A 115343-nucleotide genomic window follows, 5' to 3' on the forward strand; every position below is an offset into this window, starting at 1 on the left:
AGATCTTGAAATCATAGGCATAATCGGTAAGCGTTCCCACGGTTACGCTTCGAAGGTTTGTGGAAATCTTCGGAGTTCCGTCTGCGTCAAATGTCAGGGTTCCGAATTTACCCGGGCATGCAACTGCCGCACTGTCCTGCTCCAGATTGTGGGCATTTTTCAGAGTCAGCGGAACGATGTAGGTTTTTGCAGTATCAAAAGCAACTCCGTTAAGAGTCACTGTTCCGGCTGCTTCTGCTGCCGGTGCGGTTCCATCGGTAAGGCCGAAAGGATCTGCCTCATCAGAATCGCTCTCTAACGTATCCTGGGAAAGATCCAGAGAATCTGCATCTTCGCTCTTCTCCAGCTCTACAGCGTCCCGGGAATCTTCTTCTTGGGATTCCTCTTCTGCCGGAGCTTTTGTCTCCGCTTCCTGCACATCGGTTTCTTCTTCAAAAAATCCCTGGTCCTCTGTCTCTGTATCTTCGGACAGGTCCTGTGTCTCTTCTGCGCTCACTACGTCAGGCTGATCCTCTGCCATGGCCGTTACCGGAACCATGGAAGTTGCCATCATGGAGGCAAGAAGAACTGCGATTACTTTCTTTTTCATTCTTTCTCTGCCTTTCTGTTATTTGTGCTTTTGTGCCCGGACAAATAGCCGCTTGTTGTCTCAGGCTAACTCTATACTGGCATTGTATCGTCAATGTTAGTTCCGTATAAGTGGAATCTGTTGATCCGAAGATCCGTAAATTATTTAACTCTTACAGTTACGGTTACAGTTCTGCTTCCTGCAGTGTAGTTGCCTTTTGCTGCGGACTTGATCTGAACTTTTACTCTGTAAGTGCCTTTCTTGAGGCCTTTCTTAACTGTAAGCTTACCGGTCTTGCTGTTTACGGAAACTGCACTGGATCCGGAAAGTTTCTTGTAAGTTAAAGTACCTTTGCTGTTTACAGAAGTGCCAAGTGTGAATACCTGTGCTCTCTTCTTAAGAGTGTTGTAAGAAAGGTTCTTGGTTCCGATCTTTGTTTTGATGGTCGGAGCTTTCTTGGCGATCTTGATGGTCAGCACTTTGGCTGTTGCTGCTTTATAAGTGCTGGTTGCTTTTGCGTTAATGGTGATCTTTACAGTACCGGCAGCTTTGATGGTAACTTTACCCTTGCTGTCTACGGTTGCGATCTTTGTGTTGGAAGACTTGTAAGTTAAAGTAGTCTTCGCTTTTGCTCCAAGGGAGAATGCCTTGTCACCGTATTTCTTGGAAACCACATTTTTGGTGTTCTTTACAGAAACGGTGATGGACTGTGTTTTCAGCTTGACAAGTTTTGCCTTGGCATCGGTAAGAGCCTTGGTTGCTGCTGTTACCTCTGTATCGGAGAAATCTTCACCATTCAGGACTGTCTCTGCGGCTGTGATGGCTGCTTTGTATGTCTTGTAGGATGCTGCGGTGTAGTCTGCTGCTTTTAACTTTTTGGCTGCTGTGATGGCAGATTTCAGAGCGTTGATAGAAGTCTCTGTAGCTACCGGCTGAAGAGCGGTTACTGCATCGTTGAATGCTTTGATCTGCTCTTCTGTGATATCCTCATCGATTGTTCCATCCAGCGTGTCATAGAGATCTTTTGCTGCCTTGTAGCTTGCCTTGGTGTAAGCAGAAGCATCCAGAGCTTCAAAAGCTCTCATGTTTTTACCAAAATCTGTAGATGCTACTGAGAAAGAACCATCTTCGTTCTTGGTAATTGTATACTGGGCAGCTCTTACTGTATTTTCAAGAAGGGCCTGTCCATCTACAGCATTTCCGTCTTCATCCTGCGCTCCAAATGTCCATGTACTATCCTGAACATATGCAGCGCCGGAACCTATTGCCGGATTAATTACTGTTGTTCCAATAATTTTAGTACCATTGATAACGTATAATTTACCAATAGAAACATACTGAAGCACTGGTGTTTCACAAGTTACATTATCAAGAATCAGGCCAGAGTCAAAATTCTGCTGAGAAGTAAATGCCCATCCATTAGCCACCAATTTTCCACTCTTATCTGCAGAACTGTCAATCACACGGCAAGTTCCACTGAAAGAAACCATTCCCTGTGCAAGTGTCAGTGTATGTCCATTCAGATCCAGTGTCATATTCTTGTAGTTTGTTTCAGAACTTGTGCTGATATCTTTGTTCAGTTTTACTGTCTGTCCTTCACCGGCAAAAGAAACGATCAGGTCTGCTTTATCCTCTCCCAGTTTCTCTGCTTCACTGCCATCTGCATTGTAGATGGTTGCTACCGGATCTGCAACAGTTCCATCCAGATCATCTACCAGTGTATAATATCCGGCATAATCACCTTCTGTTACTTCTCCCAGTTTTTTATTTGCAGGAGTTTTGTATGAATTATTATTTACAAGCTTATTCGCACTCTTGAAATAACCACCTTCGATTACTACCGGTGCTCCAGACGAATTGATTGCATAGCCTCTCTTACCTTCAGAAGTGTAAACACCGCTCTTGATTGTTACAGTTCCTGTTCCGTATGATTTAACAGCTGCTCCACGGGAGTCATTAGTTGAAACATCCATGTTTTCCAGTGTAACATCACCATTACCACTAAAGGTTATACCATTGCTGATTTTATCAGCTCTGACCGTGAGTTCATCTGCTTTAATAGTAACACTACCACTTACTGTATTACCGGTAAATGTTGCAGCACCACCTTCATTACTATACTGACTATAGCTCCACAGTGTTGAATTTGTAACCGAAACTTTTTCTCCCACACAGGAGGAAACTTCCATTCCCTTATCAGATGTACAATTATCTACTGTCACATCAATTCCGTTGGACATATTACTAAAATATACATTATTATTACTTGTAGTATTGCCTACAGCTTGTAATGTATTAACCAGTGCACAGTTTTTCAGTGATACCGCAACACGAGGAAGTCCAGCCAGATAATTCAGTGAATTATAAGACATTGCATTTCCAATCTGTCCGTCAATCGTAACACCTTCTGCAGACAAGGATCCCTTTTCTACAGTAATGGAAGCACTGGAATTCGTATTGCTTACATATTTCTCACGGGTGAGCTTACCTGTTTTTTCCGTACTGCTGTCGATGATCGTTACATCACCTTTGATACGGATCAGGTTGTCTGCCTGGTTCAGTGCATGACCATTGAGATCCAAGGTACCGCCACGGATGATCAAGTCATCACTGAGAGTCACATCTGCATCCAGTTTTACAGTACTTCCTGCTTTCATGTTCTCAAGCTGTGTCTGTACATCCGGTGCGATCTCGTAAGTTTTTTCTACGGTAGAAGTTGCACTTGTATCATCGCTTACTTTCTTTACATTATTCCAGTCAAAGCCAATGCAGGCATCCTGATAAACGCCCATGATCTCAATGTGCATACGGGTTGCAACTACGTTCTGTTTCAGATCCGGCACAGTAAAGCTAATCTTGGTCGGTTTTCTCTTTCCTCCAAGGATACCCAATTTATCTACATGTGCTTTATAACGGGCCCCTTTAGCAGAATTTGCAGTTCCATTGAGGAAATCCTGAGTATTTTCATAAATGGACCAGTCATCTGCACCACCGGACTGTGCAGATCCCAAAGCATCAGAAGTAACTGCTCCTAAACCAGTTGTAAGAGTTGCAGTTCCATCTTCATGGATTACCAGAGTTGCATCTCCTGTGAAGCATCCGGATGCCATGGATGTATGTTTCATGTAATCTTTGGTTGTATACTGCTGTGTAGCATCAATATGTCCTGCATTCAGAAGATTGATCGGAAGGCTGTAGGTTCCAGGTGTGAGTTTCTTTACGAAATCTCCACGTCCAACTGTCACTTCCATGGAAACTGCTATCAGTTTATCCATTGCTGTTTCCAGTTCATTGGCAGCACCTTTTACCTCATCTTTACTTCCACGATTGTCAATGACATCTTTTGCTCTCTGAATCACAGCTGCAAGGCCTGCCTCTTTCCAGCTGTCTTCCGTATAATCTTCCTCTTTCAGTGCCTCTGCTTCTGTAAGCTTCTGTAATAATACTGTTGTATCGTAAGCTTTTACCAGACGTCCTATCGGAGTGTTCAGAAAACTTTTCTTGCTTGCAAGAACCTTTTCTGTCTCACGGCCATCGATTGCTGTTTCCGCATTTGTGATCGAAGTCTGAAGATTTTTCCACCACTGCTGTACACTTTCTACAGTATAATCTGTTTCTACCATTGCTTTTGCCTGGTCAAGAAGTGCCAGAAGTTCTGCCGGGTCACCAGCTGCTTCAAGTTTGCTTACTACATCTGCCAGTGCAGTATTCGCCGCATCCACAGCCTCCTGAGATTCTTTTTTCTCCAGTGCTGCTTTGGCTGCTGTCTTAGCTGCATCAATGGCATCCTTATTTCCGTCCCAGGATGCCTTGGTGTATGCCATCTCATCAAGGGCATCTGCCTGTGCGATGGTTGCCTCCAGTGCGGATGTGTCTACTGCTGCGGCATCCTTCTCTGCGTTTGCATAATCAGCTTTCAGAAATGCATCCTGTGTTCTTCCTGCTGCCATAGTCATGGTTACATATACGCCGTCCTGGGCTTTATCCGGGATTGCGAATGTAATGCTGTTTACATTTCCGTCTTTATCGGTTGTATACTCTGCTGCTGTCGCTTCCGTTCCTACAGCCCCCTTGTATACCTTCCAGTCTGTTGCATAAACAGTCTGTCCCATCATGGTGATAGCCTGGATCGGTACGGTCAGTTTAGCGCTTCCGTCCTCTGCTACTGCCAGAGTTCCTTTGCCTGCGATGCAGGAATTTGCCATGGATGCTGCTGTGGTATCGTCTGCCTTCATCATGGATATGGTTACTTTATAAGTACCTTTTTCCAGATTGGTGTTTGCAGCTCCGAATCCGGTCTGTACCGTACCGGTAAGTTCAGCTGCCGGGCTCTCCTGCACCAGTGCCCCATCGCTTTCTCCGTCAGAGAATCCATCTTCGATAGAAAGCTCAGCTTCTGCTGCGTCTTCTGTCTCAGTCTGCTCTGCATTCTCGCCGGTAGCAAGTGTCACGTCCTCAGCTTCTGCCTCATCGCCAGCTGCTTCCTGTACTTTCTCTGCTGCTGCATCTTCCTCAGGTGCTTCTGCAGTTTCCGGTGTTTCTGCTACCTCTGCGGAAGCTTCATCCTGAAATTCCACTTCTGCCGCAGATACCGGCACGATGGATGTTGTTGCGATCAGGGCTGCCATCGTACAGGATGACAGGCGAAGCCATAAATTCTTTCTTCTCATTTCTTTCCTCCTTATGTGGTAAGGTGTCGCACACCCTTCTTTTAAGCAGGCCAGGGCACATTCTCTCCTGTTACCCATGTCTAACTCTCTGCTGTCATTTAATCACAAGTGTTAGTTTGGGTCAACTATTTTTTCGTTTTCCGTTCCCTGCGGGAACCATTTATATTTTTCAAAAATCCCGTAAACATGGGCATTTCCGGATTTTTGGCACAAAAAAAAGCCGAATTTTTTTCATTTCGGCTTTTAATCGGTCTGATTATTTTCTACAGCCAGAACATCAGAAGTGCGGTGCTCTCCGGCATATGGGCTTTGCCTACGCTGCAGGTGACGGTGATGGAGACCATTCCCTTTACGTTTCCCAGGTGGGTCTTCATAAAGCGGCAGGCACTTAGGGGAATGCGAACTTTGCCCTCCCGGATGGCGGCTTCGTAGAGCTGTCCCTGGTCTACGTATTTCAGGGATGAGAGCCTTCCCCGCATATCTGCCCCGTCGATCCGGGAATGGGCGTGCATCTCACGGGTGGTCAATTCCAGCCAGCTTCCTCGGGTATTGTTCCGGATGCAGGCCAGATGCTCGAACCCGTTGTTTGCCATGGAAAGCTTCGTTGTGCCTTCTGTGTTCAGCTGATAAATGGCAATTCCTACTTCGAAGCGGCCTTTTTCCAGCACATGATCCAGATAATAGAGGCTTCCTTTCTCTGCATTTGTCTGGTTTCGGGATTCCTTTACCTGGCCGGAATTTCTGGTCATTGTCATGAGAAGGCTGTAATCTACGTTCTCAATGAGCTGTCTTGTTTTTTCGGGGATCTCGGATGCCGCGATCCCGATCCGTTCCAGATAGGCGCCGACTTCTTTCAGGATCCTCTGGTATGTTTTCAGTGCGCGGGTACCTTTTTCGGTAAATTCATAGCCTTCACTCAGGTATCCTGCACCAATGCATTCTTTAAAAAAGCGGCTTACCGGGCCATGACTGACTCCGCAGGTATCGGCGATCAGCGCCACGCTGCCTCGTTTTTTGCCTATTTTTGCCAGTTCTGTCAGATAGCGGATCTGCAGCATGGATGGATGGAGCAGTCCTTCAGTGTTTTCTTTTTCCATAAGCTTCCTGCCACTCAAAATGTGATTAAACATACTCACATCGAGATAATGCAGATTCTCACGAATACCGCTTACTGTTTCTTTGTGTATGCTTTTGAGTAACCGGAGTTATCTCTACTCACAGATCCTAAGTACACTCCACAGTCGTTAATTCCCGAAATAGCCTTCGGTACATACTTACGTTTGCGGGATCATGCAACTTCGTAAGTCTCTGCATCTCTCAGATTCAGTGCTGCATTGAGATCTCTGTCCTCAATATATCCACATGTGCATCTGTAGATCCTGTCTGAAAGTTTCAGATCTTTTTTAATACAGCTGCAGCAGTGGCAGATCCTGGAAGATGGATACCATCGGTCAACTACCCTCAGTTCGATTCCATTTTCAGCACATTTTGTTTTCAATTCTGTCCGGAATTCATAGAATTTCTGGGACGCAACTGCTTTTGAGAGATGCCGGTTCTTCATCATCCCGGATATGTTCAGATCCTCAATCGTTATATGAGACGGCTTGGTTTTCACTATTTCAGATATTACCTTGTTGATATGATCTGTACGGATATTTTCTATCCGATGATGAAGTTTCTGTACTTTAAGCTTTTGTTTGCATATATTTGCTCTTTGAGCGGATTTTCCTTTCTTTAAGTTCTCATATTTACGGGAAAGCTTTCGCTGTGCCCGTCTTAATTGTTTCTCAAGTTTTCTGATCCGTGCTGTTTTATTGATATTTCTGTATACAGTTCCATTTGACACAACTGCAAAGTCTTTCAGCCCCAGATCGATTCCGATCCCATCAGTGAGATTTCCATCTGCTTCCGGAGCAGGTATATCGACAAGTGCAGACACATAATATCTGCCTGCTTTCATGGAAACTGCCCCGCTTCGGATCACATATCCATCCTTAGAGGTCGGAATGTAACCTTTTTCTTTCAGCCTTACCCAGCCAAGTGTTGGGATCTTGATTCTGTGACGTTCACAGAGACAGTCTTTGGGATTATTCTTTACAAAATACATTTTTACATCAGATCTTCCTTTTTTCTTATATCTCGGGAAACTACTCTGATGATGAAAAAATCTTGAAAAAGCGGTACAGGCATTTTCGATTGCATTCTTTACCGATTTGGAACTGACTTCTCTGATCCAGAAATATTCCGGATGCCCTGGAAGGTATTCATTGTTCAGCCATACACTGAACGACTTGCCGCTCATAAATCTTTCACCGGCATCATAACGTTCTTTATTATGAAACAGGTAGAAATTATAAATATATCTGCATGTGCCGATTGTCTTATGTATTTTGATCTTCTGCTCTTCTGTAGGATCGATCTCTGTCTTGAAGCTCTTCAGCAATCTCCTCATCCTTTTCTATCTGTTTTTTATACTTACGAAGTCCATATAATCTACAGGAAAACACATGAAGGATGGAAATAATATCCTGTACAAGTTCTTCCTGTGGTGACAGTTCTTCATTGTTCACCACCAGTATCGTTGTGTGGAATCTCATGCAGAATCTTTCAAACCAGTCGTATCCAAAACGGATAAATCTGTCTTTATGCGTGATCACTATGGTTTTGACCTTCTGCTCCATGACTTCGTCCAGTAATCCATTCCATTTCCTGCGGTTATAATTAAGTCCGCTTCCATAGTCTTCAATGCACTGGTCTACGATCATTCCTCTGGCATTACAGAACTGACGCAGAAATGCTGTCTGATTTTGAAGATCATCCTTTTGGTTTTTGGTAGATACTCTTGCATAAATAACAACTTTTCGTTTATCATGTTCTATATTTATACCTTTAAATTGAAGATACTGGTCATATGTGTAATAACGCCTGTCTGTTGGAGTTCGGTTTGCTTTTAAGATTCCCTCTCTGTCCCATCTCTGAAGCGTTTTTACAGAAACACCTAATAATTCAGCAAAATCTTTTGGTTTATAATTTGTGATATTTGATGTGTTCATAATATACCTCCATAAGTATATTTAAACACATTTAATATCTTTTTACAATATATTTAGTTACTTATATCATCCTCCTACCAGATATGTACATCCAGCTCCCGGCTGTTCCACTCCATGGGGTTCTCTCCTTCTCTGGCAAATGCCACCAGGGCGGTTCCTTCTATGACCGGATCGTGATGCCGGAGAAAATATTGAAATACGCCAGTAGGGATCAGCGGGTTGCCGTCTTTTTCGGCAGCTTTCATCCAGCCGGTCTCCGGATCCCGGTACCAGAGATCCAGACGGTTCTTGGTCTGGTCTGTGCGGAGGAGCTCGAAGCAACTATCTTCTTCTTTTACGTGGAGGCTGATCTGTTCCCTGTAGTCTTTAAATTCTGTGGTCAGTCTTCTCGGGCAGGTTTTTTCCATGTAGTAGATGCCCATCATGAAGGTGTAGTCTCCCGGTTCGTAGTAATACCGGAGGTCTGTTTTTTTCATGACACGCTCAAAGGTGCTTCCGTAGTTGATGAAATTATGGATCTGCTGCACGGTCTCTTCGCTTGCCACATGTTCCATGCGGCAGGCGTCTTCTTCTGCAGTTTCGCTGTTTACGCCTACATATTCCAGAAACTGAGTGAAGGTTTCATGACGGTGGCGGCATTCTTCTCCGCGGATGCGTCCCAGTTCTGTAAGACGGACGTAGGATTTGTTTTCTTCTGTTTTTACATAACCCCGTGCGGAGAGCTGTTTCAGATAGGCCAGCACTTCCCGCCGGGTCATCTCCATCCGCCCGCAGATCTCCGGAATGGTGATCCGGGCGTCCTTTTTTGCAAGAGAACAGAGCTCTTCCAGCATGTCTTCCTCGGTTTCTCTTTTGGAAGAAGGCATGCTGTGGCCCAGTTCTTCTGTGAAATCCTGATCATTTTTCATGGTTTTTCTGTACTGAACTTTATTTGTATTTGCGGCTATGTTAGTTCAGGCTAATTGTTATTATAGGAGATGGGGAGGTTTTCTGTCAAGAGGGCAAAAAAATCCGTACTTGATTCCAAATTGTTCTAAGATATGCTATACTGGCTGTGTTGTCCAACCGATACCCGGCAACGGGAGGAGGTGATTGTCATAGATACTATTCTTGTTTCCTTTATTGTCACTGTTACGGCAGGTGTGACTTGCCATCTCATCTGCAAATGGTTAGACAGACATGACAGGGACAACAAATAGCCTGGTGGATGCTCAACCACTGAAATAAAAAGAGAAGACCCCTCGGATGTATTCGCGGTACATTCCGAGGGGTCGTTCTTTGTCATAGAACTATTCTATTTCCTTTTGCCTACTGGCATTATAGCATATGCAAATCTGAAATTCAATATACCAGCTATCCACAATCCATGTTTTTTCCACTGTTTGACATAAAATCAGCACGGAAGTTTGGCACATACTGTCAAGAGGGCAAAAAATCCCCACCGGCCGGGTTAATATACCTGATCGGTGGGAAGTATATATTCTGTAAAATTGTATTCTCTTTATTTACGTCCAGTCGCTCTCCGCTTCTGCCAGCTTCTCCCTCAATGTTTTCTCAAGAGCCACAAAAGCCGAAATAAAGCTGTCGCGGATGAGCAGAATCATCTCATCTACTTCCTGCTCATTATATATATGGACAGATGTGTTACTCTTTTTCAGCATGAGCAGCCACACTGCTGAATCGTTTACGAAGCCCAGCTTATAGCCAAGCTGCAGGATTTCTCTCGGTAAACCGGTGTCTGCTCCTTCTGCCCCGTGGAGTCGCAGGATCTCCTGAAGAGCTTTCCAGGCAAGCTCGAAAGTCAGGTTGAACTGTCCGATCACGCCGGTTCTGTAAATATCGTTGTTATCCGCAAGTTTGAAATCTGCATTTCTTAATATAGTAAGACAATTAGAAAAATTATCAAGCTTTTTCATAGATCACAACTCCATCCTTTTTAATTTCTTTTTTGAGTTCTTCAGAAATTGAATCATCTGCATTAATTACATCAAACATCAGAAGTGAATGGATATTTTCTTTGATATCCCAGTAAAATGAATCAAAATCTCCTCCATATACAGCAATATCTACATCACTTCTTTCTGTATTGTTTCCTCTTGCACGGGACCCAAAGAGGATGATCTTTCTGACAGAATGTTTTGTGGCAAATGAAAATAGTTCTCTTATAACTCTTTCCGGAAGATCATATCGCATTTTTAACGCCTCCCATTTTCATATAACCCTATCATATCCTATCTGCCAGTTATCCGCAATCCTCTTCGCGTCTTTTATACCCGCGGCTTCACGCCCTTCGTATCTCTCTTAGCCAGTTTCACTTTATTCAGTACATACGGCTTATCATGATACTCAATGGCATATTCCTGGCGGCTCTCCAGGAGATAGGCGTGGTGGATGCGGTCTTCGCCGGTAAGCTTCATGCCTCGGACACCCAGAGCGTTTTTCTTGGTGACGGAGATCTCGGTTTTCAGGATACGGAGGAAGTAACCCTTCTCAGACTGGAACACCACCTGATCCATCTCGTCGGCTGCTCCTACGAATACAAGGCGGTCATCCTCTGCAAGCTTGGTGGAAACAATGGTACGCTTGGAAGCACGGAACTCTTCTCCTTTTACCAGCTTGCACATGCCGTTCTCTGTAACAAAGAGCACTGTGGAGGCTTCCACCTGGCTCAGCGGTGCCACATAAAGGATCTGCTCGGAAGTACTGTCATAATTACCCAGATTATCTGCCGGAACACCTTTATCACGGAAACGTACCAGCGGGATATCCTCTGCCTTCACTGTGTGGAGCTTGCCGGTATCTGTAAAGATACAGATCTTGTCCGTATTCATGCAGGTAAAGACATAGCGGCTCTCTGCATGAGCGGCATCCTTATTACGCTCGTAGGCATTCTTGTCAATGAGACGCATATATCCGAAACGATCCATCAGGAAGCAGACTTCGGTCTCTTCCATCTTCTTCTCCTCATAAACAGCTTCCTCTGCGTTTTCAATGGAAGTCTTACGCTTACTGCCGTATTCCTTCTTGATCTGATCCAGTTCACCCATGATCACTGCTGCCATGGAGTCATAATTATTCAGGATATCCTCATAAGCAGCAATGTTCTTCATGGTTTCCTCATGCTCCTTCATCAGAGCATCGATCTCCAGACCGATCAGCTTGTAAAGACGCATGTCCAGGATAGCTGCGGCCTGTTTTTCTGTGAATTTCAGGGTTTTTGCCGCTTTTTCGGAGGTCTTGGTCTTGAATTTAATCCCTTCTGTGATACCATCGGTCAGGCATTTCTTTACCTGGTCACGGCTCTTGCTGCCACGGAGGATCTCGATGATCAGGTCAATGACATCGCAGGCTTTGATAAGGCCTTCCTGGATCTCCCGTTTCTCCTGTTCCTTGGCAAGAAGGGTTGTATATTTTCTGGAATTTACTTCAAATACAAAGTCCACATGGTGAGCAATGATCTGCTTCAGTCCCAGTGTTTCCGGTCTTCCGTCTGCAACTGCCAGCATGTTGACACCGAAGGTATCCTCCAGTCGGGTCTTCTTATAGAGCATGTTGGTAAGATTCTCCACGTCTGCATCGCGCTTCAGTTCCAGAACGATACGGATTCCCTCCTTGGAAGACTGGTTGGAAATATCCACGATATCTGTGGTCTTCTTGGTCTCTACCAGGGTTGCGATATCATTAAGGAATTTTCCGATGTTTGCACCGATCATGGTGTAAGGAATCTCTGTGATCACCAGCTGCTGGCGACCGCCCTTCAGCTTCTCTATTTCCACCCGTCCACGGATACGGAGCTTACCTGTTCCGGATTCATAGATCTTTACAAGGTCGTCCTTATTTACTACGATACCACCTGTCGGAAAATCCGGACCCTTGAGATAACGCATCAGCCCACGGGTGCTGATATCATTATTCTTCATGTATGCCTTCACAGCATCCACCACTTCGCCCAGGTTATGCGGCGGGATGCTGGTAGCCATACCAACGGCTATTCCGTCTGCTCCGTTTACAAGGATGTTTGGAATACGCACCGGAAGTACTACCGGCTCCTTCTCTGTTTCATCAAAGTTCGGCATAAAATCCACAACGTTCTTATCAAGATCTTCCAGAAAAACCTCCTGGGTCAGCTTCTCCAGGCGGGCCTCTGTGTATCGCATGGCTGCGGCTCCGTCTCCCTCGATGGAACCAAAGTTTCCATGTCCGTCCACCAGTGTACGACCCTTTTTAAATTCCTGCGCCATGACTACAAGCGCATCATAAATGGAGCTGTCACCGTGGGGATGATATTTACCCATAGTATCTCCTACGATACGGGCACATTTACGGTACGGGCGGTCGTAACGGATGCCCAACTCATACATATCGTAAAGGGTACGGCGCTGTACCGGCTTCAGTCCGTCACGTACATCCGGCAGTGCTCTGGAAATGATAACGCTCATGGCGTAATCGATATATGATTTCTGCATGATCTCCGCATAATCGGTGCGGATGATATTGTCCTGTTTCGTATTCATAGTTTATTCTCCCAATCAAATATCCAGCTCTGCATCTGTTGCATGCTCATAGATAAAGGCCTTACGTGGCGGAACATCGCTTCCCATCAGGATCTCTGTCACATCGGAGGCCATGCGGGCATCTTCGATCTCCACACGCTTCATCATTCTTGTCTCAGGGTTCAGGGTAGTCTCCCAGAGCTGCTGGGCGTCCATCTCACCGAGACCTTTGTATCTCTGGAGTGTGAAGCTTCCCGGTTTATGGCTCTTACGGTATTTCTCAAGAGCCTTGTCATCGTAGAGATATTCCTCCTGCCCCTTCTTCGGCATTACCTTATAAAGAGGTGGCATGGCAATATACACATGTCCCTCATAGATTAGCTCCGGCATAAAACGGTAAAACAAGGTCAGAAGCAGAGTAGAGATATGAGCACCATCCACATCCGCATCGGCCATGATCACGATCTTGTCATAGCGAAGCTTCGTGATATCAAAATCATTTCCGTAGCCTTCGGAAAAGCCGCATCCAAAGGCATTAATCATAGTCTTGATCTCTGCGTTGGCCAGCACCTTGTCGATGGTAGCCTTCTCTACGTTGAGGATCTTACCGCGGATCGGAAGGATCGCCTGATAGTTACGGTCTCTGGCTGTCTTGGCCGAACCGCCGGCGGAATCTCCCTCTACGATAAAGATCTCACACAGTGACGGATCTTTCTTCTCACAGTTGGCCAGCTTGCCGTTGGAATCAAAAGAATATTTCTGTTTGGTAAGAAGGTTTGTCTTGGCACGCTCCTCGGTCTTACGGATCTTGGCCGCCTTTTCCGCACAGGAAAGGACGATCTTCAGTGTTTCCAGATTTCTGTCAAAAAACAGTACCAGCTGTTCTCCTGCTACCTTGGCGGTGGCTCTGGATGCGTCCTGGTTGTCCAGCTTGGTCTTGGTCTGTCCCTCAAAGCGGGGTGCCGGATGCTTGATGGAGACTACAGCAGTCATTCCGTTTCGGATATCTGCACCTGTAAAATTGGGGTCTTTATCCTTCAGTACACCGATCTCACGCGCGTAGGTGTTCATTACCGTTGTGAAGGTAGTCTTAAATCCGGTCAGATGAGTTCCTCCCTCTGCATTGTAGATATTGTTACAGAATCCCAGAACGTTCTCACGGAACTCATTGGTAAACTGAAAAGCAACCTCCACCTGGATCCCGTCTGCCTCTCCTTTAAAATAAACCGGATCATGGAGAGACTGTGCATTCTTGTTAAGGTCACGGATAAAGCCTACGATTCCCTCCGGCTCATGATACTCGATATCCTCAGGAGTGTCCCCTCTTCGATCCTCAAAATGGATGGTAAGCTCCGGATTCAGATAGGCAGTCTCATGAAGACGGCTCTTTACATCCGCTGCTCCGAATCTTGTTTTCTCAAAAATCTCCGGATCCGGAAGGAAATTCACACAGGTTCCGGTACCTCTGGTCTTCCCTAATTTGGGGAGAAGTCCTGCTTCCAGTTCAATGGTAGGGATTCCTCTCTCATAGTGGTCATGATGTATATAACCATCACGGCTGATCTTAATATCCAGATACGTAGATAATGCGTTCACTACGGAAGAACCTACACCATGAAGTCCTCCGCTTGTCTTATATGCGGAATTGTCAAACTTACCGCCTGCATGAAGGGTTGTAAAAACAAGACGCTCCGCAGATATTCCCTTGGCATGCATATCCACCGGGATCCCTCGTCCATTATCCTCTACTGTACAGGAACCGTCCTTCTCAAGAACTACATGGATACGGCTGCAGTACCCTGCAAGGTGCTCATCCACCGCATTGTCTACGATCTCATATATCAGATGGTTCAGTCCCTTTCTGGATACGCTTCCGATGTACATACCGGGGCGCTTTCGCACGGCCTCGAGGCCCTCCAGGACAGAGATACTGCCCGCATCATAAGTGTCTTTTTTTGCCATTCCACTGATTCCTTTCTTTTTATATTCGAACGTTTGTTTGTATTATACTCAAAATATATGTACTTGTAAAGTCCACATGATCATCTTTTTTCTGCAATTTTTCCAAAAGATACGCGTGGCAGTTCAAGGAACCGGTCTTCCGAAAAATCGCTTTCTTCAGCCGCCACAGCTTATCTATTCTATCAAAAGTATCTGTAAACTTCAAGCAATTTGTGTCTGTCTGAATACAACAGGCGGAAAACCCTGCTTTTTATGAAAGCATATTTTCCGCCTGTTTCTGATCCTTTCAGGAAATTTTTTCCAGAAGCTTCTCCTCGCACAGGGGCCTGGAAAAATAATATCCCTGTATCATATCCACACCCCATTTTTCCAGAAGCTTTACCTCCTTTTCGGTCTCAGCGCCTTCTACGATCACCTTATATCCCATATGCTGCAGGATCATGACAATGCTGCGATAAAAGGTAGCCGTCTGAGGATCGCTGCTGACCCCGGACAAAAGAGAACGGTCCATTTTTACTGCTGAAAACGGAATGCGAAGAACTGCGTTCAGATTTGCATAACCGGAACCGAAATCATCCAGACACATGTGGATCCCCACTTCTGCAAAATCATCAATGGCTGTGCAGAAGCTTTCGCTGTATTCGGTTGCCACATTTTCCGTGATCTCAAACTGAAAATATCCCGGATCTAATCCATACCCCTGTATGATCCCGATAAGCACATGGCTGTATCCGGGTTTCATCAGTTCGGAAGGAGAAAGATTGAATTTCACATTCTGGATCTTCTTCATGATATATTCATGTTCTTTTATAAAACGGCAGACCTTGTGAAGCTGAATACATCCCACTGCCGAGATCATTCCCTGTTTTTCCGCGATCCCGATAAACACATCCGGCGGAATCATTCCCAGAACAGGATGTTTCAGCCGGCTCAGCGCCTCCAGCGTAACAAAATCCTTGTTTTTTATGGAGTATACCGGCTGATAATATACCTCGAACAGATTCTCTTTCACAGCCTTCTGAAGAAAATGCTCCACTTCCTGCTCATATCGGAAGCCCTCCAGGATCTTGCTGTCCGACTGGATCAGGACCGTATCCTGACGGTTCTGTATCAGAGAGATCATATATTCAATATAAGAAAGAATACTATCCTCTTTTTCCAGTTTTTCCGCATTCATGATCCCACAGATTGCAGCATGGAACGACACCTTTTCGTTTTCGATAAAAAACGGCTTTTTCAGAAATTCTTCTATGCCGTCTCTGGCTTTTTCATAATCTGTCAGCGAGTCCAGCACTGCCAGAAAGCAATTGCCTGTGATACGAAAGATCTGCACCGAATCCGTGATCTCCCGAAATCCCTTCGCCATCCGGATCAGCAGCTGATCTCCCACTCTGGTACCGTAGATCCGGTTGATCTGCTTCATATTGCGGGCATCCACAGCAAGCAGATGAAAGCTTTCTTTTCGATAGAGCTTTTCTCCGATCCATTTGTCAAAATACTGTTTGTCAAATAAACCTGTCATACTGTCCGTATATTCACCTGGATTGTTCATAGTAAGATAGACCAGCCAAAGTCCTACAGAAAGTCCGAAGCCGGTAAGCAGTATTCTTTCCGCGGCAATCTGGAGAAACAGGCAGGCTGCTTCGATAAACCAAAATCTCCATATGGTGCGCCGTATTTCTTTTTCTGCTGTTTTTCCATAACGTAACATAAATGCAACGATCACCAGCATAAAAAAGAATACATATCCATAGATCAGAAAATAAAAACTTCCCCGGATAAATCTACCTTCCTGGTTAAAATAAAAAAGCCATCCCGTCCGCAAGTTTGCTGTAACTGCCAGCAGCATTGCAGCCGGCAGGACCACCCAGCAGGTTTTCAGCCATTTATATTTCTCTTTTTGTCTTCCGGTGATGATCCGAATATAGCAGAAAAGCCCATAGGTAAGTATGACATCACAGAAATAATAGAGAGTCAGGACCAGCGATGACCTTCTGCAGCCTTCACGGCTGCCGCCTCCCGCAATCACCGCACTCAGCATATCCAACAGCACGTAAACGCCGCTGAAAGCCAGAAAACATACAAAATTTCTGTTTTCCGCATTGTTCAGTCTTTTATGAGAAAAATAATGTATCGCGATCATCGTCACCAGAACAAGGGATGTGATCTGAAAGCAGTTAATATACTCCATTTTTCAAATCCCCCTTCTTTTTGTTCTCATAAAGCTTCCTGTCTGCTTCATATTTCCATTCTCCTATGGATTTCAGAGAACCCTCCTTATTCCGCAGATGGCTGCATCCCAGAGATAACGAACAACAATGTCTGCATCCTCTCCCGATATTCCGGAGCTCTTCTTTCAGGCGTTCCGGCCAGAATTCATCCGGTACTTCCGGATCATAGACCAGAACCGCAAATTCATCCCCGCCGATGCGGTAGCAGGTTCCTTTTTCCCGGAAAACATTCTCCACACATCTGGCCGAGATCACCACCATCTCGTCTCCTGCAGCCCGTCCGTATTCTTCGTTGATCACGCGAAGCTGATCGATATCGATATACATAAGAAGGATATCCCGGTATCTGCCCGTATCTGCGGAAATACTTTCCAGTTTTTTCTCAAAATTGGCTCTCGTCTCAAGTCCTGTCATCCCATCCTCTCTGGACAGTCGTTCGTAAGCCTGGGATTCCAGACGGTAACGGACGTTGTCTGCCATCATCATGACTGCGTCTGCAATGACCAACACAAGAAACACAAGATTTCCCAATTCAAAAATGGATCCATAGTAGGAAATCTCGAACAGCCAGTACAGGATCAGCGCTATGATACCGCTTGCTCCCACGATGATATATGCAATGAGAAGCAGATGTATCTCACGCTGTTTATGCTTCCGGTACTCCTGGATCAGAAGTACCGCTGATATCAGGACCCACACAAACAGCAGGATATGTGTTACAAACAGCATATCCTTAAATTCAAAGGCTCCCAGGATCACCAGAACTCCCTGTAAAACAGCATTCAGATAAAATGTAAAGATTCCAAGATCCAGGAGCCTGTATTTTTTCATGTTTCCGATATTCTGCAAAAAACGCAGCATCGGAACTGCCAGCAGCATGAACATATAAAAAGAAATGAGACATAATACTTCGGGGCATCTGCTGTAGCTTTGTGCCAATGATGAGTCCGTCACCAGCCAGATACTGCACATCATAAGGAACAGTGCCACATCCCGGAACCGTCTGTCCGGCATCTGCCTTATTCTCATATAAATGCAGATGCACAGGGCGATCATACTTAATACGATCATGATCGTTGCCGCCCCTAAAGGAATGGCTGCTTTTCTGATCTGATACCAGGCTATTGCACTTCCGGTTCCTATGCATACCGGCTCTATAACATATTTTCCTCTCTGAGGCGCAGAATAGCTGAACGTCAGGACTTTTCCCTCTGTGTTATTACCCAGAGCGGCGATGCACTGCACCTTGGAACGCATCTGCACATTTTTGGAAAACATGGCCTCCTTATATTCATACAGGATCTTTCCATTCAGGCGTATCACCAGATCGTACTGGGCTCCTGTAGAAGCCACGGTCATTCCTCTGCTTTCCGCTCCCAGACTTTCATTGTACAGGATCAGCTTTTCACCTGTTTTTGCCGGAATTTCCGCAGGCAGGGTGATCTCCTGTTTTTTTCCGTCTTTTATGTAGTACCATCCTTTGTTAAGAAGCTGTACACTGTCCTGATTCTGGATCAGCCCCCCTGTGTGGATCGCCGCAAAGATCACGCCAAAAACCAGCAGCACCACAACAAAAAGAAAGGATTCTCCCTTCCATATCAAATTTTTCTTTTTTCTGTAATCCATACTCTTCCTCTTTATATTTTTTTATTCCATTTCGTTTTGTATCTATCATATCATCAATAGATTTTTCCGTCAAAAAAATTGTCAAAAAACAGGGTGAAATTTTTTTTCAAAAAAAGCAAAAAAATTGCTTGCATTTTGTAAGAAAGTATTATATACTAACGAAGTCGGTTGCGGAAATCAGCAGAAAGCAAGAGCAAACGATACAAATGAATATGGCCAGTTGGTCAAGGGGTTAAGACGCCGCCCTCTCACGGCGGAAACACGGGTTCGATTCCCGTACTGGCTATCAGCAGAAAGCAGTTAGGATTTTTATTCTGACTGCTTTTTTGTGATTGTTATACTTCACTTTTTCCTGTTATCGCTTTTAAACTTTGCTCTGATCCGGAGCCGGTGGGTGTTATGGTCTGGATTTCCTCTACCGGGAGCAAGTACCACCGGATCTCTAACTGCGGAAATATGAATCCGGATAATCTTTGAGAGCATTATTTAAGGACAGCTGTATCATAAATTGATATGACAGGCTGTCCTTTTCTTTTACTATTTTATAATATCCTCCGCCGGTTCAGCCGGTACGAAGACTCTCTTCTTTTCTTTTTTCTCCTTTTTTGCTGCCTTGGCCCGCTCGGTAGCCTCCCTGCAGAATTCCATCTGGGAATTTATCAGCGTTTTGCCACGTTTGTCCTGCTTCTCATACAAACCGGAGGGCTGCAGGATATGTGCTTTTACATTGTCACGGAATTCCAGATCCAGCACATGCATGATTTCTTCCTTGATCCGCTCATCTTCCACAGGGAAAACAATCTCCACACGACGGTCAAGGTTACGTGGCATCCAATCCGCACTTCCCATATAGATTTCATCGGAACCGCCATTGCGGAAATAGAAAATACGGCTGTGCTCCAGGAAATTACCAACGATCGAACGCACGTGGATATTTTCGCTGATACCCGGAATGCCCACCTTCAGGCAGCAGATGCCGCGGATCAGAAGATCGATCCTGACCCCACAGGAAGAAGCATAATACAGCGCTGCCATGATCTCAGGGTCACACAGAGAATTCATCTTTGCCGCAATGTGAGCCTCTTCTCCCTTTTTCGCATGCTCCGCTTCTCTTTCGATCATTTTTACAAAACGGTCCTTCATCCAGATCGGTGCAACGATCAGGCGATTCCAGCGCTTCGGCTCGGAATATCCGGAAAGCATGTTGAACACAGCAGTTGCATCCTCTCCAAACCGTTCGTCACAGGTAAATATACCACAGTCTGTATAAAGCTTGGCTGTGGAATCGTTATAGTTTCCGGTTGCCAGATGCACATATCTGCGGATCCCGTTTTCTTCTCTTCTCACAACAAGAGTGATCTTACTGTGTGTTTTCAGGCCCACCAGACCATAGATCACATGACAGCCTGCCTTTTCCAGCATTTTTGCCCAGACGATATTGTTTTCCTCATCAAAACGCGCTTTCAGCTCTACAAGAACAGAAACCTGCTTGCCGTTTTCTGCGGCCTGAGCAAGTGCTGCAATGATGGGTGAATTGCCGCTGACGCGATACAGGGTCTGCTTGATTGCCAGTACATCCGGGTCCTTTGCCGCCTGACGCACAAAATCCACCACCGGATCAAAGCTCATATACGGATGATGCAGGAACACATCACCCTCCCGGATCACCTGAAAAATATCTTTGTCATTCTGAAATGCAGGCACTGCTGCCGGTTTGTATTTCGGTTCCTTGAACTGCTCGTATCCGTCAATGCCATAAACCTTCATCAGCATGGTCAGATCCAGCGGTCCGTTGATAAAAAAGATATCATCTCCATGAACCTGGAACTCCATTTTCAGGATATCCAGAAGCCGCGGATCCATCTTATCTTCCACTTCCAGGCGGATCACCTCTCCCCACTGGCGCTTTTTCAGCTGTTTCTGGATCTCAACCAGAAGATCCTCTGCCTCATCCTCGTCAATAGGAAGATCCGCATTACGCATGATCCTGTACGGATGGGCACAGATCACATCGTAGCTTAAGAACAGCTTGTCAATGTTGCGCTCAATGATCTGTTCCAGAAGCGTTACGGTTGTATGGCCTTTTTTCTCAGATGGAATGATCACTACTCTCGGAAGTACAGAAGGCACCTGTACAGTGGCAAAATCAATCTCTTCTTTTCCCTTCTTGGTATCTTTTTTGGAAAGAAGCGCTCCGATATTCAGCGTTTTATTACGGATCAGAGGAAACGGTCTGGAAGAATCCATTGCCATTGGTGTCAGGACCGGATATACATTATCTTCAAAATACTGATCCACAAATTCTTTCTGCTTCTCGGAAAATGCCTCGTGCTCAAAGATCACATGAAGTCCTGCTTTTTCAAGTGCAGGGACCAGAGACCGGTTTAATGTACTGTACTGTACGTGAACAAGATCATGTGTCTGCCGGCTGATGGCTTTCAGCTGTTCCTTGGCTGTCATTCCTGCAATATCTGTTTTTTTGTACCCTGCATGAACCTGATCCTTCAGGGATGCAACACGGACCATATAAAATTCATCCAGATTGGATGAGGTGATACTCAAAAATTTCAGTCTCTCAAACAGAGGTAGACTTTTGTCTCTGGCTTCACTGAGCACACGATCATCAAATTTGATCCAGCTCAGTTCTCTGTTTACAAAATATTCCGGTTTGTCAAATTCCTTAAATTTCATACCAAAACCTCCTCCGTTATCTTTTTCCCTTCCGTCTCATTACAAGCCGGATGCCAAACACTTCTTCAAAAAATTCCTTTTTATCTTTCAGAAGCCCCAGTTCCAGAGAAACATCCCTTGCGGAATCCACCACCAGGTAAAGGATCCTGTCTTTTAAGGTTACATTAAGCGCTTTTACCTTCTGGTAATGGCTTCTGTCCATAGCATTGGCCAGGCGGAGAATCGCAGTCAGCTTCGCAGTCAGGAGATAATTTCCCCTGCTCATGGATGTTTCACGGTTGATTTCTTCGTAGCAGCCGAATTCTCTGGTATTGTACCTCACCGCACTTGCGATCACCTGCCGCTCCTCTGTGGAAAGACCTATGATCTCCGTAGCCATGATGATTCGGTAAGAACATTCTGCCACCTCACTCATACTGATATATTTTCCGCAGTCATGAAGAAGAACTGCGATCTGCAGAAGAAGCCGTTCACGTTTTCCCATGCCGTGGATCTTCCTTGTGCTGTCAAAAATATCCAGTGCCACATCGGTAGTTCCTGCAATGTGGTTCTTTCCGCTGGAATACCTTTTGGCAATGTTCCTGGATGCCACCAGGATATCATTTTCAAAATTATGTACATTTTTCAGATATTTGTTTTTTTCCGCATGATCATAGGCAATCCCGTCCAGAAGAGAAACACCCGGGATCCAGAGTGCTTCTGCCTGAAAGATTTCTATAAAATTTCGGATGATAACCATGTTCGGCACGATCAGAGACGCATATTCCGGTTCCAACTCCATGGATTCGGCAAGGTCATGATCGGACATGTTTACAATGGTCTCGTATTTCTTCAGGAATTCCTCCTTTGTGATGATATTCTCTCCGGATCTGTCCTGAAAGATCGTATCTGTGAGAAAATCTCCCATCAGGATCAGATTGGAGATTTCCTTGTCCTTAAGATAAAGACGTTGAAAGCTTATCAGATCATTTCGGATAAATTCCTCTATCAGCCGGTCATAATGTGGAGTTGTTTTCTCCAGTTCTTTCAGACGTTCGCGGATACGAAGACTTCCCATACGGATACTCTGGGTCAGCACCAGGGCATCTTTGTCAAAGAGAGAGATCTGCAGATTTCCTCCTCCGATATCCAGGATCGCCGTTCCCTTCTGAATAGCCTTTTTGAATCCGGATTCAATGGCAGCAATGGATTTATATCCCAGGAAATGCTGTTCCGCATTACTCAGGATCTCTACCCGGATACCGGTTCTCTGATAGATCTGCTCCAGGATGATCACCGGATTTTCCAGCTCACGGAGAGAGCTTGTTGCACACGCACGCCAGCTTTCTACCCCAAATTCAGCCATCATGCGTTTAAAATCATTAAGGATCTCGCAGAGCTCATCCACAGTCTCCATCTCAAGCCGTCCTGCAGCATAAGTTCCACGACCCAGCTCCAGCTGGTAACGGACATCATTGATCTCCCGGAAGCCGATCCGCTTTGACATTTCAAAGATCTTCATACTGACTTCATAGGAGCCTATATCAATTGCCGCAAAGGTTGTCACCGCCATAGTTTTTCATCCTTTCCCCCAATACACAGGTAAACTATTTCTTTTTTTCTTCCTCTGTTCCCACAATGTAATCAATAAACTGCTGCGCTGCACGTCCGGTCAGTCCGCCGTGAGAGATCTCCCACTGGTTGGCTTTCAGAAGAAGCTCCTCCTCCGGCATGGTAACTCCATAACGGGCTGCCAGTGTGCGGACGATCTCCTGGAACTGTTTTTTGTCCGGTTTGCCAAAGTAGATACGGACACCAAAGCGATATACCAGGGAAAGCTTCTCCTGCACGGTGTCGGAGGAATGCAGATCATTGTCATCTGCGATCTCCAGCTTGTCTGTGGCACGCTCACGGACAAGATTACGCCGGTTGCTTGTGGCATAGATCAGGACATTGTCCGGTTTTTTCTCAAGACCGCCCTCGATCACTGCTTTCAGGTATTTATATTCAATCTCAAATTCCTCAAAGGAAAGATCATCCATATAAATGATAAAACGATAGTTACGGTTTTTGATCTGGGCGATGACTTCATTAAGATCCTGGAACTGATGCTTATAGGCCTCAATGATACGAAGTCCCTGATCATAATACTGATTCAGGATTCCCTTGATACTGGAAGATTTACCGGTTCCCGCATCACCAAAGAGCAGACAGTTGTTCGCCTTTCTCCCCTGTACAAATGCCTCTGTGTTATCAATGAGCTTTTTCTTGGCGATCTCATATCCTACCAGATCATCGATCTTCACATGTGCGATCCTTGTGATAGGCTGGATCTCCACCTTTCCCTCCTCATCGTGGCCGATACGGAATGCCTTATGGAGACCAAGCTTGCCAACACCGAAATCTTTATAGAAGGATACCATATCATCCATAAATTCTTCGGTTGTGGTGGCTGCTGCCAGGGTTTTGCTCATCTGACAGATACGGTCACGGATCCTGGTATTAAAGAGCTTGCTGTTCTCATCCGGTGTCTGGTAATCACAGATCACCCTGCAGCATACAGTTCCGAACACTTTATCAAAGACCGTGATGTCAAAATCATACAATTCCTTGAAAATCTGGAAATCATTTTTTGCCAGGTCGTTAATGCTGCCCTTGATCGCTCCTCGTATCTCGCTTGCCATACTGAAAGCGTTCTCATGATTTACCAGAAGGAAGGTAAGATATGTATGCCAGATATTTCCGGAAAAACCGTACATTCCTGCCAGCTCCACCAGCCCGTTGACACTTTTGAAAAACTGGTCTTCTCTTGCCTTGAGTGCTTCTTCATCTACTTCATAAAGATTAATAAGTTCTGTCATATCGTCCAGTATCTCACCGTTTGAAAATCCACGGTAAAGGATACATTCCTGAATTCTTGCCAACATAATAATTTAACTCCTCTGTATCTTAATAATTTCCAAGAACACGGAGAACATTCGCCTCCGCCTCGATTCCTCTTAACGCATTCTCCACAGCGCTTTCTCCAAGTTTCCCTGTGAAATCCACGAAAAAACGGTATTCCCAGGATTTTCCCGGAATCGGACGGGATTCAATTTTGGTCATGTTCAGTCCGTTGTAGATAATATGGGAAAGCATGTTGTAAAGAGTTCCGCTTTCATGAGGCAGCTCAAAACAGATGCTGATCTTCCCGGCCTTTTCCTCGTATTCCGGTTTCCTGCTTACAATAATAAAACGTGTGGAGTTTGCTTTTTCTCTGCAGATATTTTCTGCAAGGACCTTCAGACCGAATACCTCACCAGCCTCACGGCTTGCGATAGCTGCCACGCCTTTGTCCCTCACCTCACTGACCTTTTTGGCCGCGCCTGCAGTGTTTTCCACTTCCTTCTTTTTCCAGGAAGGGTTTTCCTCCAGAAATGCCTTGCACTGGGCAAGCCCCTGAGGATGAGAGCAGACTTCCCTGATATCCCCTATCTGTGCATCCGGCATGCCCAGAAGCACATGGTCCACACGGATGATCTGCTCGCCTACGATATACAGCCTGTACTCCATAAGAAGGTCATAAATATCAGCCACGATACCTGCAGTAGAATTCTCAATAGGAAGTACCGCATAATCGGCCGTGCCATGGGTTACATCCTCCATAGCTGTCCTCCATGTTTTTACATGGTAGCTTTCGATATTTTTCCCAAAGTACTGCCGCATAGCCGCATAGCTGTAGGCTCCCTCTACACCCTGGAACACAACCGTTGCGTTTTCAAGGGGAACATGCTTCACAGTTGTGAAATTACGCTCTCCGTAAATCCCATGCTCTGTCAACAGCTGGTACTGTCTCTTACGGCTGATGGCCATGATCTGACGGAAAAGTTCCTGCACGCCGAGGCTGTTAAAGTCCCCGTGGGCCTTGTTTTTCAGCGTATGGATCTTCTGGCTCTCACGTACCGGATCCAGTACCTGCTTACCGGTTTTTATTTTATATTCAGCGACTTCCTCACTCACCTTCATTCGTTTTTCAAAGAGACGTACGATCTCACTGTCGATCTCATCGATCTCGTCTCTGTATCTTTCCAAATCCGTCATTGGTTTCCTCCGTTATGTTTCCTGATAATTTCTGTAAGATCCCCCAGGAACGCCAGGGAACCAAAAGCAATGATCACATCCTCTTTTCCTGCCAGCTGATAGGCCTCTGCCACTGCGGCTTCGATGTTGTCAAAGGGCCTTACATCAGAATGAAATTCCCGCACCGCATCTGCCAGCTCCTGCGGGGTCAGAGCCCTGGGGTTATCCGGTGCCGCAATCGTCAGGATGGTATCTGCGTATTTTTCTGTTTTCCGGATGACCTTGCGGTAATCCTTGTCACGGAACATTCCCATGATGTAGATGATCCTTTTTCCCTTAAAATACCGTTCAATGGATGCAGCCAGCATGTCTGCCGCTGCAGGGTTATGAGCTCCATCAACCACAAAATCCGGTTCTGTCCCGAGAAGTGCAAATCTTCCCGGCCAGGTGGTACGTTTCAATCCATCCTGTCTCTGGACCAGTGTTGTGGGATATCCCTGTTCATTCAGGATTTCCAGTGCCCGGAGCGCTGCCACCGCATTTTCCTTCTGATAGGCACCTGCCAGGGATATTGTATATTTTTCTCCTTTATAAAGAAAGGTCTGGCCGGTTATGGATGCTTCCAGTACTTCTGCGCTGTCTCGGTCTGCTGTCTCGTATGGCACATTCTGTTCTGCACATATTCTTCGTATGACCGCCTCTGCCTCCGGCTGCTGCTTTACAGTTACCATATGACTGTTCGGTTTAATGATGCCGGCCTTTTTTTCTGCTATCTCGCCCAGGGTATTTCCAAGAAATGCCGTATGATCCATACTGATGGATACCAGAATAGAAAGAACTGTAGTACTTATAATGTTGGTGGCATCCAGATCACCGCCCATACCAACTTCCATTAATACCAGATCGCATTTCTCATCCCGAAAATAAAGAAATGCGGCTGCAGTTTCAATTTCAAATACTGACGGATGCGGTTTTCCCTCTTTTACGATCTCATCGATCACCTCCGCGATCCTTGTCACATATGCTGCAAATTTCTCTCTGCTGACAGGTTCTCCGTTAACCTCCATCCTCTCTCTGTAGGAATAGACCGCCGGGGAAATATATCTTCCGACCCGGTAACCTGCACCTGATAAAGCGGAATACAGATATGCGATCACAGAACCCTTTCCATTAGTTCCCGCTACATGAACATACTTCAGTTCATCCTGGGGATCTCCAAGCCGCCTCATCAGTTCTCTCATATTTTCCAGTCCCAGAACAATTCCCTTTTTCAGTTCCGCAGCTCTGATGTAGGCACGACTTTCTTCATAATTCATCGTCTGTTTTCTCCTTCCGCATGTGTTGATGATCCATTACTGCTTTTTCACTTTGCAGTAATAATTTTGTTCATTATAACCCACGTGTATATTTTTTTCAAGGCAGGGAAGGCTATTAAAGACGCTTTTCCACGTTAAATATATTTAAAGTCCAGGGGGATATTCGCAGCCCCGCAGGGGACTTTCTTATTTCAGTTAAACTGACATTTTTCCGGAAAGCGCAGGATTTCTGCCGATGAGAAGGAGCTTTAAAATGCAAAAGAAGGATTTTTTTCTGTGCGGTTTTACAGGCTGGTGTCTGGAGATCTTATGGACAGGACTGCACTCTCTTGTCACCGGACATTTTACTATGATGGGCAAAACCTCTCTTCTGATGTTTCCTGTTTACGGACTTGCAGCACTGATCCGTCCGGCTTACTACAAGTTTGCCCGCTTTCCGATTATGGTACGGGGGATCATTTACAGCTGCGGGATTTTTTTCGTGGAATTTTTAAGCGGATCTTTTTTTCAGAAGCTTCACATCTGTCCCTGGGATTATTCTCATGTTCCGCTTCAGTATAAAGGAGTGATCCGGCTGGACTATGCTCCTCTGTGGTTTTTTACCGGTCTCTTTTTCGAATGGCTTCTTCGACAAAATCCTCGGAAAGTCTCTTGAAAATCTCACAGTTATATTATATGATAACTGGAAGGAATCTTATTTCCAGTAAATAATTGGAGGTACAACATGAGACATTTAATGAGTCCTTTGGATCTCTCGGTTGAAGAGCTTGATAAGCTTCTGAATCTTGCCGACAACATCGGGAAAAATCCAAAAAAGTATGCGCATACCTGTGATGATAAAAGGCTTGCGACATTGTTTTACGAACCAAGTACACGTACACGTTTAAGCTTCGAAGCAGCCATGATGAATCTTGGAGGAAAGGTTCTCGGTTTTTCTTCTGCTGATTCCAGCTCCGCATCCAAAGGTGAGAGCGTTGCCGATACTATTCGCGTTGTTTCCTGTTATGCAGATATCTGTGCTATGCGTCATCCGAAAGAGGGTGCTCCGCTTGTAGCTTCTATGTCATCCAATATTCCGGTGATCAATGCCGGCGATGGCGGCCACCAGCATCCTACCCAGACATTAACCGATCTTTTAACTATCCGTTCCCTGAAGGGCAGACTTGACAATATTACCATCGGCCTCTGCGGCGACCTGAAATTCGGTCGTACCGTTCACTCTCTGATCGAGGCTCTGGTCCGTTATGAAAATGTGAAATTTGTTCTGATCTCTCCGGAGGAGCTTCGTATTCCAAGCTATATCCGTGAGGATGTTCTGAAACGCAACAATGTTGAGTTTGTCGAGGAGGAACGTCTGGAGGATGCACTTCCGGATCTGGATATCCTGTACATGACCCGTGTTCAGAAGGAACGTTTCTTCAACGAAGAAGATTATGTCCGCATGAAAGATTTCTATGTTCTGGACAAACAGAAAATGGAGCTTGCACCGAAGGATATGTATGTCCTCCACCCACTCCCACGTGTTAACGAGATTTCTGTTGAAGTGGATTCTGATCCACGTGCCGCTTATTTCAAACAGGTCCAGTATGGTGTGTATGTCCGTATGGCCCTGATTCTTACATTACTGGAGGTGGAACTGCCATGTTAAACGTAGGTGCTCTTCGTGAGGGTTATGTTCTGGATCATATCAAAGCCGGCAAGGCAATGACGATCTATCATGACCTGAAGCTGGATAAGCTGGACTGTACGGTTGCTATCATCAAAAATGCCCGCAGCCAGAAAATGGGAAAAAAGGATATCATCAAGGTTGAATGCCCCATCGAGGATCTGGATCTGGATATCCTTGGTTTTATCGATCATAATATTACCGTAAATATCATCAAGGACGAAAAGATCGTTGCAAAGAAAGAGCTGAAGCTGCCGAAGCAGGTTGTGAACGTGATCAAATGCAAGAATCCTCGCTGCATTACTTCCATCGAGCAGGGACTGGATCAGATTTTTGTTCTTGCAGATGAAGAGAATGAGGTTTACCGGTGTAAGTATTGCGAGGAGAAATATAGAGGTAAACGGAATAAATAGAGTTCATATGAGCATGATTAACAAACGGACGCGTCCGGTCCCCACTTCGATATTTGGCTGTTTCGGAGCCTAGTAATACTAAGCCTGCGAAAGACTGCTAAAAACATTTTCCAAAATCATGAACTCGCTCCTGACGTCGCTCAGACAGCATGATTTTGAAAAATAACGCAGTCTCCCGCAGACCAAGTATTACTACAGCTCCTGCAAAGGCCTGAATATCGACGCGGGGACCGGGCGCTGTGTTTTCATAGAAAAGTTTTTTCACAAAAAAGCAACTGATATTTCACAGATCAGATCTGCAAAATACAGTTGCTTTTATTATGTGCTTATTATCATACACAGTCAGACCGATAAGCCGGGTTATGTCGTTGGGTGATCATCTATCTAGACCTTCCGTTGCCAGAAGGCTCCAGCGACCTACCTGAAAGCACGACGGGCCGCCGTATGGCTTTCTTCTCGGTCTTGCTTCGAATGGAGTTTACATGTGCCCGCTCTGTTACCACAGCGGCGGTAGTCTCTTACACTGCCTTTCCACCCTTACCCCGCAAAACGGGGCGGTTTATTTCTGTTGCACTGGTCTGGGAGTTACCTCCACCGGACGTTATCCGGCATCCTGCCCTGTGAAGCCCGGACTTTCCTCGTCTGGACCCTTTCGTCTGTCCAGCCGCGATCACCTGGCCTGGCTGCGCACCTGCTATTTTAACACAGGTGTATAGACTTGTAAAGTTGGAATTTTCCTGGTCTCCTATGTCTTTTACATGGAAATCCATCCAAATGCATTTGCCACAGAACTGAAAAGAATGATCGCCGCAAAGATTGGGCAAAGATACTGGATCATAAAATTAAAGATTCTTTTTCTGCGGAAAGTACCACCTTCCTGCAGTACTTCCTCTTCAATCTTCTTTGTACCAACTACTCTGGATATCAGAAGACAGGTAGCAATCGCTGCAATCGGCATCATGACAGAGTTCGTCAGGAAATCAAAGAAATCAAGGAACTGCATTCCAATGATCTTAACACACGCCAGAGGACCATAGCCAAGAGAAGAAAGACTTCCGAGAACAACCATGATAATTCCGACAAATACTGTCGCCTTCTTGCGCCCCCATTTCAGTTCATCCTGAAAAGTAGATACTGCACTCTCAGTCAGTGCAATAGAACTGGTCAGAGCTGCACAGAGAACCAGTATAAAAAACAGGATTCCAACCAGAGTTCCAAATCCCATGCTTGCGAATACCTTCGGAATCGTAATAAACATCAGTGCCGGTCCCGCCTGTAACGTATCCGGATCTCCACCGGAAAATGCAAACACAGCCGGAATGATCATCAGACCTGCCATCATTGCGATCGCTGTGTCAAAAATTTCTACATTTTGTGTAGACCCTTCAATAGATACATCACTTTTCATATAAGAACCAAAAGTTACCAGAATACCCATTGCGATCGACAGAGAATAAAACATCTGTCCCATTGCCGCAACCACTGTCATCCAGGAGAAGTTTTTGATATTTGGTATCAGAAAATATTTCACACCTTCCAGTGCTCCTGGCCTCGTTACCGAATAAATGACAATGACCACAGACAAGAATACCAGTATCGGCATCATTACTTTGGAAACTCGTTCCACGCCATTCTGCACACCTGCATAAATGATCACCAGCGTAAGCAGTGTAAAAAACAGGAAACAGGTTTCTGTAGAAAATCCATCCGCTATAAAAGCAGAAAAATATCCGTCTTCGGCAAGAGTCTGACTGCCTCCCTTTACATACTCCACCAGGTATTTAATTACCCAGCCACCGATCACGGAATAATACGGCACGATCAGAACCGGTATGATCGCATTGATCCAACCGCCCAAAGACAGCCACTTTGATTTACCAAAAGTTCCAAACGCACCTACCGGACTTTTCTTTGTCATACGTCCCAGAGCTGTCTCTGCCACGATCATAGAATATCCGAAGGTCAATGCCAGAATGATATAGATCAGTAAAAAAATTCCACCGCCGTACTTTGCCGCCAGATAAGGGAATCTCCATATATTCCCAAGCCCTACCGAAGCACCGGCTGCAGACATTACAAATCCGATCTTCCCGGAAAATGTACTCCTCTCATGTTTATGTTTCTCCATAATTCTTCCTTTCCCGTCACATTTTTCATATTCTTTCTTTATGTCTTCTCAATTTCCGCTCATATGATAATACCATGCTTTTATCCCCCAGGCAAACATATATTAAAAAAATACAGAGCCTATATTTCCTGAATTACTGTTCACTCCATTCTCAGTAACACGCTTCGCGATGCACAGAATTTATGCTAATCACATAAATTCGCGCAGTATGACTCGGGTTTTCTGTGACCTTCGCTCACAAAAAACACCTCGCGGAATATTATCAGTAAACAGTAATTTTCCTGTTCTGCATCTCACAACCATACTCTCCGCACATTTTATGTTTTTCCTACCAGCTGGATGCACCAGCCTGGGGGAGAGGATATCGGTTTGGGCTGCTGCGGAGGAGGGGTGATAACTACTTGGGCTGCGTGAGTCGGCGTTATTGTGGCAGGGTCAGCTGTCTGAGCCAACGGCGAGTTCTGGCCCTGCCGCAATGCTTTTAGCCGACTCACGGAGTCCTAGTAGTATCCCCCGACGGAGTCCCTGCCCGGACCGATATCCTCTCCCCCAGGCGTCCGTTGTCCGCCATCCGCCATCCGTCATTCTGCTTCCACCACTTTCCCCAGCAGTATCCCCCTACGCAACCATCCACTCTGACGTTATCGTCCAAACATTTGTTCGTAAATTAATTTCCTACCGGAGCACCAACGTCCACTCCTGCCGATCCACAATCTCACCGATCACCCCAGCCTGCAGACCAGCCGCATCCAGCCGCTTCATAATCTCCTGCACATCCCTCTCCGGAACCGCCGCCAGCAATCCCCCAGAAGTCTGCGGATCAAACACCAGATCCTCCCGCCAGAGCTCTGCCACACTTTTCACTCCGGTTTTCTCAGCAAACTCCCGGTTCCTGTAAGCCCCACCCGGAATCAATCCCATAGAAGCAAACTCCTTCACATCCGGAAGCACCGGCAGCTTCTCCGTATCGATCACAACCGTCCGGTCACTGGCCACAGCCATCTCCGTAGCATGTCCCCCAAGACCAAACCCCGTCACATCCGTACAGGCATGAACCTCAAACTCTTTAAAACCCTCACAGGCATCCCGGTTCAGTTTCTTCATGGAAGCCAAAACCGCCTTACGTGCACCTTCCGTCACCAGATCCGCCTTGATCGCCGTATTCACGATCCCCGCACCCAGCGCCTTCGTCAGGATCAGCTTATCCCCGGTCTGCGCTCCAAAATTCTGCCAGAACTTCCTCGGATGTACAAAACCCGTCACACTGAGCCCATACTTTGGTGTATCATCCTGGATCGTATGGCCACCGGCAAGAACCGCCCCGGCCTCCATCACCTTATCTGCACCACCACGCAGGATCTCTCCGAGGATCTCCACATCCATATCCTTCGGAAACGCCACAATATTCAAAGCCGTCTTTGGAGTTCCACCCATAGCATATACATCACTCAACGCATTGGCCGCCGCGATCTGCCCGAAATCATAAGGATCATCTGCCACAGGCGTAAAAAAATCCAGTGTCTGGATCAGCGCCAGATCATCACTCACCCGGTAAACTGCAGCATCATCCGAAGTGTCCGTTCCAACCAGAAGATCCGAATCACAGAACTTTGGCAGCCCGCCAAGAATTCCCGCCAGAGTCCCCGGTCCTACCTTAGCTGCACAGCCACAGTTTGGAGCCAGTTTTGTCAGTTGTACTTTTTCTTTCATGATCATTTTCCCTTCCCTTTAAGTCCTGTAAATCCCTTCATCCATCCGCAGCACCACAGAGGACTTTAACTTTTCCGATTCACACTCAAAAGGCTCCACACACCACAGATCTTATGCACAGAGAAATCCTAATCTTCTCATCTTTGTGCCAACCGATATCTGCACTGCATAGAGCCTTATATCTACATATAGCTTTTTTTATTCATACAATTAATTTATACATTAAAACAACTACCGCCAATAAACTCCCTCAGAAGCGAATTAAACGGAACACCCTCACTGGGCACCGGCACAAAATAATCCAGGAACTTCAAAAGCCGCTTCGCCTCCTGATACTCCGGTTCACTCTTGTCAATTCCAAAAAGCAGCGGTTCCGCATAAACCTTCAGGCAGGCAAGCTCATACACAAGAGCAGAATTAAACATCACATCTGCTTCCTCCTGGAACGGAAAAATATTCTGCTCCTCGCCTCTCCGTACAGAAGGCCACCTTGCAATGGTATCCTTTGCGGAAGTTCCACGTGTACGTGCATCGCGGACAATCCGGCGGATCAGCCTTCCATCCGTTGTGGGAATCCGGTTATGCTCATCAATATTCAGCTGTGTCAACGCACTGATATAGATCTTAAACTTACTCTCTTTTGGAAGGGCATAACTCAGCTTATCATTGAGCCCGTGAATGCCCTCAATGACCAGGATATCATCTTTTCCAAGCTGAAGCTGGTCTCCCCGGTATTCCCTGCATCCGGTCTTGAAATTAAATGTAGGAAGATCCACGGTTTTTCCCGAAAGAAGATTCAGCATATCTTCATTAAACTGCTGCGTGTCAATGGCTTCCAGACACTCATAATTCTTTTCTCCGAATTCATCCAGCGGCGTATGTTCACGATCCACAAAATAGTTATCCACAGCAATGGGATGCGGCTTCAGACCATGAGCAGAAAGCTGAATAGATAATCTGTGAGAAAAACTGGTCTTTCCGGAAGAAGACGGGCCTGCGATCATTACGAATTTTACATTTCCCCTTCTCCGGATCTCCTCGGCAATCGAAGAAATCTTGGCCTCATGGAGTGCCTCCTGGATCAGCATCAGGCTCTGCACCCCTTCTCTTGTGATCCGGTCATTGAGATCTCCCACAGTGACAACATCCAGCTTATCGCCCCACTCTTCCGATTCCTTCTGCACATGGAAGATCTTATCCTGGGGTTCAAAAGGCTCCAGCACATCCGGGTTCTTCTGCCTCGGAAGGATCAGCACAAAGCCTTCATCATAAAGCTGCAGATCAAAATACTTCACATAGCCGGTATCCGGTGCCATAAATCCGTAAAAATAATCCTCGAAATTTTCCAGGCTGTAAATATTCACTCTGGAAACCCGTCGATAACGGAACAGCTTTTCTTTATCATACATATGATGCCTGTGGAACATGGAAACGGCATCATCCGTGCTGACACTGCGTTTGCAGATCGGAAGCTTCCGGTCTACCAGTTCCCGCATCCGCACTTTTACCCGGTCAAGAAGCTCCTGATCCAGGGTAGCACTGCCTTTCATGGTAAAATAAAGAGCATTTCCAATAGAATAATGGATCACAACATGATCCACATTCTCTTTTCCAGCTACATCAAAAATTGCCTTCAAAAGAATAAAAATCGCACTTCTCCGATAGGTTTTTCGACCGGCACTGTCCTTTGCGGTTATAAATCCCAGTGTACAGTCATGCTGAAGCTTCTTGTGAAGCTCACGGAGCTTTCCGTTCTCAGTCACAAGGATCACCGGATACTCTGTTTTGCCCTCATAATCCCTTATGATCTCAGAATACGGTGTCATTTTGGGGTATTCCCTTGTTTCTCCGTTTATGGTCACTTTAATCATTGTCTGTTCCATAACGATCCCCTCCACAGGCTTATATATTTATACATCTGCCCGATTTTTCGGACAGCCATGTGTTTCACAATTCATTTTTCCGAAACGGATAATCGTATTCCGTCCCGCTACATATTCATGAATACAGGCACTTTTTGCAATCCGCTTTTACAAAACAGTATATGGATTTTTCACACTGGCGCAGGTTGTCTTAAGCGCAGAGAATACCTCATTCAGTTCCTTCTCCATAGCTTCCGCAAAAATATACTCCGTACCGTAATGTCCGGCATCTACGATCGCCAGACCATCTGCCATAGTATCAATGGCAGTATGATAATCAATATCTCCGGTCACATATACATCCGCACCGGCGGCCATTACATCACCGATCATACTCTTTCCGCTTCCTGTACAGATCGCCACAGTCTCGATCTTCCGATCCAGATCACCGTAAACCCGCACATCCGGAAGATGATTGCATTCTTTTACATATTTTCCAAACTCACCAAGAGTCATAACATGGGGAAGCTTTCCTACTCTTCCAAACCCCTCCGGCTGCTCCCCGGATTCATCGGTAACTGTAAGCACCCTTGTATCCTGAAGCTTCAGATGCTCTGCGCTTAAATCTGCCATTCCGATCACATCATAATTGGTATGCATGGCAAAATACGGGATATCCTCCTTTATCAGACGGAGGATCTTTCTTCCGGTAAAGGTATGGTTGTTGATCTTTTTGATTCCGGAAAAGATCATTGGGTGATGGGTAAGGATCATATCCGCACCAGCAGCCACCGCCTCATCCAACACCGGTTCCGTAAGATCCAGCGCAAGAAATACATGGGAAATCTCTTTCTGGTCATCTCCCACCAGCAGTCCCACATTATCCCAGTCCTCCGCAAATTTTTGCGGATGGTGCGCATTCAGCCATTCGATCAGTTCATATGCTTTCATATCGTTTCAGAGCTGTATGGATCAGCTCCATTTCCTCCTTTACTTCTTCCAGACGAGTTTTTGCGGAAACAGACTCTGCCCCGGAAAGACCGGCAAGTATTTTCTTACGGATCATTTCCTCCCGGAGAAGATACTCTTTAAGGACCGGGTGACATTTTTTCAGAAGGAGAGGTCCAAACCAGGCCTCTTCCTCTGTGTAAACAGTCTTTTCTCCCGAATTGTTACGTACCGCTTTCATCATGGGATAAAATTTTCCGTCTTCTTTTATCATTTCTTCCCTTACGATCTCCCAGCCGATCTCAGAAAGAAAATGTCGGAAATGAGGAAGGTCCGACTGAGGCTGCAGGATCAGTTCCTGAAACCCCTCCCGGACCTTCGCTCCAGCCTTTAATATCCTTTCCATCAGAGGACCACCCATTCCCGCAATCACCAGAGTATCACCTTCTCCCGGCTCAAGCTTCGCAAGCCCGTCGCTCAAACGGGTCTCTATGTAATCTTCAAGGCCATAACGGGTAATATTCTCCCTGGCTCTTGAAAGCGGTCCCGGACGTACATCCATGGCAATGGCTGACGGAACTGTTTTTTCACTGACAAGCCAGATCGACAGATAGCCATGGTCACATCCTACGTCTGCCAGCCGATTTCCTTTTGTTACCATACCGGCAATGGTACGAAGACGCATGGAAAGCTGTACGGATATATTTTTATCAGTCAAGATAATCCTTCAGCTTGCGGCTGCGGCTGGGATGACGCAGCTTGCGCAGAGCTTTTGCCTCGATCTGACGGATACGCTCTCTTGTGACATTGAACTCTTTACCAACTTCCTCCAGAGTTCTGGCACGTCCGTCGTCCAGTCCGAAACGGAGGCGGAGAACCTTCTGTTCACGGTCAGTAAGCGTACTTAAGACTTCTACCAGCTGCTCCTTCAGAAGTGTAAATGCAGCTGCATCTGCAGGTACCGGAACATTATCATCCTGAATGAAATCGCCAAGATGACTGTCTTCCTCCTCACCGATAGGAGTTTCCAGAGATACCGGCTCCTGGGAGATCTTAAGGATCTCACGCACACGGTCTACCGGCATGTCCATCTCCTCAGCGATTTCCTCCGGCGTAGGTTCACGTCCAAGCTCCTGGAGCAGCTGACGGGAAACACGGATCAGCTTGTTGATGGTCTCAACCATATGCACAGGGATACGGATGGTACGTGCCTGATCTGCAATGGCTCTTGTGATAGCCTGACGGATCCACCAGGTTGCATAGGTACTGAACTTGTAGCCTTTTCTGTAATCAAATTTTTCAACAGCTTTGATAAGGCCAAGATTTCCCTCCTGGATCAGGTCGAGGAACAGCATTCCACGTCCAACATAACGCTTTGCAATGCTGACAACAAGACGGAGATTGGCCTCTGCCAGACGTTTCTTGGCAGCTTCATCCCCCTTTTCCATTCTCTTGGCAAGCTCGATCTCCTCATCTGCACTTAACAGACTGACTTTACCGATCTCTTTCAGGTACATACGGACCGGATCCTCGATGCTGACACCTTCCGGTACAGAGAGGTCGATCTTATCAAGCTCTACCTCTTCTTCATCTTCCATCCCATCCATATCCATATCGTTATCAAGGAGGAGTTCGTCACCGCTGTTTTCTGTGATACGGAGAACGTCCACACCGCTGGCCTCAAGGAAGTCAAAAACCTTCTCCATCTGATCCACTTCCAGTGGAGAGTCCTTGAAAAAGTCACTGATCTCCTGATATTCCAGCACATTCTTTTTCTTTTTTGCAAGTTCAAGAAGCTCTACAAGTTTCTCGCTGAATTTTGCCATATTCATTTCCATAGGTGCTCTATACCTCCATATAGTGTTTATATTTTATCCTTAATTGAAAGAAATATGCAGCTGCTGCCTCTTTCTTCCAAGGTCTTCCAGTTCTTTTTTTGCTTTTATCAGTTCCTGAAGCCCGGCCATGTCTGACGGGTCCCAGGTACGGTTTTTTTCTTTGAGGCTTTCTTCCTTGATCCGCAGCAGCGCATCGGAAAAAGCCCTCTGCTGTTCTCCTTCGTTTTCCAGATGAATGGTGGCGTTAAAAAGAGATGCCACCTCCCGCTGCTCCTCACTGTCTGTAAAGGCATTGAGAAGCTTCCCCGGATTGGTTTCTCCCTCCTTATGCTGTTCAAACAGCATCTGGGCTACCTCTTTATACAGCGGTACCACAAAATCGGAAGGGGAAATGTATTTTTCTACCTGTTCAAAAATACCCGGATAATTTACAAGCCAGGTCAGCATCAGCTTCTGTGCTTTGTCTGCGGCGGATTCCTTTTTCTTTGTTTCCGGAGTCCCGGACTTTGGCTGGATCCGTTTCTCTGCAGGCGTTCCCTTCAGAGCCAGCGTGTTGACCCTTTTCCGGATATCCTCCGTGCCCACTCCATAGCGGCCGTATTCCTTTACAATGGCTTCTATATAAAGATTCCTCTCCAGTTCATCGGAAAGCTCCAGAAGCATCCCGGCACACCGCTCAAAAAACTGATTCTGTCCCTGGGGTGCATCCATGGCAAATTCCTGTTCCGCAATATGTACACGGAACATAAAGCTGTCCATGGCCCGGGCCAGACGTTCCTCAAAGGCCTCCGCTCCTTCGTTCTTGATGAACTCGTCCGGATCTTTCCAGGGCTTCAGGCTTACTACCCTGGACGTGACTCCCGCCTCCCGCAGAATCGGGATCGCACGAAGTGCCGCCCGGATCCCTGCACCGTCACTGTCATAAAGAAGCAGGACTTCCTTGGTGTAACGTTTCACAAGACTTGCATGTCCGGAGGTCAGTGCAGTTCCAAGCGACGCCACTGCATTGGTAAAACCTGCCTGATGCATGGCGATCACATCCATATATCCCTCACAGAGGATCAGATAATTCTTCCTGGTGGTCCTGGCCACATTCAGCCCGTAAAGATTCCGGCTCTTATCAAAGATCTTCGTCTCCGGTGAATTCAGGTACTTGGGCTTGCCATCTCCCATGACACGACCTCCGAAACCAATGACCCGGTTGTTTACATCCATGATCGGGAAGATCACACGGTTCCAGAACTTATCATACATGCCTCGCCGCTCATCTACATTGAACAGGCCGGATTCCCTGAGAAGTTCATCACTGTAGCCCTTCCCCTTAAGATATTTGTACAGATCATCACTATACTTGTCCGAATATCCAAGGCCGAATTTACGGATGGTTTCCTCGGAAAGACCTCTTCCTGTCAGATATCCGTAAGCCGTCTTTCCGCCTTCTCTCCGGAGCTGATAATAAAAGTACTGTGCTGCCAGCTTGTTGATCTCCAGAAGATTTGCTCTCTGTTCTGCTTTTTCTCTGGCTTCTCTGGAATACTCGATCTTCGGAAGCTCTACCCCTGCCCGGTCAGCCAGATGTGACAGCGCCTCACCAAACGAGTAATTCTCATATTCCATGATAAAATTGTATACGTTTCCTCCTGCCCCGCAGCCAAAGCAGTAATACATCTGCTTGGATGGTGTTACGGAAAAGGAAGGAGTTTTCTCATTATGGAAGGGACACAGCCCAAAATAGGAACTCCCCCTCCGTGTCAGTTTCACATACTGGGATATCACGTCTACAATGTCATTTTTCATTCGGACTTCTTCTATGATGTCATCTGAATAACGCATGCTTATCCCTCTTTTCCATTTAATAGACCTCCCAGGCTCTCGGTATATAGATCTCCCTGAATTTCTCCATGGAATACTGATCCGTCATTCCCGAAATATAATCACATACTGCCTGTTCCTTAGGTACTCCCCGGTATTCCACCAGTTCCCTGTATTCCCGGGACATTGCCTCCGGATGGTCAGTATAATATCCGTACAGTTCACTCAGCATCTGGATCACTTTATCCTCTTCCTTCCTGGCAACCGGATTCTCATAGACATTCCGGAACATCAGCGCCCGAAGCTCCATCATCGCCTCAAAAACATCCGGCGACATGGAGATGCTGTCTTTCCCCATACTGTTCTCTATAATATTATGTACGAAAGTATTCAGCCGTTCTCTCGTGGTATAGCCCAGAAAAGTTCTCATTGTGACAGGAATATCATCCTCTGTGATGATCCCTGCCCGCTGGGCATCGTCCATATCATGGTGGATATAGGCGATCTTGTCAGAAAAACGTACCACCTGTCCTTCCAGTGTGAAAGGATTTCCACTGGTGCGGTGATTCATGATCCCATTGCGGACTTCCCAGGTAAGGTTCAGCCCGTTTCCGTTCTTCTCCAGTACTTCCACAACCCGGACGCTCTGCCTATAGTGTGCAAAGCCACCCGGATGTACCTGATCCAGTGCTCTCTCTCCTGCATGTCCAAAAGGCGTATGCCCCAGATCATGCCCCAGAGCGATGGCTTCCACCAGATCTTCATTTAAGCGAAGTGCCTTGGCAATAGTCCGGGCGATCTGCGATACCTCCAGTGTATGTGTCAGCCTGGTACGGTAATGATCTCCCTGTGGTGCCAGAAACACCTGTGTCTTATCCTTCATACGGCGAAAAGCCTTACAGTGAAGGATCCTGTCTCTGTCTCTCTGATACGTTGTCCGCACATCGCATTCCTCTTCCGGGTGCTCCCGGCCTCTGGTATCTGCGCTGTGAGAAGCATAAGGACTCAAAAGCTCCCGTTCTCTCTGTTCCATGCTCTCTCTGATGTTCATAAGCATTTCCTCCACAGTCTGACAAACAGCGGCGACAAAATACCCTCTGTTAATTATATTCTACACAAAACCACAAATTCCTCTTTTCTGAAAAAATAATTCAAATAATATTGGAGTTACGGTCTGATCAGCCCTTAAGATGTCCAAAATTATCCTATTATATATGAAACGAATACAAATATATCACGCAGATCTTCCCATTTCAGCTTCTCACCAGTGCAGGCAGGCAATAATTTACTTTCATATAGCCAAAAACAGAGCTGCGATTCACAGCTCTGTTTTAAAGTCATGCGGAAGATGGGACTTGAACCCACACAAGCGCAATGCTTACAAGATCCTTAGTCTTGCTCGTCTGCCAGTTCCGACACTTCCGCATATCGCATTTCCTTGGAAATTTCCAATGCGGAAGATGGGACTTGAACCCACACGAGCGCAATGCTCACAAGATCCTTAGTCTTGCTCGTCTGCCAGTTCCGACACTTCCGCATGACCGCATTTCCTTGGGATTTTTTATTTTCTCCCTTGCGACAAGTGATAGTATAGCAAAGTGGATCTTGTATGTCAACACCTTTTTTCAAAAGTTTTCTATTTTTTCGGTTTTTCTGTTATTTTGTCACGATTATCTTTGGTCCGGCACCCTTTACACGGAGGAGTTTCGTCGGGATCGTAAGGGCCTTTCTTGCTGCCTTGTCCGTAGTTCCGGTAAAGACTACGGTTCCCTTTCCGGATGTGTCTGCATTGGATATCTTATATTTCAGCCCGCTGACTGTATAGACTGCGTTTTTCTGAACCGTGATCCGGAATTTTTTTGTAACAGAACCGTTATATTTTCCTTTTCCTTTGATAGTAACGGATGCAGTTCCGATGTTTTTATTATTCTTCCAGGTAAGGGTGTAATCCCTGCCGTTTACAAGCTTCTTACCGCCGTAGGTTATGGTGAGTGCCCGGGTCAGTGGCTTTCCGGTAAAGGCCCTGGTTTTAAGTGCGGATATCTTTGTTTTGCTGACTGTTATAACGTATTCCTAATGCCATTTCACCAATATTCGTAACTGATTTCGGAATACGGATCTTTTTCAGCTTAAGGCAATCATGAAACGCCCAATCTTCGATCTTCGTCAGTCCCTCATGTAAGGTCACACCGGTCAGCCCGGCATTGCAAAATGTGTCATACTCGCTATCATAACATATAAACACGATATATTCTATCCGGATTCCTTTTTTACAGATATTTTTAGGCAGCAAAAAACCTGCATCCTTTTCCAGATGCAGGTTTCCTAAATAAAAAATGCGGAAGATGGGACTTGAACCCACACGAGCGCAATGCTCACAAGATCCTTAGTCTTGCTCGTCTGCCAGTTCCGACACTTCCGCATATCGCATTTCTTCGGGATTCTTTATCTTCTCCCTTGCGACAAGTGATAGTATAGCAAAGTGCTTTTTGTATGTCAACAATTTTTTCTAAAAAAATCCAAAAATATTTTTTGTTTATACAATTAATACATTTCATTTAATAACAATCTGAGACAGAGAATCTTTCATCCCAGAATTTATACTCCGACACAGGTTACGCCTCAGTCGTAAAAAGAGCAGCCTCTTCAAAAAGGCCGCTCTTCTGTCTCACTTCTGTTTTCTTCTATATGGATCAGTCAAAAATGATCAGTGCCATGAACACAAGATCTGTGTCGCCTGCATTGGTAAGACCGTGTCCTTTTCCATCTGGTGTGATGGTGATGTCGCCGGCCTTTACAGGGCGTTTCACGCCGTTATCGTCGTACTCGCCTTCACCGCTTAAGATATAGTAGGTTTCTGTCTCACCATGATGCTCATGGTATCCCAGAGAACATCCTTTTTCAATGGTAACCTGTGCATAAAGTCCGCATTTTCCCTTCAGCTCGTCTCCCTCAAGAATGTCTTTGATGATCACATGGCCTTTACCGCCGCACATATTTTCTACTCTTCTGATACCCATGATAAAATCCCCTTTCGTGATTGCGTAAATTGTGAAATTTTATGAACACAGGCTTTCTGCGGCCTGTGCCTTACTTCCTGTACAATTATAAATGATATGATAAATTTTCGCAATCCTTATTGTTATTTTCACAAATGAACTTACAGGCAAATTTTTCCCACTGCTTATTGCTTTTCGCAACCCTGCCGGGAGCTTCTTTGATTCAGATCAAGTGGATATTCGCAATGAAGCAGAATATTTCTTTGATCCGGTTAAAAAACGAAGCAGCTCTTTTCCAAAGACCTGCTCCGCAATTTATACTCATATTACAGATTTTTAATTCTCTCGATCGCTTCCAGTGTATTCTCATAGCTTCCGAATGCAGTCAGACGGAAATATCCCTCGCCATGTGCACCAAAGCCTGAACCTGGTGTTCCTACGATGTGTGCTTTCTCAAGGAGATAATCAAAGAACTCCCAGGAGGTCATCTGATCCGGTGTTTTCAGCCAGATGTATGGAGCATTTTTTCCACCGGACACGGAAAATCCTGCTGCGGAAAGTCCCTCCAGGATCGTCTTTGCATTACGCATGTAATAAGCGATCTGCTCCTTCAGCTGTGCTTTTCCCTCCGGAGAGTAAACAGCCTCGCCTGCTCTCTGTACAATGTACGGAGCACCGTTAAACTTGGTTCCGTGGCGTCTTGCCCAGAGACTGTGAAGCTCTGCGCCATCACGCACCAGTTCCTTCGGAACAACGGTAAAGCCAAGACGAACGCCTGTAAAGCCAGCATTTTTGGAAAAACTTCGAAGCTCGATGGCACAGGTTCTCGCACCCTCGCACTCATAAATGCTGTGCGGGACATCCTCCTCGGAAATATATGCCTCATATGCTGCATCATAGATGATCACGCAGCCGTTTTTGTTGGCGTAGTCAACCCACTCCTGAAGAGCTGCCTTTGTGATCGCACCGCCGGTGGGATTGTTCGGGAAGCAGAGATAGATCAGATCCGGTACCTCATCTGCCGGGATCTCCGGAAGGAAACCATTATCCTCTTTGCAGGGCATGTAGATCACACCGTCAAAGTTCTCACGCTCTTTGTTATAAAGACCAGTACGTCCGGCCATAACGTTAGTATCTACATATACAGGATAAACCGGGTCGCAGACTGCAACCTTGTTATCCAGTCCGAAGATCTCCTGGATGTTTCCGGAATCACTTTTTGCTCCATCGGAAACAAAGATCTCGTCTGCGCTGATGTCGCAGCCTCTGGACTGATAATCATTTTTTGCAATGGCACTTCTTAAGAATTCATATCCGAGATCCGGAGCATATCCGTGGAAGGTTTCTGCGTGTGCCATCTCGTCTACGGATTTATGAAGGGCATCGATGATCGCCGGTGCAAGCGGCTGTGTCACATCACCGATTCCAAGACTGATCACAGAATCCTTAAATTCCGGATTGGCCTCCTTATATGCGCTTACCTTCTTTGCGATATTGGAAAACAGATAGCTTCCCGGAAGTTTTAAATAATTCTGATTTACTGTAACCATAGTATTTTATCTCCTTCTCTCAATTTCCTCTGCCAGTGCTTTTCTGACGCTGTCAGGATTTGCCTTGCCTTTCAGTTCTCTCATCAGCTGTCCTACAAAAAATCCCATAACCTTATCCTTGCCGCCCAGAAGCTCTGCCAGCGGTCCGGGGTTTTCATCCACGATCTTTTTCACAGTTTCGGTGAGAAGTCCTGTATCTTCTACGATCTTAAGACCATTCTCTTCTATATATACAACCGGATCAATATCCTCGTCAAACACTTTTTCAAATACTTTCTTGGCATTCTGTGCGCTGACCTCTTTTTTCTCCACCATGGAGAGAAGGTCTGCCAGATGCTTCGGTGTAAAGCTTACTTTTTCCGGATCAAGGCCCTTGTCCTTTGTCAGTCGGAGAACCTCCACCATAAACCAGTTTGCCACCTTTTTCGGGTTTCCGAGAAGAACTGCTGTCTCCTCAAAAAGTCCTGCCAGATGTCTGGATTCGGTCAGGATCCCTGCATCATAAGCCGGAAGCTCATACTCCTTCTGATAACGTTCCATCTTGGCTTCACGAAGCTCCGGAATGGAAGTACGCAGCTCTTCGATCCATGCATCGGAAATGTGGATCGGCGGAAGATCCGGGTCCGGGAAATAACGGTAATCCTTTGCATCCTCCTTGGAACGCATAGCATGGGAAGACTCTTTGTTATCGTCCCATCTTCTTGTCTCCTGTACAACGGCTCTTCCTTCTTCCAGAAGCTCGATCTGACGTTCTCTCTCTCCTTCGATCGCTCTCGCAATGGCCTTGAAGGAGTTCAGGTTCTTCATCTCTGTTCTTGTTCCGAAGGTCTCACTTCCCACCTCACGGACGGAAAGGTTGACATCGGCACGCATGGAGCCCTCCTGGAGCTTACAGTCAGAAACTCCAAGATACTGCATGGTACAGCGGAGCTTTTCCAGATATGCGATAACCTCCTCAGAGCTTCTCATATCCGGCTCGGATACGATCTCGATCAGCGGTACTCCGCTTCGGTTGTAGTCAACCAGGGAGCAGTCTTCCCACTCATCATGGATCAGCTTACCGGCATCCTCCTCCATATGCATCTCATGGATACGTACAGTCTTTTTGCCTGCGGAAGTCTCGATCTCAACAGCTCCGTCATAGCAGATCGGCAGATACAGCTGGGAGATCTGGTAGTTCTGAGGGTTATCCGGGTAAAAATAGTTCTTACGGTCAAACTTACAGTACTGATGGATATGACAGTTTGCCGCAAGACCTGCCTTGATGGCAAACTCTACCACTTTTTTGTTGAGGACCGGAAGAGAGCCCGGCATACCGGTGCAGACCGGGCAGGTATGTGTATTTGGTGCGCCTCCGAATTCTGTGGAGCATCCGCAGAAGATCTTTGTTTTTGTGGCAAGCTCCACATGCACCTCAAGTCCTATGACTGTCTCATACTGTTTCATGCCTTTTCTCCCCCTTCCATTGCTGTTCCGAAATCACCGCGTTTTTTCTCATAGGCGTGTGCTGCGCGGAACAGGTTGTTTTCTTTGAAGCAGTCACCGATCATCTGGATCCCGATCGGAAGGCCTGCTGCGTCTTTTCCGCATGGAACTGTGATTCCGGGAAGTCCGCACAGGTTTACTGCTACCGTATAAATATCGCCAAGATACATGGCAAGAGGATCTTTCAGGCTCTCTCCCAGCTTCGGTGCCGTAAAGGGTGATGCCGGGGCAAGAAGAACATCATATTTGGAAAAGGCCTGATCAAATTCCTTCTTGATAAGGGCTTTTGTGCGAAGTGCTTTCAGATAGTAAGCATCGTAGTAACCGGAGCTTAACACAAAGGAGCCAAGCATGATACGGCGTTTTACCTCCTCGCCGAAACCTTCAGTTCTTGTCTTTTTGTACATGTCATGAAGTCCCTCGTACTCTTTTGCACGGAAACCGTACTTCACGCCGTCAAAACGCTCCAGGTTGGAGCTGGCCTCTGCGCTGGCAATGATGTAGTAGGCAGGGATCATATATTCTGTTGTCTTCATGGAGAAAAATTCTACCACTGCACCCCTCTCGGTAAGGCTCTTCAGCGTATTCATAAAGGCCTCTTTTACCTCCGGGTTCAGACCCTCGGAAAGATATTCCTTCGGCACACCGAATTTCATTCCCACGATCTTATCCGTCATGGAAGAGGAGAAAGCAAGATCCTCTCTCTTCATGGAAGTGCTGTCCTTGGCATCGTGTCCGGCAATGATCTCAAGAAGTGCCGCACAGTCCGCAACATCTTTTCCAACCGGTCCGATCTGGTCCAGAGAGGATGCGTAGGCAACCAGTCCGTAACGGGATACTGTACCATAGGTCGGTTTGATTCCGGTAACACCGCAGTAGGAACTTGGCTGACGGATGGAACCGCCAGTATCGGAGCCAAGTGCCAGGTAAGTTTCCCCTGCTGCCACTGCCGCACAGGAACCGCCGGAAGATCCTCCCGGAACGTGCTCCAGATCCCACGGGTTTCTGGTGACGCCATAGGCGGAAGTCTCTGTGGTACTTCCCATGGCGAATTCATCCATGTTTGTTTTTCCGATAATTACAAGTCCTGCTTCTTCCAGACGGTCAATGACTTCTGCATTGTACTGTGGAACGAAGTTTTCAAGGATCTTTGATGCACAGGTGGTTGTTTTTCCCTTGATGCAGATATTATCCTTGATAGCGATGGGTACACCGGCAAGAGGTCCGATATAAGTTCCGTCCTCAATGCCTTTCTGTACTTCTTTTGCTCTTGCATAGGCTTCTTTTTTATAGGTGTCAAGATAAGCGTGGACTTTGTCCTCTTTTGCCTCGATCTGATCAAATACGTATTTCACACCGTCCAGGACGCTTATCTGATGCTGCTTGATCTTTTCCGCAAGCTGTAATGCGGTTAATTTTCCCAAATCCATGTCCTGTCTCCTGTCTTATCCAATTGTTTTCGGAACCTGATACTGGTTTTCTTTCTGTTTCGGTGCATTGGCAAGCATTGCCTCATGATTGTCTCCGTTTGTCACAATATCTTCACGAAATACATTTTCGTCCTCAAAAATATGGGACATGGGCTCTACGGAAGAAGTGTCAAGTTCATCCAGCTTGTCTACATAGTCCAGCATCTTCTGCATGTCCTCTTTTGCTTTTTCCTTTTCATCCTCTGTCAGAGAAAGCTTTGCAAGGATGCAGACATTTTCCATTGTTTCATCATCGATTATCTTTGCCATCTTTTTTCTCCTTATTACGGCTCAAGTCTGTTCATATCACGTGGGAACAGACAGGTCTCACGAACGTTTTCTTCTCCGAGGATCTGCATGGTAAGACGTTCCAGTCCGATTCCAAGTCCTCCGTGAGGCGGCATTCCATGCTTGAAGGTATCCAGGTACTGCTCCATACCCTCTTCATCCATACCACGGGCTGCGATCTTATCCTTCAGCATCTGATAATCATGGATACGCTGTCCGCCTGTAGTTACCTCAAGTCCCTTGAACAGAAGGTCAAAGCTTAATGTAAATTTCTCATCTGACGGATCATCCATTGCGTAGAACGGACGCTTCTTAGACGGATAATGTGTGACAAAAACAAAATCAGCATCATATTCTTCTTTGAAATATCTTCCGATCAGCGCTTCTTCCTCCGGCTCCAGATCATATGGGTTGCGGATCTTACGATTATATTTTTCAGCTACCAGCTCTTTGGCCTTGTCAAAACGTACTGCCGGGATCTTGTCCACCTTCGGAAGCTCCACCTTCAGAATGGAAAGCTCATGAGCGTAGTCTTTCTTAAGAAGTTCTACCGCATACTGGAGAAATCCGGTTTCCATCTCCATGATATCCTCAAATCCGTTGATATAGCCCATCTCAAAATCAAGGCTTGTATATTCATTCAGATGACGTTTTGTATTATGCTTCTCTGCACGGAATACAGGGCCGGTCTCAAATACACGGTCAAAAACACCTACCATCATCTGTTTATAAAACTGCGGGCTCTGCGCCAGAACTGCCGGTTTATGGAAATAGCTCAGCTTGAACAGGTTTGCACCACCCTCTGCACCTCTGGCTCCGATCTTCGGTGTGTGGATCTCGGTGAACCCCTTCTCATAGAGGTAATCACGAAATGCCCGCACCAGAGCCTCCTGGATCTTGAATTTTGCACGCTCCTGCACATTACGCAGGGCGATAGGACGATAATTCAGCTTTGCCTCCAGGGAAGTGTTCAGCTTCCATTTGTCGATGGCCAGTGGAAGAGGCTCGGCAGGTGAGGAAAGGATCTCCACATGGCTGATGCGGAGCTCTCTTCCGTGAGGCGCTCTTTCTTCCTCATGAAGAGTTCCTGTGAGGCGCACACACATTGCCTCCTTCAGATCATGAATGGAAACATTTGTCTTGTCGTTTTCATATACGGTCTGAAAAAGCCCTTCTTTTTTTCGAAGTATCACAAATGCCACGTCACCCATATTACGGATGCTGTGTATTGCACCTTCCACTGTTGCTTCCTGGTCTTTCATGCTCTCGGAAAGAAGCACATCCCAGGCACATTCTCTAGTCTTACAGATTCCATCCATAAATTCCATTCCCTCATCCTCCAATTCAAAGTAGTTTCACCGAATCAGGAAATCCCCTGCGGAATTTTTCCCGATCCGGTGTGATATCAGTCATTCAGAACAGATCATTCCTGTCCGCTCTGCTGTTTTTTGTTGTTTTTTACACAGAATCATATAAAAGCATCAGAACCATCTGGGCCGTCTCAACCATATTGGTTCCGGAATCCATACTGCATTTCTGGATATAGCGGTATGCGTCATCCTCGCTCAGGTGATTTCTTTCCATTAAAAGCATCTTTGCATTTGAAATATAATTCTGTTCTTTCCATGAACGCTGCTTCGGCTTTTTCTTATCTTTTTTCCAGCGCCTTTCGATCTGGGAAAGCATCATGCTTACCGTATTTACCAGATCTCCGACTTTCAGAGGCATTCCCACGCATAAAATGGAGGTTGGCGCCTCACTGATCACTCCCCGGGAGGCCATAAGCAGCATTTCAAAATAATCCGGCATATAGTCCAGAAGATCACGGTAGTACATATCCTGAAGATGATAACCGCAAAGCAGAACGCCGCCATCAAGCTCCGAGATACTGGCAAGGGCATTTGCACCTGAATTGCATACTGCCGCCACCGTGAATCCATATCGGTTAAGGACTGTGCGGATTTTTTTTGCATCTTCTATTTTCGGTAATGCAATCACGATACTCGTGTTCATAAGCCGCCACTCTCTTTCGTCCCATTATGCCTCGTTCATCAGATCCGATACAGATACTCCTCGATCTCCCAGTCGGAAATCTCCTGGGAATAACGCAGCCACTCTTTTCTCTTGGCCTGCGCATACTGTTTGCAGAAAGTCTCCCCAAGAATTTCCTTCATCCAGCTGCTGTCCTCAAACAGTGTGATCGCTTCCCGCAGGTTCTCCGGTAAATTCTCGATACCCTGTTCCTTCTGATCCGACTCGGAAAGAGAACGGTCAGAAGCTTTTGTAGGATAGATCTTCTTCTGGATTCCATCCAGGCCCGCTGCCAGGCATACCGCAAAAACAAGGTATGGATTGGATGCAGCATCCGGGCTTCGAAGCTCGATCCTGGTATCAGCACCATTGACTCTCGGGATCCTTACCAGTGAATTCTGGTTATTTCTCGTCCAGGTCAGCTCTGTAGGCGCATCAAATCCAGGCACAAGACGCTTATAAGAATTTACAAGCGGATTGGTGATCAGAGTCATCTCACGGCTGTGAGCCAGAAGACCTCCGATAAAATAGTATGCCTCTTCACTTAATCTGGACGGATCCTCCGGATCCACGAAAATATTTTTTCCATTTTTAAACAGTGAAAAATGGATATGCATGGCTGAACCGTTTACTTCCCGTCTTGGCTTCGGCATAAATGTCGCATGAAGTCCATGACGTTTGGCTACAGTTCTTACTGCCATCTTAAAGGTTATAATTTCGTCTGCCATCTCACGTGCTTCCCCGTAATGAAGGGCGATTTCATGCTGTGCAGGTGCTGTCTCATGATGAGAGGATTCCACCTCAAATCCCATGTCCTCAAGAGTCAGTACCATGTCACGTCTTGCATTTTCGCCTAAGTCCACCGGACTTACATCCAGATATCCGGCCTTTTCGTGAGAAACCGTTGTAGGCATTCCGTTATCATCAATATGAAACAGGAAAAACTCGCATTCCGGGTCAACATAACAGGTATATCCTGCCTTCTCTGCTGCCTGCGCTGTTTTTTTCAGAATATATCTGGAGCTCATCTCATGCTCTGATCCGTCTGCACGGCGCATATCACAGATCAGTCTTGCAACCTTTCCCTGCTGAGGACGCCATGGAAGAATTGAAAAAGTATTATAATCCGGATACAGGATCAGATCCGGCTCCTTTTCTCCCACAATGCCCGCAATATGAGAGCCATATACAACGCACTGGTTATCCAGGGCTCTTGGAAGCTCTCTTGCTGTGATCGCAATATTTTTCAGAGTTCCAAACATATCTGTAAACTGGAGGCGGATGAACTCTACGTCTTCCTCCTCTGCCATTGCAAGAATCTCTTCTCTGGTATAATTCCCCATAGTATTCTCTCCTTTATTTCCTCATCACACAGAATAATTACCCTCAAAATCAGAAAAAGGGTGCACTTCAGAGAGCTTCCGCTCCTGAAGAACACCCTTGTTCATGGACGTAATTATAGCAATCGGTCAATTCTTTGTCAACCATTTTTTAAAAGGGGCAAAAGTTCAAAAGCTTTATCGCGGAAACACGAACAGTTTTTTTGACCTTTTGCCCCTGGTATCTGTTATTTTACTGTAAATAGGAATAGCTCATCAGTGATTCATCCACTGCTTTCGCAGCCTCACGTCCCTCATGAATTGCCCACACTACAAGAGACTGACCACGGTGCATATCACCTGCTGTGAATACACGGTCTACGCTTGTTGCATACTGCTCAGGTTTCGTCTCCACATTGGTTCTTGGTGTAAGCGCTACACGGAAGGCATCTGTCACATATTTCTCGCTGCCAAGGAAGCCGGCTGCAATAAGGACCACATCTGCAGGAATCACTTCCTCACTGCCCTCAACCGGTACCATATTGAATCTTCCGGTCTTTTCATCCTTTACGCTTTTCAGTTTTACGATCTTGGCCTTGCAGACATTTCCTTTTTTGTCCTTGATAAACTCGGTAACGGTTGTCTGATAGATCCGAGGATCATGGCCGAATACTGCAATAGCCTCTTCCTGGCCGTAATCAGTTTTCAGGACCTTCGGCCACTCCGGCCATGGATTGGAAGGAGTTCTTGCTGCAGGAGGCTGCGGCATCATCTCAAGCTGTGTTACAGATTTCGCCCCCAGACGGATGGATGTTCCCACACAGTCATTACCGGTATCACCACCGCCAATGACCAGAACATTTTTGCCCTTGGCAAGCTCATATGGGAATTTTGCAAAATCTGTATCCAGAAGACTTTTTGTTACCTGCTTCAGGAAATCCACTGCAAAGTAAATTCCCTTGGCATCTCTTCCCGGAACCTTGATATCTCTCGGATGAGAAGCTCCACAGCAGAGAAGGACACGGTCATAATCCTTCAGAAGCTGTTCTGCAGTGATGTCAACACCAACATTGATATTGGTAACAAATTTCACGCCTTCCTCTTCCATCAGCTTCAGTCTGCGGTCAATGACCTTTTTCTCCAGCTTCATGTTCGGAATGCCGTAGCGGAGAAGTCCTCCGATACGGTCGTTTCTCTCAAATACGGTTACGCTGTGGCCACGGCGGTTCAGCTGCTGTGCTGCTGCCAGTCCGGAAGGACCACTTCCGATGACTGCGATCGTCTTTCCTGTGCGGACAGGCGGGATCTGCGGTTTTACCCATCCTTCTGCATAGGCTGTCTCAATGATCGCTTTCTCATTCTCCTTTGTGCTGACCGGATCTCCGTTCAGGTTACAGGTACATGCAGCTTCGCAAAGTGCTGGACACACTCTGGATGTAAACTCCGGAAAGCTGTGTGTCTTGTTTAAACGAAGGAATGCCTGCTTCCAGTTTCCTGTGTACACAAGATCATTTGTCTCAGGAACCAGGTTGTGCAGCGGACAGCCGGAAGCCATTCCACCGATCATCATACCTGCCTGGCAGAAGGGGACGCCACAGGCCATGCAGCGTGCTCCCTGAAGTTTCTGTTTTTCTTTATTTAATGGAATACGAAATTCGTTGAAATTCTGAATACGTTCCTTTGGCGGCAGAACCTTTGCCGTTTCTCTTTCATAATCTAAAAATCCAGTTGGCTTTCCCATTTCCTCATCCTCCTTAATGTTTCACGCCGATGCTCTCATAGAACGCTTCCATCTGTGCCTGCTGGCTGGTCAGACCTTTTTCTTCCAGCTTTGCACTTAATGTGATCATTCTCTTGTACTCATCCGGAATGAGTTTTTTGAAGTGAGGCAGATAGGAATCAAAATCAGCCAGCACCTTCTTACCGATCTCAGAGCCTGTTGCTTCCACATGAGCCTCGATAAGATCACGAAGCTCTTTTTTATCATATTTATTATCCACTTTTTCAATGGAGATCATTGCTTTATTGAGGTTCTTGTAAAGAACGTTATCCACATCAAGGACATAAGCGATACCGCCGCTCATACCTGCTGCAAAGTTCTTTCCTGTTTTTCCAAGAACTACCACACGGCCGCCTGTCATGTACTCGCAGCCATGCTCGCCAACACCCTCAACAACTGCAACCGCACCGGAGTTACGTACTGCAAAACGCTCACCTGCAACACCGTTGATAAATGCAGTTCCGCTGGTCGCACCATAGAGTGCCACGTTTCCGACGATGATGTTCTCTTCAGCCTTGTATCCGGCCTTCTCCGGAACCTTAACGATCAGCTTTCCACCGGAAAGGCCTTTTCCGAAGTAGTCGTTGCTGTCACCGGTCAGTTTCAATGTCAGTCCTTTCGGAATAAAGGCACCGAAGCTCTGTCCGCCTGCACCTGTACAGTTTACAGTTACCGTATCCTCCGGAAGTCCATCCTTATGATTTCTTGTGATCTCAGATCCGAGGATGGTACCAAATGCACGGTCTGTATTGGTAACATTTACATCAACAGAAACTTTCTCACCCTTCTGGATCGCCGGTGCACATTTCCTGACCAGAACTTTTTCATCCAGAGTTTTCTCAAGATTGAAATTGTATACAGCCTTCGGATCAAAAGTTACTTTGCCCTTTCCTGCATATGGGTTATTCAGGATGGCACTTAAGTCAACCTTACCCTTATGCGGCTCCTGCACACTGTCAGAAACTGTAAGAAGGTCTGTACGACCTACCATCTCATCGATGGTGGCAACACCAAGGCGTGCCATGTACTCTCTCAGCTCCTGTGCAATAAAGCGCATGAAGTTCTCCACATACTCCGGTTTTCCGCGGAATCTCTTACGCAGCTCCGGGTTCTGTGTAGCCACACCTACCGGGCAGGTATCCAGATTGCAGACTCTCATCATCACGCAGCCCATCGTTACAAGTGGCGCTGTTGCAAAACCGAATTCCTCTGCACCGAGAAGTGCTGCAATGGCAACGTCACGGCCGCTCATCAGCTTACCGTCTGTCTCGATACGTACACGGTTACGAAGTCCGTTCATGATCAGCGTCTGGTGTGTTTCTGCAAGTCCAAGCTCCCATGGAAGTCCTGCATTATGGATAGAGCTTCTTGGCGCTGCTCCTGTACCTCCGTCATATCCGGAGATCAGAACAGTCTGTGCACCGGCCTTTGCAACACCGGCTGCAACCGTACCAACACCCGCCTCAGAAACCAGCTTTACGGAAATATCCGCATATTTATTGGCGTTTTTCAGGTCATAGATCAATTCTGCCAGATCCTCGATAGAATAGATATCATGATGTGGCGGCGGAGAGATCAGGCTGACTCCCGGTGTGGAATGACGGGTTTTTGCGATCCACGGATATACCTTCTTTGCAGGAAGATGTCCGCCCTCACCCGGCTTTGCACCCTGTGCCATCTTGATCTGGATCTCTCTTGCAGAAACCAGATAACGGCTGGTAACGCCGAAACGTCCGCTGGCTACCTGTTTGATCGCAGAGCAGCGGTCATTGTCTGTTCCTGCTGAATCCAGACGCTCATCACTTTCACCACCCTCACCGGTATTGGATTTTCCATGGAGATGGTTCATGGCAATAGCCAGTGTCTCATGTGCTTCCTGGGAAATAGAACCGTAGGACATGGCACCTGTCTTAAATCGTTTTACAATATCCTCAACACTCTCAACCTGGTCGATCGGAATAGGCTCCTTGGCAAACTTAAAGTCCAGAAGACCTCTTAAGTTTCCATGACCCTCGTCATCTACCAGCTTTGTATATTCCTTGAACATCTCATAGCTGCCCTGTTTTGTGGACTGCTGGAGAAGATGAATGGTACGCGGGTTATATTTGTGCTCCTCACCCTGGCTTCTCATCTTATGGGCACCTACGCTGTCCAGAGTAAGATCTGTGGCAAGTCCAAGGGGATCAAATGCCTCAGAATGAAGTTTTTCTACATTATCCTCGATATCTTCCAGTGTGATTCCGCCTACACGACTTACGGTTCCTGTAAAGTAACGATCGATCACATCCTGGGAAATTCCGATTGCCTCAAAGATCTGAGATCCCTGATAGGACTGTATAGTGGAAATACCCATCTTGGAAGCGATCTTTACGATACCGCTGATCACTGCATGATTGTAATCATCAACGGCTGCATAATAGTCCTTATCCAGCATATGTGTATCGATCAGCTCATGGATCGTATCCAGTGCCAGATACGGATTGACTGCACTTGCACCATATCCGAGAAGTGTTGCGAAATGATGTACCTCTCTCGGCTCACCGGACTCCAGGATCAGGGCAAGGGAAGTGCTCTTCTTTGTTTTTACAAGATGCTGATGTACTGCGGAAACCGCCAGCAGGGACGGGATCGGCATATGGTTCTCATCCACACCGCGGTCAGAAAGGACCAGGATGTTTGCTCCCTCTCGGAAGGCTTTGTCTACCTCTACGAACAGACGGTCAATGGCACGTTCAAGCTTTGTGCTCTTATAATATAATGTGGAAATAGTCACAACCTTGAAGCCGTCCTTTTTCATATTCTTGATCTTCAGCATATCGGTGTTGGTCAGGATCGGATTGTTGATTTTCAGCACCTGACAGTTCTCCGGCTTCTGGATCAGAAAGTTTCCGTCTTTACCTACATATACACTTGTGGAAGTAACAATCTCCTCACGGATCGCATCGATCGGCGGGTTTGTTACCTGTGCGAAAAGCTGCTTGAAATAATCGAACAGCGGATAATGTTCCCTGGAAAATACCGCAAGGGGAGTATCATGTCCCATGGCTCCGATGCTTTCTGCGCCGTTTAATGCCATGTTTCGGATTGAAGTACGGTACTGCTCATAAGTATACCCAAATGCTTTCTGAAGGCGTGCTCTCTCCTCCGGTGTGTACTCGACAACTCTCTGGTTCGGGATCTTGATATCACGAAGCTGTACCAGATTGCTGTCCAGCCACTCACCATAAGGCTGTTTTTTCGCATATTTTTCTTTGAGCTCATTGTCATCAATGACACGACCCTGAACGGTATCAACCAGAAGCATTTTTCCCGGATGAAGACGTTCTTTTAATACGATCTTCTCCTCATCCACAGGAAGAACACCAACCTCGGAGGAAAGGATCATATAGCCATCAGATGTGATATAGTATCTGGATGGACGAAGACCGTTTCTGTCAAGAACCGCTCCCATCACATCACCATCTGAGAACAGAATGGACGCAGGACCGTCCCATGGCTCCATCATAGTCGCATAGTACTGATAAAAATCTCTCTTCTCCTGAGAAATCGTATCGTTGTTTGCCCATGGCTCCGGAATCGTGATCATCACTGCAAGTGGAAGGTCCATTCCACTCATAACCAGGAATTCCAAGGTATTGTCAAGCATTGCAGAGTCAGAACCATTGCGGTTAACTACAGGAAGGACCTTGTGAAGCTCATCCTTCAGATACGGAGACTCCATGTTTTCCTCACGTGCAAGCATCTTATCGGCGTTTCCGCGGATCGTGTTGATCTCACCGTTATGTACGATGAAACGGTTTGGATGTGCTCTCTCCCAGCTTGGATTCGTGTTGGTACTGAAACGGGAATGTACCACTGCAATGGCAGACTCGTAATCCTGGCTCTGAAGATCGCCAAAGAAGGTACGGAGCTGTCCTACCAGGAACATACCTTTGTATACGATGGTACGGCTGTTCATGGAAACTACGTAAGTATTATCATTACTCTGTTCAAATTCACGACGTGCGATGTAAAGCATACGGTCAAAGGCAAGACCTTTTTCCACATCCTCCGGCTTTTTAACAAATGCCTGCATGATGCACGGCATGCACTCTTTCGCTTTATGACCAAGAACCTCCGGGAAGACCGGTACTGTACGCCATCCAAGAAGCTCCAGCCCCTCTTTTTCCACGATGATCTCGAACATCTTCTTTGCCTGGGCACGTTTGATCTCCTGCTGTGGGAAAAAGAGCTGGGCTACACCGTATTCTCTCTCTCCGCCGATATCAAAGCCTTCTTTTTTACAGACCTTCTTAAAAAATTTGTGGGAGATCTGAAGAAGGATACCGACACCATCACCGGTTTTTCCTTCTGCATCCTTACCAGCACGATGCTCAAGATTCTCTACGATCTTAAGAGCATTGGCAACTGTATCATGTGTTTTCTTTCCTTTTATATTAACAACGGCTCCGATACCGCAATTATCATGTTCAAATTCAGGGCGGTAGAGGCCCTGCTGCTGATTTGCTACTTCTCTCATTTTTCTCATCCTTTCATTGCAGCTTCTTCTGCCGTCTTTTTATCAACTGCCGCCTGCACAAATCCACGGAACAGTGGATGTGCATGGTTTGGCCTGGATTTAAATTCCGGATGTCCCTGGGTTCCCACAAAGAACGGATGTCCGGCAATTTCGATCATCTCAACAATGTGAGCATCCGGGGATGTTCCCACAATGGACATTCCCTTTTCGTCCAGTTCCTTACGGAATGCGTTGTTTACCTCATAACGATGTCTGTGGCGTTCCTGGATCTCTTTCTTTCCAAAAAGCTCATAGGATCTGGAACCTTCTGCAAGCACACACGGATAGCTTCCAAGACGAAGAGTTCCTCCAAGATCTTCCACATCCTCCTGATCCGGCATCAGGGCAATGACCGGATGTGTTGTTTCCGGTGCCAGCTCAATACTGTTGGCATCTTCATATCCAAGCACATGGCGGGCAAATTCCACAATAGCCATCTGCATTCCCAGGCAGATCCCAAAGTATGGGATCTTATGAACTCTTGCATACTGTGCCGCAAGGATCATTCCTTCTGTACCACGGTTTCCGAATCCTCCCGGAACCAGGATTCCATCTACAGAATGGAGAGTCTGATCCAGATTTTTTTCATTGAGTTCTTCGGAGTCCACCCAGGTGATATCAACCTTTGCACGGCAAGAGATCCCGCCATGCTTCAGTGCTTCCACAACACTCAAGTATGCATCATGAAGCTGTGTATATTTACCAACCATGGCGATTTTCACAGTTTTATCCGGGTGGCGGAGATTTTCTACCATATTTTCCCAGTCTGTAAGATCTGGTTTGCGATTCTCCAGTCTTAAGCTCTGCAGCACTACGTCTGCAAGCTTTTCTCTCTCCATTGCAAGAGGAGCTTCATATAAATATTCCACATCCAGATTCTGAAGCACATTGCTTACAGGCACATTACAGAACAGGGCGATTTTTCCACGGATATCCTCAGTAAGAGGATACTCACTTCTGCATACCAGGACATCCGGCTGGATTCCCATTCCCTGAAGTTCTTTTACACTGGCCTGGGTGGGTTTGGTCTTCATCTCTCCGGAAGCACGGAGATACGGGATCAGAGTTACATGGATAAGGATCGCATTGTCATGTCCCACATCATGCTGGAACTGACGGATGGATTCCAGGAACGGCTGGCTCTCAATATCACCGACTGTACCACCAACCTCGATGATGGCAATTCTGTCTTCGTCTGCGGATTTTGCTCTGTAAAAACGGCTCTTGATCTCATTGGTAATATGTGGGATCACCTGAACGGTACCTCCGCCGAAATCACCATGACGCTCTTTCTGAAGAACAGACCAGTAAATCTTACCGGTTGTCACATTGGAATTTTTGTCAAGGCTTTCATCAATGAAACGCTCATAATGTCCAAGGTCAAGGTCAGTCTCTGTACCGTCATCCGTTACAAAAACCTCTCCATGCTGAATGGGATTCATAGTTCCCGGGTCAATATTAATGTAAGGATCAAATTTCTGCATGGTCACCTGATACCCTCTGGCTTTCAGAAGGCGCCCAAGAGACGCTGCGGTAATTCCCTTTCCCAGACCGGAAACAACTCCGCCTGTTACAAAAACATACTTTACTGCCATCTTCGATTTCCTCCTCCATTTTGTGTTCCACAACAAAAAGGCGTCCGGAACAGGTTCCAAGGAGCGAGAATTCCCCTGTGGTATCCGTTCCTGACGCCTTTGTCAGTTATCTTTCATATAAAATATGGTTTACTATAAACTATTTTTTTTTATTTGTCAATAACTGATTTTTCATATAGTCTGCGGAATTTCTTCCTATGAAATGGATGTAAAGAAAAAACAGACGCCTGCTGAGAATTTCAAACTGATCTCCTGTCTCTGCAGTCACGTCTGCCTTTTCTTTTTATGTCTTTCATATCTTGTCTGTCTCTGCACTGTCTGTCAGGCAACTGCATATTTCTGAAGGAAACGATCAAACTCATGATCCTCGCCATGACAGGTTACTGTAAGAACTCTGGACAGATCCATGCTGAGGATTCCAAGAATAGATTTTGCATCAATTAAAATTCTGTTATATGAAATATCTACATCAAAATCACATTTACTTGCAGCCTTAACAAATTCTTTAACATCCTCTGTCGCATTCAATCTAATTTTTTTAGACATAAATATCATCCTCTCTTTTATCTCGGCAAAAAACCGGTCTTTTTTCGGCCTTGCTGTTTTCCTGTATATTCCAGACCAGCGGCCTTTTTTTATCTGGTTGTCCCACATTATGTCTCATATTGTCAGATTTGTCAAGTTGATGTTTTTATCGTTTTTAAGAGTCTTTCTATAAAAACCCGGATTTTATATGACAAAATCCGGGTTTTTTATATATTTATTGTGCAGTTTTTATATTTTCGTTTTTCAATCCATTATTTTTTACTGTGAGATTAATTCCACATAGTTCATTAATCCTGTTTGATTTCTGCCGGTATTTCCATCGGATAATTGCCATCAAAACATGCTTTGCACAGCGGAAGTCCACCTGCCATGCCTTCCAGATAATCGATCTGCATATAACCCAGGGAGTCTGCACCGATCATCTTACGGATTTCTTCCGTGCTGTGCTGTGCTGCGATGAGCTGGTCATTGGACGGCACATCGGTACCAAAATAACAGGGATGTAAAAATGGCGGGGAGCTGATACGTACATGGACTTCTTTTGCTCCTGCTTCTTTCAGCATGTGGATCAGATTGGCAATGGTAGTTCCGCGGACAATGGAATCATCCACCAGAATGATTCTCTTCCCCTTCACCACGGATTCCAGAACGCTCAGCTTCAGATGGACACTGGACTCTCTCTCCTGCTGTGTAGGCTTGATAAAAGTTCTTCCAATGTAACTGTTTTTATAGAACGCAAAGCCAAACGGGATTCCGGATTCCTCAGAATAGCCTTTTGCTGCCGGAAGTCCGGATTCCGGTACACCGGTTACCAGGTCCGCTTCTACCGGATAGGATTTTGCAAGAGATTTTCCTCCACGGATCCTTGCATCATAGATTTTCACGCCATCCATGGTGCTGTCCAGTCTTGCAAAATAAATATATTCAAAAACACAATGAGCATGCTTTTTCTTCTCAGTCAGTTTACTGGATTTCAGTCCGTTCCTGGTGATCGTGACGATCTCACCCGGTTCAATATCACGGATAAATTCCGCTCCTACAGATGTCAGCGCGCAGCTTTCAGATGCAAGGACATAGGCATTATCTCTTTTTCCAAGACAGAGGGGTTTCAGTCCGTAAGGATCACGGGCACCGATCAGCTTCCGGGGGCTCATGATCACAAGAGCATATCCTCCGCGGATCTTCTCTACGGTTTTATGTACTGCTTCCTCTACAGTGGCAGAATGCACACGTTCTCTTGCGATATGGAACGCGATAACCTCTGAGTCGGTAGTTGTATGGAAAATTGCGCCTGTCTGGATCAGCTCCCATTTCAGAGCTTCTGTATTAACCAGATTTCCGTTGTGCGCAAGTGCCAGACTTCCCTTGATATAAGAAAGTACCAGCGGCTGTGCATTCTCTGCGACAGATTCTCCGGTGGTGGAATAACGAACATGTCCGATTCCAATATCACCATTCATATTATGTACAACATCTTTTCGCAAAACTTCGCTTACCAGTCCGAGATCTTTATGGAACTGTACGTTTCCTCTTTCTCCGTCCGTCCTTGAAACGGCCATTCCGCAGGACTCCTGTCCCCTGTGCTGCAGCGAGGTAAGACCATAATAAATAGATGGTGCAATATTCCCTCCATCCAGATCATAAATCCCGAATACGCCACATTCTTCCTTTACTCCTGACATATTTTCCTCCATCTGTTCTTTCCGTATTGTACATCTTTGTCACTGGTCAAAAAGCTTCTTTTGCCTTGATCACTTATAGCGATCGCTGACTTTTCGACTGTATAACTACGATATCAGATTATAATAAAAGGACAAGATTTGTCAACCCTGCCTATTTTCCGACAGTCCGATCGCCCTGGTCAATTTTTTAGATTTTTTCAAAAAAGCTCTTGACAATATTTTATTTTGGTGTATACTGCAACACATAAAGCAAAGGCGCTTTGGATACGGCAGGTATCTGAAGCGCTTTTTTTGTTTTCCGGTCCGTTTATACCCGGTTCTTCCGGCAGCGGTCCTTATAAAATAATTAAAAATTATAATGAATGAGTGAAATCGAAAGGAGTGTACCTATATGGCACAGAGTATCCCTGAAATGTATGGCAGCCTTGTATTCAATGACAAAGTGATGCGAAGCAAACTGCCAAAGGACATGTACAAAGCATTAAAGAAAACAATTGAAAACGGAACTCATCTGGAACTGGACGTTGCAAATTCCGTAGCAGTTGCAATGAAAGAATGGGCTACTGAAAACGGTGCGACACATTACACACACTGGTTCCAGCCGATGACAAACGTAACTGCTGAGAAGCATGACAGTTTCATCTCCCCTACAGGTGACGGACAGGTGATCATGGATTTCTCCGGCAAAGAGCTGGTAAAAGGTGAGCCGGATGCATCCAGCTTCCCGTCAGGCGGACTTCGTGCTACTTTTGAAGCAAGAGGATATACAGCATGGGATCCTACTTCACCTGCATTCATCAAAGATAAAACTCTTTACATTCCTACTGCATTCTGTTCCTACAGCGGAGAGGCACTGGATAAGAAAACTCCTCTTCTTCGTTCCATGGATGTTCTGAACAAAGAAGCGGTTCGCATTCTTCACATCCTCGGAAACAAAGAGGTCCGTCACATCAACACAACCGTAGGACCTGAGCAGGAATATTTCCTGGTTGACAAGGATCTTTACAAGAAGAGAAAAGACCTGATCTTCTGCGGCCGTACTCTTCTGGGCGCTTCTGCACCAAAAGGACAGGAAATGGAAGATCATTACTTCGGAGCCCTGAAGCCTCGCGTTGCTGCTTACATGCATGATCTTGACGAAGAGCTTTGGAAGCTTGGCATTCCAGCCAAAACAAAACATAACGAGGTTGCTCCTGCACAGCACGAACTGGCTCCTGTATTTGATACCACAAATGTTGCTGTTGACCACAACCAGCTGACCATGGAGATCATGAAGAAGGTTGCCGACAAACACAACATGGTCTGCCTCCTTCACGAGAAACCATTTGAGGGAATCAACGGAAGCGGTAAACACAACAACTGGTCCATGAGCACAGACACAGGTGTAAACCTTCTTGATCCAGGAAAAACACCGGCAGAAAATACACAGTTCCTGGTATTCCTGGTAGCTGTCATCAAAGCCGTTGACGATTATGCTGATCTTCTCCGCGTATCCGTTGCAAGCGCCGGAAACGATCATCGTCTTGGAGCAAACGAGGCACCGCCTGCAATCGTATCCATCTTCCTTGGAGATGAGCTGACAGACGTACTGAAATCTATTGAAAACGATACCTTCTTCAGCAATAAGCATGCGGTACAGATGGATATCGGAGCAAAGGTACTTCCGCACTTCATAAAGGATACCACAGACAGAAACCGTACTTCACCATTTGCATTTACCGGAAACAAATTTGAGTTCCGTATGCTTGGTTCTGCAGCATCTGTCGCAAACCCGAACATCGTACTGAATACCGCTGTTGCAGAGGTTCTTGCAGAATTCAGCGCAGCTCTTAAGGATGTTCCGGAAGAAGAAATGGAAAGCGCAGTACATGCACTTCTTAAGAAGACCATTGAAGAGCATAAACGCATCATCTTTAACGGAAACGGCTATACAGACGAGTGGGTTGAAGAAGCTGAGAAACGTGGTCTCTACAATCTGAAAACAACTCCGGATGCACTTCCGCATTTCATTGCTGAGAAGAACATTGAGCTGTTTACAAAGCATGGCATTTTTACAAAGGAAGAGCTTTTCTCCCGTTACGAGATCTGGCTTGAGAACTATTATAAGACCATCAACATCGAGTCCAACACTCTTGCTGAGATGATCCAGAAGCAGGTAATTCCTTCTGTATATACATATGTTGAAAAGCTTGCAGATACTGCAGCTGCAAAGAAATCCGTAGTAGCTGATATTTCTGTAGCAAGTGAAGCTGCTCTGATCTCCAAACTGAGTACACTTGCAGACACCATGGCAAAAGATCTGGAAACTCTGAAAGCAGATACAGCAAAAGCTCTTGCTTCTTCTGACGATGTACTTGCATGCTCCAAGGCTTATCAGGGAACTGTTCTGGAAGACATGGAAGCTTTAAGAAAATCCGCTGATGAGGCAGAGGCTCTGATCCCGGATGAGTTACTTCCATATCCGACTTATGACGAGCTGTTATTCTCTATCTGACAGCTGATATCAGATAACAATTTCATACGGTAAATACAGGGGATATCCCTTATGAACTCTACTTCATAATTCATTATCGATTTCCTCATCCATTAATCACACGATACAGATATCCCCTGTTTTACATATACTAATTTTGATTTCGTAAAGGCGCGGAAGAGAATTTCCTCTCTCCTGCGCTTTTTCGTTATACTGATACTGGATAAATTCTATCTGTTTTTTCTGTCCGGTATTACAAAAATTCTTTCTATACATAATAGGAAAGAAAAAATTGGGAAAGGGAGTGTTACCATGTATTCTTCAGTAAACACAACTTGGGTCCTCGTCGGCGCAGCACTGGTCTTCTTCATGCAAGCTGGATTTGCAATGGTCGAAACAGGATTCACAAGAGCAAAAAACGCTGGAAATATCATCATGAAAAACCTGATGGACTTCTGTATCGGTACACCGGTCTTCTGGCTGGTTGGATTTGGCATCATGTTCGGTGCAGGAAACGGTTTCTTCGGCAAGATCGGCGGAATCGCCTCAGAGGCAAACTACGGAAACGCAATGCTTCCGGATGGAGTTCCTTTCTGGGCATTTCTCATCTTCCAGACTGTATTCTGTGCTACCTCTGCTACCATCGTATCCGGTGCCATGGCAGAGCGTACTAAATTCATCTCCTACTGTATCTACAGTTTACTGATCAGTCTCGTAGTATATCCTGTATCCGGTCACTGGATCTGGGGCGGCGGCTTTATCAGCCAGATGGGATTTCATGATTTCGCAGGTTCCTGTGCCGTTCACATGGTTGGTGGTGTTGCTGCACTGATCGGTGCCATCATCCTCGGACCTCGTATCGGAAAATATTCCAAATCCGGTAAATCCAGAGCGATCCCGGGACATAACCTTACGGTTGGCGCACTTGGTGTATTCATTCTCTGGTTCTGCTGGTTCGGTTTCAACGGTGCATCTACTGTCAGCATGGAAGGCGATGCCATTGTAAGCGCCGGAAAGATCTTCGTAACAACAAACCTTGCAGCTGCTGTTGCTACTGTAACAGTTATGCTGATCACATGGATCCGCTACAAAAAACCGGATGTTTCCATGTCCCTGAACGGTTCTCTTGCAGGACTGGTAGCCATCACAGCAAGCTGTGATACCGTATCTCCTACATCTGCAGCTATCATCGGAATCCTCTCCGGATTCATTGTAGTATTTGGTATTGAATTTATTGATAAAGTTCTCAAAATTGATGACCCGGTTGGTGCTGTTGGCGTTCACGGTCTTAACGGTGCTTTCGGAACCCTTGCTGTCGGTCTTTTCTCCGACGGTGCAGGTACCGAGTGGAAGGGTCTTCTCACAGGCGGTGGTTTCCATGGCTTCGGTGTTCAGTTTATTGGTATGGCTATCACCATCGCATGGGTTGCTGTTACTATGACAATTATCTTCCAGGTGATCAAACACACCATCGGTCTTCGTGTTTCCGCTGAGGAAGAGATCGCAGGTCTAGATATGAAAGAGCATGGCCTCGCAAGTGCATACGATGGATTCTTTGTACAGGATACCATGACAAAGGCTCCGACTCCAATGGGAACTTCCGTAAAAGCCCCTGTTGTAAAACATGCTCCTTCTGCTCCTGCTGAATCTGTTCCTGAAATTCCTGCAGACGGCGTACACAAACTGACAAAGGTTGTTATCATCACACGTCAGAACAAGCTGGATGAGTTTATGCAGGCTATGAACGAGATCGGCGTAACCGGTATCACTATCACAAACGTTATGGGCTGTGGTGTTCAGAAGGGTGCTCCAACCTACTATCGTGGTGTTGAGGTTGACATGAACCTCCGTCCGAAGGTTAAGATCGAGATCGTTGTAAGTCTTGTACCGGTTCAGAAGGTTATTGATACTGCAAAAGAAGTTCTTCATACCGGTCAGATCGGTGATGGTAAGGTCTTCGTTTACGATATCGAAAACGTTGTCAAGATCCGTACCGGCGAGGAAGGCTTCCTGGCTCTGCAGGATACAGACGCATGATTCTCTTATGAGAGGAACAGATAAAATCTTTCTACGCAATATAAACCAAATAAAAGCCAAAAAGCTCCGGAACATTATTCCTTAAATGTTCCGGAGCTTTTCATATCTTTTTTTATTCTCTTCTCAGTCTCGGCAGATTCCACCGGTAATGTGCCGCCAGGTACCGGATCAGGATCACTACTACCGTTCCGATCACCATGGCCGGCACTCCGCCCCACAGCCTGTATATCCAAACACAGGCAATGGCTCCTACAATAGACGCACAGGCATAAATATGGCGCACAAAAATATATGGCGGTACTCCTGCCATCATATCACGGATAAGGCCGCCTCCGACTCCTGTGACAGTCCCAAGAAATACAAGAAAAAATGTTCTTTCCATATACCCCTGGGAAATCCCCTTATCAACCCCCATGACAGTAAACACACCAAGGCCAACCGTATCCATCACCAGCATCACCTTATCATAGACCAGCCGGTTCCCGCCTTCCAGCAGTTCCTGCTTCCAGTACATCACTGCAAAAACAATACAGGCCGTCACGGTTGCCACAATGGTATACAGCGGATCCTGAAACATTCCCGGCGGCACGATTCCCAGGATAATATCCCTGGTAGCTCCTCCGCCCACTGCAGTCACCACTCCAAGAACGCAGACCCCGAAAATATCCATTCCTCTCTGCGCCCCCACCATAGCTCCGGAAGCAGCAAACGCAACAGTTCCTGCCATCTCCAGCATAAATGTAAACATACTCTGATAATCCATTTCCCCCTCCATGCATATCAAGCCGTATTTTTTCCCACCCTCATATCTGCATCCTGTTTTCCCTGTCTGTACATTTCCACAAGGTGCACATTTCCGCAGGGTGCAAGAAGGAACCCTGCCATGCAGGATTCCTTCTCCTATTTTCGTGATCACTATATTTTCATATTAACAGAATTTTCTCATTCTGTATATCTTTTCTTTTTGTATCTGACTTCTGCTATTCTGCTTCGATCAGAAATCCTCGCCGTTTCAGCATATCCTGGATCATATCCAGGATTTCCCCGGATTCTGCCTCTACTTTATGATAATGATAATCCGATGTGATATTCTTCAGAGGACTGGACTTGCCGCTTCGGATATCCTCCATAAAATTCTCAACCTGGCGCCTGGAGCTGATATTCAGTTCTGCCTCGATATGCCCGTAAACTCTGTGATTCACCATTACATTGATCACTTTTCCGCCGAGATCCACAATCCCGCAGAGCTCGTTCTCCAGATCCGCATCTGTATGATGCACCTTGAATATCCGGCTCACAGTATGGGGAGCCGTAAAAATATATCCTCTGTTGGTGGAGATCACATCATTCCCCTCCGCGCGTATCAGCGCAATATCCTGCACGATCACCTGTCTGCTGACCTGAAATGTTCTGGCCAGAGCACTTCCTGAGACCGGCCGTTCACTGTTTTTAATTTGATCCATGATCGCTGTCCTGCGTTCTGAACCAGTCATTTAAGTTCCCCTTTCCTGGCTGTGCCTGTACTTTTTGTTCCGATACCCCTCTCCTTCATTCTCGCGATATCTCCAACCCGGCCAGACATCACCTGCTATGCCTCTGCTTCCGGCAATTCACGCTTCTTTTCTGATATTCGGGGTATTTCCTTTCACAGCACTCGGTATTCTGTAAAATCCTGCATTTTTCAGGAAAGCGGATGAAGATTTTTAAGCGAAATATCAAGGATCGGTGCAGAATGCGTTAATGCACCACTTGATACATAGTCTACACCAACATCCCTGATCTTTGCAATGTTTTCTTTTGTAACATTTCCGGAGCATTCAGTTTTTGCTCTTCCATCAATCAGCTGCACCGCCTCTTTCATCATCTCCGGAGTCATGTTATCAAGCATGATGATATCTGCGCCGGCCTCAACAGCTTCTTTTACCTGATCAAGAGTTTCTACCTCAACTTCGATCTTGCGGACAAAAGGAGCGTACTCCTGCGCCATTTTTACAGCATTCGCAACGCTTCCTGCTGCTCCGATGTGATTGTCTTTCAAAAGAACTCCATCTGAAAGATTATATCTGTGGTTCTGTCCACCGCCTACACGAACAGCATATTTCTCAAAAATACGCATATTCGGCGTCGTTTTTCTGGTATCCAGCAATGTGATCCCTGTTCCTTCAAGAAGTGACGCAACCGAATGTGTATAGGTTGCGATCCCGCTCATTCTCTGAAGATAATTCAGTGCCACACGCTCGCCGGAAAGAAGCACCCGGATATCTCCTGTAACTTTTCCCATTTTCTGACCTTTTTTTACTTCATCGCCGTCCTTGCAGAACAGCTCCACTTTTGTGTCAGCATCCAGAAGCGTAAATACACGGCTGAAGATTTCCAGTCCCGCAATGATTCCATCCTCTTTACAGATCAGATCTACCTCTCCCGGAACTGCTTCTTTCATAACAGAGTTTGTGGTAACGTCTTCGCTTGAAATATCTTCCTTTAAAGCCTCCAGGATCAGGTGATCTACCTGAAGTGTCATTGTGATCTTATTCATTTTACAATCCCTTCTCTTTCTTAATTATCACAGCAGCCCTGTTCTCCAAAGCAAGGCTGCTCCTGTCTTTCATAATACGGATATTTATATTCCGTCTGCATTCACGCCGCCCCTGCAGCACTTTTCTTTTCTGCTGAGATTGCTTTGGCTGCACGTTTTGCAAATACAAGGCTCTCCAGCAGGGAATTACTTGCCAGTCTGTTCGCGCCATGTACACCGTTGCAGCTGGTTTCTCCCACTGCATAAAGCTGGTCCATGCTGGTCTTGCTGTCAGAATCCACCCAGATACCGCCCATGAAATAATGCTGAGCAGGAACAACAGGGATGCATTCTTTTGTCACATCATAGCCTTCTTCCAGACACCTCTGATAAATATTCGGAAAATGATTCAGGATCGTATCTTTATCAATATTTTCCATGGAAAGCCATACATGGTCTGTTCCTTCTTTTTTCATTTCTTCCCGGATCGCATTTGTTACTACATCTCTTGGAAGAAGTTCATTGACAAAACGCTCTTTTTTGCTGTTATAAAGTACTGCACCTTCTCCGCGGACCGATTCTGAGATCAGGAATCTGCGGCCCGGTTTCTTGGAATACAGCGTTGTCGGATGGATCTGCACATAATCCAGATGTTCCAGACGCACATTGTGTTTTTTTGCAATATCAAGAGCATCCCCTGTAAGATGCGGATAGTTGGTGGAATGCACATATCTTCCTCCGATCCCGCCGCTGGCCAGGATCGTATCCTGTGCATAAATCTCTACCTGGATCTCTCCGCCCGGCTGGATCTCTTCCTGGGTTTTCACTGCTTTTCCGGCTTCCATAGCTTCAAGACGTGCCCTGTTCGCTTCTGCGGAAACTGCCTTCAGACCTGTACATTTGCCATTCTCCACAAGAATATCCTGCATGGTAGTATATTCCAGAATTGTTACATTTTCAAGCTTCAGAACCTGCTGGAGCAGTTTTTCGGAAATTTCTTTTCCTGTGATATCCTCATGATAAAGGATCCTCGGTCTGGAATGTGCACCTTCTCTTGTATAGGCAAAATCATCTCCATCCATCTTGAAATCCACGCCATATCCGACAAGATCATTAATGATATCTCTGGAGCCTCGGATCATAATGTCTACCGACTCTTTTCTGTTTTCGTAATGTCCTGCCTTCATGGTGTCTTCAAAATAGCTGTCGTAATCGTTTTCATCACGAAGCACACAGATTCCCCCCTGCGCCAGGAAAGAATCACTGCTCCTCATATCCTCTTTTGTGATGATCACGATCTTTTTGTCCCGCGGAAGCTTCAAGGCACTGAACATACCTGCAACACCTGTTCCCACGATCACTACGTCTGTTTTAATTCTCATTGCTTTTCGCCTCTCTGTCTTGATTTCTCTTTTCAGCCAACTCAGACAAATCTTTTATACAAATGTGTTTTATTTATATTGCCAGTTCCAGCATCCGCTCCAGCGGTCTCTTCGCGTTTTCACGTGTCTCGTCTGTTACATGAACCTCATTCTCTCCGGTTTTCAGAACGTGGAGAACTTTTTCCAGAAATACTTTTTTCATGTTTTTGCAGACCGGTACGGTTTCTGTGAAGTAGAATTTTTTATCCGGGCAGGTAGTTTCCAACTTGTACTGAACGCCACATTCTGTGCAGATGATAAACTCTTTATTGTCACTTTCCTGTGCATATTTAATGATTCCGGATGTGCTTCCGATGTAATCAGCCTGTTTCAGAACTGTCTGAGGACATTCCGGATGTGCCAGAACCAGTGCATCCGGGTGCGCTTCTTTTGCTGCTTTTACTTCTTCCGGATCCATAAATTCATGGACAATACAGAAACCTTCGTTGTAAATAAAGTTCTTCTCAGGAACCTGTTCTGCAATAAAATGTGCAAGATTTCTGTCCGGGATAAAAAAGATGTTTTTGTTCGGAAGCGCTTTTACGATCTTTACTGCATTTGCGGAAGTAACACATACATCAGAAAGCTCCTTCAATGCTGCTGTGGAATTAATGTAACAGACAACTGCCACATCGTCATATTCCTCTCGCACCTTGCGGATGCCTTCTTCTGTTGCCATATGAGCCATCGGACAGTCTGCATCTATGGCAGGCATCAGAACAGTTTTATCCGGACTTAAGATCTTGGCGCTCTCTCCCATAAATCCTACTCCACAGAACACGATCGTCTTCTCTTTCGCGCTGGCTGCGATCTTGCTGAGATAAAAGGAATCTCCTATATAGTCAGCTACATCCTGCACTTCGGGGCGCACGTAGTAGTGTGCAAGGATGATGGCATCTTTTTCTTTTTTTAATTTCTGGATTTCTTCTGCAACTGTCATTATCTTTCACCTTTCCTGCAGGATTTCTTTTTTGAGTTCCTGCTTTTGCTTTCTGGTACAGCGAATATTAAGTAACCGCCATATTGACTTGTCTTAATTTTCGCTGTACTAGTCTTTATTATGCAGATGCTTCTGATCTGCTTTTTTATTATCATGTAACTTTTTTCAAAACATCTTACACATAATACCACAGTCCTTTACATGTGACAAGACAGTTGTTTGATATATGTAAAGTTTTTTTGTAAAGAAAGACATAAAAAAACACGGTTTCCACAATGAAACTTTCATCCTGGAAACCGTGTTTCTGCACGCATTCATTATTTTATCAGTCTTATTCACCGTTCTGCGTACTGTCAGCTGCTCATTTATTACAGTTTTCTTTCTGATCTGCCGCGATCACCCGATCATTTTCCCAGCAGTTCTCTCTCAATCCGCTCTCTTGCTTCCGGTGCCTGCTTATCCATCTTTTCCGGAAAACCAAACATGGAAACGCAGGCAATGTTATCGCCGCCGGCTTTCGGTGCATCCGGTTTCAGCTGCTTGCTGGCAAAATCCATTTCTCTCAATGTTTCAAAAATACCATCAAAATCCACATCACCCTCACCCATTGCAAGATGCTGATGCACCGTCACATCCGCTTTTCCACGGCCATTCAGCCACGGCGGATTTAAAATGTACCTGCAGTCCATGGTCTGGTTAAAGGTATCCGCAAAAAGTACATGGGTCAGTTCATCTCCTGCATATTTCAGCATGGACCGCACATCTCCTTTGCCCTCATCGTAGAAGAAGCCGTGAGGAGAAGAATACACATAACCAAGGTTTGGAGAACGGAAGGATTTCACCATATCACAGGTCTCATTATTCAGCTCACAGAAATCATAAGGATGAGACTGGATCTCCACACGGATACCCTCACGCTCGATCAGCGGAAGCAATTCCTCCATGGATTTAAACCACATTCCATTGCAGATTTCCTGCTGGTTCGGATCACCCGAAAGCTCTGTATTGATAACCTTCACTCCCATATCTCCGGCGATCTGGATCATCCGTTTCCAGTTTGCAACTGCAAACTGTCTCTGTTCCTCCGTCGGACCAGACCAGCGATACACCACGATAAAGGACGAAATCTCAACGCCAGTCTCTTTAAGAGCCTGTCTGTATTCCTGTTCACATTCTTTTGAAAACAACGGATGCTTATAGAACGGATTGATTCTCGGATGTGGAGACTGTTCAATATATTTATATCCCCAGTCCGCCACCTGATGGACCATACGGTTGATATCCATCTGTTTCGCAAGAACATCTACGTCAAATGCGATCTTCATGATGCATTCCCTCCTTTTTCCTCTTCTTTATTCCGGATATAATCCAGGATCAGGCTGGCCGCTCCGGCTACACCTGTTTTGGATACATTGATCACCATATCGTAATAATGGGGATCGTCTCTGCGGATTCCGGTAAACTTCTCATAATATTCATTTCGGATCTGATCACGTTTCTTCAGTTCTCCAAGAGACTGGCCTTTATAATATTCCTGGCCCTCTTTTTCCCGGTAAGCATCATCTGCATAAACGAAAAAGCTGTATGTATGCGGCTCTCCACGAAGCACATAATTGGCACATCTTCCCAGGAATACACCTGGTCTTCTCTCAGAAAGCTCACGGATGATCCGGCTCTGCACCTCAAACATCTGAACACCTGTATAATCTGCTGCCGCACCTGCCGATGAATGTCCATACGGGGAAAATGTAAGCTCAGAATCCTCATAATTGTAGGAATCCAGATACTGCCTTACACTTTCCAGATCTGCTTTTTCCATACCGAACTTTTCTGCCATAAGACAGATGATCTGACGATCATAAACCTTGCAGTCCAGCGCTTTTGCAACATCCTCGGCAATCTTTCTTCCACTGCTGCCATACAGTCTTCCAATTGCCACGTTGATCCGGTTTCCGGAAGCTTCCGGTAACGGCATGGACTGGATCTCGCCCGGCACAGAGACGCTTTCCTCTCCCGATTCTCGCCGGATCAGTTCACGCATCATTTTGTCATAAACTTTGTCCAGCTGGTAGCATGCTGCGACCACAAACATCACTACCCAGATTGCTATCGGAACATACAGATAAAATCCCTTGATCACGCGGATTGCCTCTGCAGACTGCTCTGCCGCTGTCGCCTTTGTTCCGTCAAAGTATGCCGCCGAAAGAATTCCTCCCATAATAGCAGAAGTCAGTCCGGAACCGGCTTTCTGACCCATACTCATAGATGAGAACATCAGACCCTCCACACGCTTGCCTGTTTTCCACTGGCCATACTCAATAGCATCGCTTGGAAGAGAATACTGCACACCATAGAACGGGGCAATTCCGATACCTCTCATGATACAGGTTACAACACCAAGCGAAACACTGGTAATATTCATCAGGAACAGAAGCTGTCCTGCAACGCCCAGGATACAGCCGGCACAGATGAGATTTCTTTTTCCATAGCGAGGAAGCACCTTCGGAAGAAGAGCAATTCCTGCCACAGTTGCCAGTTTCTCCGCTGCGGAAAGAGGCATGACGAGATCTACATTTCCGAGTACATACTGGCAGTAATAGGTAAGGTCTGTTCCGATAATGATCTGGTATGCGGTATAAAAGATCATCAGCCCCAGAGCAATAAGGAAATACCGGTTGGTAACGGTTGCTTTAAATGCTTCCACAAAAGGAATATCTTCCTTTTCCTGTTTTGCTGCAGAAACACGCTCTGTACAGACCATATAAGTATTCACAAGTACACCGACAGAAATGATCGCATAGCCTGCAGTTACCAGGATCCAGGCCATCTGCTGATTGCCGGTAATATTCGCTACGATATTGATCAGCGGCAGTGTGAACGCAGTAATGATCATACTTGCTGTGATCGACAATACCATGCGGATGTTACAGATCACATCACGTTCACGACGGTCACGGCTCATCAGAGATCCCAGTGCATGGAATGGCTGGCTGATAGCAGTGTATACAACCGTATTCATGATATTATAGGTAACAAAAGCATAGATGATCTTTCCCATATTTCCCATTGGCGGCATGGTGAACAAAAGCACCGCTGCCAGCGCATAAGGAACCGCAAGTCTTAAGATCCAGATCCTGGCTTTTCCATACTTGGAATGAGTCCGGTCGATAATAGTTCCCATCAGCACATCGGAAAATCCATCAAAAATACGGGACAAAAGCATGATCATTCCTACCGCACCTGCTGATATTCCAACAACGTTGGTATAAAAATAGATCAGCAGAGTTGTAGTCATGGTATACATCAAGGTCAGTGCCGGATCACCAAAACAGTATGCCAGCTTTTCCGACAACGGAACCTTGATGAATTCATTCAAGTCTTTCCCCTTCTGCTTGTAATTCAACAATTCAGGGATTCCCTTACCAGCCATAGCATCTACCTCCTATCGGTTTAAGGTCGGACCTTTCTGAATGAATTATCCGAAATATTTCTGCACAAAGTCTCTGGTAACTTCCGCAGCCTTTTTCACGTTGTCCTCATGGCTCATTGCATAGTATTCCGGACGGAACTCTTCAATGGTGCAAACGCCATCAAAGCCGATTTCCTTCAGTGCAGCTGCGATTCCTGCATGATCTACAACACCCTCACCCGGCCACAGTCTCTTGTCGTCTCCGCAGGAGCCAAGCGGAAGATCCTCACAGTCATTTAAATGGTATGCAAAAATCTTCTTGCCATCAGCAGCTCTCAGGTCCTCAAGGCGGGAGCACATCTCATGGAAATGGAAGGTATCCACGGTAACGCCTACATTATCTCTGTCTACTGCTTTTACCACATCATAGGCTGTTCCAAACTGGTTGATGGAGCAGTTCGGTGCACCACAGAACTCCAAGGAAATCTTCATATCCGCGCCAACCTTATCGGAAAGATAACGAAGACGTGCAACTGCTTCTTCTTTGATCTCACTGACAGATTTGTCTTTTACATCAAAGCTTGGAACGGTGATCAGCATTTTCATCCCGATCGCTTTGGAAACCTTCAGGATAAAATCAACTTCTTCGTCAATCTCTTTTTCCCCTGCCTCATCTCTCTGGTTAAAGAAGATCAGAGTGTTGTATGCCCATGGTTTCAGATGATGATTCTTAAACCAGTCTGCAAGCTCTTCCAGTGTATGCTCTTTGAGATAGTCCTTTACGCAGTCAAAGCGGATCTCAATATAATCAAAACCATATTTCTCGCACATCTCCAGGTCTGCCATAAGAGACTGTCCTTTACATTCCAGTGCAGTTGCTTCATTAAATCCTAATTTCATCTTCAATACCCTCCATATGTTTTTACTTTTCAGCCAATTTTTCCAGTTAATCTCACCGGCAGGTTTTCCACTGCAGTTTCAACAAAGCCGAAGCGGAATCGGATCCTGCCGGTAACTGCTGCCGCAGACGCATTGGGGAAGTCTGTAGCAATAAGTTGGTATGACAACTCACACTTGATGAGGTGGAGCTCGTAAAATATATTTATTTATAAAAATCCGGCTTCTCAACTGCTGAAACGATTTTCTCGATCTGTCCGGTTTCCTGCGCTTTTACAAGAGCATCTGCCGTGATCGCTGCCAGGTATCCATCCCATGCATTCGGTCCTGTGATCACTCCTGCCTCTGCGTTATCAACCCAGTCCTGAACCTCTTTATCATAAGCGTCTTTAAATCTTACGAAGCAGTCTGTGTCAATAGCAGTGGACACTGCCGCATTCTTGCGGATAGACGGATAAGCCGGCTGTGCCATTTTCAGTGCACCGTCCTCACATACAACTTCACAGTTGATGTCATATCCGAACTTGCAGTTTACAAATACTTCTACATCAATGCATACACCTTTTTTAGTACGAAGCATCATGATCTGCGGATCCTTCAGCTCAGAGTGGGAATATTTCGTCACTCTTGGCATTACTACCTGTGCTGATTCATACTCATCATCTACAAGCCAGTGAAGGACATCGATCTCATGGATTGCGGTATCGTGCACAGCCATTGGTGTGTTGTAATTGGTACCTACCTCCGGATTTCTGTGTGTACAGTGAAGGATCAGCGGCTCGCCGTATTCTCCGGTTGCAAGCGCTTCCTTGATCTGCTGATATCCCTTGTCATAGCGTCTCATAAATCCAAGCTGGATGAGATGTTTGCCGGCTGCCTCCTCTGCCTTTACTACTTTCAGGCAGTCCTCAGCAGTTGTACATAATGGTTTCTCACAGAAAATCCTCTTGCCGGCCTCGATCGCCTGAAGAAGAGAATCTACATGTGCGAAGCCCGGAGATACGATAAATACTGCATCTACGTTCTCTGCATTGATGAGCTCCTTACTGTCTGCATAGACTTTTGCTCCGCAGATCTCGGCTGCTTTCCTGGCACTTTCCTCAAATACATCGGAAACAGCTACTACTTCTGCTCCCTGGATCTTCTCTGTCAGTCTTCTGATATGATCTCTTCCCATTCCGCCGCATCCGATAACTCCTACTCTTAACATTTTAAATTCCTCCGTTCATTTTTTTGTTTTTTATTGTTTTCTGTTTTGTGTTCTTTTTGATGATGTTATATTATCATTTTGTGCACGTGAACGCAATGTCTTTTTTATACAAAATTTCCATTTTGTTTTTATGCGATTTTCACTATTTGTTACTTTATTCACATATTTTCTTTGTTTTACAGTATTTTTTCGTCATTCACTCACATTTTCGCATCTATAAAATGACTTACTATGCTTATTACAAACGTTAATCATATAGCGTTTTATTATGTGCACAAGAACGCAATATTTCTTTTCCCTTATACCCTAGTAGAGTTTATGTAGAATATTGTTGTATTTCAACACATAAAGAGTTATACTTATATGTAGTTTTATTTAAAATACACAAATGCATTTTTCATACTTTATTTAGCCGAACTGCAAGGATCAAAGCTTCTCCCAGAAATCCCTGAAACGCATAATACAGGAATGAAGTATCCGGAAATACAGGAAGCTTCCTTAATCCAGATCAATGGGGTATCCGCATCTGAAGCAGCAAACTTCCCTGATTCGGTTAAATTCATACGAAAAACACAGCAGAAAGGACTTATCCCTATGAGCGACTATAATTTAGAGACTAAATGTATCCACTCCGGCTATACCCCATCCAAAGGCGAGCCCTGTGCACTTCCTGTCTATCAGAGCACCACTTACAAATATGACACCACCGACGAAATGGGCCAGTTATTTGATCTGAAGGCAGACGGATATTTTTACACCCGTCTCCAGAACCCGACTAACGATGCCGTAGCCGCAAAGATCGCAGATCTGGAAGGCGGTGTTGCTGCAATCCTGACTTCTTCCGGACAGGCAGCCAACTTCTACGCAGTATTTAATATCTGTGAGGCAGGCGATCACGTTGTTGCCGCTTCTACCATTTACGGAGGAACCTTCAACCTTCTTGCCGTCACCTTCAAGAAACTTGGCATTGACTGCACCTTTGTTGATACCGATGCAACAGAAGAAGAGATCGCTGCCGCATTCAAACCGAACACAAAGGTTCTCTTTGCAGAAACTATCGCCAATCCGGCTCTGGTAGTTCTTGATATCGAGAAATTTGCACACGTTGCACACCAGAACGGCGTGCCTCTTATTGTGGATAACACCTTTGCCACACCGGTAAACTGCCGTCCCTTCGAGTGGGGTGCAGATATCGTTACCCACTCCACCACCAAATATATGGACGGACATGCCGTTCAGGTAGGCGGCGCCATTGTCGACAGCGGTAACTTCGACTGGGATGCCTACGGTCATAAATATCACGGCCTGACAGAGCCGGATGAATCCTATCACGGCGTTATCTATACAAAGCAGTTTGGAAAAAAAGCTTACATCACTAAGGCTACTTCCCAGCTGATGCGTGATTTGGGCTCTATTCCGTCTCCGATGAATTGCTTCCTTCTGAACCTCGGTCTGGAAACGCTTCCGCTGCGTGTTGAACGCCATTGCTCCAACGCCCAGAAGATTGCAGAATACCTGAACGCACACGAAAAGGTTTCTCATGTAAATTACGCAGGACTTCCGGAGGATAAATATCACGCACTGGCTCAGAAATATATGAAGGATGGTCATACCTGCGGCGTTATCTCCTTTGAACTGACCGGTGGCCGTGATGCAGCAGTCCGTTTTATGGACAGTCTGAAGCTTGCCACCATCGCAACTCACGTTGCCGCCTCTATCACTATGGTCCTTCACCCAGCCAGCCATACACATCGCCAGATGAACGACGAGCAGTTGGTTGAAGCAGGAGTTTCTCCTGGAATGATCCGTCTTTCCATCGGTATCGAAAATGTGGATGATATTATCAAAGATCTGGAACAGGCACTGAAAAATGCATAAATAACCAAGTAAAGCGGACATTCGCAATCTGCGTTCAAAAAGGAAGGATACATCTGCTCATGCATGATGTGTCCTTCCTTTAAATCCATTATTCATCTTTTTCCAGCTGTTTGATCAGCTGGTTCACATAGGTTGAAAGCCCCGCCACCAGGACTCCCTGTGTTGTGGATGTAAATACTGCCATTGCAATATCCTGTGCATTTTTACAGGAACAGGTAGCAAAAACATAAATTCCGCATATAAGGATTCCTGCACACCCCAATATCAGCGGAATATATTTGTCCTTCACAGCCTGAGCCTCCTTCAGTGCGATCCCCATAAAATACAAAGCGATTGCTGTGATCAGCAATTCCGGTTTAATATAATTCACAAGCGCTTCCATGAATATTCTCAGTATCTCCCCTGCCGCTTTGATTTATTTTATGAATTTCTCCAAGAAATATTTCACAAATTCCCCAAAAATGTAAGCTACGTGTAAGCTATCTGTAAGCTACGCATAAATTTTCATGCGTTCTCAGACTGATTTGTTCTATTTTTCTTTAGACACAAAGAAAGGGGCTGTGAAATAACAGTCATCTACGCAAAAAGAGGACTTTTCGTTCATTTTAAAAGAAAAGTCCTTTTTAAAATTTCATATTCAAATCTTAAGACACATTCTTATAATTCCTAAAATCAGCAAATGTACTGGATAAAAAAGATAATTAAACCACTTATTCTGTTTTCCACGTTCTCCATTATAAGTAAGTGTCAGGCCAAATCCAAGCAAAGCCCATGGTTCTTTGAACATGGAAAGATAGGAAAATGGAATCGCAAGTGCCTGTCGGTCATGAAAAATATAATAGAAATATCCAATCAGCACCGCATGGTGTTCATAATCTAATCCCAGATTCATTGCAGCAAAGCACAATACTGCCACAATGAGAAATGATACGAAATACCATAAAGCTTTCGGCAATGCTGCCATCTTTTCCTTGAGTACATCAATCAGCCAGATCATGGCAAGCACCAAGGCTAACGTAAACATAATATTGTTCCAGTTGGCTTCAAAAAATGTAGCTGTTGTACACATATCAAAAGGAATTTCTGATATTACTCCAAATACAAGAAGTGTAATTAAATACTTCCATTTATTTTTTGTGTGGAAATAGCCTTCCACGAGAAGGAAGATGAATATTGGAAATGCGATTCTTCCTAAAATATCAAAAAAGTCACTCAACCGATTCAATGCTCCTCCATCCAAATTCGGATAGATTAACGCTTTGTTTGTGTGATCGATAAGCATAGATAGAAAAGCAATGTATTTAAGCTGCGCCCCTGAAAATATTTTTATTCTTTCTTTTATATTGTTCATAAAAAATAGTCCTTTTTTTAATTTCTTCAATTACATTCACTTATTGGGTCATCTTTACCCACCCCACTGGATATGGCGAAAAGGAACCGTTGAATAGTAGAAAGCTAAGATTGTGATAACTCTATATTACTATAGTTGTTTTGAAAAAACTATATAAAAGAAGAGTTTATGAAGCATAAAGCTTTAAAGAAAATCGAAGGAGGAAAGTCCACTCAAAGAGTGAATATACAAAAACAAAAGATTAAGGTGCAGAAACTTCATCTGGAATTGTTGGAGAAATTGCAGTAGCATACAGGTTACTGTTCACTCCCGTGTCAATCACTTCGCTGATTGACACGGAGGATGCATGTTTTGGCTTGAATGCATCTCGCCCCATCGCCAAAGGCGATTTAAAATGGCGAGATGCGTTGCTGGTCGCACATCGTGTGAACAGTAACGCATACAGCGAAAACAGAGGCTGAAGTGAAGAGCTGGATGCAACTGAAGAAAAAATATGATATCCTAAGTGTAGCAGAAAGATATAATCATGGAGGTATATACACATGTACATTGCAGACAAAAAAAGATACGACACAATGGTTTACAACCGCTGCGGTAAAAGTGGCTTGAAGCTGCCTGTTGTTTCACTTGGACTCTGGCACAATTTTGGTGATACAAGTATCTACGAAAATATGAAGCAGATGTGCTTTACCTCTTTTGACAATGGAATCACTCATTTTGACCTTGCCAATAATTATGGGCCTGCTTATGGCAGTGCAGAACGCAATTTCGGCAAGCTTTTCAGGGAAGAACTTCATCCATACCGAGATGAAATGCTCATCAGCACAAAGGCCGGATTTGATATGTGGGAAGGACCTTATGGCAATTGGGGAAGCCGCAAGTACCTTATTGCAAGCCTGGACCAGAGTCTTAAGCGACTTGGACTTGATTATGTCGATATCTTCTATCATCACAGAATGGATCCTGAGACACCACTTGAGGAGACTATGGGTGCTCTTGACTCTATCGTTCGAAGTGGAAAAGCCCTTTATGTAGGTCTTTCAAATTATGATGGTCCCACACTTAAAAAAGCTACAGAAATCCTAACCGATTTGAAATGTCCTTTCGTAATCAACCAGAACCGTTATTCTATTTTTGACAGAACAATTGAGAATAACGGGCTTAAGGACACTGCCTATGAGCTTGGAAAAGGTATCATAGCTTTCTCTCCTCTCGCACAGGGACTTCTTACGAAGCGCTACCTCAATGGTATCCCTGCTGATAGCAGAATTGCCACTGACGGACGATTCCTTAATGAGACTGCACTTACATCAGAAAAGCTTTCCCAGATTCAGGCACTTAACGAAATTGCTATGGAAAGAGGACAGACGCTTGCCGAGATGGCTCTTAGCTGGATTCTAAAAGATGATAAAGTAACAAGTGTCCTAATTGGAGCTTCAAAACCTGAGCAGATTCTTGATAATATCAAGATAATCGGACATACTGATTTTTCAGATGAAGAACTTAAGAAGATTGATGATATCGTTAATTCTTAATCAATGAAAGGGACTGTGATCGGCTCTTCTTTTTGTTTCCTTCGCTCTGTTACCTACTTGTTACCTACTTGTTACCTACCTGTTGCCTATCTTACCATTTTCAAGACTTCTCACACTGACTCAAATTACATCTTCTTTTTTACGATCAAAATTAAGAAAAGTACCGCAGCCCTTGGAACTACGGTACTTTCAAGGTTTGTTGACTCTTTAATTAAAAAGGTTTTATTAGAACTTGCCAGCGTCAGCAGCTTCCTGTACGGAAACAGCTACAGCAACTGTCATACCAACCATCGGGTTGTTTCCAGCGCCGATAAGACCCATCATCTCTACGTGAGCCGGTACGGAAGAAGATCCTGCGAACTGAGCGTCAGAATGCATACGTCCAAGTGTATCAGTCATACCGTAGGAAGCAGGACCTGCTGCCATGTTGTCCGGATGAAGTGTACGTCCCGTACCACCGCCGGAAGCAACGGAGAAGTATTTTTTGCCTTTCTCATTGCACTCTTTTTTGTATGTTCCTGCTACCGGATGCTGGAAACGAGTCGGGTTTGTGGAGTTTCCTGTGATGGAAACATCAACGCCCTCTTTCCACATGATTGCAACACCTTCCGGAACGCTGTTAGCGCCGTAGCAGTTAACCTTTGCACGAAGTCCCTCAGAATAGGATTTACGGAATACTTCCTTAACCTCGTTCTTATATGGATCATACTCTGTCTCTACATATGTAAAGCCGTTGATACGGGAGATGATCTGAGCAGCATCTTTTCCAAGACCGTTCAGGATAACACGAAGAGGTTTTTTACGAACTTTGTTTGCTTTCTCAGCGATACCGATAGCACCCTCAGCTGCTGCGAAAGACTCATGTCCTGCAAGGAAACAGAAGCAGTCTGTCTCTTCCTCAAGGAGCATCTTTCCAAGGTTTCCATGTCCAAGACCTACTTTACGTGTGTCTGCAACGGATCCCGGGATACAGAAAGCCTGAAGGCCTTCTCCGATAGCTGCAGCTGCATCAGCGGCTCTTCTGCAGCCTTTTTTGATCGCGATAGCTGCACCTACTGTGTAAGCCCAGCAAGCGTTCTCGAAGCAGATCGGCTGAATGCCTTTGATCTGATCGTAAACGTTCAGTCCTGCGTCTTTAGTGATTTTCTCAGCTTCTTCGATAGAAGCGATTCCATAGCTGTTTAAAACAGAATTGATCTTGTCAATTCGTCTCTCATATGATTCAAATAAAGCCATTTCCTGTAACCTCCTGATATTTTTACCTTACGAAGTGTAATTACTCTTTTCTTGGGTCGATGATCTTAACAGCATCTGCAACACGGCCGTACTGACCTTTTGCTTTCTCCCATGCTGTGTTCGGGTCATCACCTTTCTTAATGAAGTCAGTCATTTTTCCAAGGCTTACGAACTGATATCCGATGATCTCATCGTTCTCATCAAGAGCGATACCTGTAACATAACCCTCAGCCATCTCAAGGTAACGAGGTCCTTTTTTCAGAGTTCCATACATTGTACCAACCTGAGAACGAAGTCCTTTTCCAAGGTCCTCAAGACCAGCGCCTACTGCAAGTCCGTCCTCGGAGAATGCAGACTGGGAACGTCCGTAAACGATCTGAAGGAAAAGCTCTCTCATAGCTGTATTGATTGCATCACATACAAGGTCTGTGTTCAGTGCCTCCATAACGGTAAGTCCTGGAAGGATCTCAGAAGCCATAGCTGCAGAATGAGTCATTCCTGAACATCCGATCGTCTCAACAAGTGCCTCCTGGATGATTCCCTCTTTAACGTTAAGGGAAAGCTTGCAAGCACCCTGCTGCGGAGCACACCAGCCAACACCGTGTGTAAATCCGGAGATATCCTTTACTTCTTTTGCCTGAACCCATTTTGCTTCTTCCGGGATCGGAGCGGCACCATGATGTACGCCCTGTGCCACTGGACACATTTCTTCTACTTCGCGTGAATAAATCATTTTAAAACTCCTTTCAAGTATAGATTGACCGATGTTATTGAGAAAAAAAGTTCGATAACACCCTACGGCTATTTTCTCACAAAACCGTTGTTTCGTCCAGTCATATTTGATAAAATTTTGCCATAAAACGCATAATATTGGCAGTTATTCCGGCTGTATTGCATGCCTAACTGTCAAATATTTCTGGCAACTACTGTATGTATGTGATAATATATTAGCAAGTTTAACTCTGGAGGTATATTTTTCATGAATGCATCTGTGGATTCTGTTTTTCCAGAAAAATACCGCATTCTCAGCGGAAGCGCTCTGAAGATGATCGCGGTCATCACCATGCTGATCGATCATATCGGAGCTGTGCTGCTCAGTATGTATCAGCCCGCACAGAAAATCCTGTTTACGCTTTTCGGCAGAGAATATAATGTATATCTTATTTTCCGCGATATCGGAAGAGCTGCTTTTCCCATCTTCTGTTTTCTCCTGCTGGAAGGCTTCCGGCATACGCGGAGCCGGTTCCTCTATGGAAGAAATCTCCTTCTTTTTGCGCTGCTCTCAGAAATTCCGTGGAATCTGATGTTTACAAATACGCTGCGTTACGAAAGACAAAATGTGTTTTTCACGCTTTTCCTCGGATATCTGGCCTTTTGTGCCATCGAATATTTCCAGACCAGACCTTCGATGCAGCTTTTCTGCATCCTGGGACTGCTTGTTGTTTCCATTTTTCTGAAAGCAGACTATGGATGGCGGGGGTATATCTTCCTGCTGATCATGTACTATATGCGAAACGATAAGCCAGGCCAGGCAATCCTCGGAAGCTGCTGGCTTTACTATGAATGGAGAGCCTCCTTTGCCTTTCTGTCCATTAACCTGTACAATGGAAAAAGAGGCTTCATCCGCGGAAAATCAGCAAAATATTTCTTTTACTGGTTTTACCCAGTCCATATTATAGGACTGGTCATACTTCGACAGCTTTTGTTTTTATCTTGATCCCGCCCGCTCCCGGTCGGTTCATCCTTCCACGCCCAATACTGTTGCATCCATCACCCCATCAAAAAAAGCTGCACTCTCTCAAAAGTGCAGCCTAAATGCGTATCCAGAAGAATCTGTTTCTTATTTTTTCTTTACGATCTCTTTTGAATTTTTATAAATGGAATCTGCAGGAACACATCCACGTACCGGTGACAGCGGGTAGATATTAGAATTCCGTCCGATCACAGTACCGGGATTCAGCACAGAACCGCATCCGACTTCAACATGATCTCCGAGCATCGCTCCGAATTTCTTAAGACCGGTTTCGATCTTTTCATCCCCGTCTTTTACGACAACCAGCTTCTTGTCTGATTTTACGTTGGAACAGATCGATCCGGCACCCATGTGGGACTTATATCCCAGCACAGCATCTCCAACATAATTATAATGAGGAACCTGAACCTTGTTAAACAGCACTGCATTCTTAAGCTCTGTGGAATTTCCCACAACTGCTCCCTCACCAACGATAGCCTTACCGCGGATAAATGCACAGTGGCGCACCTCGGCGTCTCTGCCAATGATAGCCGGTCCGGTGATACTTGCAGTCGGCGCAACTGTAGCAGATCTTGCGATCCATACATTTTCGCCCTTCTCCTCATATTCAGAAGGATCCAGTGTTTTTCCCAGCTTAATAATGAAATCTCCGATCTCCGGAAGAACCTCCCACGGATAGGTTTTTCCCTCAAAAAGCTCTGCTGCAATGGTCTCATTCAGATCCAGCATATTGCTGATAGTAAAATCTTTCATCATGATGATCTCTTTCCTCCCTGTCCGGAAGCTCGCTCCGGCTTCCTGTAGTTTACAGCGGCCGCATCAAAAAACTGCCGCAGGTTATACTGATAATTGCTTGCCTCCACCTGCCGGGTACGTACCCGCACAAAATGCTCCAGCTTGTCCATATATTCCTGTTCCGTGATGCTGCCCTCTGCCACATAGGTGAGCCCCTTTTCCCAGCTTGCCGTAAGCTCCGGGTTCAGAAGCTGCCGGATAGAACAATTTACCACATCAAAGATCATTTCCCCAAGCAGCGTTGGAGTGATCACCTGGGTCTTTTTGTTCAGTGCCAGATATCTGATGTTAAAAAGCTTCTTCAGGATCTCGGCACGGGTAGCACTGGTGCCGATCCCGCTTCCCTTGATCTGGGCTCGAAGCTCCTCATCCTCGATCAGCTGTCCTGCATTTTCCATGGCAAGGATCATGGAACCGGAATTGTATCGTTTGGGCGGTGAAGTCTCACCCTCCTTGATACTCAAACCGTTCACAGGAAGTATATCACCCTTTTTCAGCTTCTGCAACGCCTCCAGGAGCACAGTATCACAGGAAACCTCGTCTTCCTCTCCATTTCCGTTTTTCTCACTGTCTGAAGCCCTTTTCCGCGAAAAAGAATTGGTGGCGATCTTCAGATAGCCTTCTTCTTTGAGAACCTTAAAGGATGAAAAGAATGCCTCGCCGTCCAGCTTCGTCACAAGACTCACCTTCTGATAAACGGCCGGCGGATAAAAAATACACAAAAATCTCCGTACAATAGTCTCGTACACACGCTGCGCAGTAAGAGACACGCTTCCCAGCGCATTCAATCCCTGACCGGTAGGAATGATCGCATAATGGTCTGTGATCTGCTTGTCATTCACATATCTGGTCTTTGCAATGCTTTTCCAGGATTCCATCCCCAAAACCTCTGCCGCCGCAGCACCGGCCTGCTGATAATTTCGAAGACCGGATATATTCTTGTATATCTCCTTGGCCACTGCCGTGGAAAGAACTCTGGCATCCGTTCTCGGATAAGTCACCAGCTTCTTCTCATAAAGTTCCTGTACGATCCGGAGTGTCTCGTCCGGACTGATCTTAAACAGCTTTGAGCACACATTCTGAAGCTCCGCCAGGTTAAAAAGAAGCGGCGGATTTTTGTTTTCTTTTTTTCGTTCCACCTTTTCCACAATACAGGAAAGGGGCTGGTTCACCATCAGCTGATCGATCAGCATCTGTGCATGCTCTTTTTTCCTGAAGCCGTTTTCTTTATAAAGATACGGGGACTGGAAATACCGGCTGCCTTCCACAGCTCTCCATTCACCGTCAAAATTTTCACCTGCAAGTCCAATGCTGCCAAGGACACGGTAAAACGGTGTCTTCACAAAGACACGGATCTCCCGTTCTCTCCGCACCACCATGCCAAGAACACAAGTCATCACACGCCCAACTGCAATGGCCTGATATTTGGAATGGAGATAATTGGTGACACTGCTTCCGTAGCGCAAGGTCAGAACTCTGGAAAAATTGATTCCCATAAGATAATCTTCCTTTGCGCGGAGATACGCAGATGCTGCCAGATTATCATACTCCGAGATATCCTTCGCTTCACGGATCCCTCTTAAGATTTCTTCCTCTGTCTGGGAATCGATCCACACACGTTTCTGGACTTTCCCCTTTACTCCTGCCATCTGGGCTACCAGACGGTAGATATATTCACCCTCACGTCCGGAGTCGGTACACACATAAATGGTATCCACATCCGGCCGGTTCAGCAGTCCTTTTACGATCTCGAACTGCTTTTTGACCCCGGGGATCACTTCATATTTAAATTCGCGCGGCAAAAAAGGCAGGGTATCAAAACTCCACCTTTTAAACTTGATATCATATTTTTCGGGATAACTCATGGTAACCAGGTGTCCTACACACCAGGTTACCACAGAATCATCAGATTCCAGATATCCGTCTTTTCTCTGACCGTTGATCTTCAAAGCCTTCGCAAATTCCTGTGCCACGCTGGGCTTCTCCGCTATGTATAAAGCCTTTGCCATACTATTTATCTGCACTCATCTTTCTAAGCGGCCATGCCAGAAGCACAGCTCCGCCAACTATATTTCCCAGTGTTACGATCACCATGCTTTTAAGCATAGCGCCGACAGACAATCCTGGCACCATACAGAATGCAACTGTAAAAATACCCATATTTGCAATACAATGCTCAAATCCGCTGACAACGAAACCTGAAATACAGATCACGATCATCAGGAACTTGCCCGACTCACTCTTCAGCTTAATGCCGCAGAGAACAGCAAGACAGACGAAGAAATTACAAAGTACCGCACGGAAAAACATCTGTCCTGCCGGAATACTCAGTTTTCCGTTTATAAATCCGGCAAAATAATCTGCTGTACCGGACGCTCCGGCACCTGCAAAGATCAGTGCCAGGATCAGGCATCCCACAAAATTGCCGATGTAACTGATTCCCCAGACCTTTCCAACATCTTTCCATGATACGCTCTTGTCATACGCACCAAAAGCCATTACCAGATTGTTACCGGTGAACAGCTCTCCTCCTACCATTACGATCAGCAGGACCGCAATGGAGAACACGATGGCTCCAAGGAATTTCCCCCATTCCGGGAATGTCTTGGAAAATACATTTCCAACAACGTTACTGTAGATCATCGCCACATCAATAAAAAATCCGGCCATGATCGCCCGCATAAAGTATTTTCCGAAATTGCTGTTCAGTAAGTTTATCTTACCCTTCGCAGCGGTTGACAGTTTCTCTACATCCTCCCTGTTCATAAATAGCACCTCCACATATTTTTAGCAAGCGTGGCACTTTGTTGCTGCTTCTTTGTTCACAGCAACACGCTTTCCGGAAATCTGCTTGTTATATTGTAACACTTTACTAATTATTTAACAATAAAAATGCGAAAATTTTCAAAAATTTCCGTTTTGTTACATACAACAAACAATATCCGTTTTATACCAGAACACGATAGATGCCATCCCAGACCAGTTCCTTTTTTTTCAGGAAATTTTCTGTTTCCTCCTCTGATTGCTCCACGCATTTCCATGCCAGTCCGCACTGGGCACTGATCTCTGAAGGGATCGGGATCAGCCTTCCCGGAAATTCAGATTCCCTGGCCGTTTTTTCCATTTTCATGGCAGCCGTGGTTGTGGAAAATGTCACAACTGTAGTAATTACTTTTCTGCGCATATCTCCTTTATTCCTTCCACATACGCAAAAACAGGACACCGGAAAAACCGATATCCCGTTTCTGATGATTTTCTTTATTTCCTGTAAAGGATCCAGTTCTTATTTAGCCTGGATATATCCTTTCGCTTTCAGAGTTTCTGCACAGAGAACTGCTCCGCCTGCGGCACCTCTTACTGTGTTATGGGAAAGTCCGATGAACTTGTAATCATAAACAGTATCCTCACGAAGACGTCCTACAGATACTCCCATTCCATTCTCATAGTTTACATCCATCTGTACCTGCGGACGGTTGTCCTCCTCAAGATACTGGATGAACTGCTTCGGAGCGCTTGGAAGCTCAAGCTCCTGCGGAAGTCCCTTAAACTCAACCAGCTTCTGGATCAGCTGCTCTTTGGTAGGTTTCTTGCGGAATTTAACGAATACAGCTGCTGTATGTCCGTTGAGAACCGGAACACGTACGCATTGGCATGTGATAACCGGTGTAGTAGCCGGAACGATCACACCGTCCTTGATCTCACCCCAGAGTCTTAATGGCTCCTTCTCACTCTTCTCTTCCTCACCGCCGATATACGGGATGATGTTATGCTCCATCTCCGGCCAGTCTTTAAATGTTTTTCCTGCTCCGGAAATTGCCTGGTATGTAGTGGCAACTACTTCATATGGCTCGAATTCTTTCCATGCGGTAAGTACCGGAGCGTAGCTCTGGATAGAGCAGTTCGGTTTAACAGCTACGAAGCCGCGTTTTGTTCCGAGACGTTTCTTCTGGAATTCGATAACCTCAAAGTGCTCCGGATTGATTTCCGGAACTACCATCGGAACGTCCGGTGTCCAGCGGTGTGCGCTGTTATTGGACACAACCGGTGTCTCTGTCTTTGCATATTCTTCCTCGATCGCCTTGATCTCATCCTTAGTCATATCAACTGCGGAAAATACAAAGTCAACAGTGGCTGCAACCTTCTCAACCTCGTGGATATCCATAACAACCAGCTTCTTTACTGCCTCCGGCATCGGAGTATCCATTTTCCATCTGCCGCCTACAGCCTCCTCGTAGGTCTTGCCTGCGCTTCTCGGGCTTGCCGCTACAGTAACCACCTCAAACCACGGGTGATTCTCCAGAAGAGAAATGAATCTCTGACCAACCATTCCAGTTGCACCTAAAATACCGACTTTAAGCTTTTCACTCATAATAAAACTCTCCTCATCTTGTGTCCTTCTATAGCACACATTTGTCTTTTCCGTAAATACTATACCAATTTTTCCTAAAATGCAAGCATTATCTTAATTTTTTTCAAGATATTCTTTATTCTGAGCGATCACCTGCTCCATCACGTCCGGTCCCGGCGCTCCCAGAGTCACACGTTTTTCCACGCAGGTCTTCATACTGATGGCTTCATAGATGTCCTCCTCAAACACAGGACTGATCTCTTTGTACTCGGAAAGCGGAAGCTCGTCCAGAGAGATTCCCTTATCCAGACAGAGAAGGACCAGTCTTCCGACGATGCCGTGAGCATCACGGAACGGTACACCGTGGTTAACCAGATAGTCTGCTGCATCTGTGGCGTTTGTAAAGCCTCTCCTTGCACTTGCCTCCATGTTGGCTTTGTTGAACTGCATAGTGGAAACCATGCCGGTAAACAGGGCGATACAGCCCTTTACGGTGTCGATGGCATCAAAGGTCAGCTCCTTGTCTTCCTGCATGTCTTTGTTGTATGCAAGCGGGATTCCCTTCATGGTTGTGAGAATAGATGTCAGCGCTCCGTAAACACGGCCTGTTTTTCCACGGACAAGCTCTGCGATATCCGGATTCTTCTTCTGCGGCATGATACTGCTGCCTGTGCTGTATGCGTCATCGATCTCAACGAAACGGTACTCATTGGAATTCCACAGAATGATCTCCTCTGAAAAACGGCTCAGATGCATCATGATCGTAGAAAATGCACTGAGAAGCTCGATGACATAATCTCTGTCAGATACGGAATCCATACTGTTTCTGGTTGGTGCATCAAAGCCGAGAAGCTCTGCAGTATAGGCACGATCCAGCGGATAAGTGGTTCCTGCCAGTGCTCCCGCTCCAAGCGGGCAGGTATTCATTCTCTTACGGATATCAAAAAGTCTGTCACGGTCTCTGCGGAACATCTCAAAATATGCGCCTACATGGTGTGCCAGAGTTACCGGCTGTGCCTTCTGAAGGTGGGTAAATCCCGGCATGTAGGTGTGAACATTCTCTTCCATGATCTTCTGCAGGGCAAGAAGAAGGTCCTTCAGCTCCTTATCTGTCTCATCAATCTCGTCGCGGACATAAAGCTTCATATCCAGAGCTACCTGGTCATTACGGCTTCTTCCTGTATGAAGTTTCTTTCCGGCATCTCCGATACGGTCGATCAGGTTTGCCTCCACGAAGCTGTGGATATCCTCATACTCCGCTGTGATCTCCAGCTTGCCTGCTTCCACGTCTGCAAGGATACCGTCCAGTCCTTCTGTGATCTGATCCTTTTCTTCCTCTGTCAGGATCCCCTGTTTTGCAAGCATGGCAACATGTGCCTTGCTTCCACGGATATCCTGTCTGTAAAATTTTTGATCAAAGGAAATGGATGCGTTAAAATTGTAAACCAGCTTGTCCGTTTCTTTTGTAAAACGGCCTCCCCATAACTGTGCCATATTGATTCTTCCTCACTTTTCTTTTTTGCGGCAGAACTGTCTTCTCCGGACATACACGAACTCCGTCTCCCGGACGTCTGCACTTTTCTGTGTTAGTGTAACATATTTTTATAAAAATGCAAAGTTTTTCATAATTATACGTTTGCTGTCTTCAGCCGTTGTTACTGTTCACTCGGTTCTCTGTAACCAGCCGTTCTCTGTCCATGGCTTCTTTCTTTGAAAATACACAGCCGCAGTAATTCTGCCGGTACAAAGCATGCTCATGAGACAGTTCAATAGAACGCTTGTAGCCATTCTTTTTCTTAAAATCCGAAGTCAGATGTGGCACTTTATAGATTTCTGCCAGTTCCTCACCGATCTCATTGATCTTCTGTGCATTTTTCAGAGGACTGATACTTAAGGTTGTGGTAAAATAATCATATCCTCCCTCCTTCGCCAGCTTTGCCGCCTCTTCCATCCGCAGGCGGTAACACCGAAAGCACCGTTCTCCTCCTTCCGGAACATCTTCCAGGCCTTTTGCCATCTCATAAAATTCCTTCGGGTCATACCGGCCCTCCACCAGCGTTACCGGATGTACAAACTCCATCTCCCCGATCAGGCGGCGGATCTCAGCCACGCGGTGTGAATATTCCTCCACCGGTGCGATATTGGGATTATAAAAAAATATCGTGATCTCAAAATACTGCGACAGATATTCCATCACATAGCTGCTGCATGGCGCACAGCAGGCATGGAGAAAAAGTTTGGGGGTTTTCCCTTCTTTCTGGGTTCTTTCAATCAGTTTATCCAGTTCTTTCTGGTAGTTTCTCTTGTTCAATGTTTGTAATTCCTTTCTCTATGACTGTTTTCAGGCAGACATCAAAGTATACATCTCTGCCATTGGCCTTCTCCTGTTTCAGACATATGATAATATTATACCATTATCTACGAAAAGGAGGCAACATCCATGAATCCTGTCCTGAAAGTGCGGGACGTGTGTCTCTCCTATCACACATTGTCCGGTGAGACACCTGCCCTTTCTCATATATCCTTTGACCTGATGCCCGGTGAATTCCTGTCCATTGTAGGACCTTCCGGATGCGGAAAATCCACTCTTCTGAATCTCATTGCCGGCCTGCTCACTCCGGAGCACGGTTCCATTACTCTGGGAGACCGTCCGGTATCCTCCGGCAGTGCCGCTGTAGGATATATGCTTCAGAAGGATCATCTTCTGGAATGGCGGAGCATCTACAAAAACATCCTTCTCGGCCTGGAGATCCGGAAAGAGCTCACACCTGAAAAGCTGGCACATGCAGAAGCCCTTCTTCAGACCTACGGTCTGGACCGTTTCCGTGATGCCCGCCCTTCCCAGCTTTCCGGCGGAATGCGCCAACGTGCCGCTCTGATCCGGACCCTGGTGCTGGAACCGGAGCTCCTTCTTCTGGACGAACCATTTTCCGCTCTGGATTACCAGACACGCTTAAATGTCAGTGATGATATCGGAAAAATCCTCAAAAGCTCCGGCAAGCCAGCAATTCTGGTCACTCATGACATCTCAGAGGCCATCAGTATGGCCGACCGGGTACTGATCCTTTCTGCACGTCCTGCCACTGTACGAAAGATCATCGATATCGATCTGGATATCAGCGACCGCACTCCCCTCTCCTCCAGAAATGCTCCGGATTTTAAGAAATATTTTAACATCATATGGAAGGAGCTCAATGAAAATGCCTGAAATTTCCAGACAGCAGAAACAATATCTTGCACGGCAGAAAAAAGAAAAACACATTATCCTGGCTGCACGGACACTTCTTTTTGTTCTGTTTATGGGACTTTGGGAAATATCCTCTGATCTTGGATGGATCGATTCCTTTATCTTCAGCAGTCCTTCCCTGATCGCAAAGACCTTTCTTTCCATGTGCAGGGATCAGTCCCTGTTTGCACATATTGCCGTGACACTGGCAGAAACTCTTGTCAGTTTCTTTTTTGTTGTGATCCTGGGTGTCGGAACCGCAGTACTTCTCTGGTGCTCCCGACGGATTGCACGGATCCTGGAGCCATGTCTGGTGGTACTGAACAGTCTCCCGAAATCTGCTCTGGCCCCTCTTCTGATTGTATGGCTTGGTGCCAACGAACGTACCATTGTGGTCGCCGGCATGTCTGTAGCCATCTTCGGCTCCGTTATCAATCTGTACTCCGGCTTCTGCCAGGCAGATCCGGAAAAGCTGAAGCTGATCGAAACTCTGGGGGGACACAAAAAGGAAAAGCTTCTGAAGATCGTCCTGCCCTCCTCCGTTCCTCTTATCCTGAGTGTGATGAAGGTCAACATCGGTCTTTGCCTGGTAGGTGTGATCATCGGAGAATTTATCGGTGCCCGAAAAGGCCTGGGATACCTGATCATTTACGGAAGCCAGACATTCAGACTTACATGGGTCCTGATGTCCATTGTGATCCTCTGCATCATTGCCATGCTGCTGTATTTTGCACTTTATCTTATTGAAAAACAGGTCCGGAAGCATTAGCTGTAAAAAGGGCGTGTAAAAATGATCTCTCATTTTTTACACGCCTCTTTTGCTCTTATAACCTTTGTTTCAAAGTTTTCCCACGGCAAAGGCCGTGCATAATAAAAGCCCTGGATCTCATCGCAGCTCAGGCTTCGCAGGATCTCCACCTGTTTTGCTTTCTCCACGCCCTCGGCAAGAACCTTCATTCCAAGGCTGTGTGCCAGCGAAATGGTATGACGGATCACCTGCTGCCCACGAAAATTCTCTATGTAATCGATCAGACTTTTATCCAGCTTCAGGGTATCGAATGGCAGCTGGTTCAGGCTTGTCATAGATGAATAGCCGGAGCCAAAAATGTCTCCGTCTCATCTCATCATCATAAAAAGCGATCTGGTGCTCATAGTCATCCCGGATACTTTTCATGGCCAGAAAAGCTCTGTCACAGATCAGGGTGAAAGGCAGTGCCTTATCCACATTCTCATAGACCCCATAGTTGACCACCAGATTAGGAATCGGTGCTCCACTCTCGACCCTGTGGATAAATTTCTCCATATCTGCCATACGGATCTCTTTCTTTCCATATATGATAGCTACAAACTGGTCTCCTCCATATCTGCCCACCGTCCCGTAGCGAACCTGATTTCTATACGTATCTCCCAGATAGGTAAGAACCTGATCACCGGTCTTCTCTCCATAGGTTCCGTTGATCCATTTAAAGTTCTTTATATCTGCCACCACCACATGAAAATCCTGATTCGTATTAAAGCGCATCAGCGTCTTCGCATGATGGAAAAAGGCCTGTCTGATATAAAGCCCTGTAAGATCATCATATTCCAGAGCTGAGAGTACCATCACGGACTCTCTCAGCTTGATCACATTGTTGATCTTACTTTTTAATATACGGACATTATACGGTTTCCGTACAAAATCCACTGCTCCCAGTTCCAGACATCGCACCTCATCCTCCAACCGGTTACTTCCGGTTATGATGATCACAGGCACAGAGGTCAGCATCACATCATCACGGATCAGCTCCAGAAACTGAAATTCATCACATACCGGCACACTCATATCAAGAAGAATTGCAGAAAGGGTTCTGTAATTCTCAGACAGACGCTTCATTCCCTCTGCTTCATTCATCGCAGTGATAACCTCAAAACTGCCCTCCAGATGTTCTGTAAGCGCTTTCCGATCCGTCTCGTCATTCACTACAATAAGAAGTTTTCTTCCGGATGCTGTTCCTCCTGGTTCCAGTATGGCCTCCATCTCACTGTACCGTACATCCATATCCTCATTGGCAAAAGCAAACACCACGGCCTGAAAATCCTCAGCCGTTCCTACCCTGGCACATTTCACATAGAAATATTCAATCCTCCCGTTGCTTCGGCGTACACGATAATGTACCATCAACTGGGGAATCCTTGTAAGGCGTTGGCATATCTTCTCAAAATCCATCATCTGATGCATCCGGATCCTGTCCTCTGCCGCAACACTGCTCTCAATATAAATATCCATGATCTTCTCATAGGATTCATCCCTGCGAAGTCCCTCCTCCACATAAGCTCCACTCTGCCCCTGGAAGCGGCATACCTGGACCTTATGAGTCTCTCTGTCAACAGAGTAGATATTGATAAAATTTTTTCCGAGAACATTAATGATCCCCATAAGAAGCGGATTCTCCATCATTCCACTGCTGATCTCATCATTCGTCTCTGTATCCGAAAAAACAAGGGCATGTCCTGTCCCGCCGGATTCCAGCGGAATCTCCACAGCATCAACCGAACGCAGGATATTCCGTCCCGGTTCCAGATAGTTCTTCGGACCTTTGATCCCGTTAATGACCGGACAGATCTCACAGGGAGTTTCTCTGTTTCTCAGACAGTGATAGCATTTCTCGCCACTCTTCAGCTGCGGATAGATCTCACGTGCTGCCAGGTTATAGCTGATAATCTTATAATCCCCATCTATGACGTACATTCCTGATGTATTTTTCCCCACGAGCATCACCTCCGGATTCGTAAATTTCTCATGGATCCTTCGTGACAGTTACTGTCTCAAAATCCTTAAATATTCCTTCATTGTATACGATTTTTCTGATAACTGCAATTATCTTTCGTATTATTTATTTTTCATATTGGTTTTATTATATTTCGGTTATCAGCGCATCTGAAAAGATTTCCCCCTGAGCGGAACCCCGGCAAGCTCCGCAAGCCTTTTGATCCCGGAATCTGCTATGGATACCGCACTCTCCACATGATTGAAATCTGTGGCACTGTAATCAAACAGGATATTTCCCTGAGCTTCAAACTCCTCGTCCCGTTCCCAGAAAAAGAATCTCATAGGCATACAGTCAAAGGCCCTGATCTCATATCCCACATCTCCCTGGGGCAGTTCCCTGCCGTCAAGCTTCTGAAACGCCTCCCTCAATTCCTTTTCATGGCCGGAAAATGTAGCACTGAACACATCCGTCTCTCCGATCTGATACGCCGGCGCAAATGGTCTTGCATTCCTGAGATCTGCAAAAGGGACCCACTTATCCATAATAAAAGCCCCCTCTTTCGCATACCCCAGAAGCGTATAAATATTCAGCATCTCCGTAGTATCCGGTTCTCTCTGTCCATCCAGGCTCCGGATACTGCCGTCTTCCAGACTCACCCCATATCTTCTTCCGAAATGAATGATCGTGAGAAACCCGTTTTCTTCCTTCAGTTCCGGCACCCGTTTATGCAGATCTGCCTGATCCATCTTCAAAAAGCGTTGTGCCCACTCTTCACATAGTTTTACATAATTGGAAATTCTTTCTTCTTTCATCCTGTCTTCTCCCTGTCTGATATCGATATCCTTTCTCCGCTGTATTCCGGATTTTTTTTACAGAATACACTGCTTTCACGTTTTCCGCAAGAATCTTTGCCGATGTATCCGAAATCCGGCTATTTTCAGTGTTACTGTTTTTCAGCATCCCGGAACCTTCTTAAGCGTTTCTTTTTTTCGACAGATCATCCATCCATTTTCCCAAATCCGTCAAATTTTTTAACATAAAAATAACGTTTTATTGCACAAAAAACTGGATTTTCTTTTTCGAAAGGTGTATAATATTAACAAAGTTTATTGTTTTTATGGTTAAAGACACCTGGCAGTAAACAAGAAATGAAAGTGAGGATTCGCCATGAAACAAAACAGTATGTTAGCAATGATCCTGGCCGGTGGAAGAGGAAGTCGTCTTCACGAGTTGACGAATAAAGTTGCCAAGCCAGCCGTTGGTTATGGCGGTAAATACCGTATCGTGGATTTTCCGCTCAGTAACTGTGCCAACAGTGGCATTGATGTCGTAGGTGTACTGACACAGTATGAATCAGTTTTACTGAACAGCTATGTAGCAGCCGGTGGCCGCTGGGGCCTTGATGCCAAGGACAGCGGAGTTTATGTACTTCCTCCACGTGAGAAAGCGGATGCCGGTCTGGATGTATACCGTGGAACAGCTGATGCGATCTCTCAGAATATTGATTTCATCGACTCACAGAACCCGGAATACCTTCTGATCCTTTCCGGTGACCACATCTATAAGATGAATTATGCAAAGATGCTTGATGACCATATCCAGCATAAGGCAGATGCCACTATTGCAGTTATCGAGGTTCCCATGAAGGAAGCCAGCCGTTTCGGTATCATGAACACCGGTGAAGATGACCGCATCGTGGAATTTGAGGAGAAACCGGAACACCCGAAGAGCAACCTTGCCTCCATGGGTATCTACATATTCAACTGGAAGCTTCTGCGTAAGCTCCTGCTGGCAGATATCAAGAATCCGGATTCCAATCATGATTTCGGTAAAGACATCATCCCTACACTCCTTGCACAGGACAAGGCACTCTACGCCTACAAGTTCAAAGGCTACTGGAAGGATGTAGGAACCATCGATTCCCTCTGGGAAGCAAACATGGATCTTCTCAGTCCTAACAGTGAACTGGATCTTAACGATCCTACCTGGAAAATCTACACTGAGGATGCTACCTCTCTTCCACAGTATATCTGTGATACAGCTGTGATCAACACCGCTTTCATCACTCAGGGCTGTGTTGTAGAAGGTGAGATCACCAATTCCGTACTTTTCACAGGTGTCAAGGTCGGTCCTGGTGCCAAGATCATCGACAGTGTCCTGATGCCGGGTGTTGTTGTTGAAGCAGGTGCCGTTGTCCAGCGTGCTCTCGTTGCAGACGGAGTCGTGATCGGTGCCAATGCTCGTGTCGGTTCCAAGGACAGTGAGCACATCGAACTTGTATCAAAACGTGTAAAGGGGGCTGAGTAATATGTTTAAAGCATTTGGAATCGTGAATTCCTCAGAAAGAAATATCCATGTGGAGGGGCTTCAGGACTACCGTGCGATCGGCTCCTTTTCATTTCTCGGAAGATATCGTGTCATCGACTTCCCGATCTCAAATATGACCAACAGCGGAATTGAGTACATTCAGGTCTATGTAAAGAACAAACCCCGTTCTCTTGTAGAACATCTCGGAACCGGACGTCACTACAACATCAACTCCAAGAGCGGTAATCTCCAACTCCTCTTTTCAGAGCATTCCGGAGTCAACGATATCTATAACACCGATATCGACAACTACTACTCCAATCTGGAGTGCATCGAAGCAGTTCATTATCCGTATGTTGTTATCGCTCCGAATTACATGATCTACACCACCGACTATTCCAAGCTGATCGATGCCCATATCGAATCCGGTGCAGATGTGACCATGCTTTATCATTCCGTTGATAATGCCAAGGAGAACTATCTGAACTGCCACATCCTGAACCTGAACCGTCAGAAGGGTGTTCTCTCCATTGAGCACAACCACGGCAATGCAAAGAACCGCAACATTTTCATGGATACCTACGTAATGAGCAAGGAGCTTTTCATCAGCCTCATCCATAAGGCAAAAGAGATCTCCTCTCTTTATACCCTTGCAGACGTGATCAATGCCGGCTGCAGAGACGGTGAGCTGGATGTACGTGGTGTATCCCATCGCGGATATTTTGCATCGATCACTGATTTCAAGAGCTATCACGATGCAAATATGGATCTGATTGACTACAAAACTGCAACGGATCTTTTCCATGATAACTGGCCAATCTATACACGCACCAATAACTCCTGCCCGACTCATTATTTTGACACAGCCAATGTTTCCAACTCCGTTATCTCCAATGGTTCCATGATCGAGGGAACGGTAGAGAATTCTATTGTCGGACGTGGCTGTACCATCAAAAAGGGCGCTGTTATCAAGAACTGTGTAGTTCTTGCAGACTGCACCATCGGTGAGAATGTCCATATCGAAAATCTGGTGGTAGACAAGCATGCCAAGATCACGCATGCCAAGGAGATCATCCGTACTGCGGATGAGCCTGGCTACATCAAACGTAACGATACACTGTAATATTCATATAGAATAAGGCCTCCGGTTCCTGTGTTACGAACCGGAGGCCTTATTTATCTCTGTACTCAGCTAAGCATATGGATCCATCATTTCAGAACAGACTGGATCCATTTCAACGCATTCTCTTTATTCTTCACATTACCCGGAAGGCAGATGCACACCGGATCATATCTCAGTCCAAATTCCTGAGCAACACTACTGCTGCCGTCAAGCTCCAGATGCTGATCATCCACAGCGCCCAGAGACTCAAACACCTCATCTCCAAACGTTTCCCTGAGATCTGCATACATTCCGCTGTCTTTCTCATGTTCATAGAGCTCCTTCGGCATGATCAGGATATCAACGGTAGCACTCTGGATTTCCGTCACATATGCGATCCTGGCATAGTAATCAAAATCCTCTCCTGTATCGTCCGTTATCAGATTCTGCGCCACACTGACTTCTGCATATTTATCCTCTGTTCCCAGTGTCTTCAGAACATCCTCTTCCACCTTCTCAGAGTCGTAATTCCCTGCATTCACCACCGCAATGGAAAGCACCGTCTTCATCTGTGCGTGCCGGTAAATATTCACTCCCAGGCAGACTCCGCCAATGGCAAGAAACACGCACAGCATATGTATCTTATAATACATCCAGATATACTGAATCTTCTTCCCTGTTCCCATTCCCTTCAGTTTCTCTTTTTCGATCCGGCGGCGTTCCTTCTTCGTCAGATCAGTTTCGTTGGGCATCTCCGGATTCAGTACACTCTCATCGTGTCCGTCACTGCCGGCCTCCGCTCTGTTTTGTAAATCCATAAAACTCTCCTTTGTCTTTCATGTCTCAGTATTTTTTACCCTGAAGCGGGATATTCCAGTCGCTTTCCCCGCATCCTCCGGGTGGGTGCCGTGACTTATCAATAAAGGATATTTTAGCATATTTTGGTACAAAATCACAGCGCATAAATATGAAAATACCATAAACTCTTCTATTCCCGGCAGATCCTCATTCCATATCCATACATTACCGCCACAGCAGTCACAAGAACACAGACCATCACCGGTCTCATCCACAAATATAAGAGATTTTTCTCAATTCCTGCTGCCACAGCCACATCCTTCAGGATGTCAGCCACACAGAGATGGAACAGATAAATAAAAAATGCATATTTCTGACCGATGGCTGCCGGAAGCTCGGGCACTTTCCGATCCTTTCCCATGATCGCAATGAGAAAAAGACCAACAGCCATAAGTACGGAGCCCAGAAACAATTCCAGTTTGCCAAAATACCGGTATTCCAGCAGACTTATGATCCCGCCGACAGCTGCCATGCCATACAAAAGAAACACTTTTTTTCCTGCAAAACAGGCTTCCAGCTTTTCCTGATATCTGTGTATCAGATGTCCCCACATAAAAAACGGAAATCCGGTAAACAGATAGTTGCGAAACTGCATAACACGGAAATGCTTTTCCGGGAACAGGAAGGTCGAAAATTCCTCCATTCCGAAATGGATCAGAATAAGCACCGGTATCAGAACATATACCTGCTTACAAATCCGGAATCTTGCTGCCAGGGCAAAAAGAAGATAACAATAGAGCAGTGCCGGGAGAAACCACAGATGCCATTTCACCTGAGAGCTGTTATTATATAGAAGAAACTGGCGGATATGTTCCCCTGAAATCAGGGCTTCCAGCCATTCCTTCTGGCTTGCTCCGTCGATGTGGTTCTGGATCAGCTCCCACAGACAGCAGACCGGAAATGCCACAAGCATCAGCTTCAGAACATGCCGGATCTTTTTTCCGGTTCTTATAAATTCCGTATCATCGCCACGGAAACAAAAATATCCGGATACCATAAAAAACACAGGTACTGCAAATCTGGCAAGTACATTGGCTATAATTCCGGCATTTCCCGGAAAATGGACGTGAAGAAGCACAACTGCATAAGCACAGATCGCCTTTACCATATCCAGAGTACGGTTTCGCATAAAAATTACTCCTTTTTATATCGAACGCTTATCCCGGAAATATGATCCCGGGGTTCCCTTTTTTTCGAAACGATATACTAACAAACCAGCAGAATTTTGTCAATGCTGTTTTTCTCCTGTACGGTTTGCTCTTATACGTTTTACTCTTGTACGGCTTCCGGATCTGAATTATAATTCTTTTATGACTTCTATGACAGGGTGTTTGTTATTTTCTCAGAAAGGATTCTATTTTTTATGAAAAAAGACGGCTACTATTCTTCCGGCGAATTTGCCCGCATGGCACATGTAACTCTGCGTACTGTCCGCTATTATGATAAACAGGATATCCTGAAACCCTCTCTCGTCACCGAATCCGGCGCACGTTTTTATACAGACGAGGATTTTGCAAGGCTTCAGCAGATCCTCCTTCTGAAATACCTTGGCTTTTCCCTGGATGACATCCGTGAAATGACCATCGGTGATTCCGATTATCATTTCATGCTGAATTCTCTGAATATCCAGCTTCGTCTGGTCCGTGACCGGATCGAACAGATGCAGCTGGTGGAAAAAGCGATCCAGGATACCGCACAGATGATAAAGGAACAGCACACCATTGACTGGAGCCAGATGCTGAACCTGATCCACCTGACCGGCATGGAAAAAAGCCTCAAGAATCAGTATCAGAATGCCACCAACATTTCCTCCAGGATCAACCTCCACAGCCTGTACTCCCAGAACAAACAGGGATGGTTTCCCTGGATCTTTGAGCAGTGCCGGATCTCACCCGGTCTTCGTATTCTGGAGCTGGGCTGTGGGGACGGAACGTTATGGACCGACAACCTTTCCCTTCTGCCGGAGGATATCTCCATCACACTTTCCGATATTTCCAGCGGTATGCTCCGCGATGCCAGACGAGCCATCGGTTCCTCGGATACCCGGTTTGCGTTCCGGGCCTTTGACTGCCGAAAAATCCCATGCAAGGACGAAAGCTTTGATCTGGTGATCGCCAATCACGTGCTTTTTTACTGCGATGATATTCCCTCCGTCCTGAAGGAAGTCCGCCGTGTCCTCGCTCCCGGCGGAAGATTTCTCTGCAGTGCTTACGGAAAGGCACATATGCAGGAGGTCAGCCAGCTGGTGCAGGATTTTGATGAACGGATCGTGCTTTCCGCAGACCGGCTTTATGAACGGTTCGGACGTGAAAACGGCCAGAGTATCCTGGCTCCTTTTTTCCCAAAGGCTCAGTGGCTTTCTTATGAAGACTGCCTTCTGGTCCAGGATGCGGAGCCGCTGATCTCCTACGTCCTCTCCTGCCACGGCAACCAGAATCAGTATATCCTGGACCGTTACAAGGAATTCCGGGCCTACACCGCCAGAAAAACTGCCAAAGGATTCCGCATTACCAAGGATGCCGGCGTATTTCTTTGTGAAAAATAGCCAAAAATAAAAAATATGAAAAAAGCTCTTGAAGGTGACCTTGCGTCATCTTTTATAATACAGTTACAGTAACAAAGTTATGTGCAGGCACGACTTATGCTGCACATCATCACGCAAAGGAGAAAACATATGAAAGGAATTATTTTAGCCGGAGGCTCCGGAACACGTCTTTACCCGCTTACCATGGTGACCTCCAAACAGCTTCTGCCGATCTTTGACAAACCGATGATCTACTATCCTATGTCTGTTCTTATGAACGCAGGCATCCGTGATATCCTGATCATCTCCACCCCGCAGGATACCCCGAGATTTGAGGAACTTCTCGGTGACGGCCATCAGTTCGGTGTCAACCTTACCTATGCTGTACAGCCAAGCCCGGACGGACTTGCCCAGGCATTTATCATCGGCGAGGAATTCATCGGCGACGACACCGTATGTATGGTCCTTGGTGACAACATTTTCGCAGGACATGGCCTCAAAAAGCGCCTGAAAGCTGCTGTAGACAACGCAGAAACAGGCAAAGGTGCCACTGTTTTCGGATACTATGTAGATGATCCGGAGCGTTTCGGCATCGTGGAATTCGACCAGAACGGAAAAGCGGTTTCCATTGAAGAGAAACCGGAAAAGCCCAAAAGCAACTACTGTGTAACCGGTCTTTACTTCTACGACAACAATGTTGTAGAGTACGCAAAAAATCTGAAGCCAAGCGCAAGAGGCGAGCTTGAGATCACAGACCTGAACCGTATCTACCTTGAGAAGGGACAGCTGAACGTTGAGCTTCTGGGTCAGGGCTTCACATGGCTGGATACCGGTACACACGAAAGCCTTGTAGAGGCAACCAACTTCGTAAAAACCATGGAGCAGCATCAGCACCGCAAGATCGCATGCCTTGAGGAGATTGCTTACTTAAACGGCTGGATCACAAAGGAGGACGTGCTCAAGGTTTACGAAATCCTTAAGAAAAACCAGTATGGCCAGTATCTCAAGGATGTTCTGGACGGAAAATATCTGGACGCGCTTCACTAAGCCGATCTGATTTTCTGACACTGCATTTACCTGCGGACTCCGTTTCGACGGAATCCGCATAAGATCAATCATTTATTATAAAGGAGATTTTTTATGACAATCATCGTTACCGGCGGCGCCGGATTTATCGGAAGCAACTTTATTTTTCATATGATGGAGGCTCATCCGGATTACCGTATCGTATGCCTGGACTGCCTGACCTATGCCGGAAACCTTTCCACTCTTGCACCGGTCATGGACAAACCGAACTTCCGCTTTGTAAAGGAAAGCATCACAGACCGTGACGCTGTTTACAAGCTTTTCGAGGAGGAGCATCCGGACATCGTGGTAAACTTCGCAGCTGAGAGCCACGTAGACCGTTCCATCGAAAACCCGGAGGTATTCCTTGACACCAACATCAAGGGTACTGCTGTTCTCATGGATGCCTGCCGTAAATACGGAATCCAGCGTTATCATCAGGTTTCCACAGACGAGGTTTACGGAGATCTTCCTCTTGACAGACCAGACCTCTTCTTCACAGAGGAAACTCCGATCCATACAAGCAGCCCGTACAGCTCCTCCAAAGCAGGTGCTGACCTTCTTGTTCTCGCATACCACAGAACCTACGGCCTGCCTGTGACCATCAGCCGCTGCTCCAACAACTACGGCCCGTATCACTTCCCGGAAAAGCTGATCCCGCTGATGATCGCCAACGCTCTGAACGACAAACCACTCCCGGTTTACGGAAAGGGTGAAAATGTCCGCGACTGGCTCTATGTTGAGGATCACTGCCGTGCCATCGACCTGATCATCCACAAAGGACGTGTAGGCGAGGTTTACAATGTAGGCGGACATAACGAGATGAAAAACATCGATATCGTAAAACTGATCTGCAAGGAGCTTGGCAAACCGGAAAGCCTGATCACACATGTAGCAGACCGTAAAGGCCATGACATGCGCTACGCTATCGACCCGACCAAGATCCACAACGAGCTTGGATGGCTTCCTGAAACAAAATTCGCAGACGGAATCAAAAAGACCATCAAATGGTACCTTGACAACAAGGAATGGTGGGAAACCATCATCTCCGGTGAGTATCAGAACTACTACGAAGAAATGTATGGAAACCGCGAGGAGGTTGAAGCATGAGATTTTTCGTAACAGGTGTTGGCGGCCAGCTTGGCCATGACGTAATGAATGAACTGTCCGGCCGTGGACATGAAGGCGTAGGAAGTGACATTGCTCCTTCCTACAGCGGCATCGCTGATGGTACTCCTGTTACCACCATGCCTTATGTGCAGCTTGATATCACAGATAAAGAAGCGGTAGCAAAAACCATCCGTGAGGTAAAGCCTGATGCAGTGGTACACTGTGCCGCATGGACAGCCGTAGACGCTGCAGAGGACGAGGAAAACCGTGAAAAGGTACGTCTTGTCAATGTTGTAGGAACACAGAACATTGCGGACATCTGCAAGGAGCTTGGCATCAAGATGATGTATATTTCCACAGACTACGTTTTTGACGGCCAGGGAACCACACCATGGGATCCGGACTGCAAGGACTACGCTCCACAGAACGTATACGGTCAGACCAAGCTTGACGGTGAACTTGCAGTATCCGGCACTGTAGATAAATTCTTTATCGTACGTATTGCATGGGTATTCGGCAAAAACGGCAAAAACTTTATCCGTACCATGGTAAATCTGGGAAAAACCCATGACAAGCTTACCGTAGTCAGTGACCAGATCGGAACTCCGACCTACACCTACGACCTTGCACGTCTTCTGGTAGACATGGTCGAGACAGAGAAATACGGCTACTATCACGCAACCAACGAAGGCGGCTTCATCAGCTGGTATGATTTCACTAAAGAGATCTTCCGCCAGGCTGCTGCCCTCGGCCACAAGGAATACGAAAAAGTAGAGGTATCTCCTGTCACAACTGCAGAGTACGGCGTTTCCAAGGCTGTACGTCCATTCAACAGCCGCCTGGATAAATCCAAGCTTGTAAAAAACGGCTTCCAGCCACTTCCAACATGGCAGGATGCCCTGGAAAGATATCTGAAAGAGATCCTGTAAAAAAAAATCCATCGGTGATCGCCGATGGATTTTTTTCGTTCTGTTTCTCATGAAAAAACAGCCGGTGGAAAGCTTTACGCTTCCCCGGCTGTTCTTATGCTAAAATTTAATAATTTTATCTTACTGCTGGGCAACAGTTCCGTCTGCTGCCTGGGCATCTGCTGTGCCATCCTGTGTGGCATCTGCAGTCTCACCCTGCGCTTCTGCTGTACTTCCCTCTGCAGCTGCCTGGGTAGTATCATTATCTGCAGCTGCTGCCTCTGATGTTGCACTGTCTGCCTCCTCCTGGGAAACAGTCTCTCCGTCACGAACCTTCTTCATCATGGCCTCCGCCTTCTGAACGGTAGACTCATCCGGGATCATAACGTAAGCCTTCTGGCTCATGGAGTACGGCTTCTGTGTGTCACCGGTACCATTTACACTGTAGCTTACGATGTTCCAGTCACCGCCGTTGTTCAGCTGCTGCTGGAGCAGTCTGGCGATCTCCTCGTAGGAGATATTGGTCTCAAAGCATCCCTGGATGCTGGAAAGGACAGAAGAATAATTCTTCAGAAGCTCCGGTGAAAGAGCCTTGTTGATCACACCCTTGATCACTGCCATCTGGTTCTTGCCACGCTGACGGTCGCCCTCTTTAAAGGCATAACGCTCACGGCTGAATACCAGAGCCTGCTCACCGTTCAGGTAGTTCTCTCCCTGATTGAAGTGATATCCTGTCTCATTCTTGGAATCAAAATCATAGTCAGAATAAACGGTAACTCCTCCAAGCGCATTGATCAGCTGCTCAAATCCCGCAAAGTTGATACGGAAATAATAGTTGATATCCTCGTTGTAAAGCATTCCCAGAGTATCCATACATACATTGATACCATAGATACCTGCATGTGTCAGCTTATCTCTCTGTCCGCCTGAAATAGAAAGCGGTACAAAATAATCACGAGGTGTGGAAACCAGAAGCACCTGTCTGGTAGCTGTATTTACCGTAGCAATGATATTGGAATCGCTTCGGCTCTTTGCAACAAGGCCGCTGCGGCTGTCGATACCACTGATAAAGATGGTATATACAGAACCGTCATTGGTACTCTCTTCAGCCTTCGCCTCTGTCTCCTGGGGCGCAATGGTCGTCTCCACCTTCTTCACGGTCAGCTCTTTGATCCTGGAAGAAATATCGGAATATCCATCCATCTCTTCAATAACGCTTAAATATGCGCTGTTCAGCACGATCGCACCTGTCTGTCCGTTCAGAAGACCGTCAACCAGCTCTGTAAGTCCTGCATACTCCTGGACCTGCACAGTCTTGCCTGTCTCGGAATCCACCTCCTGGATAGCCTTGTCCGAATTGGCTCTGTCAAGATCTGTCAGCACACCATACACATAATCTGCTGTAGCCTCTATGGAATCTGCAGAATCATCTGCACGGACATAAATACCGACCTCCGTAACCTCTGTGTTCACACCGGAGATCCCTGCCAGTGTGGAATGTGTCTTATAAACATACATACTTCCGAGAATAAATACTGCTGCAAAAACTGCTGCCAGGATCACTCCCACTACAAATCTTATCTTACCATCCGTACTCCATACAAGCGCTCCGACGATCACGATCAGAACCAGCATTACCAGTCCGATCACTGCAATGAACTTCGTCGGGATCACCTTCATATTCAGAAGCATGACCGCAAATATGATCGCTGTGATCAGAACCACAAGCGTCACGATCAGCCCTGGGATATGTTTTCCCATTTTTCTCATATGCAATCCTCCATTTTTGATGGTACAGAGAATATTTCATATGGACACTCTCTGTACAGATTCAAATATCCTAATCATTTTACGCTTTTTTACTGATAAAAGCAAGAAATATCGTAAATCGCCAAATGCAAAAACAGTTCCGTGATATCATGATCCTTTTATGCTCTCACGATGTCACGGAACTGCCTCTAAAATGTTCCTTCCATGAAACAGATATCCTTATTCCACGGTAACACTCTTGGCTGCTGCTGCGGATCCTCTCATCATCCAGACCGATCTCCGTCAGATCCAGCTTGCCCTCCCGGATAACGGAGTTCAATGTATCTGCGACTGCCTTCGGCTGCTCATGGATAGATGATCAGATATATCGCAATTACTTTCCAATGTTCTAACTTCTTCATACTTCCTCCGGTCTGTCTTACTGTTTCTGCATAATCCCTGATGTATTCTTCCTGCTCTTTGTCTTCTGTCTGCTTTTCCCTGGGACTTTGTTTTGCCAGTGCCAGAAGCAGGACCGAGAACACAAGAATTACTACGATCAGCATGATCAATAAAATCTGCATTTTTATTTCATCTTTTATATTTATAACTCATCTAATTTATTTTTATCCCCGAACTGCGTCTCCGCAGCCCGGGTCATTATATTCGAATCTCAATATGTATGGATCATTTGGCGCCGCTTCCACGGAAAACGACCATAACTGTCTTAACCAGGATCTCTATATCCAGCCTCAGACACCATTCGGCAATGTACTTTGTGTCAAGCTCTACGACTTCCTCGAAATCCGTAATATCACTTCGACCGCTTACCTGCCACATGCCGGTAAGTCCCGGCTTGATGGCCAGACGTTTGCGATGGTGAAGCTCATACTTCTCCCACTCATCCATTGTCGGCGGTCTGGTTCCTACAAGACTCATATCTCCTTTCAGAATATTCCAGAACTGTGGAAATTCATCCAGGGATGTCTTTCGGATAAAATGTCCTACTCCTTTGATGATTCGTGGATCATCATCCATTTTGAACATCATTCCATCTTTTACGTTATTCTGTTTCATCAGTTCTTTTTTGCGTTCTTCTGCATCCATATACATGGAGCGGAATTTATAGATCTTGAACGGACGACCGTTCTTTCCCATGCGGACCTGTGAGAAAAATGCAGGACCCGGAGATTTGATCTTGATGGCCGGAACCAGAAAGATCGCTGCGATTCCTGTAAAAAGACAACCTACCAGACCGCCTGCGATATCCATAGCTCGTTTCCCAAACATCTGGCGCGGTGTCACAATGTGGATACTGCTGGAAAGCACAGTGTATCCGCCAAGCTCCTCCACCACCTGGTTCTTGCCAAGGGATTTCATGGTTGCCAGTCTCATATGGATAACAACTCCCATTGCAGAGCAATCCTTGATCATCTTCTCCGGGATTGGAATCTCCTTTGGCACTGCAAAAAATACTTCGTCGATCCAGTTCTTATGGATATAGGAGATCATATCCTCCTTTCCGGCTACTACCGGCACTCCACAGACGGATGCTCCCTTCTTGTCACAATCCATAAAAGCAATTCCTGCCAGATGATAGGTTCCGTAATTATTCTTGCGGATGGTTTCCACCACATTGTCTGCATTTTCACGGACTGTAACGATCAGCAGGGATCGCTTCTCGCTTTCTTCGTATCTGTGATCCTTCAGGAATTTCTTCAGTGCCTGTCTGCCGCAATAGCTGAAGCAGGTATAAAGCACATAGGTGATCAGCAGGATCATTCTGGAATAATTGTTTCCAACTCTTAAAAGAAACATATATGCCAGAACCAGAAGGCAGACCAGTGTACACTGTTCAAAGGTTTTCTTCAGTTCCACCAGCATTCCTCTTCTCAGAACTCCGCTGAAGCTCTCATTAAAAAATGTGACCATCAGCTGGATAAGAAACATCACCACTGCCACATTTCGGTACAGCTCTGTCTCGTATGGCTGATCGATCCCGTTTCGGATCCAATATGCAAGTACAAACGCAAGCTGCAGACACAGCATATCGCAGATCACAAAATCTGCATGTTTTACCCAGCTGCTGTTTTCTTTTTGATACATATTCTTTTCTACGCCTTCCCTCACTTACAGTATGTTATACTGTGTTTATTTTACCCCCCCCCGGTATTTTGAAGACCGAGGAGGGGTATCATGCACTATTTTACAACAACAGTCAGTACGGCTCCGTTGGAGCTGTTTCCACTGTTGTCTACTACATAATATGTAAGCTCGTAAGTTCCCGGTGCAGCTGTATTTACATCACCGGTGATCTGGATCCTTTTGAAAAGATCACTGGTTGACTCTGTATCATCCTGGATATCCTTTACATAGCTTAATTTATCCAGCGTAGTTCCTACCGGTACCTCTACGTAATAGGTAGTCAGATACATCTTTGGATCCTGCGGAGAGAGCTGCTCGATCTTGTCTTCCTGTGTCTTCTGCGCCTGTTCCTCCGGAGTCAGTTCTCCTTCTGCGGAATCTCCGCTTTCAGCATCTGTGCTGTCTGCTTCTGTCCCATCCTGCATATCTGTCTCTTCTGCAGGCTCTGTGGTGTCTGTGGAATCTCCGTCCTCTGTGAGACCGTCATTATCGATCAGTCCCAGCTGCGGATTTTCGGCACTTCCGTCCTGAGCTTCCATGGTAAATTCTTTTTTTGTTACATTGTTGTTTTTGTCCTTTGCAACAAAGATAACAGCAACCTGTTTTCCGTCATTCTTCGGATATATGGTTTCTACAGTAAGAGTCTCTGTAACATCTCCGTCTCTGTCATCCTGTGCCTTTACATCCTTCAGAAGATCCTCTTCTGTCATATCGGATGTATAATTCGTATCTTTTCCCTCTTCAAATGTGATCTTCGGCCCTTCATTATCCTCGGAGCTCCTCATGTATACTACACCGGCTCCCATACCAAGGCAGATGACCACTAATAAAAACACAAAAAATTTCTTCATATTTTTGCTGCTCCCGGCCTTTCCCAACACTTTGATCCGTTGTTGTTATTTTTATGCGTGACGTTTCTTTTTCTTTTTGGATTTCTTGCCCATTTTGGAAGAGTATGGGATTGTACCAAGTACGCTTAATCCAAGATATTTCTCTACGTCTTCCGGTGTCTTTACAGTATCGTTTGTCAGATATACGATGATCACAACGGCTGCTGCCAGAAGGATACCCAGAATTCCGCCGATCACACCGTTTTTCGGTACGCTTGGGCTTGATGGCTCATCCGGGATGTTTGCTGTCTCTACCACATTTACTGCCTTGATATCCATAACCTGCTGAATATGCTTGGAAGCAATATCTCTTACTGCATTTGCGATCTGTGCCGCTGTATAAGGGTCGGTATCTGTAACTGTGATGGATACTACTCGTGTATCCGTTGGTGTATCTACGGAAAGCTTCTTAAGAAGCTCCTCATGTGTCATATCCAGATTCAGCTGTGCGATCACACCCTCAGTAACTGTACGGCTCTTGATCAGCTCCGCATAGTCCTTGGTCAGTGATGTACTTGTCTGGATATCCTGATTGGTCAGTGTGCTGCTGTCCTGTTTGGACAGTACCACGATCTTGGTTGTGGATTCATACTTCGGTGTGATCAGAAGCATGGTTCCCATAACAGCTGCCAGGCAGAAAACAATACCGGATAAAATGATAACACCCAGCTTGCTCAGTAACAGGTGAAATACCTCACCAAGATCGATCTCTACTTCGTCGTTGTTGTTAACAGTCTGATTTTCCATTTCTTTTCTCCATTACCCTGTGATTTTCCGGGGATTTTTGATAAAGATCTTCTTTACATATTCGCTCCCCATTGTTTTTTCCATTTTGGCGACACATTTGCCGATCTCCGGGATACGCTCCGTCTTACGGTGTCCGTCAGAACCGACAAAATCCAGAAGCCCATGCTTCATGACTTTCCGTGCAAAGGTTTTTGCCCCGAATCCGTCCTGACCGCTGATGGTATCTGCGTTGACCTGGATATGGGCTCCCATATCCTTCAGCTCTGTCAAAAATCCGATATCGTTCCGGGTAGCCTTATAACGTTCCACATGAGCGATGATCGGGATAAAACCATTCATCAGAAGACTTCTGACCCGTTCTTCAATATAATTTTTCTCATCTCCGTTGCTGAATTCCACAAGCACATATCTGGAACCTGCAAGGGTAAGCCGCCGTCCCTTCTTAAGGCATTCCACCATATCCATACTGGAATGGAGTTCACAGCCCAGATAAAGTCTCATGCCTTCATCACCAATATTCATGGCTGCTCTACGCAGCTGCATGAACTGTCTTGTCACAATGTTCATATGCGGCTCAAACATATCGTACCGGAAATGTGGTGTCAGGATCACATGACGTACGCCCTCCTGATACTCCTTGTTAAGCATCCAGAGTGATTCTTCCATGTTTCTTGCACCGTCATCCACCCCGGGGAGGATATGACAATGAATATCATAAAGTCCCTTCATTAAAATAACCCACTCATTTCTGTTGTCAATGTTTTTTTATTTACTGCTGCTCTCACCATAATCTCCGTAGGAACCATACTTACCGTACTTGCCGTATTTACCATACTTACCATACTTGCCATAGTGACCGTAATTGCCGGCCTTGCTGTAGTCCACCTTGTTCAGGATGGTTCCCAGGATCGGGCAGTTACTCTTGGCAAGCTGATCTCTTACTTCCTGTACAAAACGGTAGCTGATGGTACCGGATTCAATGACGATTACAGATCCGTCACAGGAATCTGCTATGATAGCACTGTCGATGATCAGTCCAAGCGGCGGTGTATCTACAATAACGTAATCATAAACATCTCTTACCACGCGGATCATATCCTTGAAGAGTCTGTTTCCGAGAAGCTCTGCCGGGTTCGGAGGTACGATACCGGAGAAGATAATATGGAACTTCGGAAGTGTAGTGGCACAGATCACGTCAGAAAGCTTGGCCTGCTTGGAAAGATAATGAGCAAGTCCCATTACCTCCTGTTCTACTGTCACACGTCCCATCAAAACGGATTTACGCAGATCGGCATCGATCAGAAGCACTGATTTGCCGCTCTCAGCAAGAGAGGCAGCAAGATTAAATGCCACACTGCTCTTTCCCTCATTAGGAGTACAGCTGGTAAGTGCGATCACTTTCTTATCTGCTCCGCAGAACTGGATATTTGTTCGCAGAGCTTTATAAGCCTCATCCATCTGGTGATCAGACTTCCAGTTGCTCAGTTTAACTTTAATCATAATTCCTTTTCACCTTTACCTTTATGTTCTATCTGATGACAGTCTTGCCCTTTGGGCATGTCTACAGATTATTATACAATCCCATTTTCTAATACGCAAGTTCTTTATTCGACAGAAAAGCCGTTAAATATGTACAATTTACCTAATTTTTATTATTTTTTATTTCCCGGCCCAGAAACAGGATAGATTATTTTTATTCCCTGTGTTAAAATAAACCCACGGCAATGAGTGCAGCGGTTACAGGAGGAGCCCTATTTTTTGCCAACCGTGATTGGCTGCCATAAGGAGGATATAAACATATGACAAAACAGGAATTTCAGAAACTGACCGAAGATCATGTCCTGCTGCTGGATGGTGCTACCGGCTCCAACCTGATGAAGGCCGGCATGCCGCGTGGTGTCTGCACAGAGAGCTGGGTGCTTGAGCACAAGGATGTGATCCAGTCTCTGCAGAAGGCATATATCGAGGCGGGAAGCCATATCATCTATGCGCCTACCTTCGGCGGAAACCGTATTAACCTCACTATGCACGGACTGGAGGATCAGATTGAACAGATCAATCATACCCTGGCAGGCTATTCAAAGGAGATCGCACCGGAGGGTGTTTTCGTAGCAGGTGATATCACCACCACCGGCAAGATGATGGCACCGGCCGGTGACATGACTTACGAAAAAGCCTTCGAAGTCTATCAGGAACAGATCGGCTATCTCCGTGACGCGGGTGTGGACCTGATCGTAGCGGAAACCATGATCAATATCGAGGAGACACTGGCTGCTGTAGACGCCTGCCAGAGTGTCTGCGAGCTTCCTATCATCTGTACCGTGACTGTAGAAGCAGACGGAAGTATCTTCAGCGGCGGAAATGCCATAGAGGCTGCCATGTCCCTGGAAGCTGCAGGTGCAGACGCTGTCGGCATCAACTGCTCGGTTGGCCCGGATCAGCTGGTATCGGTTATCCGCAATATCAAGGAGAACGTTTCCATTCCGGTCATTGCCAAACCCAATGCGGGAATGCCCCAGATCGATGATCTTGGAAATGCAGTTTACAGCATGACCCCTGCGGATTTTGCAGATTATATGAAGGTGCTGGTGGACAACGGTGCTTCCGTGATCGGCGGATGCTGTGGTACCACACCGGAGTTTATTTCGGAAACCGCCCAGGTGCTTGGACTTCGATAACTTTAACCGGAACAGATATGCTTCCACGCACTGCTTCAATTGAGAACAGCAATAAGCCGTGAGTGAAAGATTCCGTCAAAAAAATCCTGAGGATCCTATGTGAGATATCAACATAGAAATTCTCAGGATTTTTATTTTTCCGGATATTATTTCTCTTTTACTGCTTCTGCCGGCCGGTTTGCCTCATCCGCATAGGAGCTGCAGATCGCTTTTCGCACTGGAAGTACACAGGCAGGAACAACGGAAAGGCCATCCACTCCCATCTGGATAAAAGCTTCTGTAAGATTGGAATCTGCTGCCAGCTCTCCGCATATGTAAACTTCACATCCTGACTTATGTCCTGCCTCTGTTACCATGCGGATCATCTTTACAAGCGCCGGATGATGATCATTGTATTTATCCTTCAAAAGAAGATTCTGCCGGTCCATCGCCAGAGTATACTGGGTCAGGTCATTGGTTCCTAGGCTCAGAAAATCCACACGTTTTCCAAGTTCTTCACTGATCATGACCGCTGCCGGTGTTTCGATCATAATTCCGGTACGGATGTTTTTGTAAGGAATGTTCTTCTCATCCAGACCCTTTTTTACCTCACGGATCAGCTTCTCGATCTCATCCAGCTCATCCTCGGACGTGATCATCGGATACATCAGGTTGATATTTCCATAGGCACTTGCACGGTAAATAGCCCGAAGCTGCGCTTTGAACATTTTTTTGCGATCCAGGCAAAGGCGGATGCCTCGATTTCCCATCATAGGATTGACCTCATCAGGAATTGCCATATATTCTGCCTGACGGTCTGCCCCCAGGTCCACGGTACGGATCACTGCCGGACGTTCATCCATATCCTCGGCTACTTTTTTATAGGCACGGAACAGCTCATTCTCTCTTGGATAATTCTCTCTTCCGAGATACTGGAATTCACTTCGAAGAAGGCCGATACCTGCTGCTCCGTAATAAAGAACCGTATTCAGATCATCCAGATTTCCGATGTTTGCCAGAAGCTTGATCTCCTTGCCATCGGCTGTGATATCCTTGTGGTTCCGAAGTCTCAAAAGTTCTTCCCGCTCTTCCTTATCTGCTGCATGACGGATCTCATATTCCTTAAGAAGCTCCGGCTCCGGATCGATATACAGTGTTCCTGTATACCCATCTACAATAGCCATATGGCCATCCCATTCTTTCTGTATCTCCACCTCGACCAGGGTGGGGACTTCCATGGATTTTGCCATGATCGATACATGGGAAATAACAGACCCCTGATGCATGACTACCGCCAGAAGCCTGGCTTTGTTCATCTCCAGAAGTTCATTGGGGGAAAGCTGCTCTGCTGCAAGGATCACCGGCTCATCTCCCAGATTGATCCGTGCATGGGAGCCACCCATGGCGCCGATCAGCAGCTCGGAGATCTCCCTGATATTTTCGATCTGTTCTTTGACAGCCTCGTCCTCCAGCTTGCGGAACACATTTGCAAGCTCATCCCTGGTTGTCTGGACTGCGTAAGCTGCACTGACCTTTTCTGTCGTGATCATGCTTTCCACGGCCCGCTGAAAGCTGCCGCCACTTAAGAGCTTCAGCTGACGTTTCAAGGTCAGCTCCTGCTCTTTGGGGAGGGGTGCTCCGTTTTTATACATATGCTGGATCTGGTTCTTTACCGCTGTTCTTGCATTATCCAGACGATCCAGCTCCTTTTTTACATTGTCTACCATGGACTGACGGATCTGATATTCGCCTCTGTGGTAATACAGTATTTTTCCAATGGCTATTCCGGAAAAAGCGGATGTACCTTTGTATATCTCCACCTGAAAAACCCCCTTACTGGTTCGTCTGCTTAATCGCAGGCAGCTTTAAACTCTGTCCAGATCTTATTGTATTCCTGCTCTGCTTCCTGGCTTACATTCTGTACGACCTCACCCTTTGTCACGCTGTCCGGAACAACCAGGCTCTCGTCTACCAGATCATCTGCTGCCTTGTTTGTATTGTAGTATCCGATATAGTTGATGCACTGTGCAGATACTTCCGGCTCCAGGATATAATTGATAAATTCATTGGCAGCCTTCGCATTCGGTGCTTCACTTGGCACAAACATTCCCATAATACCAAATCCAAGACCTTCCTCCGGATAAACCACCTTAAGATCCGGATTATCCTTCAGTGCCTGTGTTACCTGTGATGTATAAAGAAATGCCACACTTGCCTCTCCGTTGAGAAGTGCATTCTGTGTATTGTCATCCTGGATCATACGAATGTTCGGTGCCAGCTCTTTCAGCTTCTCACCGGTCTTGTCGATCACGGCTACATCTTCTTCGTTCATGCTCTCTCCCATGGAAAGCTGTGTGATGCCACAGATCACGCGGTAATTACCTACGATGGCAATGCTGTCCTCCAGAGACTTATCCCAGAGATCCTTGTATCCTTTAATGTCGATATCTACCTGCTCCGGATCATAAACGATCAGTGGGATTCCTGCTCCGTAAGGTACTGTATATTCGTCATCCGGATCATAAAACTGTCCCTGATAAAGGGGGTTGATGTTCTTAAAATTGGAAACGGTATCCTTGTCGATCTTCTGGACAAGTCCCTCTTTTACCGCGCTGTCGATAATGTAATCATCTGCAATTACCACATCGTAATCGCCGCCCTTTGCCTGGGAAAGCTTCTCAAGCATGGTCTCATCGGTGTCAAAGTTGGAATATACCACCTTGGTCCCTGTTTCTTTTTCAAAATCATCCAGCACTTCCTGCGGAAACATTCCGTCCCATGTATAAAGTACCAGTTCATCCTTATCCTTTGCACTGACACTGACACCTGTTACCATAGATGTTCCAAGTACCGCACATAACATGATCGCTGCTGCTTTTTTTGATTTCATAGAACCTCCTTCATGTCTCTCTCTGACGTCTTGTTATTTTGCTTTTACCTTTGTCCAAAGCTCTGCGAATTTCTGCTTGATCTTTGGCTTCTGGTATCCGAAAATCTCATTCTTTGGATTGTCGATCTGCGGAATATAGGAAGAAATTCCCTCATAAGTTCCGTTCTTCATCTCCTCGAATGCACTCTTTACAGTAGAAGTATATCCTACTTCTTCGGTATTGGAAAGAGCATTTTCATCATCCAGCATAAAATTGATGAACTCATGAGCCAGATCTACTTCATTACAGT

The 115343-nt window shown here is 45.9% G+C and carries 91 protein-coding genes, 4 tRNA genes and 1 other RNA gene (2 of these 96 cut by a window edge); 18 read left to right on the forward strand and 78 right to left on the reverse strand.

Annotated features, from left to right (window positions below):
- The 12 genes from V9W66_RS03235 to V9W66_RS03290 all read right to left on the reverse strand — a co-directional run.
- Window positions 1–589 carry the start of an NEAT domain-containing protein gene (locus V9W66_RS03235; RefSeq protein ID WP_144093482.1) on the reverse strand. 2192 nt of this gene lie to the left of the window's left edge, so 589 of the gene's 2781 nt are visible here — the first part of the coding sequence; its start codon is at window positions 587–589; its stop codon lies off the left edge, out of view.
- Between the two features lie 140 nt (window positions 590–729).
- Window positions 730–5238, reverse strand: coding sequence for an FIVAR domain-containing protein (locus V9W66_RS03240; protein WP_144100429.1), 4509 nt, complete (start codon window positions 5236–5238; stop codon window positions 730–732).
- 263 nt (window positions 5239–5501) lie between these two features.
- A complete protein-coding gene (locus tag V9W66_RS03245) occupies window positions 5502–6335 on the reverse strand; it encodes a hypothetical protein (RefSeq protein WP_118513693.1) in 834 nt (277 codons plus the stop codon).
- Between the two features lie 191 nt (window positions 6336–6526).
- Window positions 6527–7690, reverse strand: coding sequence for an RNA-guided endonuclease InsQ/TnpB family protein (locus tag V9W66_RS03250; RefSeq protein ID WP_439362806.1), 1164 nt, complete (start codon window positions 7688–7690; stop codon window positions 6527–6529).
- Window positions 7620–8276, reverse strand: a complete 657-nt coding sequence (locus tag V9W66_RS03255; protein WP_439362993.1) for an IS607 family transposase — start codon at window positions 8274–8276, stop codon at window positions 7620–7622. Before V9W66_RS03255 ends, V9W66_RS03250 begins: the two co-directional genes overlap by 71 nt.
- Window positions 8277–8365: 89 nt before the next feature.
- A complete protein-coding gene (locus V9W66_RS03260) occupies window positions 8366–9199 on the reverse strand; it encodes a metal-dependent transcriptional regulator (protein WP_144095189.1) in 834 nt (277 codons plus the stop codon).
- A 597-nt stretch (window positions 9200–9796) separates the two neighbouring features.
- On the reverse strand, window positions 9797–10207 hold the full coding sequence (locus V9W66_RS03265) for an HI0074 family nucleotidyltransferase substrate-binding subunit (RefSeq protein WP_144095191.1): 411 nt from the start codon (window positions 10205–10207) through the stop codon (window positions 9797–9799).
- Window positions 10194–10484 carry a nucleotidyltransferase family protein gene (locus V9W66_RS03270; protein ID WP_118513700.1) on the reverse strand — a complete coding sequence of 97 codons (291 nt, stop codon included), beginning with the start codon at window positions 10482–10484 and terminating at the stop codon, window positions 10194–10196. Before V9W66_RS03270 ends, V9W66_RS03265 begins: the two co-directional genes overlap by 14 nt.
- A 74-nt stretch (window positions 10485–10558) precedes the next feature.
- Complete coding sequence (locus tag V9W66_RS03275; RefSeq protein WP_144100292.1) at window positions 10559–12805, reverse strand: DNA gyrase/topoisomerase IV subunit A; 2247 nt, start codon at window positions 12803–12805, stop codon at window positions 10559–10561.
- Between the two features lie 15 nt (window positions 12806–12820).
- Window positions 12821–14746, reverse strand: a complete 1926-nt coding sequence (locus tag V9W66_RS03280) for a DNA gyrase/topoisomerase IV subunit B (RefSeq protein WP_144095195.1) — start codon at window positions 14744–14746, stop codon at window positions 12821–12823.
- Window positions 14747–15032: 286 nt separating this feature from the next.
- Window positions 15033–16937 carry an EAL domain-containing protein gene (locus V9W66_RS03285; protein ID WP_243121815.1) on the reverse strand — a complete coding sequence of 635 codons (1905 nt, stop codon included), beginning with the start codon at window positions 16935–16937 and terminating at the stop codon, window positions 15033–15035.
- Complete coding sequence (locus tag V9W66_RS03290) at window positions 16924–18603, reverse strand: GGDEF domain-containing protein (protein ID WP_144095197.1); 1680 nt, start codon at window positions 18601–18603, stop codon at window positions 16924–16926. The genes V9W66_RS03285 and V9W66_RS03290 overlap by 14 nt, the downstream gene beginning before the upstream one ends.
- Window positions 18604–18817: 214 nt before the next feature.
- Here V9W66_RS03290 and V9W66_RS03295 point away from each other — a divergent pair.
- Window positions 18818–18889 (forward strand) — tRNA-Glu (locus V9W66_RS03295).
- A gap of 251 nt (window positions 18890–19140) precedes the next feature.
- On the opposite strand, the gene V9W66_RS03300 is transcribed toward V9W66_RS03295, so the two are convergent.
- Genes V9W66_RS03300 through V9W66_RS03320 form a run of 5 tightly spaced genes read right to left on the reverse strand, consistent with a single transcriptional unit; the run spans window position 19141 to window position 26648 of the window.
- Window positions 19141–21294, reverse strand: coding sequence for an RNA degradosome polyphosphate kinase (locus tag V9W66_RS03300; RefSeq protein ID WP_144095199.1), 2154 nt, complete (start codon window positions 21292–21294; stop codon window positions 19141–19143).
- A 16-nt stretch (window positions 21295–21310) separates the two neighbouring features.
- A complete protein-coding gene (locus V9W66_RS03305; RefSeq protein WP_144095201.1) occupies window positions 21311–22846 on the reverse strand; it encodes a Ppx/GppA phosphatase family protein in 1536 nt (511 codons plus the stop codon).
- A gap of 34 nt (window positions 22847–22880) precedes the next feature.
- Window positions 22881–24197: an ATP-binding protein gene (locus tag V9W66_RS03310; protein WP_144095236.1), complete on the reverse strand. Its 1317-nt coding sequence runs from the start codon at window positions 24195–24197 to the stop codon at window positions 22881–22883.
- Between the two features lie 25 nt (window positions 24198–24222).
- The gene (pheA, locus tag V9W66_RS03315; RefSeq protein ID WP_144095204.1) at window positions 24223–25353 is read right to left on the reverse strand and encodes a prephenate dehydratase; all 1131 of its coding nucleotides are present in this window, start codon (window positions 25351–25353) and stop codon (window positions 24223–24225) included.
- Entirely contained in the window at window positions 25350–26648 is a 1299-nt protein-coding gene (locus tag V9W66_RS03320) for a bifunctional folylpolyglutamate synthase/dihydrofolate synthase (protein ID WP_144100290.1), read from the reverse strand. The genes pheA and V9W66_RS03320 overlap by 4 nt, the downstream gene beginning before the upstream one ends.
- A 253-nt stretch (window positions 26649–26901) precedes the next feature.
- Here V9W66_RS03320 and V9W66_RS03325 point away from each other — a divergent pair, with 253 nt between their 5' ends.
- From V9W66_RS03325 to V9W66_RS03335, 3 genes are all read left to right on the forward strand, one after another.
- Window positions 26902–27303, forward strand: a complete 402-nt coding sequence (locus V9W66_RS03325) for a putative ABC transporter permease (protein WP_144095208.1) — start codon at window positions 26902–26904, stop codon at window positions 27301–27303.
- 69 nt (window positions 27304–27372) lie between these two features.
- Window positions 27373–28296, forward strand: coding sequence for an aspartate carbamoyltransferase (gene pyrB / locus V9W66_RS03330; protein WP_144095210.1), 924 nt, complete (start codon window positions 27373–27375; stop codon window positions 28294–28296).
- Complete coding sequence (locus V9W66_RS03335) at window positions 28290–28727, forward strand: aspartate carbamoyltransferase regulatory subunit (protein ID WP_015525765.1); 438 nt, start codon at window positions 28290–28292, stop codon at window positions 28725–28727. The genes pyrB and V9W66_RS03335 overlap by 7 nt, the downstream gene beginning before the upstream one ends.
- A 335-nt stretch (window positions 28728–29062) precedes the next feature.
- Here the strand turns inward: V9W66_RS03335 and rnpB are convergent.
- The 26 genes from rnpB to purF form a co-directional block, all read right to left on the reverse strand.
- Window positions 29063–29413: RNase P RNA component class A (rnpB, locus tag V9W66_RS03340), an RNA gene on the reverse strand.
- A gap of 68 nt (window positions 29414–29481) precedes the next feature.
- The gene (locus V9W66_RS03345) at window positions 29482–30855 is read right to left on the reverse strand and encodes a sodium-dependent transporter (protein ID WP_144095212.1); all 1374 of its coding nucleotides are present in this window, start codon (window positions 30853–30855) and stop codon (window positions 29482–29484) included.
- Between the two features lie 675 nt (window positions 30856–31530).
- The gene (gene selD, locus V9W66_RS03350; protein WP_330575409.1) at window positions 31531–32565 is read right to left on the reverse strand and encodes a selenide, water dikinase SelD; all 1035 of its coding nucleotides are present in this window, start codon (window positions 32563–32565) and stop codon (window positions 31531–31533) included.
- A gap of 215 nt (window positions 32566–32780) precedes the next feature.
- Window positions 32781–34448, reverse strand: coding sequence for a nucleoside kinase (locus V9W66_RS03355; protein ID WP_186290106.1), 1668 nt, complete (start codon window positions 34446–34448; stop codon window positions 32781–32783).
- Between the two features lie 147 nt (window positions 34449–34595).
- A complete protein-coding gene (locus V9W66_RS03360; RefSeq protein ID WP_144095216.1) occupies window positions 34596–35378 on the reverse strand; it encodes a Nif3-like dinuclear metal center hexameric protein in 783 nt (260 codons plus the stop codon).
- The gene (locus V9W66_RS03365) at window positions 35365–36093 is read right to left on the reverse strand and encodes a tRNA (adenine(22)-N(1))-methyltransferase (protein WP_330575410.1); all 729 of its coding nucleotides are present in this window, start codon (window positions 36091–36093) and stop codon (window positions 35365–35367) included. Before V9W66_RS03365 ends, V9W66_RS03360 begins: the two co-directional genes overlap by 14 nt.
- Complete coding sequence (gene rpoD, locus V9W66_RS03370; protein WP_021651146.1) at window positions 36086–37213, reverse strand: RNA polymerase sigma factor RpoD; 1128 nt, start codon at window positions 37211–37213, stop codon at window positions 36086–36088. Before rpoD ends, V9W66_RS03365 begins: the two co-directional genes overlap by 8 nt.
- 39 nt (window positions 37214–37252) lie before the next feature.
- Entirely contained in the window at window positions 37253–39046 is a 1794-nt protein-coding gene (gene dnaG, locus V9W66_RS03375) for a DNA primase (protein ID WP_144095218.1), read from the reverse strand.
- Between the two features lie 19 nt (window positions 39047–39065).
- Window positions 39066–40076 (reverse strand): deoxyguanosinetriphosphate triphosphohydrolase, encoded by a 1011-nt coding sequence (locus V9W66_RS03380; protein ID WP_015525757.1) that lies wholly within the window; start codon window positions 40074–40076, stop codon window positions 39066–39068.
- Window positions 40077–40365: 289 nt separating this feature from the next.
- Window positions 40366–40450: transfer RNA gene (locus V9W66_RS03385), tRNA-Leu, on the reverse strand.
- 27 nt (window positions 40451–40477) lie between these two features.
- Window positions 40478–40562 (reverse strand) — tRNA-Leu (locus tag V9W66_RS03390).
- Window positions 40563–41054: 492 nt separating this feature from the next.
- Entirely contained in the window at window positions 41055–41318 is a 264-nt protein-coding gene (locus V9W66_RS03395; RefSeq protein ID WP_186290107.1) for a leucine-rich repeat protein, read from the reverse strand.
- 44 nt (window positions 41319–41362) lie between these two features.
- Window positions 41363–41447, reverse strand: a tRNA-Leu gene (locus V9W66_RS03400).
- A 271-nt stretch (window positions 41448–41718) separates the two neighbouring features.
- Window positions 41719–42045, reverse strand: coding sequence for a cupin domain-containing protein (locus V9W66_RS03405; RefSeq protein WP_144095222.1), 327 nt, complete (start codon window positions 42043–42045; stop codon window positions 41719–41721).
- A gap of 305 nt (window positions 42046–42350) precedes the next feature.
- Complete coding sequence (locus V9W66_RS03410; protein ID WP_144095224.1) at window positions 42351–43574, reverse strand: LL-diaminopimelate aminotransferase; 1224 nt, start codon at window positions 43572–43574, stop codon at window positions 42351–42353.
- A 6-nt stretch (window positions 43575–43580) separates the two neighbouring features.
- On the reverse strand, window positions 43581–45020 hold the full coding sequence (gatB, locus tag V9W66_RS03415; protein ID WP_144095226.1) for an Asp-tRNA(Asn)/Glu-tRNA(Gln) amidotransferase subunit GatB: 1440 nt from the start codon (window positions 45018–45020) through the stop codon (window positions 43581–43583).
- A complete protein-coding gene (gatA, locus tag V9W66_RS03420) occupies window positions 45017–46489 on the reverse strand; it encodes an Asp-tRNA(Asn)/Glu-tRNA(Gln) amidotransferase subunit GatA (protein ID WP_144095228.1) in 1473 nt (490 codons plus the stop codon). Before gatA ends, gatB begins: the two co-directional genes overlap by 4 nt.
- Before the next feature lie 15 nt (window positions 46490–46504).
- The gene (gene gatC, locus V9W66_RS03425; protein ID WP_110102034.1) at window positions 46505–46798 is read right to left on the reverse strand and encodes an Asp-tRNA(Asn)/Glu-tRNA(Gln) amidotransferase subunit GatC; all 294 of its coding nucleotides are present in this window, start codon (window positions 46796–46798) and stop codon (window positions 46505–46507) included.
- A 14-nt stretch (window positions 46799–46812) separates the two neighbouring features.
- Window positions 46813–48144 carry an aspartate--tRNA(Asn) ligase gene (aspS, locus tag V9W66_RS03430; RefSeq protein WP_059085246.1) on the reverse strand — a complete coding sequence of 444 codons (1332 nt, stop codon included), beginning with the start codon at window positions 48142–48144 and terminating at the stop codon, window positions 46813–46815.
- A gap of 130 nt (window positions 48145–48274) precedes the next feature.
- A complete protein-coding gene (locus V9W66_RS03435; RefSeq protein WP_015525749.1) occupies window positions 48275–48829 on the reverse strand; it encodes an ANTAR domain-containing response regulator in 555 nt (184 codons plus the stop codon).
- A 38-nt stretch (window positions 48830–48867) separates the two neighbouring features.
- On the reverse strand, window positions 48868–50190 hold the full coding sequence (gene glnA, locus V9W66_RS03440; protein WP_144095230.1) for a type I glutamate--ammonia ligase: 1323 nt from the start codon (window positions 50188–50190) through the stop codon (window positions 48868–48870).
- Window positions 50191–50419: 229 nt separating this feature from the next.
- On the reverse strand, window positions 50420–51907 hold the full coding sequence (locus V9W66_RS03445) for a glutamate synthase subunit beta (protein WP_144100288.1): 1488 nt from the start codon (window positions 51905–51907) through the stop codon (window positions 50420–50422).
- 13 nt (window positions 51908–51920) lie between these two features.
- Window positions 51921–56474, reverse strand: a complete 4554-nt coding sequence (gene gltB, locus V9W66_RS03450) for a glutamate synthase large subunit (protein ID WP_144100286.1) — start codon at window positions 56472–56474, stop codon at window positions 51921–51923.
- Entirely contained in the window at window positions 56471–58099 is a 1629-nt protein-coding gene (locus tag V9W66_RS03455; RefSeq protein ID WP_144094122.1) for a CTP synthase, read from the reverse strand. Before V9W66_RS03455 ends, gltB begins: the two co-directional genes overlap by 4 nt.
- Window positions 58100–58420: 321 nt before the next feature.
- A complete protein-coding gene (locus V9W66_RS03460; protein ID WP_439362994.1) occupies window positions 58421–58654 on the reverse strand; it encodes an HPr family phosphocarrier protein in 234 nt (77 codons plus the stop codon).
- Between the two features lie 278 nt (window positions 58655–58932).
- Complete coding sequence (gene purF / locus V9W66_RS03465; protein WP_144094123.1) at window positions 58933–60327, reverse strand: amidophosphoribosyltransferase; 1395 nt, start codon at window positions 60325–60327, stop codon at window positions 58933–58935.
- Between the two features lie 391 nt (window positions 60328–60718).
- On the opposite strand from purF, the gene V9W66_RS03470 reads away from it, so the two are divergent.
- Window positions 60719–62821, forward strand: a complete 2103-nt coding sequence (locus V9W66_RS03470) for a glutamine synthetase III family protein (protein ID WP_144094124.1) — start codon at window positions 60719–60721, stop codon at window positions 62819–62821.
- 291 nt (window positions 62822–63112) lie between these two features.
- A complete protein-coding gene (locus V9W66_RS03475) occupies window positions 63113–64837 on the forward strand; it encodes an ammonium transporter (RefSeq protein WP_144094125.1) in 1725 nt (574 codons plus the stop codon).
- A gap of 112 nt (window positions 64838–64949) precedes the next feature.
- Here the strand turns inward: V9W66_RS03475 and V9W66_RS03480 are convergent, their stop codons facing one another.
- The 9 genes from V9W66_RS03480 to V9W66_RS03520 form a co-directional block, all read right to left on the reverse strand.
- Window positions 64950–65600 carry a trimeric intracellular cation channel family protein gene (locus V9W66_RS03480; protein ID WP_144094126.1) on the reverse strand — a complete coding sequence of 217 codons (651 nt, stop codon included), beginning with the start codon at window positions 65598–65600 and terminating at the stop codon, window positions 64950–64952.
- 217 nt (window positions 65601–65817) lie between these two features.
- The gene (locus V9W66_RS03485) at window positions 65818–66330 is read right to left on the reverse strand and encodes a transcription repressor NadR (protein ID WP_144094127.1); all 513 of its coding nucleotides are present in this window, start codon (window positions 66328–66330) and stop codon (window positions 65818–65820) included.
- 188 nt (window positions 66331–66518) lie between these two features.
- Window positions 66519–67373 carry a carboxylating nicotinate-nucleotide diphosphorylase gene (gene nadC, locus V9W66_RS03490; protein WP_059086301.1) on the reverse strand — a complete coding sequence of 285 codons (855 nt, stop codon included), beginning with the start codon at window positions 67371–67373 and terminating at the stop codon, window positions 66519–66521.
- Window positions 67374–67474: 101 nt separating this feature from the next.
- Entirely contained in the window at window positions 67475–68734 is a 1260-nt protein-coding gene (locus V9W66_RS03495) for an FAD-binding protein (RefSeq protein WP_144094128.1), read from the reverse strand.
- A 73-nt stretch (window positions 68735–68807) separates the two neighbouring features.
- Window positions 68808–69713 carry a quinolinate synthase NadA gene (gene nadA, locus V9W66_RS03500; protein WP_144094129.1) on the reverse strand — a complete coding sequence of 302 codons (906 nt, stop codon included), beginning with the start codon at window positions 69711–69713 and terminating at the stop codon, window positions 68808–68810.
- Between the two features lie 404 nt (window positions 69714–70117).
- Window positions 70118–71038 carry a sugar phosphate isomerase/epimerase family protein gene (locus V9W66_RS03505; protein ID WP_138276360.1) on the reverse strand — a complete coding sequence of 307 codons (921 nt, stop codon included), beginning with the start codon at window positions 71036–71038 and terminating at the stop codon, window positions 70118–70120.
- Complete coding sequence (locus V9W66_RS03510) at window positions 71035–73143, reverse strand: cytidylate kinase family protein (RefSeq protein ID WP_144094130.1); 2109 nt, start codon at window positions 73141–73143, stop codon at window positions 71035–71037. Before V9W66_RS03510 ends, V9W66_RS03505 begins: the two co-directional genes overlap by 4 nt.
- Window positions 73144–73188: 45 nt before the next feature.
- Window positions 73189–74022, reverse strand: a complete 834-nt coding sequence (locus V9W66_RS03515; protein WP_021651116.1) for a sugar phosphate isomerase/epimerase family protein — start codon at window positions 74020–74022, stop codon at window positions 73189–73191.
- A gap of 202 nt (window positions 74023–74224) precedes the next feature.
- A complete protein-coding gene (locus tag V9W66_RS03520) occupies window positions 74225–75229 on the reverse strand; it encodes a Gfo/Idh/MocA family protein (RefSeq protein ID WP_144094131.1) in 1005 nt (334 codons plus the stop codon).
- Between the two features lie 594 nt (window positions 75230–75823).
- On the opposite strand from V9W66_RS03520, the gene V9W66_RS03525 reads away from it, so the two are divergent.
- Window positions 75824–77107, forward strand: coding sequence for an O-acetylhomoserine aminocarboxypropyltransferase/cysteine synthase family protein (locus V9W66_RS03525; protein ID WP_021651113.1), 1284 nt, complete (start codon window positions 75824–75826; stop codon window positions 77105–77107).
- Window positions 77108–77195: 88 nt separating this feature from the next.
- Here the strand turns inward: V9W66_RS03525 and V9W66_RS03530 are convergent, their stop codons facing one another.
- Together V9W66_RS03530 and V9W66_RS03535 are read right to left on the reverse strand one after the other, a co-directional pair.
- On the reverse strand, window positions 77196–77489 hold the full coding sequence (locus V9W66_RS03530; protein ID WP_092069275.1) for a phage holin family protein: 294 nt from the start codon (window positions 77487–77489) through the stop codon (window positions 77196–77198).
- 255 nt (window positions 77490–77744) lie between these two features.
- The gene (locus tag V9W66_RS03535) at window positions 77745–78458 is read right to left on the reverse strand and encodes a TraX family protein (RefSeq protein ID WP_021885873.1); all 714 of its coding nucleotides are present in this window, start codon (window positions 78456–78458) and stop codon (window positions 77745–77747) included.
- Between the two features lie 542 nt (window positions 78459–79000).
- Between V9W66_RS03535 and V9W66_RS03540 the strand changes: the two genes are divergently transcribed.
- On the forward strand, window positions 79001–79993 hold the full coding sequence (locus V9W66_RS03540) for an aldo/keto reductase (RefSeq protein ID WP_092069272.1): 993 nt from the start codon (window positions 79001–79003) through the stop codon (window positions 79991–79993).
- Between the two features lie 225 nt (window positions 79994–80218).
- On the opposite strand, the gene V9W66_RS03545 is transcribed toward V9W66_RS03540, so the two are convergent.
- Together V9W66_RS03545 and V9W66_RS03550 are read right to left on the reverse strand one after the other, a co-directional pair.
- On the reverse strand, window positions 80219–81229 hold the full coding sequence (locus tag V9W66_RS03545) for a GGGtGRT protein (protein ID WP_015525727.1): 1011 nt from the start codon (window positions 81227–81229) through the stop codon (window positions 80219–80221).
- Window positions 81230–81269: 40 nt separating this feature from the next.
- Entirely contained in the window at window positions 81270–81962 is a 693-nt protein-coding gene (locus tag V9W66_RS03550) for an iron-sulfur cluster assembly scaffold protein (protein WP_015525726.1), read from the reverse strand.
- Window positions 81963–82208: 246 nt separating this feature from the next.
- Here V9W66_RS03550 and V9W66_RS03555 point away from each other — a divergent pair, with 246 nt between their 5' ends.
- Window positions 82209–82946 carry a TraX family protein gene (locus V9W66_RS03555; protein WP_144094132.1) on the forward strand — a complete coding sequence of 246 codons (738 nt, stop codon included), beginning with the start codon at window positions 82209–82211 and terminating at the stop codon, window positions 82944–82946.
- 123 nt (window positions 82947–83069) lie between these two features.
- On the opposite strand, the gene V9W66_RS03560 is transcribed toward V9W66_RS03555, so the two are convergent.
- The 7 genes from V9W66_RS03560 to V9W66_RS03590 form a co-directional block, all read right to left on the reverse strand.
- A complete protein-coding gene (locus V9W66_RS03560) occupies window positions 83070–83738 on the reverse strand; it encodes a UDP-N-acetylglucosamine pyrophosphorylase (protein ID WP_144094133.1) in 669 nt (222 codons plus the stop codon).
- Window positions 83735–85786, reverse strand: coding sequence for a DNA topoisomerase (locus V9W66_RS03565; protein WP_144094134.1), 2052 nt, complete (start codon window positions 85784–85786; stop codon window positions 83735–83737). Before V9W66_RS03565 ends, V9W66_RS03560 begins: the two co-directional genes overlap by 4 nt.
- 1 nt (window position 85787) lies before the next feature.
- The gene (locus tag V9W66_RS03570; protein WP_059086310.1) at window positions 85788–86543 is read right to left on the reverse strand and encodes a formate/nitrite transporter family protein; all 756 of its coding nucleotides are present in this window, start codon (window positions 86541–86543) and stop codon (window positions 85788–85790) included.
- Window positions 86544–86724: 181 nt separating this feature from the next.
- A complete protein-coding gene (locus tag V9W66_RS03575; protein WP_144094135.1) occupies window positions 86725–86961 on the reverse strand; it encodes a DUF3343 domain-containing protein in 237 nt (78 codons plus the stop codon).
- Between the two features lie 99 nt (window positions 86962–87060).
- Window positions 87061–88146 (reverse strand): aspartate-semialdehyde dehydrogenase, encoded by a 1086-nt coding sequence (gene asd, locus V9W66_RS03580; protein ID WP_144094136.1) that lies wholly within the window; start codon window positions 88144–88146, stop codon window positions 87061–87063.
- Between the two features lie 93 nt (window positions 88147–88239).
- Window positions 88240–89619 (reverse strand): argininosuccinate lyase, encoded by a 1380-nt coding sequence (gene argH / locus V9W66_RS03585; protein WP_144094137.1) that lies wholly within the window; start codon window positions 89617–89619, stop codon window positions 88240–88242.
- A 151-nt stretch (window positions 89620–89770) separates the two neighbouring features.
- Window positions 89771–90436, reverse strand: a complete 666-nt coding sequence (locus tag V9W66_RS03590; protein WP_144094138.1) for an epoxyqueuosine reductase QueH — start codon at window positions 90434–90436, stop codon at window positions 89771–89773.
- 129 nt (window positions 90437–90565) lie between these two features.
- On the opposite strand from V9W66_RS03590, the gene V9W66_RS03595 reads away from it, so the two are divergent.
- Complete coding sequence (locus V9W66_RS03595) at window positions 90566–91333, forward strand: ABC transporter ATP-binding protein (RefSeq protein ID WP_144094139.1); 768 nt, start codon at window positions 90566–90568, stop codon at window positions 91331–91333.
- Window positions 91326–92120, forward strand: a complete 795-nt coding sequence (locus tag V9W66_RS03600) for an ABC transporter permease (RefSeq protein WP_022426268.1) — start codon at window positions 91326–91328, stop codon at window positions 92118–92120. Before V9W66_RS03595 ends, V9W66_RS03600 begins: the two co-directional genes overlap by 8 nt.
- Before the next feature lie 29 nt (window positions 92121–92149).
- Here the strand turns inward: V9W66_RS03600 and V9W66_RS03605 are convergent, their stop codons facing one another.
- From V9W66_RS03605 to V9W66_RS03615, 3 genes are all read right to left on the reverse strand, one after another.
- A complete protein-coding gene (locus V9W66_RS03605; RefSeq protein WP_144094140.1) occupies window positions 92150–92434 on the reverse strand; it encodes an EAL domain-containing protein in 285 nt (94 codons plus the stop codon).
- On the reverse strand, window positions 92388–94100 hold the full coding sequence (locus V9W66_RS03610; RefSeq protein ID WP_186290066.1) for a GGDEF domain-containing response regulator: 1713 nt from the start codon (window positions 94098–94100) through the stop codon (window positions 92388–92390). Before V9W66_RS03610 ends, V9W66_RS03605 begins: the two co-directional genes overlap by 47 nt.
- 159 nt (window positions 94101–94259) lie before the next feature.
- Complete coding sequence (locus V9W66_RS03615; protein WP_015525717.1) at window positions 94260–94913, reverse strand: DUF3786 domain-containing protein; 654 nt, start codon at window positions 94911–94913, stop codon at window positions 94260–94262.
- Window positions 94914–95268: 355 nt separating this feature from the next.
- Between V9W66_RS03615 and V9W66_RS03620 the strand changes: the two genes are divergently transcribed.
- Together V9W66_RS03620 and glgD are read left to right on the forward strand one after the other, a co-directional pair.
- Complete coding sequence (locus tag V9W66_RS03620) at window positions 95269–96408, forward strand: glucose-1-phosphate adenylyltransferase (protein ID WP_021651100.1); 1140 nt, start codon at window positions 95269–95271, stop codon at window positions 96406–96408.
- A gap of 1 nt (window position 96409) precedes the next feature.
- The gene (gene glgD / locus V9W66_RS03625) at window positions 96410–97531 is read left to right on the forward strand and encodes a glucose-1-phosphate adenylyltransferase subunit GlgD (RefSeq protein WP_144094142.1); all 1122 of its coding nucleotides are present in this window, start codon (window positions 96410–96412) and stop codon (window positions 97529–97531) included.
- Between the two features lie 86 nt (window positions 97532–97617).
- Here the strand turns inward: glgD and V9W66_RS03630 are convergent, their stop codons facing one another.
- Window positions 97618–98328: a hypothetical protein gene (locus tag V9W66_RS03630; protein WP_144094143.1), complete on the reverse strand. Its 711-nt coding sequence runs from the start codon at window positions 98326–98328 to the stop codon at window positions 97618–97620.
- 170 nt (window positions 98329–98498) lie between these two features.
- Window positions 98499–99497, reverse strand: coding sequence for an acyltransferase (locus V9W66_RS03635; protein WP_144094144.1), 999 nt, complete (start codon window positions 99495–99497; stop codon window positions 98499–98501).
- Window positions 99498–99731: 234 nt separating this feature from the next.
- Between V9W66_RS03635 and V9W66_RS03640 the strand changes: the two genes are divergently transcribed.
- The 4 genes from V9W66_RS03640 to rfbD all read left to right on the forward strand — a co-directional run bounded on the left by V9W66_RS03640 (window position 99732) and on the right by rfbD (window position 103996).
- Window positions 99732–100913 carry a MerR family transcriptional regulator gene (locus V9W66_RS03640; RefSeq protein WP_021976536.1) on the forward strand — a complete coding sequence of 394 codons (1182 nt, stop codon included), beginning with the start codon at window positions 99732–99734 and terminating at the stop codon, window positions 100911–100913.
- Between the two features lie 129 nt (window positions 100914–101042).
- Window positions 101043–101939, forward strand: a complete 897-nt coding sequence (gene rfbA / locus V9W66_RS03645; protein WP_144094145.1) for a glucose-1-phosphate thymidylyltransferase RfbA — start codon at window positions 101043–101045, stop codon at window positions 101937–101939.
- A gap of 93 nt (window positions 101940–102032) precedes the next feature.
- A complete protein-coding gene (rfbB, locus tag V9W66_RS03650) occupies window positions 102033–103067 on the forward strand; it encodes a dTDP-glucose 4,6-dehydratase (RefSeq protein WP_144094146.1) in 1035 nt (344 codons plus the stop codon).
- On the forward strand, window positions 103064–103996 hold the full coding sequence (gene rfbD, locus V9W66_RS03655) for a dTDP-4-dehydrorhamnose reductase (protein ID WP_092069245.1): 933 nt from the start codon (window positions 103064–103066) through the stop codon (window positions 103994–103996). The genes rfbB and rfbD overlap by 4 nt, the downstream gene beginning before the upstream one ends.
- Before the next feature lie 120 nt (window positions 103997–104116).
- On the opposite strand, the gene V9W66_RS03660 is transcribed toward rfbD, so the two are convergent.
- The 7 genes from V9W66_RS03660 to V9W66_RS03690 form a co-directional block, all read right to left on the reverse strand.
- A complete protein-coding gene (locus V9W66_RS03660; protein ID WP_144094147.1) occupies window positions 104117–105745 on the reverse strand; it encodes an LCP family glycopolymer transferase in 1629 nt (542 codons plus the stop codon).
- A gap of 344 nt (window positions 105746–106089) precedes the next feature.
- Entirely contained in the window at window positions 106090–106308 is a 219-nt protein-coding gene (locus V9W66_RS03665; RefSeq protein ID WP_144094148.1) for a hypothetical protein, read from the reverse strand.
- A gap of 103 nt (window positions 106309–106411) precedes the next feature.
- Window positions 106412–107830: a sugar transferase gene (locus V9W66_RS03670; protein ID WP_144094149.1), complete on the reverse strand. Its 1419-nt coding sequence runs from the start codon at window positions 107828–107830 to the stop codon at window positions 106412–106414.
- A gap of 95 nt (window positions 107831–107925) precedes the next feature.
- The gene (locus V9W66_RS03675; protein ID WP_144094150.1) at window positions 107926–108720 is read right to left on the reverse strand and encodes an immunoglobulin-like domain-containing protein; all 795 of its coding nucleotides are present in this window, start codon (window positions 108718–108720) and stop codon (window positions 107926–107928) included.
- 51 nt (window positions 108721–108771) lie between these two features.
- On the reverse strand, window positions 108772–109506 hold the full coding sequence (locus tag V9W66_RS03680; protein ID WP_144094151.1) for a YveK family protein: 735 nt from the start codon (window positions 109504–109506) through the stop codon (window positions 108772–108774).
- Between the two features lie 12 nt (window positions 109507–109518).
- On the reverse strand, window positions 109519–110235 hold the full coding sequence (locus V9W66_RS03685) for a CpsB/CapC family capsule biosynthesis tyrosine phosphatase (protein ID WP_015525687.1): 717 nt from the start codon (window positions 110233–110235) through the stop codon (window positions 109519–109521).
- Window positions 110236–110271: 36 nt separating this feature from the next.
- Complete coding sequence (locus V9W66_RS03690) at window positions 110272–111006, reverse strand: polysaccharide biosynthesis tyrosine autokinase (protein ID WP_144094152.1); 735 nt, start codon at window positions 111004–111006, stop codon at window positions 110272–110274.
- A 299-nt stretch (window positions 111007–111305) separates the two neighbouring features.
- Here V9W66_RS03690 and V9W66_RS03695 point away from each other — a divergent pair, with 299 nt between their 5' ends.
- Window positions 111306–112184 (forward strand): homocysteine S-methyltransferase family protein, encoded by an 879-nt coding sequence (locus V9W66_RS03695; protein WP_144094153.1) that lies wholly within the window; start codon window positions 111306–111308, stop codon window positions 112182–112184.
- A 146-nt stretch (window positions 112185–112330) separates the two neighbouring features.
- Here V9W66_RS03695 and ptsP read toward each other — a convergent pair whose 3' ends face one another.
- The 3 genes in view from ptsP to V9W66_RS03710 are tightly spaced (at most 33 nt apart) and all read right to left on the reverse strand, a layout consistent with a single transcriptional unit that may run on beyond the window.
- Window positions 112331–113983 carry a phosphoenolpyruvate--protein phosphotransferase gene (gene ptsP / locus V9W66_RS03700; RefSeq protein ID WP_144094154.1) on the reverse strand — a complete coding sequence of 551 codons (1653 nt, stop codon included), beginning with the start codon at window positions 113981–113983 and terminating at the stop codon, window positions 112331–112333.
- 29 nt (window positions 113984–114012) lie between these two features.
- Window positions 114013–115053, reverse strand: coding sequence for a polyamine ABC transporter substrate-binding protein (locus V9W66_RS03705; RefSeq protein ID WP_144094155.1), 1041 nt, complete (start codon window positions 115051–115053; stop codon window positions 114013–114015).
- A 33-nt stretch (window positions 115054–115086) separates the two neighbouring features.
- Window positions 115087–115343: the 3' portion of an extracellular solute-binding protein gene (locus tag V9W66_RS03710; RefSeq protein ID WP_144094156.1), read on the reverse strand. Its footprint extends 1597 nt past the window's final position; 257 of the gene's 1854 nt are visible here — the last part of the coding sequence; its start codon lies beyond the right edge, outside the window; the stop codon is at window positions 115087–115089.

Source organism: Blautia massiliensis (ex Durand et al. 2017), from assembly GCF_051861785.1.
Lineage (GTDB): Bacteria > Bacillota > Clostridia > Lachnospirales > Lachnospiraceae > Blautia_A > Blautia_A luti_A.

Coding starts and splice junctions, on each gene's coding strand:
- V9W66_RS03240 (WP_144100429.1), bottom strand. CDS start 5,238: ATGAGAAGAAAGAATTTATGGCTTCGCCTGTCATCCTGTACGATGGCA.
- V9W66_RS03245 (WP_118513693.1), bottom strand. CDS start 6,335: ATGGAAAAAGAAAACACTGAAGGACTGCTCCATCCATCCATGCTGCAG.
- V9W66_RS03250 (WP_439362806.1), bottom strand. CDS start 7,690: ATGAGGAGATTGCTGAAGAGCTTCAAGACAGAGATCGATCCTACAGAA.
- V9W66_RS03260 (WP_144095189.1), bottom strand. CDS start 9,199: ATGAAAAATGATCAGGATTTCACAGAAGAACTGGGCCACAGCATGCCT.
- V9W66_RS03265 (WP_144095191.1), bottom strand. CDS start 10,207: ATGAAAAAGCTTGATAATTTTTCTAATTGTCTTACTATATTAAGAAAT.
- V9W66_RS03270 (WP_118513700.1), bottom strand. CDS start 10,484: ATGCGATATGATCTTCCGGAAAGAGTTATAAGAGAACTATTTTCATTT.
- V9W66_RS03275 (WP_144100292.1), bottom strand. CDS start 12,805: ATGAATACGAAACAGGACAATATCATCCGCACCGATTATGCGGAGATC.
- V9W66_RS03280 (WP_144095195.1), bottom strand. CDS start 14,746: ATGGCAAAAAAAGACACTTATGATGCGGGCAGTATCTCTGTCCTGGAG.
- V9W66_RS03285 (WP_243121815.1), bottom strand. CDS start 16,937: ATGGAGTATATTAACTGCTTTCAGATCACATCCCTTGTTCTGGTGACG.
- V9W66_RS03290 (WP_144095197.1), bottom strand. CDS start 18,603: ATGGATTACAGAAAAAAGAAAAATTTGATATGGAAGGGAGAATCCTTT.
- V9W66_RS03300 (WP_144095199.1), bottom strand. CDS start 21,294: ATGAAATTTAAGGAATTTGACAAACCGGAATATTTTGTAAACAGAGAA.
- V9W66_RS03305 (WP_144095201.1), bottom strand. CDS start 22,846: ATGGCGGTGACAACCTTTGCGGCAATTGATATAGGCTCCTATGAAGTC.
- pheA (WP_144095204.1), bottom strand. CDS start 25,353: ATGACGGATTTGGAAAGATACAGAGACGAGATCGATGAGATCGACAGT.
- V9W66_RS03320 (WP_144100290.1), bottom strand. CDS start 26,648: ATGAATTATGAAGAAAGTCGTGCCTACATCAGAGCTGCGGAACTGAAA.
- V9W66_RS03325 (WP_144095208.1), top strand. CDS start 26,902: ATGCAAAAGAAGGATTTTTTTCTGTGCGGTTTTACAGGCTGGTGTCTG.
- pyrB (WP_144095210.1), top strand. CDS start 27,373: ATGAGACATTTAATGAGTCCTTTGGATCTCTCGGTTGAAGAGCTTGAT.
- V9W66_RS03335 (WP_015525765.1), top strand. CDS start 28,290: ATGTTAAACGTAGGTGCTCTTCGTGAGGGTTATGTTCTGGATCATATC.
- V9W66_RS03345 (WP_144095212.1), bottom strand. CDS start 30,855: ATGGAGAAACATAAACATGAGAGGAGTACATTTTCCGGGAAGATCGGA.
- selD (WP_330575409.1), bottom strand. CDS start 32,565: ATGAAAGAAAAAGTACAACTGACAAAACTGGCTCCAAACTGTGGCTGT.
- V9W66_RS03355 (WP_186290106.1), bottom strand. CDS start 34,448: ATGGAACAGACAATGATTAAAGTGACCATAAACGGAGAAACAAGGGAA.
- V9W66_RS03360 (WP_144095216.1), bottom strand. CDS start 35,378: ATGAAAGCATATGAACTGATCGAATGGCTGAATGCGCACCATCCGCAA.
- rpoD (WP_021651146.1), bottom strand. CDS start 37,213: ATGGAAATGAATATGGCAAAATTCAGCGAGAAACTTGTAGAGCTTCTT.
- dnaG (WP_144095218.1), bottom strand. CDS start 39,046: ATGCGTTATTCAGATGACATCATAGAAGAAGTCCGAATGAAAAATGAC.
- V9W66_RS03380 (WP_015525757.1), bottom strand. CDS start 40,076: ATGAACATCAGAGAGAGCATGGAACAGAGAGAACGGGAGCTTTTGAGT.
- V9W66_RS03405 (WP_144095222.1), bottom strand. CDS start 42,045: ATGGGTATCAGAAGAGTAGAAAATATGTGCGGCGGTAAAGGCCATGTG.
- V9W66_RS03410 (WP_144095224.1), bottom strand. CDS start 43,574: ATGGTTACAGTAAATCAGAATTATTTAAAACTTCCGGGAAGCTATCTG.
- gatB (WP_144095226.1), bottom strand. CDS start 45,020: ATGAAACAGTATGAGACAGTCATAGGACTTGAGGTGCATGTGGAGCTT.
- gatA (WP_144095228.1), bottom strand. CDS start 46,489: ATGGATTTGGGAAAATTAACCGCATTACAGCTTGCGGAAAAGATCAAG.
- gatC (WP_110102034.1), bottom strand. CDS start 46,798: ATGGCAAAGATAATCGATGATGAAACAATGGAAAATGTCTGCATCCTT.
- aspS (WP_059085246.1), bottom strand. CDS start 48,144: ATGGAATTTATGGATGGAATCTGTAAGACTAGAGAATGTGCCTGGGAT.
- V9W66_RS03435 (WP_015525749.1), bottom strand. CDS start 48,829: ATGAACACGAGTATCGTGATTGCATTACCGAAAATAGAAGATGCAAAA.
- glnA (WP_144095230.1), bottom strand. CDS start 50,190: ATGGGGAATTATACCAGAGAAGAGATTCTTGCAATGGCAGAGGAGGAA.
- V9W66_RS03445 (WP_144100288.1), bottom strand. CDS start 51,907: ATGGGAAAGCCAACTGGATTTTTAGATTATGAAAGAGAAACGGCAAAG.
- gltB (WP_144100286.1), bottom strand. CDS start 56,474: ATGAGAAAAATGAGAGAAGTAGCAAATCAGCAGCAGGGCCTCTACCGC.
- V9W66_RS03455 (WP_144094122.1), bottom strand. CDS start 58,099: ATGGCAGTAAAGTATGTTTTTGTAACAGGCGGAGTTGTTTCCGGTCTG.
- V9W66_RS03460 (WP_439362994.1), bottom strand. CDS start 58,654: ATGATATTTATGTCTAAAAAAATTAGATTGAATGCGACAGAGGATGTT.
- purF (WP_144094123.1), bottom strand. CDS start 60,327: ATGTCAGGAGTAAAGGAAGAATGTGGCGTATTCGGGATTTATGATCTG.
- V9W66_RS03470 (WP_144094124.1), top strand. CDS start 60,719: ATGGCACAGAGTATCCCTGAAATGTATGGCAGCCTTGTATTCAATGAC.
- V9W66_RS03475 (WP_144094125.1), top strand. CDS start 63,113: ATGTATTCTTCAGTAAACACAACTTGGGTCCTCGTCGGCGCAGCACTG.
- V9W66_RS03480 (WP_144094126.1), bottom strand. CDS start 65,600: ATGGATTATCAGAGTATGTTTACATTTATGCTGGAGATGGCAGGAACT.
- V9W66_RS03485 (WP_144094127.1), bottom strand. CDS start 66,330: ATGACTGGTTCAGAACGCAGGACAGCGATCATGGATCAAATTAAAAAC.
- nadC (WP_059086301.1), bottom strand. CDS start 67,373: ATGAATAAGATCACAATGACACTTCAGGTAGATCACCTGATCCTGGAG.
- V9W66_RS03495 (WP_144094128.1), bottom strand. CDS start 68,734: ATGAGAATTAAAACAGACGTAGTGATCGTGGGAACAGGTGTTGCAGGT.
- nadA (WP_144094129.1), bottom strand. CDS start 69,713: ATGACAGTTGCAGAAGAAATCCAGAAATTAAAAAAAGAAAAAGATGCC.
- V9W66_RS03505 (WP_138276360.1), bottom strand. CDS start 71,038: ATGAAGATCGCATTTGACGTAGATGTTCTTGCGAAACAGATGGATATC.
- V9W66_RS03510 (WP_144094130.1), bottom strand. CDS start 73,143: ATGGCTGGTAAGGGAATCCCTGAATTGTTGAATTACAAGCAGAAGGGG.
- V9W66_RS03515 (WP_021651116.1), bottom strand. CDS start 74,022: ATGAAATTAGGATTTAATGAAGCAACTGCACTGGAATGTAAAGGACAG.
- V9W66_RS03520 (WP_144094131.1), bottom strand. CDS start 75,229: ATGTTAAGAGTAGGAGTTATCGGATGCGGCGGAATGGGAAGAGATCAT.
- V9W66_RS03525 (WP_021651113.1), top strand. CDS start 75,824: ATGAGCGACTATAATTTAGAGACTAAATGTATCCACTCCGGCTATACC.
- V9W66_RS03530 (WP_092069275.1), bottom strand. CDS start 77,489: ATGGAAGCGCTTGTGAATTATATTAAACCGGAATTGCTGATCACAGCA.
- V9W66_RS03535 (WP_021885873.1), bottom strand. CDS start 78,458: ATGAACAATATAAAAGAAAGAATAAAAATATTTTCAGGGGCGCAGCTT.
- V9W66_RS03540 (WP_092069272.1), top strand. CDS start 79,001: ATGTACATTGCAGACAAAAAAAGATACGACACAATGGTTTACAACCGC.
- V9W66_RS03545 (WP_015525727.1), bottom strand. CDS start 81,229: ATGGCTTTATTTGAATCATATGAGAGACGAATTGACAAGATCAATTCT.
- V9W66_RS03550 (WP_015525726.1), bottom strand. CDS start 81,962: ATGATTTATTCACGCGAAGTAGAAGAAATGTGTCCAGTGGCACAGGGC.
- V9W66_RS03555 (WP_144094132.1), top strand. CDS start 82,209: ATGAATGCATCTGTGGATTCTGTTTTTCCAGAAAAATACCGCATTCTC.
- V9W66_RS03560 (WP_144094133.1), bottom strand. CDS start 83,738: ATGATGAAAGATTTTACTATCAGCAATATGCTGGATCTGAATGAGACC.
- V9W66_RS03565 (WP_144094134.1), bottom strand. CDS start 85,786: ATGGCAAAGGCTTTATACATAGCGGAGAAGCCCAGCGTGGCACAGGAA.
- V9W66_RS03570 (WP_059086310.1), bottom strand. CDS start 86,543: ATGAACAGGGAGGATGTAGAGAAACTGTCAACCGCTGCGAAGGGTAAG.
- V9W66_RS03575 (WP_144094135.1), bottom strand. CDS start 86,961: ATGCGCAGAAAAGTAATTACTACAGTTGTGACATTTTCCACAACCACG.
- asd (WP_144094136.1), bottom strand. CDS start 88,146: ATGAGTGAAAAGCTTAAAGTCGGTATTTTAGGTGCAACTGGAATGGTT.
- argH (WP_144094137.1), bottom strand. CDS start 89,619: ATGGCACAGTTATGGGGAGGCCGTTTTACAAAAGAAACGGACAAGCTG.
- V9W66_RS03595 (WP_144094139.1), top strand. CDS start 90,566: ATGAATCCTGTCCTGAAAGTGCGGGACGTGTGTCTCTCCTATCACACA.
- V9W66_RS03600 (WP_022426268.1), top strand. CDS start 91,326: ATGCCTGAAATTTCCAGACAGCAGAAACAATATCTTGCACGGCAGAAA.
- V9W66_RS03605 (WP_144094140.1), bottom strand. CDS start 92,434: ATGACAAGCCTGAACCAGCTGCCATTCGATACCCTGAAGCTGGATAAA.
- V9W66_RS03615 (WP_015525717.1), bottom strand. CDS start 94,913: ATGAAAGAAGAAAGAATTTCCAATTATGTAAAACTATGTGAAGAGTGG.
- V9W66_RS03620 (WP_021651100.1), top strand. CDS start 95,269: ATGAAACAAAACAGTATGTTAGCAATGATCCTGGCCGGTGGAAGAGGA.
- glgD (WP_144094142.1), top strand. CDS start 96,410: ATGTTTAAAGCATTTGGAATCGTGAATTCCTCAGAAAGAAATATCCAT.
- V9W66_RS03630 (WP_144094143.1), bottom strand. CDS start 98,328: ATGGATTTACAAAACAGAGCGGAGGCCGGCAGTGACGGACACGATGAG.
- V9W66_RS03635 (WP_144094144.1), bottom strand. CDS start 99,497: ATGCGAAACCGTACTCTGGATATGGTAAAGGCGATCTGTGCTTATGCA.
- V9W66_RS03640 (WP_021976536.1), top strand. CDS start 99,732: ATGAAAAAAGACGGCTACTATTCTTCCGGCGAATTTGCCCGCATGGCA.
- rfbA (WP_144094145.1), top strand. CDS start 101,043: ATGAAAGGAATTATTTTAGCCGGAGGCTCCGGAACACGTCTTTACCCG.
- rfbB (WP_144094146.1), top strand. CDS start 102,033: ATGACAATCATCGTTACCGGCGGCGCCGGATTTATCGGAAGCAACTTT.
- rfbD (WP_092069245.1), top strand. CDS start 103,064: ATGAGATTTTTCGTAACAGGTGTTGGCGGCCAGCTTGGCCATGACGTA.
- V9W66_RS03660 (WP_144094147.1), bottom strand. CDS start 105,745: ATGAGAAAAATGGGAAAACATATCCCAGGGCTGATCGTGACGCTTGTG.
- V9W66_RS03665 (WP_144094148.1), bottom strand. CDS start 106,308: ATGCAGATTTTATTGATCATGCTGATCGTAGTAATTCTTGTGTTCTCG.
- V9W66_RS03670 (WP_144094149.1), bottom strand. CDS start 107,830: ATGTATCAAAAAGAAAACAGCAGCTGGGTAAAACATGCAGATTTTGTG.
- V9W66_RS03675 (WP_144094150.1), bottom strand. CDS start 108,720: ATGAAGAAATTTTTTGTGTTTTTATTAGTGGTCATCTGCCTTGGTATG.
- V9W66_RS03680 (WP_144094151.1), bottom strand. CDS start 109,506: ATGGAAAATCAGACTGTTAACAACAACGACGAAGTAGAGATCGATCTT.
- V9W66_RS03685 (WP_015525687.1), bottom strand. CDS start 110,235: ATGAAGGGACTTTATGATATTCATTGTCATATCCTCCCCGGGGTGGAT.
- V9W66_RS03690 (WP_144094152.1), bottom strand. CDS start 111,006: ATGATTAAAGTTAAACTGAGCAACTGGAAGTCTGATCACCAGATGGAT.
- V9W66_RS03695 (WP_144094153.1), top strand. CDS start 111,306: ATGACAAAACAGGAATTTCAGAAACTGACCGAAGATCATGTCCTGCTG.
- V9W66_RS03705 (WP_144094155.1), bottom strand. CDS start 115,053: ATGAAATCAAAAAAAGCAGCAGCGATCATGTTATGTGCGGTACTTGGA.